Source organism: Halostagnicola bangensis, from assembly GCF_054653435.1.
The window spans coordinates 55,794-168,859 of sequence record NZ_BAAIGG010000001.1 but is presented as its reverse complement, the minus strand read 5'-3'; the positions used below and the strand labels follow the sequence as shown (position 1 = coordinate 168,859).

The following is a 113,066-nucleotide window of genomic DNA, read 5'->3' as shown; positions in this document are numbered from 1 at the left end:
TACTCCTCGGGAACGGTGAGCCCGGTGAGATCGAGTTCTGCGAGTCCATCCCAGACGGTTTCGGGAAACCGCTGGGTTTCGTCTGCCTCCGAAACGCCGTCGGTGACCTCCGATTCGACGAACTCCCGGACGGAATCCCGGATAAGTCGTTGTTCGTTCGTGAGATCCATACCCAATCAACGAGCGTGTAGATAGTAAAATGGCGGGTCGTGATCGGACGGTTCAACGCTGTCTTTCAGCCTCCCGCCACACGAAAAGCGACGCCGGAACCGAGCGAGTGCCAACAGATCGAGTTCGAACGGCCGGAGAACCCATTACGCACATATCGGTGTAATCAAGATGGTATCGATGACGTTCCGTGACTTGAAGAAATACCGGATTACATCATAAACTGGAACGGTTGATCGCTCATGGAGGTCGAAACGGTCCCGTTTCTCAACCGACTCGAGAGGGCGTGAATGTGAAGTTAGAATCGGGTAGTCCCGCTGAGGAAACAACCGGTATCCGGAACATTTGTATCACCGGAATGCTATGGTAGACGTATGACAGTTGAGTCGGACAGTCGTCGACGAACGAAAGTCGAACGGGTGATCGACACCTATGATCTCGATGAGTGGGGTGCCCGACTCGAAGCCGAATGGCTCGGTGAAGGTGGGAACCGGACGAGTCTCCGCGATCTCGCGACGGAGTTTAATATTGCCATCCTCCAGGAAGCCCTTCGTGAAGCCGGTGGAACACCAACCCGCCGCGACGTCGAAAACACGTACGAAATTTTGACCGACGACGACGCGACATCCTCAGAGCGGATCCGAAAGCGACGGTCGCTCGAACGAACCGGCGTAAATATCGACGACGTTCGCTCCGACTTCGTCACCCATCAGGCTATTCACACCTATTTGACGACGGTTCGGGAAGCGGAGCTCCCGAAGAACGACGACGACGAATCGCGGCGGGAACGGAAGAAAGAAACGATTCAGCGACTGGCAAGTCGCACGCAGGTCGTTACCGATTCGACGATAGAAGAGCTAGTCCGGGCTGAATTGCTCACCGAACAGAACTATGACGTGCTCGTTTCCGTAACAGTCGTCTGTGAAAACTGTGGAACGACCTACACCGTCGGCGAACTCATCGATTCAGGCGGCTGCGACTGTTCGTCCTAAATTGCGCTTCGAACCGTGACAACCCGCGCTGAAAGGGATCGCGAACGAACAAGATCCTCCGCTGGTGGTGGTTATTTATACAGGGAACACAAACCTCTCTGTAATGTCAACAGCGAAGTCACTCGAATCGACAATCGATCTTACTGCGGAAAATATCGGTGGGATCGACGAAACCTCAGTCACGCTCCACCCCGGTGTTAACGTTCTCACGGGGCGGAACGCGACAAACCGGACGTCCTTTCTCCAGGCGATTATGGCCGCACTGGGGAGCGAACAATCATCCCTGAAAGGAGATGCAAACGAAGGCGGCGTCGAGTTGACATTCGAGGATAGCGAATTCACTCGATCGCTCCATCGGCAGAACGGCAGTGTCTCCTTCGACGGAAACCCGTACCTCGAGGACTCTGAACTCGCAGATCTCTTTGCGTTCCTTCTGGAGTCCAACGAGGCCCGACGAGCCGTCGGTCGCGGGGATGATCTTCGTGAGATCATCATGCGACCGATCGATACCGACGAAATCGAAGCCGAGATTTCGTCTCTCGAGGACGAAAAGCGGGAGTTGGACGACCAGATCGCCGAACTCCAGCGACTCGAAGACGAGCTTCCCGAACTCGAATCCGAGCGAGTGTCGCTCGAAGAGGAAATCGAGCGAGTGAGTGCCCGAATCGACGAACTCGAGACGGAACTCGAAGAACACGAGATCAACGTCGACGAAAGCCGGACGAGAAAAGAGGAGTTAGAAGATGCCTTCGCCGAACTCAGAAGCGCACGCAAGGAGTTCGAATCGGTCGAATACGATCTCGAGACCGAGCGAGAAAGTCTCCAGGAACTCAAACGTGAACGAGACGAACTCGAGGAAGCCATCGAGGAACACACCGCCGAAAACACGGAGTCTCCCGACCGACTCGACGGGCGTATCTCTGAACTTCGAGAGCGAAAGCGATCGCTCGATTCGAAACTAACCGAGCTACAAAACGTCATCCAGTTCAACGAGAACCGGCTCTCGGGCGATGGGATCGATCTCGACGGGGAGTTATCCGACGACGATTCGGCGGAACTAACCGACCAGTTGGTCGAGGAGTCGGACGAAATCGTTTGCTGGACGTGCGGATCCACCGTCGAACGGGACCGGATCGAATCGACGCTCGAACGACTCCAGTCACTGCACCAGGACACACTTGCCGAGCGAAACGACGTGCAAGACCAGATTGACGAACTCTCGGAGCGAAAGTCCAAGATCAAAGAAAACGCTCAGCGACGAAGCCAACTCAAACGGAAACTCTCGTCGACCGAAGACGAGATCGAAATGCGCGAGGGCCAAATCGAGGATCTCGAAGCGCAACTGGGCGAATTAGACGAGCGCGTCGAGGACCTCGAGGCGGACGCGGAGTCGTTCGAAGACACCGACTACAGTGACGTTCTCGAGACTCACCGTGAACTCAACCGCGTCGAACTCGAACTCGAGGAGCTCGAATCGGATCGAAGCGGTGTCGCCGACCGGATCGAGGAACTCGAGGCGACGATCGACGACCGGGGCGAACTCGAAAAACGCCGTACAGAGATCGATGAGGAACTGACGGAGCTTCGAACGCGCGTCGACCGGATCGAGGAGGATGCGATCGATGCGTTCAACGATCACATGGAGTCAATCCTTTCGGTGCTCCAGTACGGAAACATCGATCGAATCTGGATCGAACGCCGAGAGACGAGCGTTCGGGACGGTCGCCGGACCGTTTCAAAAACCGCGTTCGACCTTCACGTCGTTCGGACGACCGACGAGGGAGCGACGTACGAAGACACGATTTCGCACCTCTCCGAAAGCGAGCGAGAGGTAACGGGGCTCGTCTTCGCACTCGCCGGTTACCTCGTTCACAACGTTTACGAGGAGGTCCCATTCATGTTGCTCGACTCGCTCGAAGCTATCGACTCCGATCGAATCGCGTCGGTCGTCGAGTACTTCGAAGAGTACGTCGATTGCCTCGTCGTCGCCTTACTCCCGGAGGACGCCCAGCCCCTCCCCGAATCGCATCACTACGTGACCGAAATCTAAGCCACCGTATCATTTTTGTTGACTTGAGCAACCCTCTCAGTGGCGACGGCCAAGACGATCTCGACGAAACGAGCGTTACACAGATATGTGTGTAACGCGTTCTACAAAAGTGCCAAATTCATCATATATAAATAGTGAGGGAGTGGATATGAAAAGAGGAATTGACAGGTGTTAGTACGGGCAGTGAAGAGAACCCCCATGGAGATTGTTTGAGAAGCCGACTTCAGTTATCAATTATTCGAATGCAGAAAATATCACTGGTTAGTCTACCAATTAGACACTTCGAAACTGCTCGGGGACGATCTTATAGATACACAAACCGGTTAGACAGAAAAGCAGAATATCGGGTGGTTGTCGATCGAATGGGAGTCATGGAAAGCGATGGTCACTGCGACCTACGACGCTTCACGAAGCCGGTCGAGGAGCGAATCGAGATCGATCGTCGTAACCGCCAGCGAAATGTTCTCTCCGCGAGCAAGTTCGGGTGCGAACTCCCACAGTTCGTCTTCGCTTACGCCGTGAAGGACGACGGCATTCGGCGTCGGGTTGATAACACGAAGGGCAATGAGAGCCCCCTTTCCCGACGTGTTGTTCGTAAACACCAGCGCACGGTTGGTACTTTGTCCGTAGAGGTTGTAGAATTCGCTGCTCGAGAGGTGTCGAATAGCTTCGACGCTGTCGACGACCGTGTGTCCCGCAACTGTATCGTGGCTTCCCGCTGCCAATTCCGTTGCCTCGATGGTTTCGTAACACTGCTGGAGCGAGACGTTTGCACGGTACTCGTGGAGATCCAGAATAATATCGCTATCCAGACCGGCTGATAACGCTCGAGCGTGTTGACGGATATGTTTCCCGCCTCGGTACTCGTCGATATCGAGCAACGCGTTGACTGTGCGTCGGATCGTTCCGCTTCCGGGATTTTCCCTGCGTCCAGTTTCGTAATCGGAAATCACCGAGACGGAGACGTCGAGTTCAGCAGCGAGGTCGTTTTGGGCGATTTCGAAGTCCGTTCGCCATTTCCGGAGCGTCGCACCGGGGTTCTCGCTTAACGCGATTTCTCCTGCGATTTTTTCGGCTAGCTTATCCCGCGCTTCGACCATCATATGTAAGTAATGTGCCAATCGGTACTTAACGATGCCGAAAGAGTGGTTTTGCTATCAACGAAGGAGTTCCACTCCGGAAAGCAGGGACGGATTCAATCCATCAACCTTGTGGTGCGAATTGTAGAACGGAACCGATGGTGTGGATACTCAGAGAAACAGAGTTGGCTACGGACTAATCAGTTATATATCATATTAGAAGGATTTATCTCCGGCCGAAGTAACTCGGTCGTTGCGAGGTTGCTCAGAATATTACTCTCCTATTTTATTGTTTATAAAACCGAAACTGCAGTCGAAGCGTCTCTTTCACCCAGTAAACAAATGAAGTCACGGACCCATGTCGTAATCGTAAAACAACGAATTTATGATTATTGGGTTGAGATACTTCAATGAATGTACGACCTCACTGGATTCCAACGCGACCTGCTGTTAGTAATCGAAGGACTGGACGAACCTCACGGGTTAGCGATCAAAGACGAACTCGAGGGGTACTACGAGAAGGAGATTCATCACGGACGATTGTATCCGAATCTGGACACGCTCGTCGAGAAGGGGTTAGTCGAAAAAGGAGAACTCGATCAGCGGACGAACTTCTACTCGACCACGCGGCGTGGTCGCCGAGAGATTGAAGCACGACGCGAGTGGGAAAACCAGTATATCGACGCGTGAAAATCGAACCGGTGAGCAATTCACCGCAGTTCTTTTCTGAGGCGCCCGCTGGCAGTCCGTAAGGTTCGATAGCGCTGTACCGTGCTTTTCTCGAGCGTCGATTTTGGGCACCACGTTTCCACGGTCGGGGGACAGGATCGGGGCGGTGAAATCTACTGCACTAAACTGTCCTTTAGTGTAGTGGTATGCAGAACGGCCGAATACGCAGAATATGGTCGAGAGAGGATATGTCGCGCCAAAATCTAAAATTGTATATTCTATAGCGCTATATGAAATTCAGCGGAGCCAGTAACAACGGATCAGCATAAAACGGTGGACCACAACGCCCCTTCGTGTACAGGATTCGAGCCGTCGAGTCGAGTCGAATCTCCGCAACTCCTCTTCCATCCCGCAATCACAGCACACTTACTCCAATAGTCCGTATCGAATCGATATGGACACAAAGGTCACGGAGAACGGTGGGAATCCGTGAGACGGGAGTATGGGAAACGACTCGGTCGTCAAGAGCGAATCGACCACCGAAAACGAGCGGAGCTCAAGAACGAGCAGAAAAATGATCGTTGATGCGCTTAAATACCCAACCAGAGGAACGCCGGCCCTCGGCGTCGCAGGAATCGTCGTCGCCATCGCGATCGGCTATCGGTACACCGTAGCGTTCGTCCCGTCGGTAGCCGCCCTCGTTCCCGGCACCGCGACGATGATTGCGTTCGCCGTACTGGTTGGATACCTGTCTCACGTCCTCGTCGACGACGACCGGGCACCACCGCCGCTCGAGGTGGGGGCGTCGCTGCGATCCGGTTTCAAATCGTTGGGTATCTCAGTCGTTTTTCTCGCAATACCTCTCGTGCTCATGTTCACGACGGTGTCCTCATTCGTCGAAGCGGGATCCGACGGGGGCGAGATACCGGCGGTGTTCATGGTGAGTTCGACAGCGATGTTGTTCCTCTTCCTTGCGAGTGTCTACGCGCTTCCGGCCGCGGTAGCAGCCGCGACGAAAGCCAGTACGATGCGCGCTGCGTTCGATCGCGAACGGGTGTTCCCGGCACTTAGAGAGCTACCGTACGTCACCGCATGGGTCACGGGCTTTACGCTGTTCGTCGTCGGACTCGTGCCCGTCTCGATTACGATTGGATCGGCCGATGTCGCCGGACTACTCTCCTCGCTGTTCGGCGCGTATCTCGTCCTCGCCGGCAGTCGTATCATCGCCACCGGATACAGGCGAGCGACGACGAACAGCTAACACGACGGATGTTGGTTTTTCGTTACGAAAAGTCACGGATAGCGAAACGATCGAAACGGCAGACGAATAGCGTCGGGTGTCTCCCTCAGAGCTGTGGCGCCTGGGACTCGGCCGTTTCGAGACGCCGGTTGTGCAACGCTTCACCGGTCTCCCCGTGGAAGAGGTGGATCGCATCTTCAGGAATGTGTGCGGTCACCGTCTGTCCGCTCTCGAACTGACGCATTCCGCCGATCGTCGCGATAATCGATTCCGCTTCCCTTGACGAGTCCTCGCTGTCGAACTGAAGGTAAACGATGTTCTCGTCACCCATCGGTTCGATGACGTCGATAGTCGCCGCAACATCGTGTTTATTCGATGGAGGGTCCTCGGAGATGCCGATATCCTCGGGACGAATCCCGAGCACCGGGTTCGACGAATCCGAAACCTTCGTTGCGATCTCACCGGAGATCGAATAGTCGAAGAGATCGGCTTGCAGGATCGTCTTGTCGGCTTCACTGTGAAGATCCGTATCGATGAAGTTCATCGATGGTTCTCCGACGAATCCGGCAACGAACAGGTTCGCTGGCCGGTGGTAGCAATCAAGTGGTGTCCCAACCTGCTGAAGCGTTCCGTCGTTGAGGATTGCAACGCGGTCACCCATAGTCATCGCCTCGGTCTGATCGTGGGTCACGTAAACCGTCGTAGTATCGAGTTCCTCCTGAAGGCGCTGGAGCTCCGTTCGCATTTCCGCTCGAAGTTTGGCATCCAGGTTAGAGAGCGGTTCGTCCATCAGGAAAACCGACGGGTCACGAACGATCGCTCGACCGAGTGCAACGCGCTGTTGTTGCCCACCCGAGAGTTCCCCGGGTTTTCGATCCAATAATTCCTCAATACCCATCATCTCGGCCGTCTCTTCGACGCGCTCGTCTATCTCGTCGTCGGGCATATCCGTCGATTCCTCGAGCCCGAACGACATATTCTCCCGAACGGTCATATGCGGGTAGAGAGCGTACGACTGGAACACCATCGCGATATCCCTGTTCTTGGCGGGGATATCGTTTATCACTCGGTCATCGAGACTGATTTCGCCCGAGCTAATCGACTCGAGCCCGGCGACCATCCGGAGCGTCGTCGACTTCCCGCAACCGGACGGGCCGACGAGAACGAGGAACTCGCCGTCGTCGATATCGATCGATACCTCGTCGACGGCAACGATTTCGTTCCCGTCGTCTTCCGTGAATACTTTCGTAACGTCGTTGAGTTTCGTTTGAGCCATTATTGGAACCTCCGTGCGGGCAGATCCATCTGTCTACCGATCATACGCGAACCCCCTCCGCGAACTTGTCTGCGAACAGGAGATAGACGATCAACGTCGGGATTGCCGTAATCAGCGCACCCGCCATTCGAAGCGGGTAGTCGACACCCTCGAGCGCCTCACCGAGCCCCGACAGGATCAGTGTCGCCGAGGCGGCGGAATTATTGACGCTCCCGATGATCGTCAGCGAGAACAGGAACTCGTTCCAGATCTGGGTGAACTGGAAGATGAACACCACTGCGAACATCGGTATCGAGAGCGGCAACACGATGCGTCTGTAGATTCTCCAGACCGACGCACCGTCGAGTCTCGCAGCCTCGATCATCTCCCAGGACATCGTTTTGTACTGGGATCGGAACAGCAACGTACAGATCGGTATCCCGTACGCGGTGTGGGTGATGATGAGCTCGAGAATCGTCGCGTGGTGTGAGGACAGAATCAGTCCGAGCCTGTGGTCAAGCATCGCGTACTGCGACCAGAACTGGGTGAGCGGAACGATAACCGCCTGATACGGGATGAAGATCCCCGCGATAAAGAGGACGAAAACCGCGACCTGCCCGCGCCAGTTAACGAGCGTTAGTCCGTACGCGGCCATACTTCCTAACACCGCACAGAGAACCGTCGCGGGAACGGTGAACAGGAGACTATTGACGAGTCCCTGTGAAAGGGCGTTAAACGCGAACTCCCAACTCTCGAGGGTTGCACCGTCGGGACCTGGCGGCGCGAACGGTTGCGTGTTGATCAACGCATCGGAGGTCTTGATCGACGTAACGAATCCGGATTGGACTGGGACCAGATAAAAGAGCACCAGTCCGACCAGTGACGTATACAGACCTGCCTGAGTGAGTGAGATTCGATCGAGTACACGCTCGTCATCGGTGCTTTGACCTGCCGAAAGTGTTTCTTCGCTCATAGGTTACCTCGCTTGTACTGGGTGTACAGGTACGGCGCGATCACGGCCAGTGAAAGGATGAACAGCGTCAGTCCGATCGCGGAACTGTAGGCCCACTCGGAGTTATTGAATCCCTCGCGCATCATCTTGGTCGCAAGGATATCCGCTCCCTGTCGAGGCCGATAGCCGTCGAAGACCGCGTACAGGAAGTCGAACGCCTTCAGTGCGAACAGCACCAACACGACCGTTGCACTGACTATCGCGGGACGCAACTGCGGAACAATTACGCGCCAATACATCCGGAACGTTCCCGCACCGTCGACTCTCGCGGCTTCGTACTGCTCGGTCGGAATCGACCGGAGCGCAGCAAGATAAATAACCATTGTATAGCCGCTGAACTGCCATACCAGTGCGAATATGACGGACCCAAGCACCAGTCGCGGGTCGCCAAGCCAGTTGTACGGTCCGAGACCGAACAATCCGATGAACTGGTTAACGATTCCGTCATTGACGTTGTACATCCACCGCCAGAACTGCGCCGTGACGATGAACGACAGTGCAAACGGAAGCAGGTATATCGTTCGGAACGCCCGACCGAAGCGAATCTCGCGGTCGAGCAAAATCGCCAGTACGAGTCCGAGAGCTAAACACGCGATCGTAAAGACGACGAGAAGGACGACCGTGTTCCAGGTCGCCTCCCAGATAGCCGGGTCCTGAACCATCCGCGAGTAGTTTTGGAGTCCAAGGTTGGTATAATCTGGACCGCCGAATCCGGAGTAATCCGTCAGCGAAAGAAGGAAGTTCCAGCCGATCGCCCCGTAGACGAACAGACCCATAAGGATGAGCGGGGGCCCCCAGAACGGCGCCGACTGAAGGAAATCACTATCGAGCCACCGCTTGACGGTCGAGCGTTCGTCTGTCGTACCACCATCCGTCCGGATGCGTCGCTTGTTCCGTATGGCACGTAAAAACGCTACAAGACGTTTCATGTGGTTTGTGAATTATACCGCGTTCATGAAGCCTTCGGTTGCATCGTCGACGTCGAATGGATCGGCGAAGTTATTGTTGAGAACTTCCTCGAGAGACGATTGCGTGCTCTGGTCGACGGCGAGTCCGTGGGCGAGCGTCGGCGGTTTTTCGGAGGCGGTCTCGAAGTCCTCGATTGTTTCCGTGAGGTATTCGTTGAACTCCTCCGTCGAGACACCTTCCCGAGTCGGGATTGAACCCTTGTACTGGTTAAACTCGACCTGTGCGGTTTCTCCACCGGCGAACCGGAGGAAAGTTGCCGTCTCCTCCGGAGTCGGGTTATCACCGGGGTAGATGAACGAATCGATGTGCAATCCGTACATGTCTTCAGTACCCGGGTATCGGATGGCGTCCCACTCCTCACCGTACTCGATGTCTTCGTTATTGATGTAGGCACCCGCAACCCAGTTACCTTCGTGAATAAACGCGGCATCGCCGCCCATGATGTCCTGGTTAACCTCGGTGAAGCCGACCGAGGCTGCGTCGTCGTTGATGTAGTTATCGAGGATTTCCTCGAGGGTTTCGAACGTCTCGCGGACTGCGTCTTCGTCTCCATCGCCCGCGATGAAGTCCATGTAGGCATCGTATCCCTGCGTACTGAGCATGACGACCGCCCAGGTTTGCAAGATCGCCCACGCCTCGAGCGACATTGCAAGCGGCGTCGCGTCCGTTTCGGAATCGACCGTATCGAGCGCGTCGATCAGCGCATCGATATCGTCGAGTGAGTCCGGATCGACACCGGCGTCCTCGAGAACTTCGACGTTGAAGAAGAGGTCGTTCATTCGGTGGGAGCCGATCGGAACGGCAGAATACCCGCCATCGAACTGGCAGGCCTCGACGGCTTCCTCGACGTGTGCGTCCGCAAGATCAGCTTCGTCCCACACCTCCGACTCGATGTCCCCGAGAACGCCGTCGTACTGTTCTAAGTTTGCACCTGGCCAGCCGGCAAACGAACCCGGCGGGTTGTCGCTGTTGAACCGCGTTGCAACCGTCTGATCGAGGTTTTCGTTTCCGCCACCACCGATCGCCTGGTCGTCGAGATCAATATCCGGATGTTCCTCTTCGAACGCGGCGAAAAGTGCTTCTTCGGCTTCTGCACCGTCTCCACCGGTCCAACCGTGGAGGACCTCCAACGTGTTTTCGTCGTCCTCGTCTCCCGTGAGACAGCCTGCAAGTGCCATCATCCCGGCAGCACCTGTTACCCCTGCACCCTTCAGCACCCGTCGTCGCGAATGCGTGTCATTATTGGACATAATACGCTCATCTATGCTGAGGGATCAATCTTACTTAACGTTTATGATGATATTCGTATTTATCACCTTTTATAAAACGAGACGAACGTGCGCTTGAGAGGACCGATCAGCGAACTATTCGCTCCTCACCACTCAGTAAACTATCCGCTCCTCACCACTCAGCGATGCTTCCGTCGTCGTGGCGCCAGATCGGATTGTGCCAATCGACGTCGTTTTCTGCCTGTTCGCGGATGTACTCCTCGTCCAGTTCAATACCGAGACCCGGTTTATCGGGAACGGTGACGTACCCCTGCTCGTAGTCGAACACGTCGCCGTCAGCCAGATAGTCGAGGACGTCGTTCGTTTCGTTGTAGTGGATATTCAGGCTCTGTTCTTGGATAAGCGCGTTCGGAGCACACATATCCACTTGCATACAGGAAGCGAGGGCGATGGGGCCGAGCGGACAGTGCGGGGCGAGTGCCACATCGTACGCTTCAGCCATCGACGCGATCTTGTTCACTTCCGTGATACCACCCGCGTGCGATAGATCAGGTTGGATAACGTCGACCGCACCGTCCTCGAACACCGACTTGAAATCCCACCTGGAGAACATTCGTTCACCGGTTGCGATCGGAATGGTCGTATGGGACGCAATTTCGGGCAACGCGTCGTTGTGTTCGGGAAGAACGGGCTCTTCGATGAACATCGGTTCGTGGGGTTCGAGCGCTTTGACGAGCCGTTTGGCCATCGGCTTCGAAACCCGACCGTGGAAGTCGACGCCGATATCGATTTCGGGGCCAACGCTTTCTCGAACTTCCCGAAGTCGGTCGACGGCAGACTGCACAGCCGCCGGATCGTCGAGGCGCTGAATCTCGGAGGTTGCGTTCATCTTCAGCGCGGTAAAGCCCTGTTCGACTTTTTCGGCCGCCGCCTCGCCGACATCTGATGGTCGATCGCCACCGATCCACTGGTAGACCCTGATTCGGTCTCGGGTCGCACCGCCCAGCAGTTCATACACCGGGGCATCGTAGTGTTTGCCCTTGATGTCCCACAGAGCCTGATCGATACCCGCGATCGCACTCATGAGAATCGGACCGCCGCGGTAAAAGCCACCGCGGTACATCGTTTGCCAGTGGTCTTCGATTTCAAAAGGGCTCTCGTTTAGAATATACGCGTCCATCAGTTCCTCTACTGCCGATCGAACGGTCTTGGCACGCCCCTCGATGACTGGCTCTCCCCACCCGACGAGACCATCGTCGGTCTCGACGCGCAAAAACAGCCATCGCGGCGGAACTTCGTACAGTTCGTAATCAACGATTTCGGTCATGGTAGTACGACTCGTTCTGAAGGTCAAAAGCGCATCACATGTACTTGTCGGTCGAATTCGCCAAACTGCGGCAGTTCACGATCAGTTCTACAACGAACGGAAAGACACGACGAGGAAAGGACTGCAGGACCGGCAAGATCGTTCTCGAGAGGAGAACAGATTTATCACGGTAGACACCTATCGATCCATACGGATGGGAGACGGGACGTACACTATCAACGCGACGCAGACGAGTTTTGAAATTCTGGAACTGATTCGAGACGAGGGAGGGCTGACAACGACGGAGATCGCAGACGAGGTCGACCTCGCAAAGAGCGCTGTACACAAGCACCTCCAGACGCTGACCGACCTCCAATATTTAACTCGAGCGGAGTACGAATACTCGCTCGGACTGAGATGTTACACGCTCGGGGTCGCTTCACGAGACGCCCACGTCCTATTCGAACCGGCAATCCCTGCGGTCGAAAATCTGGCGAGCGTAACCGGCGAACACGTGAGTATTGTCGTCGTTGAAAACGAGACAGCGTACTATCTCTACTCGTGTACGGGTCAGAATCAACAGAGTCAGACCGAGCGCGACGGTGAAATGGTGGATCCATACTGCTCGACAGCCGGCCACGCGATTGTCAAACGAAGTTCACAAACAGCGTACGCTCCCGAAAAGACACATCCCGACACGAGGATCTCTCACGAGCAGGGAATCACGTTCTCGATCCAGACGGGTGAATCGCCCCAAAACGCCATCGCAGTTCCCGTTACCGGGCCCGACGAGCAACCAATCGGTGCCCTCGAAGTGACTGGTCCAGCTCGGCGAGTCAGCGGGAAACGATTGAAAGAAGACTTTGCGGGACTCGTCATTAGTGCCGGAGCCGCTATCGAAAAGCGCGTTCGAAAGAATCGCTCCGAAACCAGTTCAAAATAGTAACTATTATAGTTGTTCTCGTTAGAATAACAAGTACGAGCGGCGACGTAGTAGACGAGTTAGTCCTTGTCGTTACACATATATGATTGTAATAGATTTGATTAGCCGATTTTTCAGCACGGAAACGAGAACGGTTGTTCTCGAGGCGAGAACACAATGGCTCCTCGAGTGAGAAACGACGTTCTCCTAACAGGTGTGCTCTGAATCACTACGAAAAACAGTACTATAAAATATAAATCGGATTAACTAGCAATTTAATTATATTTATAAAACACAGGTATGGGGAGCAAATTCCGAGCATAATAGAGCAAACAACGGTTTGGAGTTAGCTCCTTCAAATTATATATTTAATCCATACATATCATCTATAATAGTTTATTGGAAACTGTGATTACCCCATGTCTCATTGAGTACATGTCAATTGATCTGTAGAGAGGGGGCTCTCAGCGATTCAAAAGGGACGGAACACCGAAACACAAATTTATAGGATGGATCCACTAGGAAACGAACGAATGGCTTGGGATGGGTATTCAAGCAACGCTCTCCGTTTACAGTCAACAAAACGGTATCCAAAACGTCGCCCGCGAAGCCAGCGAGACGAACAAAGGTGGCGATAAATCCATGTCAAAAGTCAATATCTCGGACGCCGTGGATGCATACTTACAGCGCAAGTCGGTTGGTGATAGCGCTGAGTCTGGGTCCGGAGCCTACGCGTCGAACGCCGAATCGATCCTCCATCGGTGGGCAACGTGGCTCGAGACGGAACAAAACACGACAGCGTTGCTCGCGCTCGACCGGCGGAATCTCGAGGCGTACGCCCGAGAGCTGGCAGATCGAACGGAGCGGGGAAAGTACGCCCCATCCACCGCTCGAACGTATTACGCAGTTGTCCGCGCGTTTCTGTCGTGGTGTGTCCGGGGTGGGTTACTCGAGACGAATCCAGCATCCACCCGGAACGCGCAGGCGATCCTGCCGGTCGAAACCGACACGCAGACGGACGAGTTCTGGACGGACCGCCAACGGCAAACGCTCGAGGAGTACGTTCGAGCGAGAGCGCTCGAGTCACTCCACGAAAATGAGGGGAATAGACGGAGTCGGCTTCGAGAGTACGCGGTCGTCGCGCTGTTAGCGCACACTGAAATTCGGGGCTCGGAGCTGTTCCGCGCACCGGATGACACTCGACGCACCGGTGCGACGTGGAACGAGGTGGACTTTTACACCGGAACGATACAGGTTCTCGGAAAATCACAGCGCTTCGAGGCCGTCCCCCTCCCAGCACGAGCCCGCACCCCCCTCCGTCGGTACCGAATAGCGCTCGACCCGCCGACGAACGAGTGGCCGTTATTCCCGACGCGACACGCGCCTTCGATCGCCAACCACGTTCGCGAGGCACTTGCCGAACGCGGATACGGCGAAGCTGAGATCGACTCCCTGTTCGAGGAGTCGACGGCAAAGTCACTCCTCCGGGAGCACGCTATCACGCCGCCGGCGATCACGACCGAAGGGGCTCGAACGATCCTCAAGCGCCTCTGCAAGGACGCCGGGATCGACGTCGACGGCGAATATCTCACCCCGAGCGGCGTCAGTCGCGATCTCGAGGCCTCTCGTCGCCGAGCCGCGACAGCTCCGACGAACTCGCTTCGCGTCTCCTTTCTCGAGCAATCGATCGCCCTCCGAGAGGATCACCATCGAGTGATCGACGTCGCTTCGTCGAACGAGTCACGGAACGATTGAACTCGAGACAACTCGCTATGCAGTGAAATTCTCCGTACTAGTGGTAGCTATATCTCGCTTGGAGCGACAACGAAGGCGATAACGGACGAATCCTGTCGATCTAGACGAGAAGAAGGAGCATGATCGTCAGGATCACCGTTAGTATCAAGACGGTGAGCCCGATACTCGCCCGGAGGTGAATCGTCGACGGTCGGCCGCCATCTGCAGGCTGGCGTTCCTCGAGTTCGACCATCCAGTCCGGCATGCGGCGACCGAGCGCGTCGACGGCCAGCACGGGGTTGTTACCGATCCAGTAGACCTGGCGGACGAGGCCGACCGCGGCCGCGTCAACTGCGCGGTAGGTGTCCGTGACGGCGACCATCGATCCGCGACCGACGTAGTAGGTAGCCGGATTGGCAAACATCGCTGGATCACCGAGGTCGAGTTTCGAGAGCGGCTTGCGGATGATCTTGAAGCCGACGACCGAAACGGTTGCCAACACAACGAAGTCGAAGAGGTGACCGGGGCTGTACGGATGCAGTGTCGTTTCAAAGTCCGGGGTGACGACCGCTGACCCGTCGACCAGTGGCAAGAGGTCGGTAAAGACAGGCCACCCAATTATCGGTAGGCCGAGGACGAGACAGGCGCCACCAACGGAGAACATCGCTACAGTCTGGCCCGTTTCTGCGTCCTTGACCGTCCGATCGCTCGGCCCGTGAAGGAAGACGTAGAAGCCGAGTTTGATGAACGAGAGGAACGTTCCGATCGCACCGATAAAGAGCAACCAGTACAGCGCCTGATACTCCGGACCGCCGTAGTATCCCGGATCCGCGGCGTCGAGAACCATTCCTTTACTCACGAATCCGCTGAAGCCAGGAACGGCGGTAATCGAGAGCGCACCGACGAGGAACGCAATCGCAGTGAGCGGCATCTCCTTCCAGAGCCCACCCAGTTTGTACAGGTCGTTCTCCCCGGTTCGATAGATGACGACGCCGACAGCCATGAACAGCAGACTCTTGTAGAGAACGTTATTGAACAGGTGTCCCATCGCACCGGCGATACCGATGGCGGACCCAATTCCGATCCCTGCGACCATGTACCCGAGCTGGGCCTGAATGTGGTAGGAAAGCAGAGCCCGCATGTCGTGTTGAAGGAGAGCGAAGACGACGCCGTAAACGGCCATCAATCCGCCCATATACGCGAGGTACAGATGGCCATCGGGGAAAGCGCGATAGAGGATCAACGCGCTTGTCTTCGTCGTGAACGCCGCGAGGAACACCGATGTCGCAAAGTGGGGCTTTGGATACGTGTCCGGAAGCCAGGTGTGGAACCCGACGAATGCGACGTTAACACCAATTCCGAGGACGGCCAGCAGCGCGGGCACCGTGTGTGCGATTCCGACACCGTCAGCAACGCCAGCACCGTACGTAAACTCGCCGACCTGCGCGTAGTGAGCCGTAACGGCGAACAGCAGGAGGCTCCCGCCGATACCGTGGGCGATCGCGTATCGGTACCCCGAGCGGATGGCATCACCGCCGTAGTTCCAGATCAAGAGCGTGCTCGTTACAGCCATCAGCTCCCACATGAACACCAACACGAGCCAATCGCCAGCGAACGTCGCACCGATCGCCGAAGCAACGTAAGCGAGCGCAAAGGCTCCCTGCACTCGAGACGCCCCACTCGAATAGGCGTAGATTACGGCGAACGTGCCGAGAAAGCCGAGTCCGAGCCCGACCAGTCGGCTAAATTCGTCGACGAAGAACGGCTGAATGTCCGCGAATCCGAGGAACGTCGTCGTGAGGTACGCACCGTCTGGAATCAGGTACGCGATAACCGTCACCGCTGCGAGGCTCAACGCCCCGAGCGCGTAACCGAGCACCCTCGGTAGGACGAGCATGAGCAATGCGGCTGCGAAGACGATCAACGGTGGATACGCGTGCGTAAGGATATCGAGTTCTGTCATGGGAGCACCTCTCCGGTGACTTCTTCGACGACGAAGCTAACTAGCTCGAGGAAGATCGCGTGATCGGGAACGACTCCAAGTACGACCGCACCGGTCACGATCACGGAAATCGGCATCAGCATGAGCCACGTGCTCTCGCTGAACGGCGAGTGGCGTTTCCAGCCACCCGACGGTGCACCGCCATGGTGATGGCCGTGTTCGGCGTGATCGTCATCGGCGTGGTGATCGGTCTCGCTGTGAACGTCAGTGTCCTCAGTTCGGGCGTCGTCGCCATCACCGGCCGATGGACCGAACGGAACGTCCGCATCGCTTGGATTCATATCGACCGCGAATCCGCCGTCCTCGTCGGCCGCTTCGTCGCTTTCACCGTCTTCGTCCGCGTCGCGGTCACCACCGTCGGTCGCGACGTCTTGCTCACCGGGCATCACGCCGTAGGATTCACGCTTGCCACCCGGCGGGAACTCGAGCAACGGTTTCGCGTCGTGGCGATCCTCGCTCTCGAAGAACGCGGTGTAGACGACCGGCCACAGGTACGCGATGTTGAGGATTCCCGAAATGATCAGCGCGAGTGCGAAGGGCCAGTAGCCGACATCCATCGCGCCGATGAGCATGTAGAACTTGCTCACGAAGCCGGCGACGAGCGGGATACCGGCCATCCCTGCCGCGCCGATCGCGAACGCCGACATCGTAAGCGGCATGCGTTTGCCGATGCCAGCCATCTCACTGACGTAATCGGTGTGCGTCTCGACGTGGACCGCACCGGCACAGAAGAACAGGGTGAGCTTTCCGAACGCGTGGGCGGGGATATGGAACAGCGCTCCCAAAATCGCGATCGGTTCGAGCATCGAGAGCCCGAGGACGATGTAGGAAAGCTGCGCCGTCGTCGAGTACGCGAGGCGTCGCTTGAGGTGGTCCTTTCGGAGCGCGATGATACTCGCAGCGAGTAGTGTGAACGCCGCTAGGATCGCGACGGGCACGTTCAACCCGACTTCGCCGACCACCGGCACCGAGAGCGGGAGATCCTGAATCGTCTCGACGCCGTACACATCAAGGATCACACGCGCGACCCCGAACGCACCGGACTTGACGACCGCTACCGCGTGGAGCAGTCCGGAAACGGGCGTCGGCGCAACCATCGCGTCGGCGAGCCAGGAGTGAAGTGGCATTACCGCCGCCTTCACGCCGAATCCGGCGATCAGAAGGAAGAACGCGGCCTGCGCGTAGATCTGGTTGTCCTCCTCGCCGGCAGCTTCGGCAACCGCTTCCATGCCACCGGTCTGGAAGGCGACCGTGGGATCGCCGATGCCGGAGGTGAGCCAATAGATCATAACGGTGCCGGCCAAGAGGAAGACGCCGCCGCCGAAGAACGTGTACGTGAGGTACTTCCGGCCGGCGATCCGGGCCTCGTCGTCCTCGTTGTGAGCGACCAGCGGGTAGGTCACCAGCGAGAGGAGTTCATAGAAGACGAAGATCGTCACCAGATTCGCCGAGAACGCGATCCCGACCGCGGTCGACAAACTCGCCGCGAAGGCGGCGAAGAACCTCGTCTGGGCGTGTTCGTCGAGTCCGCGCATGTAACCGGCCGCGTAGAACGAGGTGAAGATCCAGAGGAAACTTGCAAGCAACGCAAACAGCATGCCAAGTCCATCGGCCTCGAGGGCGAAGTCGATCCCTGCGAGGAACTCAACACCAAGCGAGTCCGAAAGACTCCACCGGTAGGTGTCGCCGCCGAGCACGCCGGGAAGCATACTCACGACGATTCCAAATTTCGCGAGCGCGGCAAGCACGGACCAGCTTTCACGAACGTTCGGATAGCGATACGACGCGATAATCAATACCATCGCGATCGCCGAGACCAATACGGCCGCGAGCGGGCGGATGGACGTAATCGGATCAGTCATCAGTTAAACACCTCCTCGACGAACGGCTCGAGCAGTTCGAAGAACACGTCACCGGCGAATCCGAGGATGACTGCGATGATCGCAACGGAGACCACCAACGCGAGCATCCCGAGCGAAACTGCGTCCGGGGAGCCTCGAGTCTGCGAACTGGCACCACCGTCGGTGGCCACCGGAGATCCTGCGTCGGTCGAGCGATGCGAACCGGGATCGACGTTGCGGGCCGGTGTAAAGTACATCTTCTCGAGCAGGCGAGCGGCGTAGGCGAGCGTCAACATCGTACTAAGGAAGATGACTGCCGCGACCGACCAGGCCTGTGCCTCGACCGCGCCCACGGCGATGTACCACTTGCCGATGAAGCCGACTGACGGCGGGATGCCGATGAGCGCGATGAGCAAGACGGCCATTCCGGCGGCCGGGACCGGTCGGTGGTGTGCCAGCCCGGCGTATTCGTCGACGGTTCGTGCACCGTAGCCGATGGCGATGACGCCCACGGCGACGAACAGCCCGGCTTTCATCACGCCGTGGCCGATCAGGTGAATAATCGCTCCAGTCAGTGCGGTCTCGGTGACGACACCGTACGCGGCGACGACGAGACCGAACTGCGAGACCGACGAGTAGGCGAGCATCCGTTTGACGTCCTGCTGGATCACCGCGAGGGTGCTCCCCGCGATGACGCTGATCGATCCGACGGTGACGACAATTTCCCTGGCGTAGGGCGTCTGAATCAAGAACTCGGGTCCGAAAACGTCGAACATGATTCGTGCGAGCGCGTACGCCGAAACTGTCGACACGAGGGCGGCGATCAGCGGCGTCACGCCGTCCGGAGCGTGTTGATACGCGTCGGGTTGCCAGGTGTGAAGCGGCCACTGTGCGACCTTGATCGCGAAGCCGACGAACATAAAGGCGAAGGCGGCTCGGATGAGGTTCAGCTGTTGGTCATCGAGTCCGCCGTTCTGGATGACATCGGCCAGCTCCATCATGTTCAACGTCCCGGTTGCCATGAACAGGAAGCCGACGCCGATCAGGTAGATCGATGCGCCGACGGTACCGAGGATAAGGTACTTGAGAGCCGCGACAGCCGACTCGGGACCGTCGCCGCTCGAGATCAGGGCGTACGTTCCGAGCCCGACGATCTCGAGGAAGACGAACATGTTGAACACGTCGCCCGTGAGCGTGAGTCCGAGAAGACCGCCGACGAGCAACAGGTACCCGGTGTAAAACGTGTTCCCGCGCGGACCGGCGAGGCGGGTAAACGCGAGCAAGCCGGCCGCTGTCGCCGTGATGAGGACGACGATGAGCATCGAGAGCTGGTCAGCGACGAGGACGATCCCGAACTGCTCGTCCCAACCGCCGAGTCCGTAAATCTCGGCCGATTGGGTGCTATAGACCCGCTGGGCTAGGATCAGGCTGGCCGCGAAGAGGCCCGTCGTGGTAAGTGCAGTAACGGACCAACCGGTTCGCTCGAATCGAAGGCCGAGCACGATGGGGAGCGTGGCCAAGAGGATCGGAGCGACGACGAGCAACACCGGGATCAGTTCGACGTTACTCATCGGATCGCACCTCCCGAAGGGTGTCCTCGCGGAGCGTTCCATACTCCGAGTAGATTCGAACGATCAGCGCGAGCCCGACCGCGGTGAGTGCGATCCCGACGACAATCGCCGTGAGCACGATCACGTGGGGGAGCGGACTCGCGACGAGGAGTTCGCCCGGGTTTGAATCGGCGGGCACGACGGGCGAAGACCCGCCCTCGACGTAGGCCACCGAAACGAAGAACAGGAATATCGCCGTCTGGAACAGGTTGACCCCGATCAACTTCTTCACGAGGTTCTCGTTGGCGATCATCATGTAGAGTCCCACACCGAGCAGGACGAACATCAGGACGTACGCGTACCGTGTAGCGAGTAAGTCAATCATCGTCAGTCACCTCCGAAGGATCTCGAGTGCGGCGTTCGGGCGTAAAGCCCGCCGCCGTCGCGAAGAACAGCGTGACGACGACGCCGGCGACGATCAATGCGATCCCGCCGATCTCGATCGCTTCCATTCCCCAGACCGTTCCGTCGGGGATACCGAGTTCTGTCTCGAACAGTCTGTACTCGAGGAACGATCCGCCGAGGGCCATCGTCGCGAGGCCGACGCCGACGAAGATGGCAACACCGCCGGCGATGAGGCCGACGATCGCGGAATTTTTGAGCCACTTTCGAGTCGGCTCGATGCCGAAGGCGAACGCGAGCATGAGGACCGTAACCCCGATAATCGCACCGCCCTGGAAGCTCCCGCCAGGCGTGTCGGCCCCGTGGAGGGCCATGAACATGCCGTACGTGAGCGTAAACGGGGCGATGATCTTCACCGAGGTCAGGATAACCTGGCTCTCCGTGTAGGTGTCATCGTACTGGTCGGCCATCAGACGAACACCTCCCGTTTGAGGACCAGCAGAACGGCGATCCCTGCGGCGAAGACGACGACCGCCTCGCCGAAGGTGTCGAACCCACGGTAGGACGCGAGGACGGCGGTGACAGCGTTTTGCACGCCGGTGTCGTCGTACGCGTTCTGGATGTAATACTGAGTGACTTCCTCGTTCGCCCACGCTGGAGCGGTCTGAGAGCCAACCTCGTACATGTCGGGCAACACGGTCGCCAACATGACGAGAACGAAGCCGCTCACGACGACAACCGCTGGGACGTTGATCCGCTCGAAGAGTTGGTCAGTTGGTGGCCGAGAGGTTCGCGCAATCGTCAAGAGGAGGAGTATCGTCGTAACACCAGCGCCGATTGCCGCCTCGGTCATCGCGACGTCGGGTGCGAGCAGGTACGTATACAAGATCGCCATTCCGAGACTATAGGCTCCGAAGACGACGATCGCGGAGAGCACGTCGCGAAACAGCGCCGTCGCGATAGCCGTGAGCAGGATGAACACCGCGAGCGTGTACGCGACGACACTCATTGGTCATCACCCTCGGTATTGTCGTCGTCTTTTTCCCACGGCGTAACGCCCGACTCCGCCGCTGAACGGGCGATCGCGTGGGCCGCTGTTGGGTTCGTGATGAACACGAAAAACAGCAACAAGACGGTATAAGCCGTCGCGTTCTGCCAGCCAAGCGCCAGCGCGACGGCCGCGAGTGCCAGCCCCGCTCCCAGGGTGTCAGTCTGGGACGCGGTGTGTGCACGCGCGAAGATATCCGGTAACCGAAGGACACCGACCGTCGAGACGAGCGTGAAAAACAGTCCGAAGGCTAACAGGATGACGATAGCCATGAACTGCACATCCGTCAACAGGGTAACGATATCGGTCATAGGACCCCACCCCGTTCGACCGTGAACTTCGAGATGGCGATAGCCATCAGGAAGTTGAGCAACGCGTAGATGAGCGCCACGTCGAGGAACCACGGCTGATCGAGCCCGGCTGCGAGCAGGGCGAGGATCACGACCGTGTTCGTCCCGAGGACGTTCACGGCAAGCAGTCGATCCTGGGTCGTCGGCCCCGCGACGGCGCGGTAGAACATTGCGATTGCGAGAACGACGAACAGGGCTGCCGCCATGAGAAAGATATCATTAATGAGTTCAGTAGTCATAGGTCCTCACCCTCGATTATTTCGGTGTCTCCACGTTCTTTCGGCGTCGCGATAGACGCGGAGTCGCGACCGTGGAACACGAACCGGACCGCACGCTCGAGACTGCCGTCGAACAGGTCCTCACGTGCGCTCGGAATCAGCGTGTGCACGATCAACCGTTGATCGTTCGCTCGCACGGCGAGCGTTCCGGGTGTAAGCGTGATGCTGTTTGCGAGCGCGAGCAACGGAAGGCCACTGCGAACGCGGGCGTTTACCCTCGTTAGCGACGGGTCGATCGGCATCGACGGTCGCAGGATAACGACCGAGATCGCCAGATTGGCCTTAACGATTTCGAAGATCAAATACGGCACGTAGAGGCCAAATCGGAGGGTCCGAAGCGGAGACTTGATCCGATCGGGGGCGACAGTGAAGGTGATATTTGAGAGCGTAAGAGAGACGATACCCGCGACGGCCGCACCCGTTACGAGATCGAACCAGTACGTCGGATCGCCCAGAATAAGGTAGAATCCGTAAGAAATCCAGAAAAGTGCAAACATTCGGTCGAAACTCGCCTGTCCGACGAGTCGTTCGTGCTTGGCCGGTCGTTCGACCGGAGCTTCGTCGTACTCGAGCCCGACGTTCGACAGTTCACGCTCGAGCGGTTGGAGCATCGGTGCGGTCACGCCGGGTTGGTATTCAGGATCGAGGACGACGCAATCGATGCCATACTCGCCCGCATAGGTTGCAAACTCTTCGGCGTACTCTCGAGGACCAAATAGGTACTCTTTCGTCCCGAGAACGGCCGTGTGAACCGAAACGCTCACACTGCCGGCGTCCTCGTGGACCCAACTTGCCGCCCGTTCGAGGAGTTGTTCGGCTTCGTCAATAATCGATTCGCCTGCCGGGCCGTCACCGTCGTGTGGGATCGCAACCACGAGGTGACACTCGAGTTCGTCGGCGTCCTCGAGAGCGGACTGGACGGCGTACCCGACCGTCTGACGGACAGTAACCGTGTCCGACAGCGGAACGAGTATTTTGTTAGCCGCCACGGCACGTCCCTCCGGGAGACCGTCGTGTGTTTGTCATAGCTTTACTGCTGTTACTCGACCCAAGCGGTACCCGTAGGAAAACTATTTCGTTATGAACCGGAGACGCAGGCGGGTTTGCGGAAATATCTGCAGTGACCGCCGTGAGACGTGGTCGCGACGAAAGCCATTATTGACCGAATAGTGCGATTTTGATTAGATATCGAAACATTTAGTCACTTCGTACATATGTCAATTCATCTCATTTGGTGGAAGACACCCGGCGCGACGGTAGAGATAAAGTAGGCTTTTATTAAATATAGCATATTTGAGTACCATGGCAGTGAACCGAGGATTGCAATCGAACGGTGGCGACGAATGAAGCGACGTACGGACGAACAGCGTGAGCGACTCGGGCAGTTCGTCTTCGTCTGTACGAACGACCGAGATTCGGAGCATACCTGTTGTGGCGATGTCGGCGCGACCGAGACGCTCGAGGCCATCAAATCCTGGCTCCGAGAGCGAAACGCCTTCTGGTCCCCGATCGGCGTCACCACGACGGGTTGTCTCGGACTCTGTAGTGAAGGAGGGACGGCGATAACGATTCAGCCCCGAAACGAATGGTACTCGGATATCCAGCCTGAGGACGTTCCAGCGTTGCTCGAGGACGAGTTCGGTCCGGACGCAGAGCGGGTTGGCGAGTCGCCTGCGGATAAGAGTCGAAACGAATCTTGACTGTTCGATATTCGCATTGCTCGAGTCGCCGGAAAGAGATCCACGGGCCACAAAAATCCCGCTGACGACGAGAAACGTCGGCAGTGAAGCACAAGAACGCCGCCCGCATTCCTTGCTAACTCGTTTGGACTCCGAAGGCAGGACTGAGTCAGGAATTTCCCACCGAAATTGATGTTCGAAGAAGGACGCCGAAGCGGCTCTCGAACGGAGAGAAGACGTCCTTCGAGAGGTTTACTTAGCCGGCGTTCGCACCAGTGTTTATGAGCATCTACTCGAGAATTCGGCCGCTCGCGTTCAAACTGCCGGCCGAGACGGCCCACGAACTCGGGAAGGGGGCACTCCGGGTGGCACAATCGACGCGGCCGACAAGAGCCGGGCTGGCCGCCGCATACCGGTTCGAAGACCCCGCTCTCGAAATCGAACGGTTCGGAACCCAATTTTCGAACCCGGTCGGCGTCGCGGCCGGGTTCGACAAAAACGCGGAAGTGACTCACGCGCTGTCGGCGCTTGGGTTCGGGTTCGTCGAAATCGGAACCGTCACGCCCTATCCACAGGAGGGCAACCGGCGGCCACGACTGTTCCGTCTTCGGGAGGACAAGGCGATGGTCAATCGGATGGGGTTCAACGGTCACGGAATGGAACGCGTCAAGGAACGACTCCAGCGAGACGGGCTCCCGTCTATTCCCCTCGGCGTCAATATCGGCAAAATGAATACCTCGGGCGAGCGCGAGGCGATCGAAGACTATCGGCGCGTTTTCGACCGACTCTCTCCGTTCGCAGACTACGTCGTCATCAACGTTTCCTGTCCGAACACGCCCGAGGAGTTCGACGAGTCTTCCCCCGAACACCTTCGGGCAGTTTTCGAGACGATCGAAGCCGAAAACGACCGTGACGTTCCGATCCTCGTTAAAATCGGTCCCGATTCCCCCGAGGAATCGATACTCGACCTGGTCGACATCGTCGAAGAGTTCGAACTCGACGGGATCATCGCAACGAATACGACGACGAGCAGAGACGGGCTCGAGTCGCCGAACCAACAGGAGTGGGGCGGGCTAAGCGGCGCTCCGCTCGAGGATCGGTCGACCGAAATTATTCGAACGATCGCCGAGCACACCGACTTGCCGATCGTTGGCGTCGGCGGCGTCGATTCGGCCGAAAGCGCCTACGAGAAGATCAGAACCGGCGCTTCGCTGGTACAGTTATACACCGGTTTTGTGTACAACGGCCCCTCGACCGCGAAAGCTATCAACAAGGGGCTGGCCGGCTTGCTCGCACGCGATGGGTACCGATCCGTCGAAGAAGCGGTGGGTGCCGATATTTCGTAACGCTCACCCCGCGGCCCTCGAGTTCGACAATCACCGTTTCGAGGTGCCCAAATCGACACCTACAGTTTGTGACGAAACGCTCGTAACGCATTGTGGCCGGTGTCCGTCAGGGAGACCTGTTTGGATCGGCCGACGGATTCGACCTGGACGTATCCGTTATCGGCGAGCGGCGTGATCACCCGATTGTTTAACAGCGCAAATTTCGCTTTGTCGTTCGCAGGCTCGGATCTCGTGATGAAATTGAGTCCGGCTTTCTCCGCGAAGGTGATCAGATCGCTCTTTTTTGGCGTGTACGTCGAATCGTCTGTATCGTCGATGTAGTTCAGTATCTGTACCTGATCTTCCGTCGGCGTCTCGAGGGGGTACGACGGGAGTTGCTCGGCAACCCGCATCCCCTTCGTCCGCGGCGTCTCTTCGACGGGATGGGATCTGGACTCCGGGTGGACGTAATAGCCGCTCGCGTCGGTGGCCATACAGGCCAACGCGGCACCGATCGCGGCCAGTTTCGGGCCGCTCGAGACATTGATTCGAACGATGTCGTCGGCATAACTGTCAGCGATCGTCGTGATTTCGCCCAGAACATCGTACATGTCTCCGAGATCGATTTTGCGGAAATTGACGGAAACGCCGTGTTCGGTGAGTGTCGTTTCTAGCGCCGTGTGATAGTCGAGGCGTTCCTGCTGGGGGTCGCGGAGCAGATAGAGTATATCCGCGTTGTACTCCAGAACAGGCTCTTTGATTCGATCGAACTCGTATCCCAGCGGAGCAATATGGACCTCGACGATTGAACGGAGTTCCGTATCTCGTGTCATTATAGATAGTATAGATAGTACCTATACTATAGTAGTATCGTTTGTATTGATAGTATTGTGATAGAATTGAATATGTGTTGCGCTGTACGATCAGGTATGATTCAAACAACCGAAACACCCGAGACCGATATCGACATCGCCGACGTAATGTCCCTCCTTAGCGACGAATACGCGGCAGGAATCCTCGAGGCGCTCAAAGAGAGTCCGTCGACAGCGGCCGAACTGCGAGAGCGCTGTGAGGGTTCGAAGGTCACCATCTACCGACGATTGAACAGCCTTGAGGACGCGGGCCTCATCACGTCCGGTGTGAGCGTCCAGGCTGACGGCAATCACTGTAAGGTCTATTACCCGGTCGTCGACCGAGTCACGATCACGATTACTAACGAAGGGTTCGACACAAAAATCGATCGACGGTAGGCACTCGCTCCTGAAGAACGGATACCTGCCCCGGAAGATCTGCGTCCAACTGATACCTGGCTACTGAAAGTCCCACAGGAGCTCAGCCGCTTCTTTTCGTTCCCGATACTCCTTGCGAGCCCACGATACCGCGTTCGGGGTGTCGTTATAAATAATACCCTCGATGCCGGCAGAACCGTAAACGGTGATTCCAGCATACTCCTCGTCCGGAAGATCAAAAATCCAGACCGCGAACGAGTCGTCCAAATCTGTCAGAAACAGGGAGCCGTTATCGGCTTTGACGAGTTCGCGTAACATCTGAATGCGACTCGCGTCGAGGGAGTCGAACACCGCGTCATCTAATACGAGTTCACAGAACAGCCCCTGATTTTCCACGGATTGGGAAATGTCATCGAAGAATCTCGGAAAGACAGCGGGACCCGTTCCATACATCGCATTTGCGGCGTTGACAATCTCGTCGCTCCGGTCGAGCACCTTCCACGGGTGTCGCGGATCAGCGACGTTGATCGTTGCGCCACGGAGAAGATCGAGCGAGACCGAATCAAGGCCAGCAACGTCCAACAACGGCGTCGCATCCTGAATTTGGTCGATTATTGTTCTGAATTCGAGACGAGCCTCGAGTGCCAGTCGACCGGTTTCAGTCAATTGAAATCGAGAATCGACTTTCTCGACACAGTCTCGTTCCAGCAAATCAGCGATACCACGATCGACCGTCGATCGAGAAACTGCGATACGGTCGACGAGTTCGGGTTTCGTACCGGGGGCGTCCACCAGCGCCTCAAGTAATTCCTGTCGCCGAAGGAGTGCCCGTTCCATTGTATCTTCGACCACCAACGTTGGTCCTAGAATGGATAGGGGTTCGTATATATCCCGTGGCCGAGAGTCACTAATTACGGAAAAACACGGGCAAGAGAGAGAACTACGACGAATATTCTTTGAGAATACAATCGTTGGCTGTTGCGTACGTCCCAGCTTCGATACGCCTACGTCGCCGTCGTGACACTATCCTATGACGTGATAGTTTCCATCTCGCCTGGTTCGAGCCTAACGGCGTCGAAATCGACCGGTTCCCGCACAGGTGTTGGGACCGGTATCGACTTCGTGACAGACACCTGAACGACCGCGCTTTTCCGAAACGGGTTCCGGTGTTTTTGATATCGAGCGAGAAGCATCAGCAAGAAGGGGGCATTCGAGGGCAATCACGCGCCGTCGTCGAACAACCCCATATCGTCAGCGATCAGATCGGCCAGTGAATCGGCGACGTCGGGATCGACGACCGCCAGTTCCTCGCCATCGTGCAATCGCTCATTGTGTCCCGTGAGCGTCTCCGCCAACTCGGAAAGGGCTACTCGAGCCGTCGTCTCACACTGTTCGCAAACGATTGGGACGTGAGGCTGGTCCTCGGAGTCGTTCGGCATAGACACCGGATCGTTCGCTGGTATCCATGAAAACGTCCCCGGTTTCCGCGCTCCGTAGTGAGGACACTGGATTCTTTACCGAACGCGTTAGAGGTTCCCGTATGCACGTCGTCGTCAACGCTGCGATGAGCGCGGACGGAAAACTCTCCTCGAGGCGCCGCGAACAGGTTCGAATCAGCGGAGACGAAGACTTCGCCCGCGTCGACCGCCTTCGTGCCGACAGCGATGCAGTCGTCGTCGGCGTCGGAACGGTACTCGCGGACGACCCCCGGCTTACCGTCAAAGGGAGCGAGCACCGGGAGAGCCGCGTTGAGGCCGGAGAGTCAGCAAATCCTGTGCGCGTTGTCGTCGACTCGAACGCCAGAACGCCGCCGGACGCACACGTCGTCGACGACGAGGCTCGAACGTTTCTCTGCGTCGCCGAAAGCGCGCCGGTCGAACGGCGGATGGACCTCTCCGAACGGGCGACACTCATCACGGCCGGTGACGACCGCGTCGACCTCCTTCGCACCTTCGCGACGCTCCAGCAGGAAGGGCTCGAACAAATTATGGTCGAAGGCGGCGGTGAACTCATCTTTTCCTTACTCGACGATGGGTTGGTCGACGAGCTATCGGTCTTCGTCGGCCCGCAGATCATCGGTGGGCGCGATGCGCCCTCGCTCGCCGACGGGGACGGCTTCGTCGAAAACTATCCGGAGCTCTCGCTCGAGGAAATCGAGAAACTCGACGACGGCGTGCTTCTGAAATGGGACGTTCTGTACTGACGGCGATTCGATCCGGTGGGAATCGAATCAGCGGTCGATCGGAGCGGAGTTTCCCGTCACACCTTTCCTCGTCGACCACTGAGTAAGGGTATGGCGCAAGCGACATTCGGTGGCGGGTGTTTCTGGTGTGTCGAAGCGGCGTTCGAGCAACTCGACGGGATAGAGTCGGCGACGTCGGGCTACGCAGGCGGCGACACCGATACCCCGACCTATCGTGAGGTCTGTTCGGGAACGACTGGCCACGCCGAAGTCGTGCAACTGGAGTACGATCCGGAGACGGTCAGCTACGAAAAACTGCTCGAGGTGTTCTTTACGATTCACAACCCGACGACTCGCGACCGAGAGGGACCCGACGTCGGCTCACAGTATCGGTCGGCCATCTACGCTCACGATGACGAACAACTCGAGCTCGCGGAGTCGTTCGTCGAGGCACTCGAGGCCGAAGGCGGGTACGATGACCCGATCGTCACGGAAATCGAACCGCTCGAGACCTTCTACGAGGCAGAACAGAAACACCAGAATTACTTCGAGAAGAATCCGAACGACGCCTACTGTTCGATGCACGCGGCACCCAAAATGGAGAAGGTTCGCGAGCGATTCGCCAAACAGGACGCCTGAACGACTCCGCCCAAAACCCCTTGAAGATGGGGCTTAGGCTCTCTCTTTAGCTAACGACGACTCGATTCTGATGGGCAGTGGATTCTCTCCCATCTCCATGCGTGTGGTTCCCCATCCACTCGGTGTATCCTCACCCACTCGGTGTCTCACGTGACGAACGCCCGTATCCTTCAACGGACTGTTCAATATTAGTCGCTTTCCATATATATTAGAGATGCTATAAGGAGCTTGACTATACTGTGGCTAATCGATCTACGCTTCGTGCTCGAGATACTGGCGGCCCTCCTCGGTCTCCGCGAGGATGTCGTCGAAGATCGCCGCCTCAGTCTGGAACTTGTGGACGCTGTGAAGCATCGTGTTATGGAACTCGGAAATGAGGTCCCCGTGGGCTTTGAAGAACTCGTGTACCCAGCGTTCCATCTGATCGTTCGTTCTGAACTGGGTGATACAGTGCCAGTGATAGTTGCTGTCTGCGGTGAAAAACATCAAAATATGCGGATCGTTCATCAGATCTTCGTAGCACTCTCTCCAGTTCTCCTCGAAGTTCGGAAAGTTGAACGCGATCCGGAACTGATAGTGCCTGAAAATCTCTCGGTTCGGAAGGATTGTCTCTCGGAATATTTCTTCTTTGGACATCGTCCGAAGGATTTCGTTGATACGGTTATGTGAAAGGGTAATCCCGTACTCGGACTCGAGAACCTGGCTGAGTTTCCGTGTCGATGCCGTGGGATGGTCCACTCTCGCTTTGAGAATAACGATGTCGCGCGGCGAGACGTCAAACGAATCGTCTTCTACCATTGTAGTTCTAGGTGGTCCAGTCGTAATAAAAAGTTACCTACAATGAGAGCGCATCGCTCACTCGGTGAAACGCTCCCCCAGAGTTGTCAATTTTGAGTGTTAATATTTAATTTGTCAATTTTGGAGGAGGCCGTCATCGACTGACACATTTCGAGACGGTCGAAAACCGATGGGGCGGCGGAATCACACGACATTTATACGGGGCGAAACCACGTCTACAGTACGTTACCAATGAGTTTTACGCGCATCTGGACAGTACGGTTCTCGGATACGGATCCGTTCGGTATCGCTCACTACCCTCGCATGATCGACGCGGTTCACGAAACTTCGGATATGTGTATGGAAGCCATCGGCTGGCCGTTCTGGGAGCTGTCCCAAACCCACGAGTTCGGGTTGCCGCTCGTTTCGATGGACTTCGATTTCAACCGACAGATAGCGGCCGGTGATGACGTCGCGATCGAACTGCTGCCAACCGTCGGTGAAACGAGCGTGCAGTTCGAATACACGGCCACTCACGACGGCGATATCGTGTTCGAAGGAACCGAGCACCGGGTCTGCGTTCCCATCGGGGGCGATAGCGGAATCGAGATTCCCGACGATCTTCGGCGTTCGCTAGAAACCGTCGACATCCAACTCGAGGGAGACTAATACTGCCGGCAGTACGTCGTTCACGATTCTCGTCGCCCCGGGGGTGCGAGAATCTTCACAGAGTTACAGCCGGCAGTATATGGACGATTCGTCGATGAATAACTCCGGACACGCCCTCTTACGGTTGCGAATCACCCGCCGAAGGGGAACAAGGTCGTGTCACACATCTGGGGTGGCGAAAGCGATCAGCGACACTGGAAGGAGCCGTCTCCTTTATGCCGAGTTTTGTATTACATATAACGATAGAAATGCATATAACTCAGTAGTTGAAATACGTTAGTAGAATAGAACGTGTGGGAGAACGGACTTCGGTCGCGCAATCGACCCACCGGAGTGACGACAGGAAACGAGATCATCAACCTATGAAAACGATACTGTTGTGCATCGACACGAGCGTCGAACGAACAAAGACTCAAGTAGCGTCCATTACGAGACAGCCCTTCGAGGAAAGCCAAACGACGGTTCACATCTATCACGTCTTCCGTTCCGACGGCGAAGACGCGGACGTCGAGAGCCTGAGTTCCGTGAAGAAAGCCACCGAACTGCTCGAGGAAGAGGGATTCACGGTCGAGGTGTCCCAATCGGGTGGAGATCCAGCGCGAGATATCATCGAAAAGGCAGAGACTCTCGAGGCCGAGTCGATCAGCCTCGTCAGTCGAAAGCGAACGCCGACCGGGAAAGCGCTCTTCGGGAGCGTGACACAACAGGTGATCCTCGAATCGGACACGCCGGTGCTCGTCTGTACACCGAAGTAAGCTGTCACGACTTCCGTGATCCGGTGATACTCTAGCCGGAACGTTGCGACGTGTTTGCGTATTCGGAGCGTTATTGCTCACTCATGACGGCAACGACGGGAGAGGAAGCACCCAATAGTATCGACTGGGTTACGCTTCCGAAGAGCGCTTTGCCTACGGGCGAGCGTTTCCGTCCGCCCACGACGAGATATCTGGCGGGCAACCGCTCTGCGACCTCGAGAATTTCCTCGGCCGGATCACCGACTCGGCCACGAGCGACGACTCGGTCGGTGGATTCGAGAACGTCGCCAGCGGTTTCGCGAGCGGTCGTTTGTGCCTCTCGAGCAGCGTCGTCGACGTAGTATTCGGGTTGGTTCTTTGCTCGGGCCTCGAATCGGTCTTCGGTCATAACGGAAAGGACGACCAGTTCGTCGTCGAACGCTCGAGCGAGATCGTCGGCCGTTGTCAGGACCGCTTCGGTCGAGTGATCGTCGTCGATTGCACAGAGGATTGCCATACGGTAGCATTCGACTGGAGTCTACTAAACGTTTAGGCGAACGAACCGTTCACCGACGTGATAGTGCACGTATAGAAGTGGCTGTCGGTAGTCGCGACGGAGTACCGCGGGAGTCACCGCGGTTGTAAATCGGCTCGAATCTCGGCCACATTAAAATTTTCTAACACTAACTATAACTGCCAGGGGTGAGATTTTTCTGTCATGGGTACAGAGAACGCAGACCACGAGACGGATCCGCATATTCCAACGCTCGAGCAGGTACTCGAACTCGACATCGAAGTCGACGATCCCATCGAAATCGGCGACACGGGCGATGGTCGACGGCGCATCATTCCGATTAGCGGAGGAACCGTCTCCGGACGGTGTGAGGGGACGGTCCTGGCCGCGGGAGCCGACTACCAGCTGTACCGGACCGAACGCGCGACCGAACTCGTCGCCAAGTACGCGTTCGAAACGGACGACGGGTCCCGCGTTTACGTCGAAAACGAGGGGATTCGCTACGCTTCGCCGGAAACCAGCAAGCGACTTCGGGATGGAAAGCCCGTCGATCCCAACGAGGTCTACTTCCAGTCGGTTCCCTCCTTCGAAACCGCCGATTCGGATCTCGAGTGGTTGACACAGAGCGTGTTCGTGGCGTCCGGTACTCGACAACCGAACGGAGTGAAGTTATTCGTGTACCGGGTCGGCTAATTGCGAATCGGCTGTTCGATTACCGCGTTCGAACAAAGTGTACAACTGACAAGTATATTATTAACCGGGACGAGAACGTTTCGAATCGTGAGTTACCCGAGAGGGCGGTTGCGGTTCACTCACCTACCATCGTCGACGTACACGACACCGTCTTCGACGATCACGTCGTACGACGGGAGAACGATACCGTCATCTGCGACGTTTTCGCCCGTCTCGAGGTCGAACGACCAGCCATGCCACGGACAGGAGATGATCTTCTCGTCGCTGAACGAGCGCTCTACGCGTTCGCCGGGGCCGACGAACTCGCCGACGAGCTTCCGTGAGACAGGACCCGTACACACCGGCCCGCCGTCGTGCGGACAGGTGTTTCGAAACGCGTAGAACTCGTCTTCGTCCCGGACGACGCCGACCTCGACGCCGCGAACGTCGACCAGTTCGTGGTCGCCCTCCTCGAACGATTCGGCCGCCTTGACCTCGACGAGTCCCTCGTCGCTCATAGGTCGAACACCTCCACGGCGTTCCCCGCCAAGATAGCCTTCCGCTCTTCGTCGGAAATGAAGGGGAGATCCGTGATCGTCGACGGGCTATCGAAGTCCCAGTGCGGGTAGTCCGACGCGTACAGCAACCTATCGGTTCCCAGCATCTCGAAACACAACTCGAGGAGGTCGGGACTGGCCGAGACCTCGAGCGGTTGGGTGCCGAAGTAGTAGTCGGTAATGTACTCGCTCGGCCGCTTCTCGAGCAGCGGTGCCTCTTCGGGGCGTTTGAGGTACTCCTCCTCGAGGCGACTAATCAGGCCAGGAACGTACGTGACCCCGGATTCCATGAACACGATATCGAGATCCGGGAACTTTTCGGGGACGCCCTGACACGTCACGCTGACGAGTTGGGACATGTTCGACTCGAGAAAGCCGAGCGTGTGCGTCTCGAGCATCTCCTGATAGCCCGCTCGGACGTAGTCGTCCAGTCCCGATCCGCCTGTGTGAAAGACCACTGGGTAACCAATTTCCTCACACCGTTTGTACAGCGGGTCGTACTTCCGGTTGCCGAGGGGGGGATTCGCGCCGGCGGTGATGAAACACGCCCCCTTTATCGTCGGTTCGTTTTCGACTCGGTCGAGGATCTCGAGGGACGTTTCGATGTCGCTGTAGGGAAGCGGCGCGAGTCCGTACACGCCATCGTCCGGATCGAGAACCTCATCGATCATGTACTCGATGTGGGCTTTCGCGAACGCCTGCGTGCGTTCGTCGTCGGTTTGTACGCCGCCCATTGCGAGTGCGAGATGAGAGATTTGGATGCTCTGGTCGACATCTAGAAACTCCATTCCCTCCCGAACTCTGTCGGGCGTTTCGGCTTCATCCGGGTAGTTCGAGTGTTCGCGTTCGATCTTCCCGTAGGCCTGGCGGTCGCCGGTCGACGTGGGAAAAAACGAGCTCAGATTTTGTTTGACGCCCGCCGCGTCCCAGTTGCTCTTCTCGTATTTCGTCTTCCAGGGCTCCTCCATGTACTCGACAATATCCGTAAACGAGTCCTGATAGTGCCAGTCGCAGTCGACGACGCGGTGCTCCGCGGCATCAATCATCCTAGTTCACCCATGGCTGGTAGTACCACACATATAACGAGTCTCCATTTGACTATAAAGATTGTGCAGGTTCGATGCAACCAGTGCCGCTCCGGTATCCGCCGAATCCCATTTTCCGACGCAAACGACGGCTAAAGCTAGTTTTTGTTCCCGCCACGAGTTCATACTCTCGGTTGGAAGTCGTTCACAATTCTCGCCACTCTGGGGTGCGAGAATTCTCACATAGTTACAGCCGAGAGTGTCAGAATTCTCCTATATCCGCGCGAACCGACTCGAATGCGTCGGCGAGTTGGGCGTGTTCGGAGTCAGCGAGTTCCCACTCGTGGATCGCCGTGACGCCACCGGAGTCGAGGGTAACTGGAACGCTGAGACAGCCATCGTCGAAGCCGTATTCGCCCGCCAGCGGCGTGGAGAGACATCCCGGCGAGGTCGTTTCCCCGGATAGTATGGAACGCACCACTCTCGTCACACCGGCGCTCGTGACCCATCTCGACGTTTCAGACGCACCTCGGCGCGACGCGATTTCGAACGGCACCGATCGAACGTACTCGAGGATCTCGGACTGCTGTTCGTCGGTCAACGAAACCGGATCGTCGCCGATTCGGGCTCTCGAGAAGATGGGAACGATTCCTTCGCCGTGTTCGCCCATCACCGGACAGGAAACTCGGCTCGGGTGAACGTTTTTGCGATCCGCTATCGCGTACGCAACGCGGGCCGTCTCCGAAAGCGAGTAGCCGATGAACTTCTCGCGGGGCCAACCCGATTGCTTCCAGAGCCTGTAGGTGATCCGATCGATCGGATTCGTCAACACCACTACCGGAACCGGATCGACCGACTGGAGCTGTGAGGCGACATCGTCGGCGATCGAGCGGTTGGCCTCGAGTTCCGCCTCGCGGGCCCCGCGATCCGTAGCGTCGTCGGGTCGGGGTGCCGCGGCGGTCAGAACGACGACATCTGGATTGAGAGAACCCATTTCGTCGGTTCCGATACCCCGGACCGTTCCGTAGGACTCGGCTGTCGATTCATCGACCGGAGCGTTCGTGACGTGATACAGCGAGTGGGTGATATCCATCGCGTGGGCCCACGCCGGTTCCGGCGCTTTATCAACGAGTGATATATCTAGCGCCGGGTCCAGCGACGCCAGCGTGTACGCAACCGTCGAGCCTATCGTACTCGCGCCACCGATTATTGCAACGTGCATTGTTCTCAAATCTCATCCTGGAATGCGGGCCTGGGACACTTATAGCATTTCATACAACGAATCCGGACCACCACGAAAACCAAATTCGACCGATGATTCGTCGCGACTGGGTTATACTGCCGGCTGTAACTATGTGAAGGTCTCACACCCCCGGGGCAACGAGAATTGTGAACGACGTACAGCCGGCAGTATTAGTTCACGTCCACGAGAGGATTCGAAAGCGAATCAGTCGAAGCGCCCGGTCGAGGATGAATCCGAGGATCATGATCGCGATTAGCGTCGCGTACACCTGCACCGAATCGAACGATCGCACGCCCTGGATCTCGATGTGACCCAGCCCACCACCGCCTGCGACCATTTCGAAGACAAACGTGATGATGAGCGATATCGGTAACGCGATCTGAATGCCGGAGATGATACCGGGGGCTGACGCGGGCACAATCACTCTTCTGAGCAGTTGTCGATCCGACGTTCCCATCATCCGAGCCGACCAGATGAGGTTCTCGTCGACGTCTCGAGTCGCGTTACGAACGTTGATCGCGACGGGCCAGAAACAGCCGATAGCGACGAGGATGATCTTCGCGAGATCACCCGTCCCGAACCAGAACAGGAAGACGGGAACGAGTGCGATGACCGGAACCGGATAGCCGACCTCGATGATCGGATCCCAGAACCAGCTCGCGACGCGATTTCGTGCGCTCAACACACCGACGAGGATTCCAAACACGCAGGCGATGACGAGGCCGACGAGCGCGCGTCGAACCGTCAGGTAGCCGTGGTGGATGAGCGTCCCGTCCAGCGTCATCTCGTAGAACCGAACGATGATATCTGAGAGCGGCGGCAGGAAGTAATAGTGGACCATGCCGAGTTGGGTCACGATTTCCCAGAGGGCGAGCACGATAACGAGCGAGTAGATCGACTTTCCGACGTTTATCGCATCGCTGCGATCGACGGCGAGTTTGTTGCTTACGTCCATCGAACCACCTTCCGTTCTAACCATTCGTAGCCACGGACGGCGAAGAACGCGGCCGCCGAGATAATCACGAGGACGGCGAACATCTGCGTGTACGCGCCGACCTCGCTGTAGCGCAGAATTTCGAATCCGACGCCTTCGTTCGAAGCGATCAACTCCGCGCTCACGAGCGCGATGAACGCGATCGGGATCGCCTGCCGAATCCCCGTGAGAATACTCGGGATCGTCGCCGGAATAACGACCTTCAGTGGGATCTTCCACGAGGGCATTCCCATCATCTGGGCCGACCAGATGAGATTCTGGTCGACGTTCTGGGCCGCGTTGTAACTATTCAAGACGATCGGAAGCAAGCAGGCGAGGAAGACGATCAGGATCGCCGTCTCCGTTCCAACGCCCAGCCAGAGTATAGCAAGCGGGACGAGCGCCGCTTTCGGAATGGGGTAGATCAGCGCCAGGAAGACCTCGAAGAAGTCTTCGACCGGATCTGACCGTGCCATCCCGACGCCCAGTAACACGCCGATCGAAATGCTCAACGCGAGTCCAACGCCGACGCGGTACAGCGATATCTGTAAGTGGGAAATAACGTCACCAGCCGCGAGCAACTCCCAGGTGACGTACGCAACCTCCGACGGCGGCGGAAGGATCGCGCTGGGGACGAAGGTCCCGCTGGCGAACTCCCAGAACCCGGCCGCGATCAGCAACGGGATCCACTCGAAGACGAACCAGACGAACCGCTGGAACGGAGCGGGCAACGTTTCCTCGAGGTCCGTCAATCGAAAGTCGGCGTAAGACATGGGTTTAGAGTTGTGCCTCCGGTTGTGTCTCTTCCCGTAGCGACTGCCAGACCTGATTTTTGGTTTCGGTGTACGCATCCGACATAATGATGTCTTCTCTATCCTGCGTTCGATCGACGTCGATCTCGATAGTCGTCTTTTTGGTCCCGGGATGGCGCGTCATGATCATCACGCGTTCGGAGAGGTACACCGCCTCCTCGACGTCGTGAGTGATGAACATCACCGTCTTCTCGACGTCGCGCCAGATCTCGAGGAGGTGGTCCTGAAGCAGTTCACGGAGCGGCTGATCCAGCGCGCCGAATGGCTCGTCCATCAGGAGTATCTTCGGATCGTACGCGAGGGTTCGCGCGAGTGCGACCCGCTGTTTCATCCCGCCCGACAGCTCCTTCGGGTACTTATCCTCGAACCCGTCGAGATCCATCATATCGATGAACTCCTGTGCCGTCGCCCGCCGCTGTTCTTTCGGGACGCCGTCCTGTTCGAGCCCGTACGTGACGTTTCCCATCACTGTTCGCCACGGAAACAGCGCGTAATCTTGAAAGACGACCCCTCGGTCGGTTCCGGGGCCCTCGATCGGTTGTTCGTCGACGGCGATAGTCCCCGTCGACTCCTCGAGAAATCCGGCGACCAGATAGAGAAGGGTGCTTTTTCCGCACCCGCTCGGTCCGACGACGCTGAGAAACTCGCCACTGGGCACTTCCAGTGAGAGGTCGTCGATCGCCTTCGTTCGTTCGTCCCCCGACTCGTACACTTTTTCCAGATTCGATATCGTTACGTGTCCTTCGACCATTTTGAGTGGTAGTAGTATAACATCCTATTTGAATATTGTGCGACTCGGTAACAGAGACCTATCATCCTACGTGATATACTCGTTGGTGTAGTGATCCCCTACGTCGAAGTGGTCAGCGAGGATCTCGAGATCCGCCAGCTCGTCCATGATCCCCTGTAGTTCTTCGTCCTGAATTTCGATCTGGTCCCTGTAGTAATCGTTCTCGGTCATGAAGAACTCATCTAGCTGTCCCTCGTCGATTTCGAAGTGATCCGACGCGAGCGAAATTACTTCGTCTCGATTCTCTTCGATGTAGTCGACGATATCAAGGTAATCGTCCCCCCACGCCTGAATCTGGTCTTCCTTTTCCTCGAGCGCGTCGCCGGTCGCGACCGTGTAGGCGAACGGGTAGCCGTCCTCGAAGTCGTCGCCGAAGGCGTCCTGACTGTCGAACACGAGGTTGAAATCTTCGTTTCGCGGCGCGACCGCGTACAACCCCGGAAAGATTGCGGCGTCGAAGATGCCGTCTTCCAACCCTTCGACGAACGTCGCGAATCCCTGCTCGTTATACTCGACGTCTTGGTCCGAATCCAGCCCGAGGTTATCAAGCTGTTTTTCGAACACCGCGTGGATTCCTGTCCCGGTCGCGTTCACGCCGAGGGTCGCCCCCTCGAGATCCTCCGGTTCCGTCACGTCCGAGTCGGGCAACGAGTAGATCTCGAAGCCGAAATAATCAGGGTGAGCGTCCCAAAAGTCGGTCGCGATCGCGGTCAGGCCGCTCGGAACGGCGTCCCCGATGATTGCACTCCCGAAGCTTTCGGTCGTCACCAGGGACATGTCCGCTTCGCCCGCCGCCAGCGAGTTGATCGAGTCCGGCGTGCTCGAGTCCTGCGAAACTTCGAGCTCGTACTCCTCGCCGAGTCCGTCGAGTTCGTCCTGGATTTCCGGAATATCGAGTAACGATCCCAGGTTCTCGACCGGCACGACGAAGTTAAACCGGAGCGTATCCTCGTCGTCTCCCCCGAGACAACCCGCTAATCCCGCCAACCCAACGGTTGTGGCTGCTGCACCAGTCTTGAGGATAGTCCTCCTGCTATGTGGTGGCATATCGAGGATATTACCCCCAGTCCGATAAAAGGTTTGTGGTGAATTACCATGTCAGATGATAGTGTACACCATGCTCCTGTCACGTTGGTTTGCTACGGAGTTGATCGAAAACCGATGAGACCCCCTCGAGTCGTTAAAACCCGTATCCTCGCGATTGAAGCACATTCGAAGTGTTCGTCCCGAAGCTTTGCCGTCACCGTCGCCCGAATAAATCGGAAAGAAATGCCACTATAGACAGATACATTAAACTGATTAGGCCAAGTTCAGGCATACCATGGACGACAGTCCGCGATCAGTTCCACCTGTGTCCGAAGACGTCGGTGTCGATCCACTTTCCCAGGGGGACCTCGAGATCGAGACGTATCAGGTGATACGTCCGGACGGGTCCTTCGATTCCGACCGAGTACCGGACCTAGACGACGAGGCGCTTCGAGATCTGTACCGCTGGATGCTCCTTCAGCGCGTGTACGACAATCGAGCGACGAAACTCCAACGCCGGGGGAAACTCGGAACGGTCGCTTCGGGACGGGGCCAGGAAGCCGCGATCATCGGCAGCGGCTTTGCGCTCTCCGATGACGACTGGATCTTCCCGTACGGGCGCGAAGCCGGGGCGATGTTGATGCACGGGCTCTCGATGCGGGACCTGCTCCTGTACTGGCGCGGCATCGAAGACGCCTCGAAGATGGAAGGAGCGAACGTGTTCGGCCTGGCGATCTCGATCGGATCGCACATCCCGGTGGCGACTGGCAAAGCCTGGGGAATGCAACTCGGCGACGAAGACGCCGTCTCGTTCGCAAACCTCGGAGACGGCGCGACCTCGACCGGCGCGTTCCACGAAGGGATGAACTTCGCCGGCGTGCTCGGGGTGCCGGCCGTGTTCTTCTGTCAGAACAACCAGTACGCGATCTCGCTCCCGTTCGACGGGCAGACGAACTCGAATACGATCGCCCAGAAGGCCCTGGCCTATGGAATGGACGGGATTCGAGTCGACGGCAACGACGTGCTCGCCGTCTACAACGCGGTTTCGACCGCTCGAGAATGGGCGCTCGAGGGGAACCCGGTGTTAGTCGAAGCGGTCACCTACCGTCGCGGTGCCCACACGACGAGCGACGATCCGACCCGGTACCGAAGCGACGACGAGGTAGAAGAATGGAAAGACCGCGATCCGCTCGAGCGCTATCGGTCGTTCCTCGAGGAAACCGGTCGCTGGGACGCGATCGACGAGGATGCGATCGAGCAGGAAGTCGAAGCCGAGTTCGACGAGGCAGTGCAAGCGGCGGACGCCTTCGAAGAGCGCGGCATCGAGGAAATCTTCGCGTATCTGTACGAAGAGACACCCCCGGAACTCGAGCGCCAACTCGAGGAGTTCCGGGAGCTCCTCGAGGAACGACCGGATATGTACGAGTACATCGAACAGCGGCCAAAGGGGTGATTCAACTGTGAACGCGACAATTATCGAAGCCGTCAACGACGCATTGCACGAGGAGATGACCAGCGACGACAAGACGGTCGTCTTTGGACAGGACGTCGCCGAATCTGGCGGCGTCTTTCGAGCCACCGAGGGCCTCCTCGAGGAGTTCGGAGAAGAGCGCGTCCTCGACACTCCGCTCTCGGAGATCGCCATCGCCGGGGCCGCCGTCGGACTCGCAACACACGGCTACAAACCGATTGCAGAGATCCAGTTCTCGGGCTTCCTCCCGCCGGCGTTCGATCAGCTCGTCACCAACGCCAGCCGCATTCGCTGGCGGACGCGAGGCGAACTCACCGCACCGATGGTCGTCCGAACCCCCTACGGTGCCGGCGTCCGGGCGTTAGAACACCATGGAGAGAGTCTCGAGGGAGCCTACGGGCACATACCCGGCCTGAAGCTGGCGATTCCGTCGACACCCCACGACGCGAAGGGGATGCTCATCAGCGCCATCCGCGATCCCGATCCGGTGCTGTTCATGGAACCCAAACACGTCTACCGCTCGATCCGCGACGAGGTTCCAGAGGGCTCTTACACCGAACCGCTCGGAAAGGCGGCCGTCCGCGAAGAAGGCGAGGACGTTACCGTCATTTCCTGGGGCGCGATGATGCACAACACGATGGAGGCCGTCGACAACCTCGAGGGGGTCGACGCCGAAGTGATCGACCTGCGAACGATCTCCCCCTTCGACAAGGAGACCGTCGTCGAATCGGTCGAGAAGACGGGCCGGTGTGTCGTTGTCCACGAGGCGGCCAAAACCGGCGGCTTCGGCGGCGAAGTCGTCGCCACCATCAACGACGAGGCGCTCATGTACCTCGAGAAGCCGGTCAACCGGGTCACCGGCTTCGACGTTCCCGTTCCGCTCCTCTCGATGGAAGACTACTACATTCCGCATCCGCCGAAAATCGAAGAGGCGATCAAAGAGACCGTCGATCGCTGAGTCGTTCCTCGAGTTCGAAACGATCTGTTGAACGGCTCGACACCGAATTTTCCTACCGATTCAGCGTGTGAATCGCTTTTCCCTGCGCGTTTTCGGCCGCCTCCATCACCGCCTCCGAGAGCGTCGGGTGCGTGTGAACCGTGCCGGCGATATCCTCGAGTTTCGCGCCCATTTCGATCGCGAGGCCGAGTTCGGCGACGAGTTCGGAGGCTTCGGGCGCGACGACCTGTGCGCCGAGCACGAACCCAGTATCTTCGTCGGCGACGATCCGGACGAAGCCGTCCGACTCGTCCATCGAGAGCGCTCGGCCGCTGGCCCGCATCGGCATTGTTCCGACAACGGGCTCGAACCCGGCCTCTTCGGCTTCGGCTTCGGTCATCCCGACCGTCCCGATTTCGGGGTCCGTAAAGACCGCCGCCGGAATCGCCTGCTGGTCGAGCGCCGCCGGTTCGCCCGCCGCGACCCCGGCCGCCACCAACCCTTCGGCGCTGGCCTTGTGCGCCAGCATCGGCTCGCCGGCGACGTCTCCGACTGCCAAGACGTGCTCGAGGTCCGTTCGTGTATACTCGTCAGTCTCGAGGAAGCCGCGCTCGTCGGTCTCGAGACCGATTTCGTCCACCTCGAGTTCGTCGGTGACGGGTTCGCGACCGACTGCGACGAGCACGCGGTCGGCCTCAAACACCGACTGCTCGCCGTCTTCGTCCTCGGCGACGACTTCGATTCCCTCGTCGGTCTCGCGCCACTCGCTCGCGCCCAGACCGAACTCGAAGTCGATGCCGAGGGCTTCAGCTCGCTCCCTGACGACGCGTGCGATGTCGTCCTCGTAGGTTGGCAGGGCATCCTCGAGCATTTCCACGACAGTCACGTCCGCACCGGCTTTCGCAAAGACCGTCGAGAGCTCCATCCCGATGTAGCCAGCGCCGACCACCACGAGTTCGTCCGGGACCTCATCAGCCTCGAGCGCTTCGCGCGAGGACCAGACAGGGTCGTCGGCAAAGTCGAAGCCGGGAATCGACATCGCGCGGCTTCCGGTGGCGACGATGGCGTGTTCGAACTCGATCGACTCGCTCCCCTGGCCTTCGCCGCCGTGGGCGACCCGAACGGCGTCCTCGTCGATGAACGTCGCGGTGCCCTCGATCAGCGAGACGCCGTTTGCCTTACAGAGTTTTTCGACGCCGCCGGTGAGTTGGTCGACCACGCCGTCCTTCCACTCGACGAGCGCTCGCATATCGATCGACGGGTCGGCGTGGATGCCCATCTCTTCGGCGTTCGCCGCGTCGTGTGCGACGTCCGTCGCAGTGATCATCGCTTTCGAGGGGATACAGCCGTAATTTAGGCAGGTCCCGCCGTAGGCGTCCTTTTCGACCAGCGTCGCGTCGAGCCCGTGTTGGGCGGCCCGAATCGCCGCCACGTAGCCGCCGGGTCCGCCGCCGATTACCAGTACATCCGTCGCCGTCCGCACATCTCCCATCACCATTAGTCTAGTAGTAGCAGTTCAGGATTGTTCAGGTATCGCTTGACCTCGTTCGTAAACTGTGCCGCCTCCGCACCGTCGACGATCCGGTGATCGACCGACATCGAAATCGGCATCGTCTCGCGAACCACCAGCTCGCCGTCCTCGGCCCATGGCCGCTCTTTCATCGCCCCCAACGCGAGAATGCCCGCCTCGGGGTAGTTGATGATCGGCGAGGCGTATTCGCCGCCGATCGCACCCACGTTCGTGATCGTGAACGTTCCGCCCTGCATCTCCTCGAGTCCGATCGACCGATCTCGAGCCCGTTCGGCCTTGTCGTTGATCTCTCGAGCTAACTCGAGCAGGCTTTTCTGATCCGCATCGTCGATGACCGGCACCATGAGCCCGGCATCGCTGGCCACCGCGATCCCGATGTTGTACTCGTCGTGGAGGAGGATCTCTTCGGTCTCCTCGTCGAGTTCGGCGTTGATCGCCGGCACCTCCTTCAGCGCCGCAACGACTGCTTTGACCGCGAACGGCATGTACGTGAGTTTCGTCTCGCGCGCTTTGGCCTCCGATTTGAGGCGGCTTCGGGCCGCGACAAGTTCCGAGACATCGACTTCGTCGTGGTGGCTCACGTGGGGTGCAGTATACTTCGAGGTCGCCATCTGCTCGCCGATGGTTTTTCTTACCCCGCTGTAGGGAATCCGATCGCCGGGGCGCTCGTCGTCGGTGCCCGCCCGAGAAGGCGTCTCGGGAGCGGACGACGGCGTCGCGGCTGGCCCGTCACCGCGCGAAAACGCTCGAACGTCCTCGGGCGTGACGAACGGTTCGCCGTCCCGGCGTTCGCTCGCCGGAACGTCGTCGAGAGAAACGCCCTCCTCGAGGGCGAGTTGACGGGTCGCCGGCATCGCCAGCGTTCGATCTCGACCGGCGGCCTCGACTCGCTCGGTTGGAACCGAAGCGGACTCACCGGTTACGCGGACGGGGGTAGACGAGTCCGATTCCTGCTCGGCTGGGTCAGTCCCCGTTGGATCCGTCCCAGATTGAGGAATCGTCTCTTCCGTCTCCGCGTGTCCATCCGCGACGGCGTACACGTCAGATTCGGCGAGACGTCTGTCCGTTGCACCCGTCTGTCGCTGCACCGCGGACAGTTCGACCCCTAGTTCTCGAGCGAGGGCCCGGACGCTCGGCGGAGCGAACACGCGTCCGTCGGGAACCGACGAATCGGAATTGCTACCAGCACCGGCGTCGGTGACCGCGGCCGCTTCGGTTTCATCGGCCCGTTCGGCCGACCGATCGCTTCCCGCGGCCGAGGCCGCCTCCGCCGACCCTTCTGTGTCGTCGGCAGAACCGCCGCTCGAGGACGAGTCGTCGGCGAGGGACGAATCATCGACATCGAACACGACGAACACTTCGTCGACCTCGATTATCTCGCCTTCCTCCGCCCGTTGTTCCGCAATGACACCGTCGTACGAGGAGGGGATTTCTACCAGCGCCTTGTCCGTCTCCACTTCGGCGATGGGTTGGTCCTCTTGGACCTGATCGCCGGGTTCAACGAGCCACGTCACGAGTTCACCCTCGGCGACACCTTCGCCGACGTCAGGGAGTTCAAACTCCTTTCTAACCATGCGTGATATCATCTCTCGTGTAGAGGACTATACGCTCTTCGGTGAATCACACGCGCTTCGGTTACTGGACCGTTCCCCGACCGATCGAGATGGGAACGGGCCGGTGAACCGGGTCAGCGGTGGATCGATACCGGTGTGTTCGACAGAGGAAGACAGCGTATCGATAATAGAACACAAAAGAAGAGAGGGAGAGACTACTAAATTAGCGACAGAACGGGGACGAGACTGAACGACTCGGTTGAAAGAAGGGGTTCAGGCCCGTGTTAGCCATTACAGTTGTAGCGTTGTGAGTCCAGGGGAATTCGATCGTCGTCGACGAGTCGACACCGCCGACCACGTGAGAGCGAGACTGTCCGATAGTATGACCAAAGTGTTCGGCTCTGGGAAACGGGACATAGGGCCGATGCTCGAGTTCCTTACGAAAAGACGAACTGAAGTTCGATAACGTTCGCAACTTCTTCGACCGCTTCGCACAACTCCCCCTTCCGAGGATCGGTCGCAAATCGGCTAACGGGACCAGAAACGCTAATCGATCCGATCGCGTGCTCGTCGACGACGATCGGAGCTGAAATACAAAAGAGTCCGTTGATCGTCTCCTGGCGGTCGAAAGAGAGGCCGCGGTCGCGAATATCCTCGAGTTCCGAAAAGAGCTCCTCGCGCGACGTTATCGTCTGTTCGGTCAGCTTTGGGAGTCCGTGACGATCGATGATCGTTTCGACTTCCGATTTCGGTCTATGGGCGAGGATTGCCTTGCCAGTCGCGGTTGCGTGGATATAGTTTTTCTCACCGGCGGACATGTAAACATCGGGCGAATCCTTGGGGTTCGTCGCGTACAGACACGTTCCCATACCGTCCTCCTCGATAACGAGGTTCGACGACTCTCCCGTTTCGTGGGCGAGTTCGTCGACGTGCTGTTTGGCCATGCGGTAGAGTCTGAATCGTTCCTGAATGGACGAACCGATGCTCAAAAACTTACAACTCAACCGATACTCGTCTCCGTCGCGAATGAGATAGCCCTCCTCGGCGAGCGTCACCAGATGCGTATGTACCGTGCTCTTCGAAACCGAGACGTTACGGGCGATTTCCGACACACCGGCCGGCTCGAGATCGCTAATCGTCTCGATGATCTCGAGCGTTCGCTGAACTGCGTGTATTTTCTTCGTGTCGTTAGCCATTATCAGACAAACGTTCTCCGCTGTATAACATCTTTCCCTCTGATTCGGCCAAACGGCGTTCCGGCGGGATCGATCGAAGCGTCGAAACCGAAAAAAGAGGGTGAGGACGAATCGCTCCTCAGAGCATTCCGAGTGCGGCCGCGCCGTGAGTCAGGGCGGCGGCGACGGGAATGAGGACGATCGTTCGCTGGACGAACAGGACGAACAGATCGCGGAACCGGATCGGAATGTCGTCGAACATATCGACCATCATCGGCGCCGACGCGGCGAAGAAGATCGCCTGCGAGCTGACGACGATCACGATGAACACCTGCGTGATTGTTTCGGCACCGACGACGAGCGTCGCCGCGATGAACATCTCCGCGCCGCCGATAATGATCGCCGAAGCGGCCAGTTGCGGGTCAGGAATACCAAACGCGGTCATCACCGGGATTAGCGGGATCGCGATGAGTTCGAAGAAAGCCGTGTACTCGTTGAGTAGAACGACACCCATCCCGATGGAGAGAATCGTTCCGAGCATCATCGCGGTGAGTTTCATTCCGTCGATGAGCCCGACGACAGCGGCCCGCGTGATCGATGAACCTTGTTCAGCCGTTTTGACCGCTTCGTTGAACGCGAAGCGGAAGTAATCCGGGACGCTACCCGTGAACACCGGTTCCGGATCCGGTTCGGCGATGAACTCGTTCGGAATCGTCGATAGCGGCGGAACGCGCACGAGAATTGCGGCGGTGATCAGCACGCTGAGCAAGTAAAGCGCAACGACGACGGGGAACACGTGGAGAATCCCCAACACGGCGGCGATGGCACCGACGGTACCGAGGTTTGCTGTCGCAAAGCAACTACAGATGACGAACACTTCTCGCTTGTTGTATCCCCCACGGTCGAAGACGTTTCGCGTCAAGTAGTACCCGATACTGAACGAACCCAGCCAGGATGCCGAGCCGTCTAGGGCCGCTCGCCCAGGGAGGTTAAACGCCGGTTTCATGATCGGCTGTGCGAGCGTGCCGACGAACTGAAGACCGCCGAGTTCGGCGAGCAGGTTGACGAAAATTGCACCGATCGGAATAACGAGAGCGATCGTCAGCAACAATGCCCCCCAGACGACACCCGAGGTAGCATCGCTGAGAAGCCACTCCGGACCGAATCGGAAGAGAATCGGAATCGCAACGACGATACCGAATACTCGGAGCGCCCAGAAGAGGTTAGAGGTCTTCCAGTAGTCCAACTCGAGACGATCGACGGTCGCCTGGTCCAGGGAGATAATCCCCTGATAGTGAGCCATCGAAATGGTTGTAAAGAGGCCACCAGCCGCGATCAACAGGAAGGTAAACACCTCGACGGGGTAGAGGGCCGCGTCCTGAATAATGGTGACGACCACATCGAGTGGGATCGTCGTTTGACCGTCCCATTCCATCGGAAAGAGGAAAAAGAACACCCCGATCGTAAACGCGGCGATGAACTTTGCCGTCGGTCGAAACCGTTTTTTGATAAGATCTATATCTTCGATCGTCTTGCTCTCAGGATTGACAGATTCCTCAGAGATGTGATCGTCATCTTCCCAAGCATTACTACCGAACATAGAACGAGAATATCACACACACATAATAAAATTATCGATTATAGACGATGATGGTCGATATCGGTATCGAAAACGGATAGCCGAGATAGCCCGCATCTGCATACGAACGCTGGACCAGCAGGGCCAAAAGCGTCTCCAGGGATGTCACCGATAGATAGTGTTCGAAGGTACCATTCTCCATGTGAAGAATAGCATGACAGTAGACCACATTTAAATACTAAATTATTACATAGAACGATATTCGGGGCCAAATAAATTAGTTCGGCCTCTTTAGTCCGAATCATCGATAGATATGGACCCACCACATCGATATTGATATGATCTCCCAATATAACCCTCATTCCATTACATATGGTCGAATTGCACGGTTATTCATTTAGGAGCGTGAAATGTGCCAATTGAATCCAACGTTTCGTTCGATGGCCATTGCCGTTACATCGATATGGTTGTAATTTCGAGAGGGACTGGTGGGGATACCGAATCCGTCCGACCACGAGCGTTCGTTCAGTTAGTCGGATCGGATGCAAACTGTCCGCCGACTTCGATTGCATTTACAATTGCACACGCAGTTGACCGTAAAATTCGGCGAGTTCCCACTCGGTCTCGAGGCGGTGTTCGGAGCTGGTGATCAGAAAACGTATCTCTTCAACAGAGAAGACAATCATAGTCGCTATACTCTCATGTATCGAAGAACAAAGGGTCTAAAGCAACGCGCTTGGGTTTTACGCCATCTAGTATTGCCCCATATTACCTAACCAGTGGTCAATTTGGATAAGATATAGATTTACAATGGATGAGGACAATACGAGCACATGGAGTACCACGACTCCGATAAGGCGAAAGCGGTCGCGGGCCGAGTAGAGTCGTTCATGGAGGAGGTTGTCCTTCCGGGTGAACGAGAAGCGCTCGCGACCGGTGAGACGATTACGACGGACGAACTCGAGGAGCTCTGGGAGCAAGCGAAGGACCGAGACCTGTTCGCGCCGCAGGTTCCCGAAGAGTACGGCGGCCAGGGCCTGGACTTTCAGGATATGCTTCCGTCGTTCGAACAGGTCGGGCGCTCGCTCATCGGCGCACACGCGATCAGGGCGAACGCGCCCCAGGAGGGGAACATGCACACGCTCGAGATGGTCGGTACGGAAGAGCAAAAAGAGGAGTGGCTCCGACCGCTCGTACAGGGAGACATTTCCTCGGCGTTCTCGATGACCGAGCCGATGCAAGGTGGCGGATCGGATCCGAAGATGCTTCAGACGACCGCGATCCGTGACGGAGACGAGTGGGTCGTCAACGGGCACAAGTGGTGGACCTCCGACGGCCTCGAGGCCGACTTTTTCCTGGTGATGGCACGAACCGATCTGGACGCCCATCCCTACGAAGGAACGTCCATCATCCTCGTTCCCGCGGACGCGGACGGCGTCAACATCGTCCGTAACGTGCCCCACCTCGGGGGCCACGGCATCACCGAACGGGAGGGCGGCCACGCCGAGATCAAATACGAAAACGTCCGAGTCCCCGTCGAGAATACGATCGGGAAGGAGAACAACGGGTTCCAGATCGCACAGATGCGACTGGGCGGGGGACGGCTCACCCACTGCATGCGCTACTCCGGAATGGCACAACGATCCCTCGAGATCGCGAAAGCCTACCTCAGCGAGCGCGAAGCGTTCGGAACAGCTCTCGAGGACAAACAGGCGCTTCGGCATCGGATCGCCGACGCGGAAACGCGACTGCACGCGGCCCGAACGATGGTCCGACACGCCGCGCGGGAGCTCGACCGGAGCGACGCGCGCATCGAGGTTTCGATGGCCAAGATGTTCACGGCGAACGTAACGAACGACAGTATCGACCTCGCGCTCCAATGTTGTGGCGGAAACGGTATCGGCAAGGATCTGCCGCTGGCGTACTTCTACGAACACGTTCGCTCGTTCCGGATCGTCGACGGTGCCGACGAGGTCCACCGCCGATCGATCGCCCGTCACGCGTTCGAGGACATCGACGAGAACGAACTCGAGAACGTCCTGCGTTTCGACGAAGACCGTCGTATCGACGCGCTTGAGGACTGAATTCAAGAAACAGGAGAAGCCGTTTTTCGTCTCCGCGGTAGATCGTCGGTGATCGTCGCCGAGTTACACCCGCTCGATGATCGTTGCGACGCCCTGTCCGAATCCGATACACATCGTCGACAGCGCGGTGTCTTTCCCCGTGCGCTCGAGTTCGTGGACCAGTTTGGTCAGCAACATCGCACCCGTCGCACCGAGCGGATGTCCGTGGGCGATCGCACCGCCGTTGACGTTGACGTCCTCCCAGGAAACGCCGGTCTCCTCGAGCCAGGCGGCGACGACGGATGCGAACGCCTCGTTGACCTCGAACAGGTCGATATCAGCGAGATCCATGTCGGCGCTCTCGAGGACTTCCTCGGTCGCGGGAATTGGACCCGTGAGCATCGTCACCGGATCGACGCCGACGACTTCGGTCTGGACGATTCGAGCCATCGGCTCCCAGCCGTGTGCCGCCGCGGCCTCCTCGCTCGCGATCAGCAACGCCGAGGAGCCGTCGACGATCCCGGAGGAGTTTCCGGGATGGTGGACGCCGTTTCCGTCCTCGCGGAAGGAAAGCGGAAGGGTCGAGAGGGTCTCGAGGTCGGTGTCCGGACGCGGGTGTTCGTCCCGCTCGACGACGGCAGTCTTGGGAGTCGTCTCGTCGCTCCGACGGGCGTCCGAGCCGCTTACCTCGCCCTCGAGTTCGACTTCGACGGGAACGATCTGGTCGTCGTAGTAACCGTTCTCCCAGGCGCTTGCCCATCGCCGTTGGGAGTCGACCGCGAGTTCGTCGACCTCGCGCCGTGTCAGGTCGTACTCCTCGGCGATCCGTTCGGCGCCTTCGCCCTGGGTCGTCAGTTCGTCGAAGTACTCGAAGTAGGTTTCTGAGACACCGCTCCCGTCCGATCCCATCGGCACGCGAGTCATGTGTTCGACGCCGCCGGCGACGAGCACGTCGTGTTGGCCGGCCATGACGTTCGCCGCGGCGAAGTTGACCGCCTGCTGACCGGAGCCACACATCCGATTGAGCTGGACGCCGGGGACGATATCGCCCCAGCCGGCGACCATCGGCGCGATCCGACCGATATTGAGTCCCTGCTCGTCGATAGGCGTGACACAACCGTAGATGACGTCCTCGACGGTTTCCGGCGAAAAATCGTTGCGTTCCTCGAGCGCCTCAAGCGGTTTCGCTGCCAAATCCTGCGGATGCATCTCACTGAATGAGCCGTCCCGTTTCCCGAAGGGGGTTCGAACGGCGTCGACGATAACTGCAGATTTCATGGGTTCACAGGACACTACTATGGGGAGCGTGATAGTAGTTGTGTATCAATCTATTTCTGGAAACCAGGGAGAAAAATGCGTAAACTCCGCAGTGGGGCTCGAGCCAGGAGTATATCGGAGCAGATCGATAGTAGAGGACCGAGTCGATATTAGCACACGTAGTATTATCTGTCTCGTCGCGAAACAGTGGTAGAAATGAAGGGATCACGACCGGCCGACGAACCGGGTTCGACGACGACGGGAGACGGGCGGACATCACAAGCGACAGAGTTCGGGTGTACACATGCCAACTAAAGCGCTTTCGGAACTCGAGGAGTTGGTCGGTGACTCGCGGGTCACCGTCGAAGGGTTTCAGATAGAAGCCGGCAAAGTCGCGGAGTTCGCTCGAGCGGTCACGGATCCGAACCCCGTCTTCCGGTCGACGAAAGCCGCAACACAGAACGGACACGAGCGGATTCCCGCGCCGCCGACGTACACTCGAGTCGGGAACTTCCCGCGGTACGCGCCCGATGGCGTCGAGGGTCACGGATTTGACCTCGGATTTCGTCCCGAATACATTCTTCACGGCGAACACGCCTACGAGTACGAACGGCCTGCTTTCGTCGGCGACATCCTCACGGGAACGACGACGCTGACGAATCTCTACGAGCGGGACGGTGACCGGGCAGGAACGATGACCTTCGCAATTCTCGAAACGGCGTATCGGGATCAGCACGGCGAGCTCGTGCTCACCGAACGAGCGACGGTTATCGAATCCGACGGTGCAGTGGATACGGAGACCGATAGGACAGCAGAGACGAGCGCGGAAACCGACGACTCGTCCGACTCGTCAAACGAGTATCCTCGCGGCGAGACCCTCGCAACCTCCAACAATAGTGGTGAACGCGTGCGGACGCGCGAGGGAGACAACACAGCAACGAGACCGGAAGTCGAATCGGTAGCAGAACTCGAGGTGGGTGAGGACGCCCCGACGGTCGCCGTCGAGGACATCGAACGGCAGGATTTCGTCCGCTACGCCGGTGCCAGCGGGGATTTCAATCCGATCCACTACGACGAACCGTACGCTCGAGCGGCCGGGAACGAGACGGTCTTCGGACAGGGAATGTTCGCGGCCGGAATCACCTCGCGAGTCGTCACCGACTGGTTCGGGATCAGTGCGCTCGAGTCGTTCGGCGTCCGGTTCCAGTCGCAGTTGTTCCCGGGTGAAACCGTCACTGCAGGCGGAACGGTCTCCGAAATCGATCGAAACGAGGACGTGGTCGAGACGGTACTCGAGGCCACCACCGAAACCGGCAAAACGTTGCTCACCGGGACGGCAACCGCGACGCTTTCGGGTGACGACTGATACGGTCTGCTGTAACGATTTACCGGAGCAACCGTAGGACAGCTCGCGGTTGCTCCGGAAATGACTTACAACATCCGTATGAAACGAGTCAGAATATCTCGTAGTACACAATTATTATAAGAGATGCGGTGATACGCGAAGACGAACGATGACAGAACCAGACACCGAAGACATCCGAGAGCAGTTGGTCGACGCGTTCGAAGATGCCAACTATCCCGTCTCGAACCCGATGGAACTCTTACCTGCGCTACCGAACGGACCCGCAACGACGTTCGAATCCGGCGATTTCTCGATGTCGGTGATGGACCTTCGAAACGCCGCCCAGGGCACCGACGACACGGAGGATCGATTCCCGTACGAAACGCCCGAATCGCTCGCAGACGATATCGTGGAAGGGCTGCAAGATGCAGATAAACTTCCGAAATAATCGGCGATCGTAGCTGTCCCGTCAGTTCGTTCGAAGCCGGATCGTCGACGAGCTCGAGGGCGACACGGGTGAAATCGATGTCCTCGTCAATGACGTTGGGCTAGTCGACGCCCGTATCATAGAATATGATGCATTTAACCCAATACATATTATTTCCCATATATCCATGAGGGACGAAGAGGGGGAGTTATGAGGAATCAATAACATCAAATAGAATCTTTGTATACCCTTTATATTGTATAATATGAGCAATATTATATGAGTGGCTCCGCTAACTCGATCGGCTGATTCAAAGCGTGATCTGTCGTTTAGCTATATTACCCCACCAGCTATGGGAACACAATATTTCGAACATCTACTCTAGAGAGCACAATTAAACATACCCGAGGGTATAAACCACAACTTGTGAAGATATTAGCAAATATAGACAGAGAAGTTCAATTATATAGTCGAGTTGTAAGTACTCCAGTAATCCGTAGTAGGTGACTGAACTGATGGGTAGCAATATTGTGATGATAGTATAGAACCGATACTCAGCTATCGAGACTAACCAACCGACAAACAAGAACTCGTGAGTTATTCAGAAGAGTTTTTCTCAAATTGATATTTATACCATAATAAATATATTAGAGTGGACTTATATCATATCACTAGATGATTGGTACTACGGTGTGCTAGCTATTTTACGTCTGTCAATTGACGCTATCTCCCATCGACTCTAACAATAAACAAAGCCGGTAGCTACCGGCTCTCCTTCCTAAAATCAGGGGACATTTCGGACCAGATTTCCGTGTGTCGCGAGTCCGATCGTTCGATCGAAAGGTGGAGATCCTGTTCGTCGTCGAGACCGATCGCGATTTCGCTGAAATCGGCGATATATCTGGATTTTCGATGTCGGCCCTGGTGAATACCAACCGTTTCGCGAACGAGTGACGCTTCCGCCAGTCTGTCCAGTTTCTTGTACGTCGTCGAGAGCGGTAACTCCGTTTTCGTTGCGATTTCGCTGGCCGTCATCGGTTCGTCGAGCGTCGAGATTATCTTCCGGCAGGCGGCATCGTCCAGAACGGTGACGACACGCTCGAGATCGGCGTCGTCCTCGACCGGCGGAAACTCGACTGGCATTACCCTCCGTTTGGAGCGGAGCCTAATGACGTATTTGGTAGCCGGACCGAGATTCGTATACCGTCTTACTCGAGCGAAACAGCGTTCAATACGGACATACTGAACGCGATCGGTCACGAAGCGATAGTATAACTACGTTCAGTTACAAACTCGGCCGAACGATGACCACGGATCGAACCCCCGAGGAGACGCTCGAGAACACGCCCGGTAAGGGGCTTTCCCCCGAAGCCGACGTAATCGAACCAGCCGCACCGGACGAGTTCGGGCTCGTGCAGGTCTGGTGGGGTGACGGCAAAGGCAAGACAACGGCAACGCTCGGCATGGGAATGCGTGCGGCAGGACACGGGTACCGCGTCCACGTGCTTCAGTTTATGAAAGGTGGTGCCTCGAGCGTCGATGCCGTACGGGGCGAGTACAACGCCATCGCGGCCCTACCGGGTATTTCCTACGAAAATCTCGGCCACTACGGCTGGCACGGGATGGAAGACGGGAGTGACGAAACGGACCACAAAGCAGAGGCACAGGCAGGGCTCGAACGAACCAAGGAGCTCCTCGAGGCGGCCCAGACGGCCGATCTCTCGACGCCGTTCTCGCTATCAGGAAAACCCAGCGATGGCGTTCACATGCTTATTCTCGACGAGATCCTTTACGCCGCAGATCGCGAATTGATCGAGAAAGAAGACGTTCGCGACCTGATCGACGCCAAGCCCGAAGATCTCGAATTAGTCCTTTCGGGAAGTCACACACACCCCGAGTATTTGGTCGACGAGGCCGACCTCATCACGAACGTTCGAAAGGAGAAACACCCGATCGACGAAAACCAGCGTGCCAGACGCGGAACCGAGTTTTGATCGTTTTGCGAGAACGAGACGGATAGTGCTTGTATTTGCAGGCATATATCAGAATAAGTTATAGTTCCAATAATCTGGTATGCGGGTTATCTACAAACCGGGAAATACGTACGAAGAAATCAACTGTTATGACTTTCGGGAGTACGAACGGGGGATCGTACTGCACAACGAAGAAGGGTACAACATCGGATATATTCCACACGAGATGCTCAGCCACATCGAGCCACACCCCGGCGAGCGTGTCGCCTTCGACGACGATGAAGGAGACGGTGACGATGACGTGACAGAATCAAAATAGCGTCTACCTGAGTAGCGGTTTTCGATCGGGAAGTTCGAGCGAGCGGATTGGAAGGTGCTGGCAATAGGTCACGAGATGTTACCGAATCGATCCCAGAGACCGCTGACGAATCGGCCTTAGAGAACACTGACGAATTGGCTCAGAGACCGCTGACAAACAGGCCCGGTCACCGTCGATCGGGCTCGAGAAACCGATAGGACGATACCGCCACAGTACGGAGTCGGCGTACGCGGATGACACGAACGATTCTCGTCGCCGGGACCGCTAGCCACGTCGGGAAATCGACCGTGGCAGCGGGATTGTGTCGCAATCTCGCAAATCGCGGCGTATCTGTCGCGCCGTTCAAAGGCCAAAACATGAGTAACAACGCTCGTGTCGTTGTTCGGCCGTCGGGTTCCGACGGTTCGTATTCGGACGGGCAAACAGCCACCGAACCGACTCGAGAGAGTGATTCGACCCACTGGGGAGAAATCGGCGTCTCCCAGTACGTCCAGGCACAAGCCGCTGAGAGGACGCCGACGACCGATATGAATCCGGTACTGTTGAAACCGCGCGGGAACGGCGAAAGTCAACTCGTGGTTCACGGGGACGCACTCACACACCTCTCTGCAGGCGATTACTACGAGAACCACTGGGAGTTCGCACGAGAGGCGTCGGAAGAATCCTACCGCCGACTCGCGGCCGAATACGACATAATTATCGCCGAGGGTGCGGGGAGCATCGCAGAAATCAATTTGCACGATCGTGATCTTGCTAACGTCGAAACCGCACGCTTTACCGATGCGGACATTCTACTGCTCGTCGATATCGAGCGCGGCGGCGCGTTCGCTAGTCTCTACGGAACGCTCGAGTTACTGCCCGAATCGCTTCGCGAACGGGTCGTCGGTGCGATCATCACCAAATTCCGCGGCGATCGCTCGCTTCTCGAGCCGGGAATCAGGGAAATCGAAGATCGGACGGACGTTCCGATACTCGGCGTAATTCCGTACGACGATCCGGGGCTTCCGGAAGAAGACAGCGTGGCACTACCGGCAACGGACGAACGAGAAACCATCGGTGTCGCCGACGATCACTCGTCCGAACAATACCTGACGATCGCCGTTCCCCGCCTACCACACATTTCGAATGCAACGGATCTGGAGGCGCTCGCCGCCCATTCCGGCGTAGCGGTCGAATACGTCCCAGTCGAACGGGAAGCGTCAATCCCCGAATATACAGACGCTCTCGTCGTGCCCGGGACCAAGAACACTGTCGATGATCTCCTCACGCTTCGTCGAGCCAACTTTCACGAGAAGATTGCCGCGTTTTCCGGTCCGATAGTCGGCATCTGTGGAGGGTATCAACTACTCGGCGAGCGGATTACGAACGCTTCACTCGAAGGAACCGGAGAAGCGGATTTCGTCGAGGGAATCGGATTGCTCCCGGTCGAGACGTCCTTCGAGGGCGAAAAGGTGCTCGAGCAGACCAGCGTTTCGGTCCGTGGGAGCGAATCGCTGCTACTCGCCGGGGTTACCGGTACTGCATCGGGTTACGAGATCCACGTCGGTAAAACGACGATGCTCAAGCCCGTCGGACATCCGTTGGGCGACTCGAGTGCTGCCCGCGAAAACGTTCTCGGAACGTATCTCCACGGTCTCTTCGACAACACGAACGTTCGAGCGGGCTTTCTCGAATCTGTCGCAGCCCAAGCGGATTGTTCGGAGTTCGAGAACGCCATTCAGGCGTCCCAGAATGCAGCCGACCAACGATCGACGCCCGAAACGCCGTACGACCGGGCCGCAACGCTCGTCGAAGACAACGTCGATCTGTCGGTTCTTGGACCGCCGTTCAATGAATAGCTGCGGTTCACTGAATGGCGCGCTATTCGAGGAACGACTTCCTGTCTGCGCCCGTCTCGATACCCGTAGAATCTTCGATTAGCTCGAGTCCGACCGCTGTCGGTAGGTACCTAACAGTTCCTCGAGAATAATGCATTCTTGATCAGTTTGGTCGTAGTGGGTATCGATAAATTGCTCCGCTGCCTCGAAATTACCCCTGAGACCCTGTTTTCGAACCGTGATCACCGACTCGAGAAAGAACGTTCCGCCGTCCGGATTCGCAATAGCGGTGTGACCGGTGTCCGATATCTCCAGTTCGGATTTGATTTCGTCGAAGTTGAAGGTTTCAACCTCGTGGTCAGGGTCGATGAGCGTCAGCACATACTCCGCAGAGAACCGATAGAATTCGGATTTGCTCTCGAACATACCGTCTGCGACGAGTGCATCTATCTCGTCGACGACGTCGTCCGGATATCTGACGGTATCTTTCGCCATGACCAACACGTTGTAGTGAGAGGCCATTATAGTTTTGGGGGCTACTGACCGCAGGACGAGACCCGTGAGAGACTGCAGTTGACAAGCAATGGATATCTCTCGTATGAGGAGGGTATTATCTGACACCGGTTGGAATGAAAACAGGTGGACCTCACGGAAGCCCTATTATTGTCTATACATCTATAATATGCATAAACAGGTTTATTATTTATCAAACGTAACTAGCGACTGCAATGGCAGATGAAGCTGAACTCCGAGACCAGATGACCGAGGCGTTCGAAGGCGCAGATTACCCGATTTCGAGTCCAATGGACCTCGTCCCAGCACTTCCAAACGGCCCTGGAACGAAATTTGAGTCGGGCGACTTCTCGATGACCGCAATGGAACTGAACACGAAACTTTCCGGCGGAGACTTTCCCTATGAGACCGTTGACGCGTTCGTCGACGACGTCATCGAGGATTTGAAGGATCAAGGAGAGATTTAGACACGCCGTGACGTCTCAGTTGGGGATCGGGGTGCCCCAACGATATCATATTTTCCGAGTCAATCGAAGTCACGCCCCCGGAACCCGAATCGCAGTCGACTCTGTGAGATACACGCGTATTCACTCGTCCATCGATAGTATGCTCGTCAAGAGCACGTAATTGTGACTACCGCCCGCGACAGATGTGAAAATTATATCACTACCTTTTTGTTTTATAAATACAATTGATTGATAGAATGGCTGGTCAGACAGTACTCTTCACTCATCTCCTCTCGAAGAACACCACATTTCCATGAGTGACAATACCCCCAACAACGATGTCATCCTGATTTCCGCATCGGAACGCCATCGCCTGCAAACAGCCCTTCACGAAGACGACCGCGTGAATTTGCGGCAAGTTATCGCCCCAGAGGATACCCTACCAACGCTCGAGAGCAACGGTGTAACTGGAATCGTTCTCGGACTCGAGGACCCAATGACCGTTGAATCCGTCCTCGATCAGATCCGGACGTTCAGTACGTCATCGAAGGTACTCGTCGCCCCAGAAAACGGAAGCGAACGCCTCGCAACTGTATCCTTTCGGTCGGGAGCATCCGATTATCTCTCCAGTGAATCCACATCGGGCGTCGTCGATCGGGTCGTCACTGAGCTCGAGCAAACCGTCGACTCGGCTTCTCAATCTGAAGCCTCTCCGGATCACTCTCAATCTGAAGCCTCTTCGAATCACTCTCAGTCTAAAGTCTCTCTGGATCAAACAGACGAAAGCTACAAGGAATTGTTCGGGCGTGCGTTACCGGAGGAGGCCTTCGTTATCGGCGAAAACGGGACGTATCTCGATGCACAGATCAGCGTCAACTCATCGAAATTATACGACTTCCCTGCGGAGGATCTACTCGGACTCAAGCTTGATGATGTCTTTTCTGCACCGGTAGCGACCAGCCTGCAGGATTGTATTACTCGAACTATTGAAAGCGGATCCGTCCAATCGATCGAATACCAGACCCAGACGGCGAAGGGGGTTCGAACGTTCGAAGCCCGCGTTATTCTCTTAGACGAACAGATCCGTGGAAAACGCGCTGTCGTTTGGCTTGCCAGGGATATTACGGACTGGAGGGAGAAAGAACAGCGGCTCCGATCTCGACACAAACGACTCGAACGTACCAACGAGATCAATGCGGTCGTCAAAGAAGTAATCAAAACGGTCGTCGAATCCCCCACCCGTCCGGCGATTGAGGAAAACGTGTGTGATCGACTCGTCGAATCGGAACTCTACAGTTGTGCACTCGTGGGAGAAGTTGGCGGAGACTCCAACGTGTTCTATCGAGTCGGGAGTGGTGGCCCCGATGCAGAGTTGACGAAGGTAATTGAGCAGGATCTGAGATACCAGCAAGCGATCGAAACGGGAGAGATCCAATCGTTCAGCGACGATGATCGCGTCGACCAGCCACCCGTTCCACTCGAGGGGGTGAAGATTGACTCGAATATCAATTCCGCGATGGTTGTTCCAATCGCCCACGATGACCTCGTCTATGGTGTTCTCACCGTCTTTGCGACCCGGTCAACTGCATTTGGGTCGAGGGAGCGCGATAGCTTTCGGTTACTTGGCGAATCGATCGGATTTTCAATTAATGCGGTGAAAAACCGTCGCCTGCTCTTTTCCGACGCCGTCGTCGAACTCGAGATTCGAATCGACGGCGGAGACTCCATCTCGTTTCATCTTTCGGAAAAATACGACTGTACGTGTTCGCTGAAGTGGGCAGGAACAACTGCGAGGGGTAACACGTATCAGTACGTGCTTATCGACGGCATCGGCGGTGATACCGTTCGGAAAGAAGCTGAACAGCACAACTCTGTTCAGGAATATCGCATCGTTCACGACGGCGACGAACACTGCATCGCCGAACTCCGACTCGTTAAATCGGGCGTCAGAGCCCTTTCAAACCTCGGTGTAACTATCCGGAATATTTCGGTCGAAGATAGCGTTACAACGTGTCTCCTCGATGTCCCTCGAGACGCAGATGTAAGAGAGATTTTGAATAACCTCGGACAGATATACCAGAATACCGAACTCGTCGCGAGGCGAGAAGTAGACCGATCCGTCCGGACTGTCTCGGAGCAGAGAGACCGAATACTCGACCAACTGACCGAAAAGCAACTGACTACGCTCCGGTTGGCGTACTACGGCGGCTATTTCGACTGGCCGCGGGGAAGTACGGGTGAAGAAATAGCGGAAGCGATGGATGTCGCACCACCAACGATGCATCAGCATCTCCGAAAGGCGTTACAGGAACTGCTTTGTGAGTTCTTAGAAGAGGGAACACGAACAGTCTTCGACGGAGACCAAACGTGATACCCGTCGTGTAAAGTACCCTGCATACGGTGGACGGGGAACTCGCGCTGGATTCCGTTCAGGCAGTACTATCGCAACTGAACTCACTAGTAGTGGACAAGCAGTGAACCCTTATTCGTCGTCGGCGTCTTCTTCGCCACGAGCGAAACTGGCTGTCGAGTCTCCCGCCGAATCTGCAGTACCTGCAGACGGTCCTTCGATGAGTTCCTCGAAATCGTCTACTTCATCGTACTGGTCCTGGTAGACGAGTGCCGCCTTTCCGAGCGACGTGATTTCGTAGAGTCCCGAGCGTTTGGCAGGCCCGATCTTTTCCACGAGGCCATAATCTTCTAGAACTGGCAATCGTGTGTTGATGTTCTTTCGGCTTTTGTCCGTGTGTGCTGAAAGGTTCGTTGCGACGTTACGTCCTTTGTCCTCGAGCGCCTCGAGAATCAGGAAGTCGGTAGGTTGTCTGAGTTTCATCTCTGATTGCTCTTGTACTCTACTCTATTTCCAGTGGTAACTAATACTTTCGGCTTCGATCCAACTATTTGTAATGGAAATTAGTTCCGGGGAGAGAATAACAATTATCCTTCTATAGAGTTTGTAAGTCATCTTATCAATTATATTTCGGGAGGTAGTAAACAATTGCTAGTGTGTCGAACGACTCCGCGCCTATGTGTACTTATTTCGATATTGGTCTATCCGTGATGCATCCACCGAAAGGCTATGCAAAACTCCCCACTGAGTGGGCTACAGGCCGTTCTCGCTCCTGATCGGAGGTCGACAACCTTGTCGTTCCGATCCAGTGTAAGAAGGAGGCGACCTCATCAGGGGATCGAACTCGACACGAGGCCCAGGACTCGGTTTCATCGCCGACGCGAATACCGATGCCATTCGGTTCAACCGTTTCGAAGGCCGATTCATCTGTCGTGTCATCACCGATATAGAGAACGAGCGGGGACGTCGGCAGTGACGAGCGAAGCAGCTCTACAGCATTTCCTTTCCCCCACGGAATCTGGGGCGAGATTTCTATCACTCGCTTTCCGTTCGAACGCTCCAGTATGCCGTTTCCCAGCCGATCCGTTACTGACTCCACTATGGTATCCACCGTATCGAAGTAGCGTTCGGGAACCGATCGCAGATGAACCGTCCCTGTTAATCGTTTGTTTTCGACCCAGCAATGAGGTATCGGATCGAGCTTTGACTCGAGCCTCGAACAAACGTCTTCGACGGGCGCCGCTCGTTTCTTGGCGATCGGGTGCACCGAAACAGTCCCGCTGCGTTGAATTTCGAGCCCGTGATTACCAGCGAAGAAGGTTGGCCCATCGATGCGAGTACGAACGTCAGCAAGGCTTCGACCGCTGATTACCGCCGTCGTGATTGTAGGGTTGGACGTAATTCGATCAAGCGCATCCACGGCAGACTCCTTCGGTGATGCCGCTGCTGGATCATCTACGATCGGGGCGAGTGTGCCGTCGAAATCGAGACACAGCAACACGGAATCTGCGACACCCAATGCTGTTCGGATTTGTGGCAACCGCTCGTGGACTGGGGTCGGAGTATCGACCGACATGATCTATGATACCGGTGACTGCTGTTCGTTCGGACGCTCGTCCATCGAATCAGTACTCGAATGGATCCGTTGGATTTCGACGAACTGGTCCCGCATCCACGATTCGAGATTCGCCTCGAAGACGCGGTCTCGGAGGACCGACATTCGGCGCTGTTTTTCGCCGGGAGCCGTCGTTAATGCGCGCTCGATCGTATTCGCGAAGTGATTCGGTTGGTCCGGTGCGATCGTATACGTGTGGGAGCCGAGCGTTTCGTGAGCCCCGGCTCGATTGCTCAACAACAATGCTCCCTCCTCTTCGACGCTCGAGGCAAGATATTCCTGCGCAACGAGATTCATCCCGTCGTTGACTGGGCTGACAACCATTACATCGGCTCGACGGTACAACGCACACAGTTCGTCCTGTGGAAGGATATCTTCTGTGTAGACGATCGGCCGCCAATCAGCAGCGCCGAACCGTGCGTTGATCCGATCGACCTGCTGTCGGACTGCCTCGCCGAGTTGTTCGTACGCCGGGATATCCGTGCGTGATGGAGTCGCCTTCTGAACGAACGTGAACTGACCTCGCCATTCCGGGTTCCGATCGAAGAAGGTCTCGATTGCCGTAAGTCGTTGTGGGATCCCCTTCGTGTAATCGAGTCGATCGACACCGAGTCCGATCGCGTTCGTCCGCGGAATGTCGTATCTCGAGCAAATCGACTTCCAGTGACTCTCGTCGGTGGCTTCGGATTCCTCGGCGTAGGACGATGCATCGATTCCCATCGGTGTTGCAACGACACGAGTCGTGTTCCCGTCGTAGCTAACCGTTCGAGTGCTTCGATGGACCGTTGCGTTTTCGACGAACCTATCGACGCACTCGAGAAAGAGATCCGCATATCGATCGACGTGAAACCCAAGCAGGTCGTTGCCCAGCAATCCTTCTAATAGCTCCTGTCCTTCCGGACAATTGACGAACGTCTCCGGAGACGGCCACGGGATATGCCAGAAGTGAGCGATCGTCACGGAGTCAGAAACCCGTTCTCGAATCAGTTTCGGTGCGAAGCCGAGGTGATAGTCCTGTAACCAGACCACAGTATTCTCCGAGACGTGTTCGGAGACGGCGCTCGCAAACCGATGGTTGATGGTTCGATACCACTCGAGGTCACCGGGGCGGTCGTCGATCAGATGGGAAAAGCCGTGACAGAGCGGCCAGAGGACACGGTTACTCCAGCCATAATAGTAGGAGTTTACCGCCTCATCAGAGAGCCAGAGACGACGAAGTGTGTACGATTCCTCATCAGGGGGAACGCGTACACAATCGTTCTGATCGGTTACCTGTTCGTCTGCATCCCCGTCACCCCACGCGATCCAGGTACCGTTGGACCGACAGAGAACGGGATCAAGACCCGCAGTAAGCCCGCCAGTTGGTTCGTCAACTGTGATCGATCCCTCCTCCGACTCGTCGTATTCGTGACGATACGGCTGGCGATTCGAAACGACGATCAGCGATTCGGGGCAAACGTCCGATACATCGGGTGGTTTGGTACTGCTGTTGGTGTCGGGGTTACTGCTTTTGGTGTCGGAGTTACTGCCGTTGGTATTGGAGTTGCTGCCATTGGGAGTGGTAGAATCACCGGTGGTAGTGGTGCCGGAGTTAGTTTCTTTCGGAGACTGAGATGTGGTGTCTGTACGGTTGGTAGTAGAGACGTCTCGTCGATCAATCGGCGGCCCTCGATCCTCGAAATTTCGCATTCGGTGGTGAGAGACAGTTTCCCTACGGGTCGGGTCGTCGCCTGCAACTTCATGGTAGTCTAATACAGCCCGATAGTAGTCATCACAGAAGACTGGTCAACTTATAGGTAGAGTCTCGGTTTGCGAGAGGGTTCTCGAACACACGATGAACGCGTGAGCATCGGTGAGTTAGTCGTGTCCGATCACCGGTGAGTTAAAAGTGGAAACTGAAATAGTATTCAGTCGGACACCGGGTTTCCGGTGAAGAGTTCCGTTTCAGCGGTCGTTATCGAGAAAACCGAACGGTCGAATACAGGATAAATGGAGACAGGAAAGACGATCCATCCGCTGGGCCGCCACTACGAAGACTGGGCCATCACTACGCAGACTGGGCCATCACTACGCAGACTGGGCCGTCACTACTCAGACTGGGCCGTCACTACTCAGACTCGACCGTCTCGACGAGGACTTTTTGCACCACATCCGGATCTTCGAGGAGTTGGTGTTCGGTATAACTCCCTTCAGCGCTCCCGCCACTCTGTCGCGACTGTTCGATGATGTCGAGGAACGCGTGTTCTTTCAGGAGATCTCGAACGCGTCGAAGTGAAAGGGTGTCCGATCCCTCCTGGCGACAGATTTCTTCGTAGACATCGAAAATTCTCGTCGTTCGAAAGCCATCTTCGTCGGATTCGTTGAGCGAGAGAACGGCGAGCGCTTGAAGCACATATCGTGAGTGTGGCGTCGAACCGCGAATCAGTTCGCGGAATCGATCAGTTTCGGCCCGTTCACGCGCCTGTACGACGAACTCCTCTCGAACAGTTTCACTCGAGTTCGATTGTGCGATTTCGCCGGCGTACCGAAGAATGTCGATCGCCTTTCGCGCGTCCCCGTGTTCCCGCGCAGCGAGGGCCGCCGCGCGAGGAATCACGGACGGCTCGAGCACACCGTCTTTGAAGGCATCACTCCGCGCTTGCATGATATCACGGAGTTGATTGGCGTCGTACGGTGGGAAGACGAACTCCCGTTCACACAGTGAGGACTTGACTCGCTCGTCCATCCGGTCTTTATACTTGATCTTGTTACTGATACCGATGACGCCAATTTTGCAATCGGTGAGTTTCCCGGCCTCGCCCGCGCGAGAAAGTTGCATAAGAATATCGTCGTCGTCGAGTTTATCTACCTCGTCGAGGATAATGAGGACGACTCCGTACTGCTTGTCGAGAACCTGCCAGAGGCGTTTGTAGTAGGTCGACGTGCTGAGACCCTTATCAGGAATTTTGATGTCGGTAGCCTCCGAATTGTTCATCGAATGAGCGATCGTCTGGACGGCCTGGGTTTCCGTGTTATCCTGTGCGCAATCGACGTACGCGAACTCAGCGGTGACACCCTCTTCTTTCGCGACCCGGACGAGTCGTTCCGAGATGTGCTTTGCACAGAGTGATTTCCCCGTTCCCGTCTTTCCGTATATGAGGAGGTTACTGGGGCTCTGGCCGAAAATTGCGGGGTTCACTGCGTTTGCGAGATCCGCAATCTCGTCGTCACGGCCAACAATTCGACCCTCCTCTGGTAAGTGATTGATCTCGAGGAGCTCTTTGTTCTCGAATATGTGATCGTCTCGAGTGAAGAGATCGTCACCGGAACTCGACATAGGTTATTGACACCACGTTTCCGGTGAATTATCTTTACTGTTTGGATCGGTACTGGTCAAAACAGCGGCGGATAATAGTCAGGATAGTCGTGAGGTTCGGGGCAGTCGCGGGTTCGGGCAGTTGGGGGTTCGAGGCAGTCGCGAGGTTTGGGGCAGTGGGGGCCGGAACAATTGTGGGAGTGAGCGAGCGCGCGCACACCACGTTTCCGGTGAATTGGTACAAATGGTACGTCAGTAGGGTGTGGTTGTTGAGAAGACAGGCACACCGGGTTTCCGGTGAAACGTCAAAACGAGTCGTTCCAATTTCAATTTTGGTAACCTGGGAACGACTGGATATTGAGAACGTCTGTGTTTCGTACCCGACCGGCGGCACGACGCTCTTGAGTCGAGTATAGTATGAGCTCAGAGTCTATGAAGGGAGTTCGAGGTGTGACGATACTTCGTATTTCACTTATTCAGGTTGGAGAGAGATTGGTATAGAGAGAAGAGAGATTTGATAAATGGGCGTTATAGGGTTAACTTAGAGCTCTTTTTTCCTCCACTAGTAAACTGCAACGTTGGATTAGAGTAGATGGAAGGTTATTAATAGGAGGGAAGTGAAAAGTCCATTAACTGAATCGGTTTAGTCAGAAGACAGATGTCGGTTTAGTGCGATTTCACCGGAAACCGCTCGAGAGCAGATTTTCGAGAATGATGGTATGGGTATCATCCGTGTTTTCCTCTGAGTGAGTCCTTCAGTAGAATCAATCCTTCTTGATGATTGTATTTTAATACCTGGTTATATTGGATCCTATGCAATAATACGGCAAATAATACGAAAACACTTCTACTTCTCTCGCCTTCTCGTTAAATACCGTTGTCTGTCCATCCCCTTCCACACACCATCTTTCCGGTGAAATCACACCACCTGCAACTGACCCCCACCCCTTCACACCCCGTTTCACCGGAAACGTGGTGTGTGCGCGCTCGAAAAAATTCTATTAATATCCTATCCCGAACTCGCTTTCTTCAAGCGCTCTCAACTCTCGTAGCGCCTGATTATCCCCTTCTGTTTCACTGGAAACACGGTGTCCCTGTTCACTCAATCCGGCTCCTTTTCAATATTCACCGGAAATCAGGTGTGTTCTTTCGTTCCCCGTCGTGATTCTCCGGCACAATGTGTTGACTTTCTCAACGTGTTGACCTTCCCAGTGTGTTGATTCCGAATCATCGTCTCCTCTTTTGCACTCTTCACCGGAAACCCGGTGTGTCTATCCCCGATTCGAACTGTTCACAATTCGCGTCGGTAGCGATGGATCCGTCTAATAAAAGTAGAACTCGAGTTCGTGACCGCAGTTACTGCAATCGGTTTCCGTCCCACGGAGATAATTTTTGCCGCCGGATTCGGCGGGTTGAATACCCGTTCCTGGTGGGATATTTGCGTTGACCGTCGTTTGACATTCCGGACAGCCAATCTGCATATTCGTCTGATTCGAACTCGACATGCCCCTCCGTAAATCACACTCGAGGTTAGTTATCCCAACCGTAATCCAACCCCTCAGTTGTATTTGACAACGTGACCGTTTCTCGCTCACTGTTTCCTCGAGTTTCTGGACTCGAGACGTTCGTCGAGATTACCCTGTTCGTCGTTCGTAGCGGACGGTACGATAGTCGAGAGCAGTTTGCCACGTATCGATCTTCGAATTCGGACCTTTCTCGGGAATCCTGGGGAGGTATCTCGACGACTTGCCGATTGTCGTATCCATTCTCGACCTGACACACCGTCTCGTTCCCAGTTTTCAGTAACGAACCAACGAGCATTTCATAGTGCACTCCTACAGTCTACGTATGGACAGACGTTCGTATCTGGGCTCGCTGGCGGGAGTTGGATCTGTCGGTCTCGCTGGTTGTCTCGATAGCGTCAATTTTTTTGACGATAGCGAAACGGCTCTGAGTCCTCCCGACCGAGAGCAGGATTTATCGGATGCGGTCCATCCTATACACGGCGACGAGTTTCCGTCGTTTTCTATTCCAGATCCGATTGCGGACGAAGCGGTTTCGCGGGACGATTTCGTTGGGGATCGAGCATTTCTGATGACTTTTATCTTTACTTCGTGTACTAATGAGTGTGGCACGCTCGTGAACCTTCTTCGACTCGTTCAGGAGGATGCTTTCGAGGAAGGATACGAAGATGACGTCGCATTTCTTTCGATGACGTTCGATCCCGAAACCGATGACGTCGACGCGCTTCGCGAGTACGGGCAACGATACGATGCCGATATCGAGGCAGAGAATTGGCGTTTCCTTCGACCCGAGACGCAAGATGAGGCTCTCGAGTTGGTAAACGACACGTTCGGAGCACCGGTCGAGGTTCAGCCGCCAGAAGAGGGCGAACACAATCACGGCGACGGCGATGAGGGCGACGATGGTAACGAGAGCACCGGCGACGCCGAAACAGATTCGACCGGCGAGCACGATGAATCTGATCAAAGTGAGGACGCACACGACGATAGTCATGGTGACGACCACGAACACGACGATGACGACGAGGAAACCTCCACGCACTATTATATGATCTTTCTCGTCAATCAGGACGGTATCGTCGAACGGTCGTATCCGTATGCTCATCTGGAAACGCCCACAGAGCTCATCGACGATGTCAGAGCGGTGGTCGAGTAACGATGCGTCGACGGGATCTCCTCGCAGGACTGGGAAGTGTGGGGGTACTCGCCAGCGCTGGCGCTGCGGCAATGTACGGCGTCCCGTCTGTCTCGGAACTACTCGAGGACGATGAGGGCGAGGTGCGTCACGACCCGGTGTCGATACAGACCATCGAGGCGACCGGGAGTGAAGCCGGCGAGATCACCGTTCCGGACGAGAATCAGGTCATCTTCGTCGACCTGTTTGCGACGGACTGTAGCCCCTGTCAGGCTCAGATGCCTGACCTCCGCGAGGCGCACGACCGGCTCGGCGATCGAGTCCAGTTCATCTCGGTCACCAATCAGAGCGAAGAGGTTGTCGATGACGACGATATCGCCGAGTGGTGGGACGAGTACGACGCAAATTGGACCGTTGGACGAGATAGTACGTCCGATTTGATCGTTCACTACGGTGCAGGGACGCCTATCGGCCTCGCGTTCGATTCCGCTGGATACCTCCGGTGGGAAGAGTCAGGCCAGAAGACGACGGACCAGGTTGTCACCGAACTCGAGGCGATCCTCGAGGACGACGAATAATCACGTATGACTGCTACTCGCGTTCAATGGATAGCCAATCACCACTCGCGTTCAATGGATAGCCAATCACCACTCGCGTTCAATGGATAGCCAATCACCACTCACGTTCAATGGATAGTCACATTCGATGATCGACCCTACCCTCGCGTCCGCAATCGGGTTTGCGTTTACAGCGGGTATCGCAACGTTCTTTTCACCGTGTGCGTATCCGCTTCTCCCGGGATACGTCGGATTTTACGTGAGCCAATCGGATGGCAACCGCTCGTCGCTGAGCGGCTCGGTTCTTCGGGGGATCGTCGCTGGGACCGGCGTTTTGGCAACGTTTGCGGCCCTCTTTGGTGGGGCATACTGGGTTGGGCAAAACATTCTTAGCAGTATGACGGTGCTCGAGCCTCTGGTCGGTGGGGTTCTCGTCGTCTTTGGATTCCTCGTTTTATTGGATCTCGCACCGTCGGTATCCCTAGCGCTCCCCAAGCGTCCCTCCGGACTCACTGGATTCGGGATCTTTGGCGCTGGCTATGCGCTGGCAGCGGCTGGCTGTGTTGCACCGGTATTTCTCGGCGTCGTTACTCAGGCGATGTCCATGGATCTGGTCCCGGCGGCGCTCGTTGTCGGTTCCTATGTCGGAATCGTCGTCGTGTTGATGATCGCGTTGACCGTCGCGACCGGCGTCGGACTCGTCGCGAATGCTGGGTGGATTGTGAGGCACACAAAGACGATAGAACGCCTCGCCGGTGCCGTCATGATAATCGCGGGACTCGGGCAGGTATATCTGGCATTTTTCGTCAATACATACTGAACTCCGCTATACTGGCCCCGACGCGTATACTGACCCTGACGCGTCTAGTGGACTCGACTCGCACACCGGCAGACGCGGATTTCACTCGAACCGATCACGGTATTTCTCACCTATCGACTCGCCCCGCTCGGAACACACCTCGGTTCCGGTGAATAATCGCTGTTTAGCGGATGTGACTGGCTTACACGGCAGTAGCTATTTCACTGTCGGGGAGGTCAGATATCGCCATGCGGTAATCGCTTCCTACCTTCGATTACGGTGTTGATAATTAATCTCTCAGCGGGGAAATAGGGGAGACGTGCCCGTTGGGTGTGACGAGAGAGTTCGGCGATTAGCTTTCAAAATCGGAGGTGTCGGACGGTGACTAGCGGTCAGAGGTTGCCGACAGCAGGTAGTACGATCGTACTAATCGGCGACCTGTCATCAACCGTCGACATCGAGGATGGTTTGCACACGTGTCCCGATATCGGCTCGGTTATCAGTGTCGAATCAGTCGATACCGCACTCGATATCCTCGAGAGCGTCTCGGTACAGTGTCTGGTGTCCGGCCTCACTCGAACCGGACAGGGTTCAGAACGAGTAGAGAACTCCGCCGAACACGACGACACGAACCAAAGCGGGAGTGACGCTGGATCACGCTCGAGAACCGGTGCTCCCGGTCGGCCGGGAGAAGAGTCAGAATCTCCAGAGCGCGACGGCCTCGGACCGTCGACCGGGTCTATCGAGAGGCTCGTCGCCGCCGCTGGTGATCGACCGGTAATCGCGGTTACGGAGGCAAACGCCGAACAGGTTCTCGAGGCCGGCGCTCACGATGTTATCGGTCCGCATACGCCGCTCGAGGCGGCTGTCGCTCGGATTCTAAACGCGGCCGAACGATATCGACTCGAGTCGATTACGGTCGCTGGGCCGACTCCGCCATCCGAATCGCTTACGACTCTCGGGTCGATCCCATCGGATCCTCAATTTTGGCCATCTTTCGAGAGCGTCATTCGTGAGGCGTCGCTCGCTCACGACGACCTTCGGACGGAGCGTGATCGCCTCGAATCCCTGTTGCATTGTCTGTACGCCGCGTGGTGGCGCTTGGGGCGTGCAGAATCGAGATCTCAGGTCGAGAGACGTCTCTGTGAGGCGCTCTCATCCATAGAAAACGCCGATCTGGTGTGGGTCGGTCGTCTCACTCCCGAAGTGTTGGAGGTCACTCCGGAAACCTGGGTTGGCGGACGCGACGAATATCTCAAAGAACAGTCGTATTCTCTCGAGGGGACGGACCTGTCTCCAGCGGCGGCGACAACTGCGTCCGGGTCTCGGACGCTGATCGAGGAAACGACGACGCAACCGTCTGAGTCGCGATGGGCTCGGACGGCACTCGAACACGGAATCCGCTCTATTTGTAGCGTCCCGATCGATTTTCAGGGCATCACCTACGGCTGTTTGACGGTCTGTTCGACCGAACCGGCGGCGTTCGACCAGTGGACGGTCGATAGCGTCTCTGCGCTCGCCGAGGTGGGTGGCGTTCTGATCAATCGTCTCGAGTTGCGGTCGGCGGTCTACGCTGATCAGATGGTCGAACTGGAGGTCCTCGTCGAGACCGGCGACGATCCGTTGACGGTTCTCGCCGAGTATCTCGATCAGCGCGTCGATATCGAGACTGTCGTGGCGCGGTCGACCTTCGGATCCGTGGGAACGATATCGGTTTCATCGATATCGGAGGAGAATGAGACGGCCCTGTCTTCCGCAATCGAGGGCGTTCGGTCGGTACAGACGATGACTGGGGATCCCGATTCTACGAGGATGCAAGTTCAGTTCGCCGAACGAACGATCGCTGATTCGCTCGCTGATCACGGTGCAGTAGTCCGATCGCTGGAACCTGTTGGCAACCGTGTCAGAATCACGGTCGAGCTCCCTGCGGACCGATCGGTGCGGCGAGTGGTACAATTCCTCGAGGACGAGGTATCGAACACGGAACTGATTACCCGTCGATCCGAACGTTCACCTCGAGATCAGTCTGGACGGTTCGAGGACAGACTGGAGAAGGGTCTTACAGAACGCCAGCGCCAGACGTTGGAGACTGCCTATTATAATGGGTATTTCGATTGGCCCCGAGAGCGAACCGGCGAGGAAATCGCCGACGCGTTAGGCGTTTCTCAACCGACGTTTACGCGCCATTTCAGAACAGCTCAGCGAAAATTGTTCGAATTGTTATTCGATCAGTAGTGAGGATTGATCGTATCAGTATTCCATTCTTACTCTGTCCCGAGCGCTCACCCAGTGAGTACAACTCGCGTAATAGCGTGTTTCCTTCGGGGTGAAATATACACGAAATAGCGAGCATGAATAGGTATAGCGTATAGATAATGCTATATTTCGCTGTATAGCAGTCGGATCTTTTTCCGAGGACTCGAATCGTTCGGTAGATGAGTACACGCTCAGTAACCAATTCTTACAGCGACATATTGCCGTTTTCTGTCCCGAAGCTGACTCGAACGAGGGTGATCCGATGAACACTCACGTCGCAGAGACCGAACGAACAGCAGTTATCCCTCGAGCGGAAGGGGGTATCACCGCGGAAATTCATCTCACACACCGGAAGTTACTGTGCGTTCCGACGATTAAGCGCGTTCCGACGCTTTCGATCGAACCGGACTACACGACGGACTCTCCGACCGGTCGAACGAGCACGTATCTCACCGTGTTCAGTGACAATTTCGACGCGTTTGAATCGGCCCTCGAGATCGATGACACGGTGAACAACCCCGTCCTCTACGAGCGCTGTTCCGATCACCGGGTCTACCGAGTAACACTCGCGGAATCGGTTATCCGGTTTACCCCGACCGCAGCGGCCGTCGAAGGTCGCGTTCTCGATGTCCGGAGTTCGCGGGATGGGTGGACCGCTACCGTCCGATTCCCGTCTCGAGATGCGCTTATCGGGTTTAACCAGCGGTGTCGCGAGCAGGACATTCAGGTGTCAGTCAACAACATTCGGGGTTCGGATGGCAACGATAGGTGTTTACTTCCGTTAACACGGAAACAAGCGGATTTGCTCGTGGTGGCGTACGAAGAGGGATATTTTGACGTTCCCAGAGCTATTTCACAGGAGGAGTTGGCGGCGAAAATCGGTGTTTCGAAATCTGCAGTATCGCAACGTCTTCGTCGGGGTCTGGCTGAACTCTGCCGATCGTCGATACCGACTGTGGAGTGAACCCTATTCGTCGTCTTTCATCTCGCCGAGCTGTGAGATGAGTTCGTCGGTGGATGCGCTGGATTCGACGGTCATCTTTCCGTCGTGGTCGTGTTCGTGGACGGTGACCGCTTCACCATCGTCTTCCTCTGCTGACTCTTGCTGTTGCTCGGATTCGTCGTAGCTTCCAAAACCCATGTATTTGACTTTCACCGGCCCTAAAAAGGTGTGCCGATTTGCACCCGTCGTGAGACGCCCTCACGTCACACGATAAATCGCGTTTAGTTCCGAGACACGATAGATCGCGTTTGATTCCGAATAAAGTCGCTTCTCGAGGGGGGACGATGTCGAACTGTCCAGGGAAAGTTTGATTTCGTCTCAGGGGTTCAACGTCGTCCCGGGAAGGTCGATTTCGTCACGTCGAGTTCGACCTGATACGGCGGTGTTCTCTTTCGAACTATCTTGAACCTCGAATAAAATCCTCGTAACACGACTGTCTCGGTAGATTCGGCAACCCCCTCATTCGAGCCGGATTTCACCGGAACTCCGGTGTGGTACTCTCTGCACTTACTCGATTCGGAGATACCGACGATCGTATTCGGGTTCTCCCTGTCGCGGATGGATGATGATGAACGATTCCGGCGGGAGGTTTGCCAGTCGCGCAGGCAGGTCCTCGAGTTCCGATTGCCAGCCGACGTCGCCGCGTCGCGGGGAAATACCGATGATGAGGTCGTTTTCGTCCGTTTCTTCCTCGAGTGTCGGCAGGAGGTCTCCCCACTCGTCGACGGACTCGAACTCCGTCGTGGCTTCGACCTCGACGAGATCGAACAGCCGCTCGAACTGGTATGATCTCCCTTCGACGACGAGGACCGTTATCTGGACGCCGAGACTTGCGGCGAGGCGTTTGGTCATGTGGACGGCCTCGTTGAAGCCCTCGTGATGATCCGCTCCCATTGGGACCACGACGAAGATTTGATTCGTCGTGTTGATCGGGTGACCGAGCCGCGAGATGAGGACGGGAAGCGGCGTCCGCTCGAGCACCTGATCGATAATGCTGCCGAATATCCGGTGGCTGAACGTCTCGTTGGCGTCCCATCCCATGATGATTTGATTCGCCTGCACCTCGATCGCTCCCTGGACGATGCCCGATGCGACGTTGTGGTTGACTCGAGCTTCCGTCTGGACGGGAACCTCCGCGCCCCCGCCGAAGTCCGCGACTTCGTCGAGTTCGGCCTGGACCGAGGCGACCTGTTCTTCGGTCGGTCGTTCGGTGTCCGGCTGGATCACGGTCATGACGTGTATCGGTTCAGTTCCGCGCTCTCCTTTGATTACGAAGGCGAGTTCCATCAACCGCCGTTGTAATTCGGCGTTGTGTGAAAGCGGGAGCAAGATGTTGGGGTCCTTGGGGCTGTCGTCGCCCGCCCCGACGTCACGCTCGAGTGCGAGTTGGGTCGCAGCCCGTTCGGTGAGCCACGGACTGACCAATGCGGTCACCACGAGCATCAGGACGACTGCGTTGAGGACTTCGTCGCCGAACAGTCCGGCGTCGACGCCGATGAGCGTAATCGCGAGTGCGGCCGCGGCCTGTCCGATCGAAAGGCCGAAGATGACGTTCCGTTCGTTGTTCGTGTACCCCTGAACGGTCGAAACGAGCCAGGCTGCAGCCCCCTTACAGGCGACCATCACGACGATGATGACCGCTGCGATCTCCAGTGTTTGGAAGCCGTCGAAGATAATCCCGACGTCAACTTGCATGCCGACGTGAAGGAGGAAAAACGGGATGAAAAAGGCGTTTCCGACGAACTCGATCCGGTTCATGAGTGTCCCACCCTGTGGGATCTGCCGGTTGAGTGCGAGTCCGGCGACGAACGCCCCCAGAATTCCGGAGATATCGAGTACTTCCGCGAGACTTGCGGACGCAAAAATTGCGACCATCACGAACAGGAACTCGAAGTAACTCTCTTGACTGAAGTTCTGGAAGAACCGTCTGGAAATCGGCGGGACGATGAACCAGACGGCACCGAAGAGAATTGCGAGCGAGACGAAAATCGTGGCGAACAACCACACTGAGAGTCCGTCCGCGATAGCACCGGTCACGACGGCGAGTACGATCAGTGCGAGCGTGTCCGTAAAGAGAATTCCGCCGAAGACCGCGGTTACGGCTCGGTTTTTCGTCACGTTGAGCCGGTTGGCGACGGGATAGGCGAGCAACGTGTGCGAAGCGAAGACCGACGAAAGCAAGAGCGCGGCCAGCGGGTCGAAGTCAAGGATCGTCGTGAGTGTAATCGTCCCCACTACGAACGGGAGGAAGAAACTCGTGAGACCGAAAAGCGCCGCGTTTTCAGGCGCCTCTTTAAACCCCTGCAAGTCGAGTTCGAGTCCGACGGTAAAAAGGAGGTAGATGAGACCGACCTCACCGAGGAGAATAATTGCGTCGGAGTGTTCGACGATATCGAAGACGCCCGGCCCGATGAGCGCCCCGAAAACGACGATGCCGACGATTCCGGGCTGTCCGAGGCGCTTGATGAGCAGCGGCCCAACCAGGAAGACGGCCATCGCGATAGTAAAGACAAGGACCGGATCCTCGAGTGAGAGCGCGGCGTCGGTCAGAACGAGCGGTGAAAGAGACATTCGTTAGATCACTTTTGTGGGAAAGCGGTAGTCGGCCATCGAAGGGGACTGTCGATTGCCTCTGGGATCGATAGCGCCAACTCGATCGGTATCTCTCTTGATGGCGAAGGGTGTGTACATCTGTTTCGGCATTTACCGGCAATTTTCAGCGGTTTACGCACTTCTCGCTTCGATCGACCCAATCATTGGAGAAAATGAACGGGTGGGTAATAAGTCGTAGGATTTCTGTGAGAGATTTCCTATGACTGGCAACTTTTCGGGGGAACTTTTCGACGAGAAGTTGACGATCGAGCACTCTCGTGACGAGAATTCCTATAATCGTGTTATCGACCCCATTAATTCGAGTCAGATGATTCTTCGTGTTACTATCGACTGCGTACCCTTTCTACGCTCGAGGACCTCTCATCGCGTGCGTTCTTCGTGCAGGTCGGTGAGGCGAGTAAAATTGCGTGCGCCGAAATCACTCCCAACAGGAGAGTAGGCCGGCCAAACTCCACATCTATTCGTTCACCATCGTGTTTTGTCACGACATACTCGGATTTCGTACGGAGTGTAAATTTCTCCTACTGAGCCCCGAGTCAGCCGCTAAGGCGAAGTGGACAACCGTTTCCCTATCGGTCAAACAGGTCGAGTTCCGACTGGGAGATACCGCGTTCCGTTGATGTGTCGAGAGTGATGGAAACGATTCCGTTCGAATTGAACGATCGATAGGCGCGCGTTACAGGTGTGCTACGCTCGGAGTTAGAGGATCTATAGTAATGGGCTGGGCTGGACTGTGCTATAGTCATGTCCGCGTCACGCGTCCCATCCCGAATAGTTGCCGCGGACAGCTATCCGATTATGAAACGAACGACCGTTGCTGGCGATCGAGTACAACCGCTCGATCCCGGAAAGACCCTCGCAAACTGGTGTCCGTCTTCGCGACTGTATTTCCCTCCCGAGTTTGATCGACAGGCCGTCTCCGAGGTGAGCGACTAATGTGCGGAATAATCGCCCGCGTGGGCGATGGAAGTGCGATAGATCCGTTGCTTACGGGTCTCGAGAACCTCGAGTATCGCGGCTACGATTCGGCGGGAGTTGCAGTCCAGAACGGCAGTGGTATCGACGTCCAGAAACGATCCGGAAAGGTTGCGGATCTCAAACGATCGATCGACGATGTCCCGCTCGAAGGAGCTGTCGGAATCGGCCACACCCGCTGGAGTACGCACGGTCCGCCAACCGACGAAAACGCCCATCCTCACACCGACCACGTCGGCGATATCGCCGTCGTTCATAACGGTATCATCGAAAACCACGCGACGCTCAAAGCCGAACTCGCCGAGACGGGTCACGAATTCACGAGCGAGACCGATACCGAGGTTATTCCCCACCTCATCCAGTCGTACATCGATGATGGCATGGACACTGAACCCGCATTCAGACGCGCGATAGATGAACTCGAGGGAAGTTACGCGGTGGCGGCGATGCGGTCGGGCGAGCACGTTCTCTACGCCGCCCGCCAGGGATCGCCGCTGGTCGTGGGTATCGAGGACGACGGCTTCTTCCTCGCGAGCGACGTGCCCGCATTTCTCGAGTACACGGACACCGTCGTCTATCTCGAAGACGGAGACGTCGTCATCGTCGACGGTAACGGCATCGAGTACACGGATCTGGCAGGCAACCAAATCGACCGCGAGCGTGAAACTGTCGAATGGGACCCCGAACAGGCCGGAAAAGGCGAGTACGAGCACTTCATGCTCAAAGAAATCCACGAACAGCCGACGTCGATCGCTCAGGCGATCGAAGGGCGGATCGATCCCGGCCGGGGGTCGATCGACCTCGAGGGGTTCGAGCCCGGGACCTTCGAGAACGTCGATGCCGTTCAGTTCGTCGCCTGCGGGACTTCGTATCATGCGGCGCTGTACGGATCGACGGCGCTCAACCAGGCGGGGATATCCTCAACGGCGTTACTCGCTAACGAATACTCGGTTTCTGCACCGCCGATCGACGACAACACGCTGGTGGTAGCGGTTACACAGAGCGGTGAGACTGCAGACACGTTAAACGCACTTCGTAGTGCGGATGCCGCTGGAGCCAAGACGCTGACCGTCACCAACGTAATCGGCTCGACGGCCTCTCGCGTCGCCGACGAGACGCTTCTCATCAGGGCCGGTCCGGAAATCGGTGTGGCAGCCACGAAGACGTTCTCTTCCCAGGCCGTGATGCTCGTGTTGTTGGCCCAACGAATCACAGCGGATATTACGGGTGAGCCCCGGACGGATCTTCGATCGCTCCTCGAGGCGCTGAATTCGATGCCGGCGCGGATCGAAACGATCCTCGAGCGATCTCAGGCCGAGTCGGTCGCCCGGCGGTACGGTAACTCCCAATCGTACTTTTTCATCGGAAGAGGGCTCGGATACTCCGTCGCACTCGAGGGTGCCCTGAAGTTCAAAGAGATCACGTACGAGCACGCCGAGGGATTTGCCTCCGGTGAACTGAAACACGGCCCGCTCGCGCTTGTCACACCGGATACGCCATTGTTTGCCGTCTTCACGGGAACTGAGGACGAGAAAACGATGAAAAATGCAGCGGAAGCCCAGACCCGCGGCTCGCCGGTGATCGCGCTCTGTCCGCCAGATCACGAAGCGACCGAAATGGCCGACGAACATCTGGAAATTCCCGAAACGGATCCTGCACTGGCCGGGCTTCTCGCGAACGTCCAACTCCAACTCGTCTCTTACTATGCGGCAGATCAGTTGGGTCGCCCGATCGACAAACCCCGAAATCTCGCCAAGAGCGTCACCGTCGAGTAAACCGGGAGAACTCGTATTACACTCCGTGATTTGGGGTACAATTCTTCATTCCGCATAGAAGCTTCTTTTCTAACGCATAAACTATCATGGCCATCGCTTACCAGGGTTGAGTTGCGTTTCTCTTCGTCGTCTTTTCATCCCGGAGAGCATGGTTCCCGTTGGGTCGAATCGAGGACGCTGGTGACCATAGCACGACTCGAGACTACCCCCATAGTCCCGTTCCGTACTGTGGTGTGTGTGCGGGGTTCGCGTCCTCGGTCGACGTCGGAATCGGTACCGGAGGGATTTCCCGTTGATAGGCTTGGGACTGCCCTCCATATCTAGAAGGCAACCAGTACGGTATAAACTCAACACCTGATAAACACGACCGTTGTCGCAAACGAGCGCATCGGCGTTTCCACGGAAGCGGACGGAAGTGGCGGCGACCCGTTTGGCTCCCAGACTTGACTGTACCGGTTCGAACGGAGACGGAATTGATCACATCGAATCGGTCGGAACTGTTGGCTCAAAACGGGGTGAAATAACGGATTACGGTTCGGAAATATTGAATTTCTGCAGATAGGGACGGTAACGACCTAGAATTCCGAACACTGTTTTGGTGTTATTAACGAGGACAGAAATAAAATCTCTCGAAAGCAGTCTCCGTTATGCAGCCTATAGTAAATAGTATCCTGTAGAAATGGAGGGATGATGTCGACGGAATCAACCGAAACCAAGTGGACGCCGATGACCGCCGGCCAACAGACGACAGCACCGCGTTGTGTCACCTGTGGTAACCAGGTTACACGTCAGTTCGCCCGTGTGTTCGGGGACAACCGAGATGTCGTCCACGCCTGCCCCGACTGCTCTACGTATCGAGAGATGAAGACGTCTGATTACATTCCAGAAGAAGTTCGATAGCGAGCCGTTCGCACTCGGTAGTCCGTACGAGGTTGTAACTCCTGTCGAATCAACAACTCGGTGAGCCAACACTGCGATACGAATCTCGTGCAAGGGGTGGCGCTGTATTGTGTCGTTACGCCGTTTGAACCAGTTCGGTTGCCTCGTCGAATAGTTCCGCGGCCCGCTCGAATCTGCGGGCCTGTGCCGTAACTCGAACGATGGGTTGTGTTCCACTCGCACGAAGCAGAAACCACCCGTTCGGGGTTTCCACACGGACGCCATCGCGGGTATCGACGTCGTTGTAGTCGTCGATAACACGTCTTTCGACACGCTTCATGAGGGATGCTTTTTCGTCGGATTCGATGGTACCGCGTCGAATCGGATACGTGTCTATCTCGGCCTCGAGTTCCGAAAGCGAGCCTCGGGCCGCGACCAGCTCGACGAGTTTGCACGCGGCCAGTGGTCCGTCCGGACAGAGCGTCTCCTCGGGCCAGATCCACGCCCCGCTCGGTTCTCCTCCGAAAACGACGTCATCGTCGGTTGCCCGTTGGGCGACGAACACGTCTCCAACCTTCGTTCGAACCAGAGAGGCACCCCGATCGGCGAGTGCATCCTCTACAGCCAGGCTCGTGTCAACGGGTGCCGCGACGCGGTCGCCATCGCTCGCTTCCTCTCGAGCGAACAGCGCGAGCAATGAATCCTTCGGGACGAACGTTCCGGTCTCGTCGACGGCCATCATCCGATCGGCATCTCCGTCGTGGGCGACCCCGAGATCCGCGTCGCTTTTTCCGACCAACGTCTCGAGCGCCCCGAGCGTCTCGGCCGTCGGCTCGCTTGGCCGTCCGGGGAACGCGCCGTCAGGTTGGGCGTTTAGCGTCTGGACTGAGCACCCGAGATCGTCAAGCACGCCGGCCGTGATTTGTCCCGCTCCGTTTCCGACATCGACGACGACGGAGACGGGTTCCGACACGTCGACGCTCGAGCGGACCGCCGACGCGTGTGATTCGATCGCTCCCGAAAGCGTCGTTCGACTCCCCGTCTCGTCCCACGCAGCAAACTCGTACGCTTCCGATTCGATCCGTTCGACGATAGTCGCCCGACGGTCAGGGCCGAACGCCTTCCCCGACGGCGTCCAGAGTTTGATTCCGTTGTCCTCCGGCGGATTGTGAGACGCTGTGACGACGACTCCGGCGTCGGCACCGGCCCAGCCGACTGCTCGAGCGACCGTCGGCGTGGCTGCGATCTCTCCCTCAATCTCGAGGACGTCCGAACCGCACTCACAGATCCCGGCGGCGAGCGCGTCGAGCAACATCGTGCCGCTCGCTCTGCTGTCCCGACCGACGACGATTCGATCGTATCCACTCGAGCCGAGCGCGCGGCCGATTTCGAGGGCAAGTCCTGCTGTCACGTCGTCGCCGACGCGACCGCGAATGCCACTGGTTCCGAACATACACTAAACTGTGTTCGTACAGCCGTTACTATGTTCTGACTACTCGGCGGTCGCGTGTCTCTTCGTTTTCACGTTCGGCTCGTCGCTGGTCGACAGACGGCGCTAACCGATAGGGTGAACGGCGGCTGTTGGTCAGTTTCGTCTCACGTATTCGTTTACGGTCTGGTTTCGGCCGATCGACTCGATATCTCGTCGTCCGCGAGGTTCGGTGCCCTGAAGTTCAAAGAAACCTCGACGTGTGTACGCCTTGAGAGCGACCGAGTGCGTGTTCCGAACTGGCCTCGAATTCCGACTTGTGCACGCTCCAAATTTGTAGTTGCCACCTACGGATTGGAACGACCAAAGCGGTATTATTCTCTCGCGTTGGTGTTTCTCTCGAGCGGACGGGATCGGTCGAGAACGCTCTCGGTAGCAGCTAGCTCGCCCGTCGATCAACACCACAATGACCTCATCCAACACCACGGACGTTCGAGAGGGAGTATCCAGCGTCGACACTCCGAGCGGCGAATCGGCCCTCACGGCGCTTTCACCGAGTGCGAAATTGGTTTATAAGGTACTCGAGTATGAGGGCCCGATGACCCAAGAGGAGATCGTCGCCGAGTCGCGTCTCTGTTCGCGGACGGTCCGATACGGGTTACGAAAGCTCGAGAACGAGGCGATCGTCGATAGCCGAGTCAGCCTCGACGACGCACGACAGTCGGTGTACCAAATCGGCGAGTGCTAACCGTCTGTCCGAGTACGGGATTGCTCGAGTTGTCCTGAATGTCGCCAGAGAAGAGGCTCGAGAAACTGCGAGATCGAACCCTATCGGAATTTTCGATACTGATCGATCAGGATGTCCATCCCGTAGGAGCCGTCCGTAATGGTATACTGGGACTGGAGTTCGGGGTTGAATTTCGCTTTGTACCGGTTGATACTCGGCACGCCCGCACCGACGAGGTCGTACGCTTCGAGGCCGTCCTCCGCGCCGTCTCGAATCACGTGCCAATCGAGGACGTCGTTGATCGAGACGTCCACGTCCATATCCGGTTTCACACCGCCTTGCCATCTGTACCGCGTCGTCTGGGACTCGACGACGAGAATGCCCCCGACGAACTCTCCCTCGACGCGGCAGACGTAGGGCCGTATCGCCCCGTCCGGAAGCAGTTCGTATAACGCACGTGCGAAGTCGTTGTTCATCTGGTAGGATCGTCCCTGACTCTCGTAGCGCGACCGGACCTGATCGACGATGCGGTCGATATCGTCGATCGTCCCCTCTTCGACGACGTACTGGTCCTCCGGGGCGTTTCGGATGTTGGACCGCGCGTCGCTGCTGAACTGATCCAACAGGTCGTCAGTCGACCGCTCGAGATCGAGGACGTACGTGTAGCCGGGTGCGACATCGTACTCATTCCAGGTGAACGGGCGAACGTCGGGAAATTCGGCGGCGACGAATTTGCTGTAGACGGGCGATAGTTCGGTTTCGATCCACTCGAGACAGCCGTCGAGAAATCGTTTCGTTCGTCGGTCAGCTTTGCGCTGTTTGAGTTTGTCGACGTTCAACAGTGCGGGGCCGAGATAACACGACCAGGAAAACGGGGCCGGCGAGAACACCCCCGTGATCGGCCCCTTGTTGTACTCGAATATCGGGAAGAGCCCGACTGCTTCCTGTCCTTTGAATCCGGCCAAGAGGTGTGGCTTCGTCCCCGAATCCGCCGCCTGCAACTCAAGGGCCTCGGCTCGAAAGAACGGGTTTGTTCCAGGGGACCGCTCGACGTAACGGTTCCACTCGGACGCGTCTGCCTCCGGGTCGAGGACGCTGATTTCGATGCTCATCTTAGAGATATCCGAGATCGGAGAGTCGATCTTCGACAGCTCCGTCTTCGGTCGCCGTGATCGGTTCCGGTTCGTACGCCGGATACTCCGTCTCATCACCCGGGTCGACGATGGGGAGAACCTCGCCGTCCATCGCCGTGTCGATGGAGACATCGAACAACGTACATATCGTCGGGGCGATGTCGAAAATCGTCGCATCCTCGAGCGTGATGCCCTCGTCGAACGCCGAACCCGCAGCGGCGACGATACCTGTCCGCTTGTGGTTCCAGGGCTCCATCGGCTCGCCGAACTCCGTTTTCTCGAGGTCGGCGACGATGGCGTTGTCGAAACCGGCCGGAACGGTCAGGATGTCTGGCGCGTTCTCGAGTTCCGGGCCGTGGAAGTACGTCTCCCGCGGTTCTACCGCCTCGAACATCGGTTCACCGTCGGGCGTTCGCAGGGCTCGCAATTCGTCGATCAGCTCGGACCGGAACGACTCGTACTCCTCGGACGGCACCTGCCCGTTCGGTTCGCGTCCCTCGAGGTTGATCCTGAGACCGAGCTCGCTTTTCGAGCGGACGTAGACGGTCGAATTCGGGAAGTCCACCTGCTCGCTGGCCGCACGAATCATATCGTTCGGAACTCGCTTCCCGATCGGTTCTTTCAACCCGACCATCTCGAGGGTGTTCGCGGCCCGCTGCGTGGTAATTCCGAACTTGGCGGCGAGATTCATCGAGCGTTCGATCGCACCCGGCTTGTGATCGCCGGGCTCATCTCCGTCCAGGAGGTCGTTTCGCCATGCCTGTGACCAGTCCGGCATTCCTTCGCCGCCGCTTTGACCAACTACGTCTCCGCGGTTTCGAAGGTACTCGTTGACGCGGAATTCGTGGCCCTCGACCGTTCCCATTCCGTGGTCACTGACGAGCAATACGTTCTCGGGGTCGACCGCCTCCAGCGTCTTTTCGATCTCTCGATCGACGGCACCGTACACTGCCTCGATCGCCTCCGCATCGCCGGGGCGTTCGTGGAAGACGGAGTCGGTTTGCTGGAATTGGACGAACCCGAACCCGGGTTCGAAGCGTCGACAGAGGTATCGAAACGCCTCGCCGCGCCGTTCGATCGTTTCCTCGTAGCCGGCGATTTCTCCGTCGGAATAGTTCCCGCCCTGTGGATACACCTGGTAGCCACCACATTCTTCTTTGATGTCCTCGAGGATTCCGTTCGGGTGACAGTCCGGATCTTCCGGAGCCGTCATTCCCGGAACGAGTGCGCCGTCGAATTCTCGCGGCGGATGCGTAACGGGGACGTTCACGACCACACTCGAGATGCCGCTTTCACTGAGGAGTTCCCACACCGCTCGCTCTCGAACGTGTGAGGAATTGACGACGTCCCAATCGTAGCCGTCGAACGATAGAAAATCGAAGACGCCGTGTTTTCCCGGGTTCTTTCCGGTGTAGATCGACGGCCACGCGCTGGCCGTCCAGGGCGGAATCTGCGACTCGAGGGGACCGCTCGATCCCCCTTCGACGAGTCGTTGTAACGTCGGTGCAGTTCCAGAATCGAATAACGGCTGCAATACCGGGAGACAGCCGGCGTCAATGCCGATGACGAGGAGTTCACAATCGTCGTCCGTACCTTCCATACCCTCGCAGTTAACCGTTTTCGGCTTTGTTATGCGATGGCTGGGAAGGCGTAGGGACACGCTTCTCACCAGCTTTGCTTCACTCCCGAGTTGGGGTATACGACAGTAGGGAGTGCCTGTGTCCGCTGAGAAATTGGTACCCACACAATCACTAAGACGGTGACCGTTCAGTACTCCGTACGTGGTGGGACCTCGTATGATCGTCGACATGGTGCTCGATCTATGATCAGTGCAACACCGTCGCTCTCCGTTTGGTCGCTATCGAGCCATCATCCTGCGGATTTTGAGTCACTTATCGAACAGTTCGCTACGGAGTATGCCTTTTACGGTGCAGGAAAGGTTGCGCTTCGTGACGGCCTCGAGACGATCTCGGTGGCCAGTCAAAACGTCCTTATTCCCGCGTACCTCCCCGATGCAGTCGCAGAACCGATCGTCGAAATCGGACTTGAGCCACGATTCTACGCCGTTACGGAGTCCCTCCATCCGAACGTCTCCGATATACGCAACCGGATCGACTCGGATACTGCCGCGATCGTCTCGGTTAACTATTTCGGCTTTCCACAACCCGGTCTCGAGACGATCGCAGAGCTCACTGACGAGTACGATTGTTATCACGTCGACGATAACGCTCACTCACCGCTGAGTATGCACGATGGGACATTGCTCGGAACCGACGGTGATATCGGGATAACGAGTCTCTGGAAGCAGTTCCCGGTTCCGAACGGTGCCGTACTGTATCTCAACGATACTGCTATCGTCGATGACTACGCTCCATCAGCGTACGAAGGCGTTCGGGAACATCTCGACGTCAGCGACTGTCAGTTTCTGCTTAAATCGATCGCATTCGAACTGTTCGATCGAAACACTCGCGTTCGTGAATCGATAGACACACTCATCTCCGGAAGCGGGTTGGGACGAGTGACGGCATCCCCTCGAAACCGATACGAGAACGAGAAATCGCAGATGTCCAAACTGACTCATCGGGTATTTGCGGACGCAGACCCCGAATCGATCCGATCCAACCGACGCGAGAATTTTCGCACGTGGAACGAGGTTCTCGATTCCCGATCCGACGTCGTCCCGATTTTCGATTCGATGCCGGAGGGCGTTTGCCCGCAGGTCTTTCCCGTCCGCACAGCAGACTCATCCGAGTTCATCCGGCAACTAGAGCAACTGGGTGTTGACGGGGCCAACACGTGGCCGCGCCTGTCGGAATCCGTTCGGGACAATCCGGCGTACGAAACCTCGAACCTGCTCTCGCGGTCGACGGTCGTCCTTCCGGTCCACCAACACATCGAGTCGTCCGCTATCGAGGCCGTTGGTGACGCCCTTCGTTGATACCCACTCTGTTATCGATCCTTTCCTAAAAAAAGCACGTATTCCAGGCCCCGCCCGGTAGTTCTTATTCCTCTTCTGTCGTCGCCGTCAGCGCAGCGAGGATTTCATCCTCCAGTTGATACGCTCGTTCGGACGGCCGAGCGAGCACCCCCTGAGTTCTGAGCTCAGAGAGCAGACTCTGTACTGCGACGGGCGACCGATCCACGCGGTTTCCCACTTCGATAGTCGTTAGCGGGCCGGATTCGGCCAACGCCTTGATCACCATGCGACTCGTCTCGAGTGAACACCGAGACTGATCGCAAGCGACGGTGAGGCGGTCATCGATAGCCGTCGTCTCGAGCAGTTCGTCGACGTCCTGCTTTTCGTTTGCGACGATAATCTGTGAGTCTGCGACCGTCAACCCGTCTTCGACGTCCGCGTAGCCGAATTCGAAGTCGTCCGCATCGGCCTGAACGATCGATTCCTCCCGTGGGCTCCCATCGAACTCCTCCTCGAGTTCGCCGATTCGATCTTTTAGTGCGCTATTTCGCTTGGCGAGGTTTTCCGTTCGACCGCGTTGGGCCTGAAGCTTATCCTCGAGGATATCGATAACGTGATTTTTCTCCTGAATCTGGTCCTCGAGTTCCTCGTGTTTCGTTTCGAGTTCGACCAGTTCGTCGTGCAATCGGCGAATTTCGTCGTTCGACTGGGGGAGTTCCGTCTGGACGGTGTCCGGATTTTGCAAGGCCTCGGCCATCTGTTGGGCGACGCTCGAGATGTCACGTGCGTTCGCGAGTTCCTCCTCGAGTTCCTCGATTCGGTCGTCGCGCTTGTCGAGTTTTCGCTCGAGTTCCTCGATGCGGCTTTCCTCTCGTTGCTTGCGCTCGGAGATTTCCTGAAGGTCGCCGACGAGGGCGTCGGAAACTGATTTGAGTTCCGGTCGTTCGAAATCGTCGAGGCCGGGTGTCGCGCCGGCGTCGAACGTGCGCTTGCGTCGAAACTGGATCTTCCGAACGTCGACATCGTTCCAATCGGTCTGGACGTACGCCTGGCCGTCACCCAGTTCCGAGACGAGTTCGGAGTACTCGCTGTCGATAATTCGACCGACGACTTTGGTGTCGTTCTCCCAGGTTAGCCGGTGCCAGACGAGCCAGTTCGCCTGCGTGATGAAGTCTTTCTTGACGTCGGCGGGCCGCTGGCTGATCCCCAGGATTCCCAGCCCGTGTTTTCGCCCGCGCTTACCGATCTTGATCAGGAGTTTTCCAGTTTCTCCCATTCCACCCCCCTCGGGGATGTACTCGTGGACTTCCTCGACGACGAGCAAGAACGGTTTCTTCAGTTTCTTTTCCTTGACGAACAACTGGCGAGCCGTCTCCCGGAGCAGTTCGCTCGCGACGTCTTCGTCGAGGTAGCCGGAGACGTCCAGAATAACGGGGACGTTCTCCTCGAGTGCGAGCGACGCCATTTGCTCTGCGTGTTCCGGGCCGATCTGGATGTCACACTCTTCGTCCGCACCGGCGTGGAGCATTTCATACTCCTCTTTGAGACCGTAGTACTCCCCGTCCGTGTCGACGATCAACAACGGATACCCGGCCTCGAGCAGTTCCTCGGCGATCACCGAGGCGGTGTTCGATTTCCCGCTCCCGGACTTTCCGGTCACGAACCCTCGCCCGGTCAGCAGTTCGACGACGGGAATCGTGACGTCCGTTCCGTCCGACGCCTCGCCGACGACGACCTCTCGAGTCGTTTGTTCACTCACTGTAGCACACCCCCATTCGCGCGCGCCTCGTTCATTATGTGAATACTTCTGTCACGGAACCTTGAATATTCGCCTCGAGCCCCAATCGTTTTGGTTTACTAAGGTGTTCGACCGGTAATGGCGCTCGTTCATGAGATTTGATAGGAAATGGACATTCCGTGTACACGGTATGCGAAGTGTAGAATGTCTATTATGTGTGGGATGTCTATTGTGTATAGAATTTGTGTTATGTGTGAAATGTTTGCACTGTGTAAAATTTTAGGACCGTGTACAATGTGTGGTGCTTGAAGGTTGCCCGTTCTGTGTAATTGGTTACAATGTGTAGAATGTCTAGACGGTGAATACAGTGCAACGTTATGGCCTACGATAGCATTATCCGATCATGGATCGGGTTGATGGGAAAACTCGAGAGTGAATACGTCGCTGACATCACCGTAATTCAGCGGTGAGCGTCGCTCTGCAAAGGTTCATTTCACCCGTCACGTTTGATGGAGATCTCGTTGGACTGTCGTTGTTGAAATGTTTACACAGTGTGAACCGTGTGAACGTTCAGGAGAATACACTGCTGAGCTCGGACAGTAATTATCGGTCCTCACGAGGATATCCGCTCCGAATTGCTGAGATTCGCCGAATCACTTCTAAGACTTCTCAGACGGTGTAGGACGTGTACACAATCTTCACTGTGTGTACCGTCTTCACTGTGTGTACTGCCTACACTCTGTACATCGCTTACACTGTGTGTGTGTCACCTACACGTTGTGTGCCGTCTACATTGCATGCGACATCCAAACTGCATGGGATGACTACGATGTATGCGAAGTCTACAACTTCTGAACGTTCTCTGATGTCCCTGTTACCGTCTATTCTGTTGGTAGCTCATCGGCTGTGGTGGGATTTGCGAGTTTGAACCGCGGACGCTGTGTGGAACGCATAGACGGTATACTTTGTTTGCACATTGTAGACTGTTCACACTGTTTAGAATGTCTTCGATGCTCGGAACGGTTTTGCGTTTCGAACAGAGTTAGCGTTCGTCGACCTCGATTTCTCCTGTTCGTTCCGTTGTGCTCGGATTGTGGCTCGTGTCTCTCCGATTAGGCGAATGGACACTGTTTGAACAGTGTAGAATGTGTAAACATCTAAAACACTGCATACTGTTTAGACTGTTTCCGATAGTGTTAAGTCATCTCACTGTGACGATTTCGCTGTCATTCGACGTCTCCACCGGATTCGTTCGCGCTGACGTTCGAGAAACGTTCCACAATGTTCACACTGTGTAAACATCGCCGACGGTCGAAGGCACGTACGCCCGCCGCTCAGGCTATTCTCTGGGTTGTGCTCGCGTTCAGTTTCTCGTCTCGAATAAATGGACTGTCTACAATGTCCACACGGTGTATGCGCTTTGAACTGTTCGAATCGCTCGAGCGGTGCATACTGCCGTCGACTACAGCCGGGGACAGACGATTCGTGCGCCGTCGGAATCCCTCGAGTAGCCTCGGAGTTTTTCGCGATTCGAGAACGGATCACTTCTTTCCCCTTCTAAACTGCCCTCACATTCTACACAGTGTGAACATTGCAGACTTCTCGAGATGTGTGCGCGATTTAAATTGTCCACACAGTGCGAGCTGTTCGAACGGTTCCGACGGTGGAGACGGCGAACGAGGTGTTCAACGACATGAGTAATTCACGTGCCGTAAGCGTCGCGCTTCAGAAAGGCGGCGTCGGCAAGACGACGGTCGCGATTAATCTCGCGGAACGACTCGCTAACCGATCGAACGATGTCCTATTGGTCGACCTCGATCAGCAAGGGAACGCGACGGAAGGCGTCGGACTCGCCGATGCCTATCAAAACGATGTCCACATCGGACACGTGCTTGAGGATAGCTCCGACACGACGCTCGGGGACGTCATTCGGGAGGCGAATTCGTTTGACGTACTTCCCGCAAACGAGGACTTAGATAGCGTCGAAAACAGCATTCGAAGCGCCACGTTCGGGGAACTTTGGATCAGAAACGAGATCATCGATCCGGTCCTCGAGGACACGTACGATTACGTCGTCGTCGACTCGCCGCCGAATCTCGGTCCCCTCGCAGATGCGTCGCTCATTTCCACGCAGAACGTCATCGTTCCGCTTCGGATGAGCGAACCCAGCGTCAGCGGGTTCGAGCGGATGTACACCCAACAGATCACCCCAATCAGAAAGGAGATCGATCTCGATATCATGGCGATCGTTCCGAACGCGCTCTCGGGAGACAACGAAGAAAAGCGTATCATCGGCAACTTGGAGGAGTCCGAATTCGGCGAGTACCTGCCGGAATTCGCCCGAACCGATCACTTCGACGATCCGGATTCACCGGGGCCCGGCCTTCGCGAACGAATCGCGTTCCGTCGCGCGTGGCGTGAGGGTGAGCCACTCGCGGAGTACGACCCGGAGAGTGACATGCTCGAGCGATTGGATGCGCTCGCCGGCGTCGTCGAACGGGGAGGTGTTGTCGATGCCTGAGGATAATCGCTTCGCCGGATTGGGCGACGCTGTCGAGGATGAAACGCCGGAGACCGAATCGGCGGGCGACCGGGAGTCGACCGATTCGGGTGCCGACGACGGTGGGGTCGAACTCGAGCACGAGGAAGACGAAATGGACGAGGAACCGGAACCGGAACCGGATCCGACCGCGTTTCCGTTCGACGATACGACGAAGAAGACCGTCTACGTCAGACCGGAGACGGTAGACGACCTCGAGGACGCACAAGCGCTGGTCGACGCACAGTTGCGAACCGAACACGACGTGCGTAACTTGACGGGTCGAGAGTTCTACGACGCGGCGTTCCGACTCGCGGCCGCCGATACGGACGGGCTCATCGACGAAATCCTCTCGGAGCGCGAACGAGACGAGAACTGATTATTCGGCCATACCCGTTGTGAGCTTCCTGTCTGGCTCCTCTATTTTGCGCCCGCTCTGTCTATAAATAGTATCTCGCTATAGGTTCTCGGTTAGTTCCGACTTCGAATCGGAAACGACGCGTTCCACGATGGGTGCTCTACACTCGCTACAGACGGCCGTCACGACGGTTGTAGGCCGTTGGCAACAGTGCTCGTCGCGCTCGACGGTTCGCTCGACGGCTCCGCCACACGTCGGACAGCGCTCGAGGAGCAGCCGAACGCGTTCGAGCAGGTCACGCCGGTCCCCGGCCTCGAGCGTCTTCCAGTCGGTTACCAGTTCGCTAATACAGTCGGCAGCGGCGACGTCAGCCGCGAGTGCAGGCACGGAGGGCCACCGGAGGCGGCGTGAGCCGTCGACCGTGACGGCGAGGTCGTCCAGTCTTCGAACGTCTCCGTCGACCATCGCGGCGATTTCCCCGTCGGACGGCGGCGAGCGCCGGTAGCGTCTGGCCTCCAAATACAGCTGTTCCCGGACGTCGGCACGGAGGCGAAGACCTTCCGCGCCTTGATTTTCAAGGAGCCCGGCGGCAGCCAGCGTGTCCCAGTCGATTTCAGCAGTCCCGATAGATCGATCGGTTGAACGCTTCCCGAACAAGGAGAGAACTGGGGCTGGAAGGTATTCCCTGGTGAGCGTCGGCGTTCCGGGGACGAGATAGCCGCGGAGCACGATTACGGTAACGAACGCCGTGAACGCGACGACACCGGCCGCTATCGTGGCAATTGATCCGATCGCGGTTGCGAGGAGGGCCGCGATCAGGAGGTTTACGACCGTACACGGGAGACATCGATTCTCGCCCGTGTGTCGGGGGTTTCGAACGCTCGAGATCGCCTCGAGAGGGAGACGCATACGTGACCGATGTTCTCTAGCACGGTATGGAGTATAAACCCGAAACCCGCTGGTTCCGGCCGGCCGGTTTCGGTGATGATTCCCGATGGGATCGTAACCGTCGGGCGGTACGCGACCAGCGGCGTTCGACGGGAGTAAGAAAGCGGTTCACGAGTCGGTAGAGGATCACGCCGAACGGGCCCCGTAGCGGGCTCGAGGGGCCGTATCCAGGTTCGGTCACCGCCGAGGTGTACATCGCGTCCCTCGCGGCCTGTCGGCGGGTAGCCGCCCGGCACGAGGTCGATTTGGGACGATCTACCGGGTGTTGTGGCGGCTCTCGTCGGATCGACTATAGGACGATCGCCACTTGCCGTGGCCGTTCGAAGGGACCCGAGTTGATTGTGCACTCTCTCAGTATCGTCCTCGAGACGACTCTCCTATCGTCTGTAATAATTACTGGTTGATTTTTCATAACTGCCACACCTGTAATCACAACAATGTTTACAAACACGAGGGTGGTCAGTTCCTTGAGGCTTGATACCAAATGTCAATGAACGCTGTCGTCTATCAGGAACCGCACGAGGTCGCCGTCGAAGAAGTCGACGAGCCCGAAATCGAACACGGAAACGATGTCATCGTCGACATCACGACGACGTGTATCTGCGGGTCGGACCTCCACATGTACGAGGGTCGAACCGGTGCCGAACCGGGGATCGTCTTCGGCCACGAGAACATGGGGCTCGTAACCGAAGTCGGCGACGCCGTCACGACTCTCGAGGTGGGCGATCGGGTCGTGATGCCGTTCAACGTCGCCTGCGGGTTCTGTCGGAACTGTGAGAACGGCTATACCGGCTTCTGTACGAACGTCAACCCCGGCTTCGCGGGGGGTGCGTACGGATACGTCGCGATGGGGCCGTACAAGGGCGGGCAAGCCGAAAAGCTTCGAGTACCGTTCGCCGACTTTAACGCGTTAAAATTATCGGAGGGCGACGAACACGAGGACGCGTTCGCGCTCCTCGCTGACATCTTCCCGACGGGGTGGCACGGTACCGAACTCGCGAACCTCCAGCCCGGCGAATCGATCGCCATCTTCGGGGCCGGCCCAGTGGGGCTGATGGCCGCCTACAGTGCCAAGATCAAGGGCGCTGCCGAGATCTACGTCGTCGACCGCGTGGAGAGTCGCCTCGAGATGGCCGAAGACCACTGCGACGCTCAGGGGATCAACTTCGAGGAAGACGATCCCGTCGACCAGATCGTCGACGCACACGGCGACGAGGTCGACAAGGGTGTCGACGCAGTCGGCTACCAGGCGATCGATCCCGAGACGGATCCAGGCGACGACGCCTACGATCCGGCTCGAGAGAACCCCGCGATCGTGCTCAACCAGCTCATCCAGACCGTGCGCCCAACCGGCGAAATCGGCGTTCCCGGGCTGTACGTCCCGTCGGACCCCGGCGCACCCGACGAAATGGCTGCTCAGGGCCGACTCGGCATCGACTTCGGGAAGCTCTTCGAGAAGGGCCACAAGTTCGGTACCGGCCAGTGTAACGTCAAGGAGTACAACCGCCAGCTCCGGGACATGATCATCGAGGGTCGCGCCGATCCCAGCTGGGTCGTCTCCCACCGAGTCGACCTGGATCGCGCACCGGAGATGTACGAACGATTCGACGACCGAGAGGAAGGCGTCATCAAGGTTCTGCTCGAGCCGTAACCGGCTCGTTGACGGTCTCTAAACGTCGTTCCCGAACCAACCGGCTCGAGGCGAAACGCGGCTGACTAACGCCTCCATCCTTAGCTACGCATCCACACCATCGGATGGTTCTCACGAAGGTGGTTCTGGTACCGCTTGATCAGTGTCGGGTACGATTCCGCGACCGCGTCCCACTCACAGTGGTCGCACTCCCGTTCGACCGTGTCGTCTCCGCTGTGGACGTACCCGCCCGTTCGATCCATGCTCGTCGTCGAGCGCTCGTACGGCATGACTCTTTCGTCCATCCGACGACCTTTGTTCGGCCAACGATCACTGACGTTCGTTCCATCGTACCGTCTCCGTAGTGCTTGTGCCCTGTTCGACGGGCCGTCCACGCCGGCGGAGAAAACCGTATGTCGATGACAACCGTATCCGAACGTATGTGCAAGTACTGTAGCTACTCCTACCACGATGGCTGGACGCAGCTACTCGAGTACGACGACGTGTACCAAGACGGACGCTACGGTCAGGTCGAATCCGAGTCGACTCACGGCTTTCACGAATCTTGGGCGGAACTCAGCGAGGAACTCGAGTAGCTGTCCGAACACACTTTCTCACTCGAGCGGGAACGGATCAGGAACGATATCCGCGTTCGATTCCGCCGTGTCTGGCGCATCCGACTCCGCCCCGTCCGCCGCATCGAATTTCGCCGCGTCCTCGAGCAAGCAGTCCTCGAGTTCCTCGCGGATCCGTGCCTCGTTCATCTCCCGACCGATGAACACCAGTTGCGTTCGGCGTTCGTCGTCGGGTCGCCAGTTGCCGAGCGGACCCGCCTGGACGGACGGACCCGCCTGACTCACGCCGATGACCTCCTCGTACCCGGCGACGAAACAGACGCCCTTGGCGCGAACGATTGCGCCGTCCCATTCCTCGAGCCACGCTGCCAGCCGTTCCGGGTGAAACGGGCGATCGGATCGGAAGACGAACGTCGAGATCCCGTGTCTTTCGGCGGCGCTCGGGGTCACGTGGTCGTGTTGGTGGTCGTCGTCCTGCTGGTGTCCGTGCTCCTCATGGTCGTGGCTGTGTGAACGCTCGTGATCGGATTGGCTGTCGTGATCGGGGTCGCGGCCCGCTTTGCGAAGGTGGCGCTTCCACCCCTGCGATCGCTTTGCCTCCTCGAAGTCGAACCGATCAGTCTCGAGCACAAGCTCCGGGTCGATATCGCAGTAGGTCGTCCGCACCCGCTCGGCTCGCGGCTGTAGTTCCTCGACGACCGCCTCGAGTTCCTCGAGCGTGTCGTCGGGCAACATATCGGCCTTGTTGAGCAACAGGACGTCGCAGAACTCGATCCCCTCGACGAACACCTCACTCAGCGGGCGCTCTCGCGTCGACGCGGCTTCCTCCGAGAGCCGATCCTCGGCGTCGAACTCCTTCCAGAAGCCGTAGGTGTCGAGCACCGTCACCATCGTGTCGAGCTTGAACGGGTCGGGTTGAGCGCTCAAGTTGGACGGATCGCTCGAGTCGGTATTACCTCCCTCGGCGAACACTCGAGCGACCGGAATCGGCTCGCTGATCCCCGAGGACTCGATCACCAGGGCGTCGATCTCACGATTCTCGGCCAGGCGCGTCGCTTCGTCGCGGAGGTCGCCTTGCAACCGACAGCAGATACAGCCGTTCGTGAGTTCGATAATCCCGTCGTCCTCGTTAGCTCGAGCGATTAGCTCCGCGTCGACGTTCACCTCTCCGACATCGTTGACGATCACCGCAATTTGTCGTCCCCCCGGATTCGACAACATGCGATTGACCAGCGTCGTTTTTCCGGCACCGAGGTAGCCACTGACGACCGTTACGGGAATTGTCTCGGTACGGTTCATGTGGTACTTCATACCACGAGGCGTGCAGTACTAAATGACCGGCCGCCTTTCGTCGACAGTCTCGAACGGAGACAGGTTCCAACGCCGATTCTCGGTCGCCCCGTCGGTCCTGTCGTTAGTTATTCTGTCCTCAGCCGTTCCTGCCGTCAACTGTTCTTGCCGTCAGCAGTCCCTGTCGCCAACCGTTCTCGCTGCCGTCCGTTACGAGCTTTCGAGCAGTCACTCGACATCGTCGTGGGTCAGCAGGGCGCGCTCGCGCTCGCCGGCGGGCGGGTCGTACGTGATGATCTCGAGGAGATTGCCGTCCGGATCGAGGAAGTAGAACCCCTCGAAGTCGTCCCAGTCGTACGGTCCCTGGTTGGGAAACTGACCGTCGAGGACGTCGACGAGGTCGTCGTAGTCCGCCCGCGGGGTCTCGAACGCGAGGTGGGCCTTATCTAGCGGATGCTCGAGGTCCTTCGGCTCCCAGCCGTCGGCCCGTCCCGTCTCCACGAGTGTTACCACCGTCTCGCCCGCCTCGAACATCGCGTGCTCGCCCTGAAAATCGGATGGCGGGCGCTTTACCGCGAGTCCGAGTTCGTCGCGGTAGAAAGCATAACACGCCTCGAGGTCGTCGACGTCGACGTTGATGTGATCGACCGCGCGCACGATTAGGCGTCACCCGAGATTCGGTCGGCGTACTCGGTAAGCACCGTCGCGTCCGAGTCAAGGTACTCGTTCGTCCACGCGTCGTCCGGCTCCACCGGCCCCTCGAGCAGGTCGGTCTCCGCCAGGGCGGCTTCGAGTCGATGCCATCGCTCGGGATCGTGGGTTCCCCAGCCGGTCGTTCGAAGCTGATCGGTCAACTGGAGCGATCGCGACGCGGTTTCAAACTTCTCGCGTTCGATCTCCCGACGCCGCTCGAGGGTGGCGTTTCGCGACACTAGCGCGTCGATCGCCGCCGCCGGATCGGTCGTCGCCGCGGCCCATCCGCGTGCAGTAGCGCGCAGGAACGCGCGTATCGTTTCGGGCTCGTCCGCCGCGAACGGCGGACTCGTGACGAGCGTCATGCCGTAGACCGGTAGCCAGTCTCCGATGAGGAGTTCGTCGGCGGTGCGGTCGTGCTCGCGCTCGAGTTCGAGCCCGTTGGTGACGACGCCGACGGCGGCATCTATCTCCCCCTTGAGCAGCCGGTGTTCCACGCGGTGGTGGGTCCGCGGATCGACGTCGGGGAGATCGACCTCGTCGCGGATCCCCGCGTCCTCGAGCAGTTGGGCCGCGAGGATGCGCGTCTTCGTCGCCGACGGCGCGACGGTGCGTCCGGCGAGTTGCTCGGGGCGCTCGAGGGGTTCGCCGAAAACGTCCCGAAGGGTGTAAACCGCCGCCGGGGTCTTTCCCGTGACCGCCGCGACGGCCAGCGGCTCGAACCCCTGGCTCCGCACCGAGAGCACGGCGCTGGCCCCGGCGAGTCCGACAGTGGTCTCGTTGCGGGCGGCCTGCTCGGCCGCGTAGGGGGAGCCGTGGCCCTCGACGAACGCCACCTCGAGCCCTTCGGCCTCGTAGAACCCTCGCTCGCGCGCGAGGAAGTACGGAGCCTGAAATCCGTTGGGTTCCCAGTTGAGTTGGAACGTGATCGACGTCATATGAGATCCTCCTGAAGATCTACCTGAAACGTCCCCTCGGGGATGTGATCGACGCCGAGTGCGTCCGCCCCCGCAACCTCGAGGAGGTGGCCGAACAGCCGTTCCATTCCGTCGACCGTCTCCTCGTTCCAGTCGGCGACGACCATGTCCCGCCAGCCGTCGCGAATCGCGCGTCCGACGGCGGGATCGTCCTCGTACATCAGCCGTTCGCGGATCTCGACCCAGAGGTCGTCGTCGGTTTGCAACCGCTCGACGGCCTCACGATAGGCACCCGTAAACGCGCGAATCGCCTCCCTCTCCTCCGAGAAGAACTCCTCGCTCGTCAGGAACGTCGATATCGGGAGTTTGTTTTCCGTCCCCGACAGCTTCTGGACGAGCCGCGACATCGGGAGGACCTCGCGGTAGTCCTCGCTCCGGGTGATCTCGGGGACGATCTGCCAGAACTGGCAGATCGCGTCGACCTCGCCGTCGGCGAGCATCCGAGTGAGTTCGACCTTCGAGCCCGACTCCACGGGTGTCGCCTCCTCGTCGGGATCGAAGTCGTGGTACTCCCGGCACGCGGCGCGGACGAGGATCCAGTTTTTGTCGAGTCGACGCACCACGCCGATTCGTCGATCTCGGATGTCCTCGAGCCCCTTGATCGACGAATCCGTCGGCGCGACGAGCCCGCCGACAGTCCGGCCGTAAGGATGGAAGGCGACGATGGACGCGCCCTCGGCGCGCTCGCGGGCGGTCGAAATGTAATCGATGTCGATGAGGTCCGCCTCACCCTCCTGTAGTTTCGCCTCGACGGTTTCGACGCCGCCCTCGAGTTCGTCGGAGACGAGCCTGACGTCGAGGTGGAACCCGTGATCGTGATCGAGCTCGAGGCGTTTGATCGCGTAGAGCAGGTACCGAGGGCTCCCGTTGTGTTCGAATCGTGCTCGCAGGATCGGTCGATCGCCCGGGTCGTCATGGTGGGCGTCGAACTCGGCCTGTTGGCCCTCGACATCTATCGTTCCGTCAGGCATCGGTTTCCCCCACTGGGCCGACAATGGCGTCGATCTCCGCCGCCTCGTCGATTAGGTCTCGGTCTTTCATCCACTCGAGGTGGGCCGTGAGTTCGTCGCGATCGGCGAGCTCCGGCGGGTCGTATCGAGGGACCGACACGCTTCGCTCGAGTTCTTTCACGTCGATGTCCTCGAACAGGTCGGGCGCGACGCGGCGGTCCTTCTCGAGCATCTCGAGGTACTCCTCGCGGAAGGCCTCTGGTTCGGCGTTGATCGCCCGCGCGGCGCGGCCGTAGGCGACGACGAAGGATTCGAGCGTCTCGCGGCCGACGGCGTCGGAAGCGACGATTCCCACGTGGTTCTCGAACTCGAGGAGTCGCTCGAAACCGAGGTGAGTGGCGAGGGTACTCTGGGGTTCGATGAGCGTCACGGCGTCGACGTCTCCCTCGCGCAATGCGCGGAGTCGATCGGTGGGCATTCCGCGGTGGACGAGCGTAATTTCGTCGGGATCGACGTGCTCCTCGAGCGCCCTCATCGCAGTGTACTCCTGGCCGGTCCGGCGGTTGACGGCCACCTCGGCGTTCGCGAGATCCGCGGGCGACTCGATTCCCGCGTCCGGTCGCACGAACACCGTGTACGGCTGGTCGGCGAACGTCCCCTTCGCAACGACGCGGCCGTCGTCCATGCGCCACGTCCGTCGGAGGCTCTCCCACTTGCACACCGGGTAGATGTCGACATCGTGGTCGCCGGTCAGCGTTTCGTCCGCGGGGATGTACTTGACGTCGACGGTGCGCCGATCGCGTTCGACTAGCTCGACTGTCAGCCCTTCCGCTTCGTAGTACCCCCGCTCGCTCGCCACCTTCTGTGGCAACGCGAACGAGAACGGGAGGTGGAACAGTCGTAGTGTGTCACCACGAGCCATGGGAACTGCCTTCCACGAAGCATGGTATAAACGTATCACCGGAATGTTTATGCGTGGCTTCGTGGGCAGTGTATCGCGAGTGACCATGGAGAATGTCAACAGTGCGCAGGTCGAGTTCGAGGAGCATGCCGACGGAGTCTACCTCGCCGACCTCGCCACCGGCAAACGGGCGTGCATGAAATACTGGCGGATCGAACCCGGGGCGACGCTGCCGGTCCACCGTCACGACAACGAACAGATTGGGTACGTCCTCAGCGGCTCGCTGATCGCTCTGATCGACGGGGAGGAGGTTCCGCTCTCGACAGGTGATTGTTATCGATTCCAAAGCGGGGAACCCCACGGTACCGAGAACAGGGAGGAGGAGCCAGCCGTCGGTATCGGCGTTCTCGCCCCGCCTCGAGAGCGTCCTGATTGGGGGCATTGATGCGGACGAACGACAACTCCTTGTGCCGTAACGTTCGACTGCAACTAATCGCTTAATTTACTCTTTCGTTTGCAATCGGGCGACGATGCCTATACGGTGGATAGTTAAAGAGATGAACGGATCCCTGTTACTGTCCAACCACTCCGGTTTGCACGAACCAAACGGTTATGTGAAACCACTACGTCAGTAGGAATATGAGTCAAGGACGTGACGACGCGGGCCGATTTGAGGAATCCGTTTCCGAGCAGGACATCCTCAAAGTGTTCGACTACGAGGATGACCCGGTTCTCACAGCGCCGGAAGTCGCTGACGGTCTCCGGCGGTTTGGAAAGCAAATCACTCCCGAGGGAGTCCGAAATCGGCTGGGGGAAATGGATGAGAACGGACTCGTGAGCCGAAAAAAACTCGGTGCGAGAGCTGTAGGATGGTGGGCAGAGGTCGCCCCTGAACTGGATTCATCCACTTCCGAAACTGTTGACTCGAGAAAGGACTCTGACAACTGGGAGGAATTGTAGCGATATATGCCGACGGTGTTGTTGCACCCTGATGTGCACAAGGAGTTGCAATCTCTTCCAAACGACATCGAAGATCGAATACGATCAAAGTTGACTGAGGCGGGAGAGAATCCCGACCGCCATCTCAAGCCCCTCAAAGGATGTGATGAGTATTCACTCCGTATCGGGAAACGACGGGCAATTATCGACTGGGTCCAAGGCCAGAACGAGCTTCGGGTACTGGAGATTGACACTCGAGATACAGTGTATCAGTAGCTCCTCGCTGATCACGTATAACGATTCGACAAAATCAGAGATGTCTTCGGGCGATAACTCGGTACCGATGGCTATTTGGCGAATGGTGAGTTCACAGAACCGTCGCAATTGAAAGTAAGCTGGCGAAATTCTCGAGGACAACAAGCAAATCGAGAGGCGTTTCGAGTGCCGACGATCCGCGAATACAAACAGAACGGATCACACCACTGGAGAGTGAAACCCGGCCGAATGGCATTCAGAACTCGATTCCCGACGTCCAACGGCCATCTCGGCACTCTAACGACTTCGGCACCTCAATGGTCGACTCTCGCGAAAGCGGAGCAATTGCACACGCTACGATGGGATCAGGACGCGTCGACGAGTCGTCGACTACTCGACGACGACGTCGCCGACCGCGTCGTGTTGTGACTGGTCGAGGTAGACCTCCATCTCCTCTTCGGCGACGAACTCGACGGTCTGATTTTCTCCCGCTTCGTCGATAAACTCCGAGCGAACGTAGGTGTTCCACTCGTTCGTGTCTCCGCCGGAGGCGACGACGAAGTTGTGGCCGGGAAGGGGTTCTCCCCACTCTTCGTCCTCGAGCCGACCGATTCCGTTCTCCCATTCGACGGCGTACGTTTCGCCCGCCTCGAACTCGAGCGTGGGATTAGTTTCGTCTGCGATCTCGTCGGGTGCCTCGCCGACCCATTCGCCTTCCTGAAGCGTGAGCGAGTAGGTTTCGACCGGATCGCCGGTCTCGATCGCGGGCAATTCGATCGAAACGTCCTCGTCACCGCCGTCGATCGTCACCTCCTCTGTGACCCGTTCGTGACCGTACGTCCACACCTCGAGTTCGTAGTCGCCGTCCTCGAGCATGTCGAAACGGGCTCTGGCCGGCTCGAAGTCCGCGTCCGGATCCGGCCGCGCCGCGATGTCGGAGAACGAGTGCATGTCCTCGAGGAAGACCTCGGCCTCGAGCGGGTCGCCGTCACTGTCTTCGACGTGGACGTGCAGTTCGTGGACCTCGTCGGGATCGACCACTTCGATCGGGCCGCGCATCTGGACGGGATGTGGTTCGCAGTAGTATTCCGCCATCTCCGATTCTGCGGTGAACGTAAGTTCCTCGAATTCGCCCTGTTCATCGAGCATTGACGTCGCTTCCAGCGCGTCGCCCTCGTCGTCGGCGAGGACGAAGTTGTGGTGGGAGCCGTCGCCGTTTACCCAGATGACTTCGTGTTCTTCGCCCTCCAGTAACCGGAGCGTCGGGCCCGACTGGCCGTCGATCTCCGCGGGAGCGACGCCGATCCAGCCGCTGACGATTCCGAGTAACGTGAACGTTCTCCCGTCGACATCGTTTTGTACGGCCGGGAGTGGCTCGTTTAGATGCTCTCGATATGCCCCGGCGGTTCCCGTGATCGCCGCCGTTCCTGCGGCCGCTGCCGTTCCTTTCAGTACTCCTCGCCGCGTCAGTTGGTCGTGTGAGTTATCGTTCGTCATTGGTTGTGTAATTTCTCGTCAATTCGGTTGTTCTCACTCATCCATCGAGAACACGGCGAGCGTATCGCCGCGTTCTCCCTGACGGAGCCAGCCGCTACCCCCGACCTGAACGGCGACGTACTGTGCCCCCTCGTCGGGATCGTACCAGCTCATCGGCGAGGCGCTGATCGGAACGTCGAACTCGTACTCCCAGAGCCGGTCGCCGGACTCGCCGTCGTAGGCGACGAACGTTCCGTTCTGGGTGCCGTTGAAGACGAGTCCGGTCGATGTCGCCATCGAACCGCCCCACATGTACTGTTCGCTCTCGATCCAATCGCGCCAGACGACTTCTCCAGTCGTCGGGTCGACCGCGACGAAGGCGGTGATGGACTCGTTCCACTCGTCGGGGTTCTCATCGGCCGGATCGTCGAGACCGCCGCCCCAGTAGGGGTCGCCCTCCGTATACTCCTCGAACCGCCAGTACAGATCCTGCGGGAAGTTCTGGTGGACGAAGTACGCGAGTTCGGTCTCCGGGCTGTAGGACGGCGGCTGCCAGTCGTTCCCGCCGGGTGCCCCCGGAACGAACGGAACCCGCTCGTCTTCGCTGATGTGCGGAATCATCTCCCACATATTGATGTGCTGGCTACATTCCTCGCTGCGTTCGTAGAGGTGCCCGTCGTCGGCGTCCAAGATGTAGACCCAGCCGGTCTTCCCGGAGCCGAGGACGACGTCGGTTTCCTCTCCGTCTACCTCAAGGTCGTTTACCAGCACGCGGGGGGCCGCCGAGTCGTAGTCCCAGACGTCGTGTGGACTCTCCTGGTATCCCCACTCGATCTCGCCGGACTCGAGATCCATCGATAGCGTTCCGCAGGTGGGAAAGTTCGGGCCCGGTCGAACCGTCCCGTCGAAGTCGGGCCCGGGATTACCGATCGGTGAGTACAGTACCCCTCGTTCCTCGTCGATCGTCGGCGTCATCCAGCTCGTTCCACAGCCGTGTTCTCGACTGGCTCCGATCCACTCGTCGTCGGGGAGCGTGTCCGACTGCCAGACGGACTCTCCGCTCTCGGTGTCCAGTGCGGCAAGGAATCCGAGAACGCCGTATTCGCCGCCGGCGCTGCCGGTGTAGACCGTCTCGTCGTATACGACCGGTGCCCACGTTGCGGAGTAGCCGACTTCGTGATCGGCCGTCTGGGTGTACCACTCCTCCTCGCCGGTGTACCGGTCCAGCGCGACGACGCCCGAGTCGAGCGTCGTCATGTACACCTTGTCGCCGTAAACCGCGGCTCCTCGATTGTTGTCGTCACAACACAGCAGGACGTCGATCGGCGGCGCATAGGTGTAACTCCAGAGGACCTCGCCCTCCCTGGCGTCGATTGCCTTGATGTGGTTCGGCCCGTTCGTCTGGTACATCACCGGCGGATCGCCGGGAATCACGATCGGCGTTCCCTCCATGCTCGAGCCCGTTCCGACCTGCATCTCGTACTCGAGCTCGAGGTCGTCGACGTTGTCCGGCGTGATGACGTCGGCGGTCGTGTTTCGCTGTTGTTTGTACCCGCCGCCGTACATCAACCACGCTTCAGGGTTCTCAGCGGACTCGCTGAGCATCTCCTGGGTTATGTCCTCCTCGGGGATGCGGTCGGCGTCGTGGTCCTCGGTGACCGATTCGTCCGGTCCGCCGACCAGTGTATACCCGTCGTCGATCTCTTTCAATTCGATATCTTGTGCGGCCTGAACGGCCCTGTCGTTGCGTAGTGCCATTGGTATCACCGAAGTTTGCTTGCGGCGCGGACGTCGTCCGTGATGTAGAAGACGTCTCTCATCAGCTCTTCCTGGCTGACGATCTGGATCGCGGCTCCCGCAGTGAGTGCCGCGGGTAACTGTCCGTCGGAAAGTTCCCTCTCGTCGTCGGGCGCGGCGATGTCACACGCGGCGGTCGCCGTGACGTACAGTCCGCCGAGCATCGCAGCAGTATGCCAGTTTGCGTCGTCGAGGATGCTGTCGGTGACTATCACCCTGTTCTGCCACAGGTGACGATCCAATCCGCGGATCCACAGGAGCGCTCCGCCCGAAGTGCGTTGGTGCAACGGCGGGACGTTCTCCGTGTCGAACTCGACGTCCTTCGGGATTTGATTCGACGGTACCCATCGAGCGAGTCGCTCGTTGGTGTTGACGATCGAAGCAAGGAGAACGGTTTTCTCCTCCTCGTCGAACCCGAGTTCGTCGAGCCCCGTCGAAAGCGACGTCGAGAGGAGTAACTCTCGAGCCGTATACTCCACGTGCTCGGGCGTGAACTTCGGCAGGAATTTTTCGATGCCCTCGAAAAATCCGGTTTCGACGAGGTGATCGTAGAGTCGCCACCCGGGTTGTGCGACCGCCTCGTACAGGCCCTCGGGTTCGTCCGGAACGCCCGCCGCACGCACTTCGGGGAGGCGAGCGATTTCGTCCTCGAGAGCGTTTCGCTCCCGCTGGAGCAACTCGCCGTCGAGGCTGTCCGAAAACGCGTCTCTGATTTCCCGACCTCTCGAGACGAACTCCGGATCGGTCTTTGTGTTGAGTGTCGTCGCGAGACCGTCCCACGTCACCGGCGTCTCGGCCGTCTCTTCGACGCCGAGGTTGCGCGCCAGATCACGTCGGTCCGCTGTCGACATTTCCGGTCTCATGCTTGTCTGTGACATGTTATCACTCCAAGGCCAACCTTCCAGCAATCAGCTGATAAACATTTTCGAAGTATTCGTGTACTACAGGACAGGCTAGGTGTTCGATACCTGCCATCACTGTCGAGGTCTTGCCGGCCTGTCGACCGATCGGTCCCACGCCGTTCGTCGTTCGACGCCGGAACTCGTTACTGATGCTCGAGAATTGATTTTAGCCGAGATCCCGATGCTGGGGGGATAGAACTGCTCGTCCGTTGCGCGTACGGTCGAAAACGGCAACATAACCCGGTCTCCGCTTCGCACGGTTCGCTCGAGGCGATGCCTACTATCTGTAACACGACCATTCGTATGATATGTCTGACAGATATTCACTTCTCTGTTGACACTCGGTCGTGTCCGAGCGATTCCGGTCGTCTCGAGGGTCGGTTGGTCTCGAGGCCGGTCAAGTTAGCCTGGCGATACTATCTGTGACGACTACCACGGGGCTGTTTTATGGTCCTCTACGGTGTGGGGAGAATTCGCATGGTGGACACAATTAGTCTCGAGACGGCGAAGGAAGTCATCGACGCGGCCGAACAGCGCGCAGAAGAGATCGACAACCCGATGGTGATAACCGTCGCGAACTCTGAAGGAAACCTCATCGCTCAGCACCGGATGGACGATGCGTGGCTCGCTTCGGTCGACATCTCGCGAAACAAGGCCTTCACCGCGGCGTCGCTGGATATGCCCACACACGAGTTAGCCGAACCGTCCGAGCCGGGTGAATCGCTGTACGGCCTTCAGAACACTAACCAGGGCCGGATCGTCATCTTCGGTGGCGGCTACCCGCTGATGCGAGACGGCGAAATCGTCGGCACGATCGGCGTCAGCGGCGGTGCCGTCGAACAGGACATGGACGTCGCGGAGGTCGGCGTCAACAAGTTCGACGAACTCTCCTCCTAACGACCGAGCGCAGACTACGGCCGACCCCTGCAGACCCGTGCCGAGCAGACCCGTGCCGACTACCGCAGACCACCCCACCGCTTGGATGGGATCGGCACGGAGGGCCATCGTAGTCGAACGTAGTGCACTCGTACGATTCGATACGGAAGTTCCCACACAGCCACAGTTCTATTACTACCTGTGACTGTCGCGCTAGCTTGGTCGGATTTCCGTGTTCGAATTAAGTACGTCGTCGTCCTCGAGTCTACCGTGAGTTCGAACACGCTCGACTCGTTCGGCCGGGCCATCCTCGAGACGCTCGAGGACGAACAATTGACCGCTGACACGCTCGAGGCCGCGTTCGAGACCTCTCGAGAGACGCTTGAGGAGCGCTTATCGCAACTGGTCGACAACGCGCTGGTTCGACAGGGAGACGGCGGTCGATACGAGTTGACCGATAATGGCCGCCGCGTCCTTCGCGCGACGTCCGTGGGAAAGCGCGACGACCGTATCGATATCCCTGCGGCGGTAGAGGCGTCACTTGAGGGCTTTTCGCTCCCTCCGGACAGGGAGGACGCCGTCCGAAAGGCGTTTTCGTTCCTTCAGTACTGGGGTGACGCGACGACGGTCGAACTTATCGACGGTTGTTACAGCGAGTCGCCCGCCGGTTACGACACGGCCAAGCGGTGGTGGGGAGACTGCGTCGAAAAACGACTCCGCGGGCTCTCGCTCGTCGAACCCCCGCGATCCGAATCGATCGATTCGCCAGATCTGGACGAGATGCTGTGGCGATACGAGAATGTACCCGTCGTCGAAACTCCCGATGACGTAGACGGACGCGACGTTCCCGACCCCCAGCCGGGGCCCATGTCGTTCGGAAGCGTTCGACACGGGATCGAGAAAATCGAGATGAGCGACGTCGAACGAACGGCGGCTCGAGTCGCGTTCGCGGTTCTGTTCGATCGGGAGACGGTAACCGCGGCCGAGCTGGTCGAACGAGTGTACGGCGACTATCCAGCGGGGTACGACTCGAGCGACGATTGGACAGTCTTTCTCTCGGACGTGTTCGATGCTCTCCCCGGTATCGAGCGGGATTCGGAGACGATGGACGAAGTCGTCTGGAGTTATTGGCCGTCTCATGGTCTGGAAACGGATCGGGATTGACCGCTGACGGTACCTGTGCCCCGGATGGCCACAAATTCACGCCGTACGATCAACACCCGCAGTAGTAGGATTGCTCGAATATCAGATATCGACTGTCCGCGGTACGAGGTCGCCGTGGTCGGCGGCGGGCCCGCCGGACTCACCACAGGCTGTATACCACGCGTCTGGGCCATCGAACCGCCGTCTTCGAAGGGGAAGGGGACCGACACGTGGCGGTCGGCCACGTTCACAACGTGCTGGGGATTTCGGAGGACGTCTCCGGCCGGGAACTCGTGCTGGGGATTTCGGAGGACGTCTCCGGCCGGGAACTGGCAGATCACGCCCTCGAGAAGGTCGAAACCTACGGCAGGGACATCTACTTCGACGTCGTCGAACACATCGATAAGGGGGACGGTGAGAACGAGTACCCGTTCCGTCTCGAGGCCGCTCACGCGACGATCGAATCGAAACGCGTCGTTCTCGCGACCGGATTTCGGGACCACAGCCCGGACGCGCCGGAGCTCCGGTAGTTCACACTGCTAAAAAACGTGGCACAGTCCACACTGTGTACAATGTTTGCACAGTATAGAATTTGCAAAACTCTCAGAACGTGTGAAATGTGTAGGACGCATAGAGCTTGTACAACGTGAGGGGTGTTCGAGCTGTGGGTCGACCGAAACTCCAAACTGTGGAGCAACTCTGCCGGTTCACGCTCTCACCTGCAAGCTTGTTGCTTATCCAACGGACTGGTCTCGACCAACACAGAGGACCAATGAGTGTTGATTCAACGAAAGACCTGTTCCTGAGCGGACTGAAACACGCCTACTACACCGAACAGCGCCTCGTCGACGCGCTCGAGGAACTGGAGAGCACCTCGACGCGGGAGGAACTGAAGTCGGGATTTGCCGAGCACCAATCCGAGACGGAAAATCACATCGACCGGCTCGAGCAAGTGTTCGATCAGGCGGGAGAATCGCCCGAGGGAGCGGAAGACCCCGTCGTCGAAGGAATGATCGAAGCCCACGAGGAGTTCCTCGAGAAGGATCCGAGCGATGACGCGCTGGATCGGTTCAACATCGCCGCCGGCCAGAAATCCGAACACTACGAGATAGCCGTCTACGGGAACCTCATCCCGATGGCTGACCAGGTCGGTCTCGACGAAGCCGCGGATCTACTCGAGGAGAACCTCCGGGAAGAACAGGACGAACTCGACACCCTCTCGGAGCTCGGCGAGGAGTTCGACTACGGCGAACTCACGCAGTCGGCGTAATCGACCGAAGCCGGTCATTTTCGGTGTGCCACGCGGCGTTTTCGTCTCCGATCTGTTCTGACAGCACGCGAAAACTGCCCAGCGTCGATAGAGACTCGAGCTATTCGTCTGCTCCCCGGAGTTGGAACCCGACGAACTAAACCGCCTTGAGCGGCGGATCGGTTGCAATCTCGCGTAGATCTCCGTTGCTGGTAGGGATCTCACCGAACACCGCGTCAAGGCCGCAACCGAACACGACGGCAGTTGGGTTTCGTGTGACCCCATCGAATCGGACCTGGGTACTGCGTATCTGGTTGCCCACGCCAGTTCAGAACGCTTGCCGGATCGTCCGGTTCGATCCTAAGTATAATCATATGCCCGAGAGTTCGTCTAGACGGTATGCTCAAAGAGTCAGTTGAAGACGCGCTGAACGAACAGATCAACGCCGAACTCTACTCGTCGTACGTCTACCTCTCCATGGCGGCCTACTACGAGGGCGAAGGCCTCCCCGGCTTCGCGTCGTGGATGCGTTCTCAGTCCGACGAGGAACACGAACACGCGATGCGTCTTTATGAATTCGTCCACGATCGCGACGGGCGGGTTGCGCTTTCTGGAATCGATAGTCCACCGACGGAGTGGTCCAGCCCGGCCGACGCCTTCGAGACGGCCTACGAACACGAGGTCGAAATCACCGAAATGATCGACGACCTCGTCGCTCTCGCTCGAGAAGCAAACGACAACGCGACGGAAAACATGCTCCAGTGGTTCGTCGCAGAGCAAGTCGAGGAGGAGGCGACCGCACAGGCCATTCTCGACAAACTGAAACACGTCGGGGATGACGGCCCCGGCCTCCTGATGATCGATCAGGAACTCGGCCAGCGCGGCAGTGATGGTGCGGAGGATGAAGCCGAGGTCGGCGAGTTGGGAGAGTAGGTAGCGTTCTCGAGAGAGGTCGGATCTATGTCTCGAGGGAGGCCGGATGCGGTTCAGCCGGTATTCCGTGGAACCTCGGCGTTCTTCTTGTCCTTCAGATCGGACTCGAGTCCTCTTCGGAAAGTGTGCGACGGTTGGCTTGGTGAAAGAGATGCGGTTTAGTAAGCGGTTCGAAGCCGGTGAACTCGTCTCCTCGATGCCGTCAGGGTCGCTCGCGTTTGTCCGCGATGTCGGCCATCCCGGGTCATCTGAAAGCGCTCGAGAAAATCATCCACTTGCTGAAGTATCTCGATTCGTCCGTCCCAACTGCCGAATTTACACTTCGCTTCCTGACAGAGCCTTTCGAAGAAGTGCCGTATACGCACGAATGAGTGCGCGAAACTACTGCCGTATCCTTGTGGATAAGTTGGACTCGGGGTTTGTTCGGATACTCGGTGGAACTCGAACGGAGAAGAACGTGGGGCTTTGTTATTTTAGTAGTTGTATGAATCGTGGTACCTCGACCCTCGGAAGGGTTATCCCTCATCCAACCCTCTGTTTGTTTGTAATGGCAAACGGTAAGGTTGATTTCTTCAACGACACTGGCGGCTACGGTTTCATTTCGACTGACGACGGCGACCTCGACGACGACGAAGACGTGTTCTTCCATATGGAGGATGTCGGCGGCGAAGACCTCACGGAAGGTACTGAGGTCGAGTTCGACATCGAGTCCTCTCCCAAGGGGCCTCGCGCAGCGAACGTCGTCCGACAGTAATACTGAGACACAACTGTCGTTCACAGCGACAGACAACAATCTCGATTTTTCAGCAGGTTACACGTCCGAGCTGACGCTATTTGTCCACTCTGTATCGACCGATCCAACCTGGTTGAATTTGCAGGTGGTTCCATGTGAGAGATGCCCCCTCTATTCATCAGCGGCTGCAAGAGTAGTGAGGTGTCTGTTAGTTATCGATGATGCGCTTGCCGGAGTGCATCTTCGGTCGCTGTTCCAGCAATCCGGATGTATTTCTGGGCGGTGGCGAGATCGCTCCACCCCATCAGCAGTGCTGAATACAGAGGATGAGTTTCGCACGGAAAGCGATTTGATCCGGATCGATTTGACTGAAACCGGCGTTCTGTGACCGCGGGAATGTTTATCTTGCTAAACTGCATCTAGATGAGTTAGTATGAGCGTGTCCGGCCAACTAACGACCCAGCGGGTCTCTGAACTCGTGATGGCAAATCGAGCAATCAGAGCACCCTACTACAGTAAAGACCACGACGAGGGGGTTCGTTTCACGGAGCTGGAAAAGGGACTCCAATGGGGTGCCGATGTCATTCCTGCCCTGACAGGTCTGTTCCAGGTCGAGCAAGACCCCCGAGACAACCATCCCGACGGCTGGATAGGCTTTGCTCGCCACTGGCGAGGAGATACGTTACGGCTGGACTTCGACCTGTTTTCTGAACCCGAAGAACCAGACTCGTTTTTAGTCGTTACTGCGATAGCAGGCCGAGGGGGAGAGAAAACCCTGGTAGACGAAGATTTTGGGGAAATAGAGCTGTCGGACCAGCTTCCGACGCAGGAGGAGTGGGAGGAACGGAGTAAACGATACCAGGCTGCGCGGAGGAAGGATGACACCGATGGATCGGCAGCGGTGAAGGCGTACATTGCGGCGCTACCGGGTTGGAAGCGGGAGGTTGCGACACAATTCGACGATATCATCCAACGCGAAGTGCCCCACGTTCGCCGCGCCGTGAAGTATCACCAGCCGTTCTATGGCGTCGAGGACCAGGGCTGGTTCGCGTCTTTCAGTGCGTTCTCGAAACATGTGAAACTGTCTTTCGTGTGTGAATCGTACCTCGAGCCGAAGCCGCCCAGCGGGACAGGCCCGGGTAGACAGGCCTTAGACCTGAAGGTAACAGATGCGGTGGACGAGGAGCAGGTCGCTTCCTGGGTGCGGCAGGCTGCCGCCAATCCGGGGATGGTGAGAAAGCCCACGCCTGTGCGATGGCCGTCAGACAGTTACGAATCTTATTCGCGAACGCGCGTGATTTTCTGCTGTATAGATTGAATCCAAGGGCGACTTTCTCGGGTGCGTCCCTGCGAGTTGCGCCTTCTATCTTGCACGACGCTGCGGACATCATCTGAAACTGGTAGAAATCCCGCAGTCAGTTCGCATCTGTACTGAGCGGTGCTTTCACCAATGAACGTGTATTACGTAGAGGGTTCAACAGGGCTCCAATGTTCCTAAACTCGTCAGGAAAACGTCACTCGTTGAACTCGAGTTCGTCTGCGTCGAGATCACCGGAGAGATACTGCTTTCCCAGGTCAGTAATTTTGTAGTACCCTTCGTCGACCTTGTTGACAAGGTTACACTCTACGAGAACAGACAGTCGCCTGCTTACACCTGTTCTATCGCGGTCAATATTTCTCCCGATGGTCGTCGGATTCATGTCAAAATGCGGTCCGGTGTTGCTACACCGGGTCCGCGCGGCTCGCGTATTCAAGGTATGCAAGCCATGTCCGATGATGATACGCGGGGTATTGAATGCCCCGAACGACCAGTAGACTCGAGTCCGACTACCCACCGCCTCCTCGCCGACGGCGGCCCCAGTTGCGACACTTCTGCAAGTACAGACTCCAAAGACGGCGAAACCAGCACTAGGTCCTCAAAATACGTCGTCCCCATAGGGCTCGGCTACCTCGCGCGGTACACTATCGACGACGCGGAAAAGGTCACCATTTCCACGGCCGCGCTGGGCGACCTCGAGTGGCCCACAGGAACTCGAGTCGCCGCCGGCCACGACGTCGTTTCCGAACTCGAGATCGAGCCCGGCGACAACATCCGAATCTACGGTCTCGAGGCGGTCGACGGCCGCGAGGGCCTGCTGACCGTCGACGCTGAGGACGATCCTGTCGATGGCCTAATCCGCATCTCCGTCGGAGCGTCCGCCCCTCGAGACTGAAGCCGAACCACTCGAGACCGAAGCAGAACTGCCCGAAATCAAAGCTCGGGTCACGCTTCGACCGAATCGCAACGCCGCCGCGGGTACTGTCTGCCCGCCGGCTACTCGTGAGTCCGTCGCTCGATTGGTCGTCGTCGGTCCAGGACCGAAGACTGCTCGAGCATGTTTACCGAGGACAACAGCTGTCACCGGAGGTCCGTCCGACGGAGCGGGTACGCCGGAATCGAACAGTGTACAATGTGTACACTGTGTAGACCGTGTAAACTAGCAAAACATCCTGAACGTTGGGAAGACGCTTTACGCCCGTTCGGAATCCCACAGACTGTACGCCACCTATCGAAGACGCCGTAACTACCGGTCCAACGCGCAACTATTATGGGCTCTTGTGGTAATAACCAATTATATTTTTCAGTAAACATATATGTAATATTCAGATATGTTCATACACTCTTGAATAATCGTATACCGATGCGGCATAAATAGAATACATGACCGAAGAAAAATCGAAACCGATGACGAGGCGAACGGTATTGCGGAGTACCGCGGCTGCTGGCGTTGCGGGTGCGATAGGGACCAGCGCCATCGGGAGCGTGGCCGGTGAAGAAGTAGAAGACGAAACCGAGGTCAGAGAAGCGATCGAAGCGCACGCCGGCGATTTGCTCGAGCAACTGGCCGAAAGCGGCGTGTTGTCCTCGGCATCCGTCGAGGAACTGCCCACTGACGAAGCCACTACTGCATTCGATGATGAAGGCGTTGAACGAGTGACCGACGGCGGCGACGACGCGTATATCGTTCGCAAAGAAATCGACGATGGGCTGCTGGCCCTCTTCGTAGACACTGACGGGACCGGATCCATCGCGGCGGTGAGAGAAGACACCGAATCGGACGTCTCTCCGGATGGAGGTCACATCGAGACCTTCAGCGACGGCGACAGTCGGGATGTCGAGCCCCAGAGCTGTGAACAAACTGACGCCTGCCCCGGACAACCAGGTGTCCCCGGGTACGGGTTCTATGTCAGCGGATACATGCTCTTCTGTTGCTAAACGGGACTGGCAGTCGATTCCCGACGTGTGACTGAAGTTGGCTGTGTGAGATTCACAGTTGGCGACCACCGTTTTCTCGACACCTGTCGATAGCTGGGTTTTCAACACCTGTCGACCGCTGGTTTCACGATCCGCTCGTTGGTTTCTCGATCCGCTTATTGTGTTCGCCGGCCGCCGAGCGAACGGACGATCCGAACCCACGCTGACGGGTTGGCGTTTTCCGATTATCTCCGCTCGTGTGGACCGTCCGTATCCGTATTTCATTCCTGCACGTCCGGGAGATTCGGCAGGTGAGAGAGCGCCAGCAGGAACGCGACCGCCGAAACGAGCAGCAGTGCCAACCCGATAACCGACGAGACGGTGATCGGGATTCGGGTTGCGACGATCACCGTCCCGATTCCGACGGCTCCGACGAGCCCGCTCGTTCCCGCCCCGACCAGTTCGACCGACGCCGTATCGGCAGCGGTTCCGACTTCGGTACCGAGTCCGATCGCTCGTTCGGAGATGTCCCACGCCAGTACCGTCAGCGTCACCGCGGTCGCCGACCGCCAGATCGTCGGTTCGACGATGACGGCGTTCGCGAGCACGCCGGCGAGTACCAGGGTCAACCCGACGAGGACGACCGTCCGCGCCGCCGTCCCGGACAGGAAGTAGACGCCGATTGCTACCGCAACGAGTCCGACGCCGCACGACAGGAACGCGATCAGTAGCGCGGTCGGCAACCCGAACGCCAGCGCGGCGACGAACGTCGACATCGCAACGGCGAGCCCCGCAACCGCTAAGCTCCGACCGGCCAACTGGCGACCTCGTCGACTGATCACGACGCCGACCGAAAGAATGACGAGGCCGACCGTCTCGAGGGCCAATGGCGCGCTCTGTAGCGGTCCCACGGATCCGACGAAACACGCTCCGATTCCCGCGCCGAGCGCGAGAACGCCGCTGAGCGTCGGCGGCCGTTGATTCGTCGGGTTACCCGGTAGGCCGGTTCCGTTCATTTTCGCATCCCCCGTTGTATCGCGGCCTCGAGGGGCGTTTCGGGGTCCCAGTCGACGACAGTCACGTCCGATCGGCGGAGGGCGTCGATTCGATTCTCGCGCTCGAGTCGGGCCATCGATCGGCCAAACGACCCCGTTGCGGTTACGTCCGGTGACAGAACGGTGACCTGATGGCCCGAACCTCGCATCGTTCGTGCGGTTTCGATCGACTCCCGGTCGAGCAGGGGGGAAACGTAAACGACATCTGCGCCGCGCTCGAGCCGGGATCGGAGGACCGAGGCGTGCTCGTTTCCGTCCCCGCTCTCGCCACGTACCCCCTCGGGTGGCGTGAGCGGGAGCGCATCGGGATCGGCGAGCGTTCGGCGGAGGGTCTCCGCGTGGTGGCCCCCGTTCCGTGGGGGGAGCCACGTTACGTCGGGTCCGAGGATTCCGAGACCGATCCGTCCGTTCGTCTCCGAGACGGCCTCGAGCAGTTCGCGGGCCGCGGTGCGTTCGTAAAACACGGCGTGGGGCTCGTCTGGACCGGCGGACCGGTAGCAACACGCTCGCGCGTCGAGACAGAGGACGACCGTTCGGAGCCGATCCTCGTGGAAGGTTACGGTCGTCAGTTCTCGGTCTCGAGCGTAGCGGTTCCAATCGATACGCCCTGGCGGATCGCCGGGACGATACGTGCGGACTTGCGAGAATTCGATCCCGCTTTCGCCGGGGCTCGTGTCCGTGCCACCCGTGCGTCGCGGCGACCGGGGAAACGGAAGGGTGCGAACTGGAGTGTGACAAGCGAGTTCCGTTTTCGCCCGAGCGGTGGTTTCGACGGCGGTACTGGCGCTTGGGTCCCTGCAGACCACCGACGCGGGCTCGAAGCGGTGGACGCCGCGCGTGACGACAACTGTGTAGGAGAAGGACGTCTCTCGGCGTGGGCCAAGCGTCGCCGCGTGTCGAGCCGATCCCTTCAGGACCGGGAGCATCGGTGCGACGCCGTCGACGATTCTGACGTCGAAGAGCGCTCGCTCGCTCGCGTTTCGAACCGTGACCGTGACGTCGACTTCCTGTCCGTGATCGGGAGCGGTTTCGCTCAGCGAGCGCTCGAGTTCGATTTCGGGGTCGGGCGTCGCCGTCGCGCGGGAGTATCCCGCGAGGACGAGGGGCGGAATCGAACTCAGTAGTAAAACCGGCTCTTCGAACAGGACGCCCGTCGCGCTCGCGAGCATCGCTGTAGCGAGCGCGACGTTCCACCGCGTTGCGGATCGAGTTCTCACCATCGATCCGTTCTCCCCTCGCGTCTCGCGAGTATCTCCCTCGCCGTCCGACGTGCGTCGTGATGAAAGCGAAGCCGGACGCGTACTCGGGAGGAAAGCGACGGCTCAGCGTTGGGGCAGAGGAACGCCGAAGCTACCGGATCGTCGGTCCACGTTCCCTGATCGATCCGCTCTTGAGCGCTCTCTGCTGAGCAGCCGTCAGTCCGGACGATCGTTCTGATCGCCGTCCGTTGGAACTCCTCTCGGAGACGCTGACGGTGAGCCGCTGGGGGCGATAGCGCCCACCAGCGACGATCGAGAACTCGCTCGAGGTCGTAGCCTGGCGCAG

At 57.7% G+C, this 113,066-nt stretch carries 109 protein-coding genes (2 of these 109 cut by a window edge); 49 read left to right on the top strand and 60 right to left on the bottom strand.

Features of this window, described 5'->3' with window-relative positions; genetic code table 11:
• A protein-coding gene (locus ACYQ14_RS00835; protein ID WP_459883851.1) for an acyl-CoA dehydrogenase family protein crosses the window boundary here: on the bottom strand, positions 1–170 show its beginning. It extends 976 nt beyond the left edge of the window; only the first 170 of its 1,146 coding nucleotides appear in the window; it begins with the start codon at positions 168–170; its stop codon lies beyond the left edge, outside the window.
• A 372-nt stretch (positions 171–542) separates the two neighbouring features.
• Here ACYQ14_RS00835 and rdfA point away from each other — a divergent pair, with 372 nt between their 5' ends.
• Positions 543–1,160, top strand: coding sequence for a rod-determining factor RdfA (gene rdfA, locus ACYQ14_RS00830; protein ID WP_283838204.1), 618 nt, complete (start codon positions 543–545; stop codon positions 1,158–1,160).
• A gap of 103 nt (positions 1,161–1,263) precedes the next feature.
• Positions 1,264–3,210, top strand: a complete 1,947-nt coding sequence (locus ACYQ14_RS00825) for an archaea-specific SMC-related protein (RefSeq protein WP_459883848.1) — start codon at positions 1,264–1,266, stop codon at positions 3,208–3,210.
• Between the two features lie 395 nt (positions 3,211–3,605).
• Here ACYQ14_RS00825 and ACYQ14_RS00820 read toward each other — a convergent pair whose 3' ends face one another.
• On the bottom strand, positions 3,606–4,310 hold the full coding sequence (locus tag ACYQ14_RS00820; RefSeq protein ID WP_459884176.1) for a helix-turn-helix domain-containing protein: 705 nt from the start codon (positions 4,308–4,310) through the stop codon (positions 3,606–3,608).
• A 393-nt stretch (positions 4,311–4,703) separates the two neighbouring features.
• Between ACYQ14_RS00820 and ACYQ14_RS00815 the strand changes: the two genes are divergently transcribed.
• Together ACYQ14_RS00815 and ACYQ14_RS00810 are read left to right on the top strand one after the other, a co-directional pair.
• On the top strand, positions 4,704–4,979 hold the full coding sequence (locus ACYQ14_RS00815; protein WP_283838200.1) for a PadR family transcriptional regulator: 276 nt from the start codon (positions 4,704–4,706) through the stop codon (positions 4,977–4,979).
• 481 nt (positions 4,980–5,460) lie between these two features.
• Entirely contained in the window at positions 5,461–6,219 is a 759-nt protein-coding gene (locus tag ACYQ14_RS00810) for a DUF4013 domain-containing protein (RefSeq protein ID WP_459883845.1), read from the top strand.
• 85 nt (positions 6,220–6,304) lie between these two features.
• Here ACYQ14_RS00810 and ACYQ14_RS00805 read toward each other — a convergent pair whose 3' ends face one another.
• The 5 genes from ACYQ14_RS00805 to dgoD all read right to left on the bottom strand — a co-directional run bounded on the left by ACYQ14_RS00805 (position 6,305) and on the right by dgoD (position 11,990).
• Positions 6,305–7,474 carry an ABC transporter ATP-binding protein gene (locus tag ACYQ14_RS00805; RefSeq protein WP_459883843.1) on the bottom strand — a complete coding sequence of 390 codons (1,170 nt, stop codon included), beginning with the start codon at positions 7,472–7,474 and terminating at the stop codon, positions 6,305–6,307.
• Positions 7,475–7,514: 40 nt separating this feature from the next.
• Positions 7,515–8,426 carry a carbohydrate ABC transporter permease gene (locus tag ACYQ14_RS00800; RefSeq protein WP_459883840.1) on the bottom strand — a complete coding sequence of 304 codons (912 nt, stop codon included), beginning with the start codon at positions 8,424–8,426 and terminating at the stop codon, positions 7,515–7,517.
• Positions 8,423–9,394, bottom strand: a complete 972-nt coding sequence (locus ACYQ14_RS00795) for a carbohydrate ABC transporter permease (RefSeq protein WP_459883838.1) — start codon at positions 9,392–9,394, stop codon at positions 8,423–8,425. The genes ACYQ14_RS00800 and ACYQ14_RS00795 overlap by 4 nt, the downstream gene beginning before the upstream one ends.
• 12 nt (positions 9,395–9,406) lie before the next feature.
• Positions 9,407–10,684: an ABC transporter substrate-binding protein gene (locus ACYQ14_RS00790; protein ID WP_459883835.1), complete on the bottom strand. Its 1,278-nt coding sequence runs from the start codon at positions 10,682–10,684 to the stop codon at positions 9,407–9,409.
• Between the two features lie 151 nt (positions 10,685–10,835).
• Positions 10,836–11,990 carry a galactonate dehydratase gene (gene dgoD / locus ACYQ14_RS00785; RefSeq protein ID WP_283838192.1) on the bottom strand — a complete coding sequence of 385 codons (1,155 nt, stop codon included), beginning with the start codon at positions 11,988–11,990 and terminating at the stop codon, positions 10,836–10,838.
• A 193-nt stretch (positions 11,991–12,183) separates the two neighbouring features.
• Here dgoD and ACYQ14_RS00780 point away from each other — a divergent pair, with 193 nt between their 5' ends.
• Positions 12,184–12,912, top strand: coding sequence for an IclR family transcriptional regulator (locus ACYQ14_RS00780; protein WP_459883833.1), 729 nt, complete (start codon positions 12,184–12,186; stop codon positions 12,910–12,912).
• A gap of 621 nt (positions 12,913–13,533) precedes the next feature.
• The gene (locus ACYQ14_RS00775) at positions 13,534–14,646 is read left to right on the top strand and encodes a tyrosine-type recombinase/integrase (protein ID WP_459883831.1); all 1,113 of its coding nucleotides are present in this window, start codon (positions 13,534–13,536) and stop codon (positions 14,644–14,646) included.
• Positions 14,647–14,746: 100 nt separating this feature from the next.
• Here ACYQ14_RS00775 and ACYQ14_RS00770 read toward each other — a convergent pair whose 3' ends face one another.
• From ACYQ14_RS00770 to ACYQ14_RS00730, 9 genes are read right to left on the bottom strand one after another with little or no spacing between them, the layout of a single operon-like run.
• Positions 14,747–16,588, bottom strand: a complete 1,842-nt coding sequence (locus ACYQ14_RS00770) for a Na(+)/H(+) antiporter subunit D (protein WP_459883828.1) — start codon at positions 16,586–16,588, stop codon at positions 14,747–14,749.
• Positions 16,585–18,489 carry a proton-conducting transporter transmembrane domain-containing protein gene (locus ACYQ14_RS00765; RefSeq protein WP_459883825.1) on the bottom strand — a complete coding sequence of 635 codons (1,905 nt, stop codon included), beginning with the start codon at positions 18,487–18,489 and terminating at the stop codon, positions 16,585–16,587. Before ACYQ14_RS00765 ends, ACYQ14_RS00770 begins: the two co-directional genes overlap by 4 nt.
• Positions 18,489–20,039 (bottom strand): proton-conducting transporter transmembrane domain-containing protein, encoded by a 1,551-nt coding sequence (locus tag ACYQ14_RS00760; RefSeq protein WP_459883823.1) that lies wholly within the window; start codon positions 20,037–20,039, stop codon positions 18,489–18,491. The genes ACYQ14_RS00765 and ACYQ14_RS00760 overlap by 1 nt, the downstream gene beginning before the upstream one ends.
• Entirely contained in the window at positions 20,032–20,403 is a 372-nt protein-coding gene (locus ACYQ14_RS00755) for a cation:proton antiporter subunit C (protein ID WP_283838183.1), read from the bottom strand. The genes ACYQ14_RS00760 and ACYQ14_RS00755 overlap by 8 nt, the downstream gene beginning before the upstream one ends.
• The gene (locus tag ACYQ14_RS00750) at positions 20,396–20,890 is read right to left on the bottom strand and encodes an MnhB domain-containing protein (protein ID WP_459883821.1); all 495 of its coding nucleotides are present in this window, start codon (positions 20,888–20,890) and stop codon (positions 20,396–20,398) included. The genes ACYQ14_RS00755 and ACYQ14_RS00750 overlap by 8 nt, the downstream gene beginning before the upstream one ends.
• A complete protein-coding gene (locus ACYQ14_RS00745; protein WP_459883819.1) occupies positions 20,890–21,429 on the bottom strand; it encodes a DUF4040 domain-containing protein in 540 nt (179 codons plus the stop codon). Before ACYQ14_RS00745 ends, ACYQ14_RS00750 begins: the two co-directional genes overlap by 1 nt.
• A complete protein-coding gene (gene mnhG / locus ACYQ14_RS00740) occupies positions 21,426–21,779 on the bottom strand; it encodes a monovalent cation/H(+) antiporter subunit G (RefSeq protein WP_459883817.1) in 354 nt (117 codons plus the stop codon). The genes ACYQ14_RS00745 and mnhG overlap by 4 nt, the downstream gene beginning before the upstream one ends.
• Positions 21,776–22,057: a cation:proton antiporter gene (locus tag ACYQ14_RS00735; protein ID WP_459883815.1), complete on the bottom strand. Its 282-nt coding sequence runs from the start codon at positions 22,055–22,057 to the stop codon at positions 21,776–21,778. Before ACYQ14_RS00735 ends, mnhG begins: the two co-directional genes overlap by 4 nt.
• Positions 22,054–23,085, bottom strand: coding sequence for a monovalent cation/H+ antiporter subunit E (locus ACYQ14_RS00730; RefSeq protein WP_459883812.1), 1,032 nt, complete (start codon positions 23,083–23,085; stop codon positions 22,054–22,056). Before ACYQ14_RS00730 ends, ACYQ14_RS00735 begins: the two co-directional genes overlap by 4 nt.
• A 354-nt stretch (positions 23,086–23,439) precedes the next feature.
• On the opposite strand from ACYQ14_RS00730, the gene ACYQ14_RS00725 reads away from it, so the two are divergent.
• Together ACYQ14_RS00725 and ACYQ14_RS00720 are read left to right on the top strand one after the other, a co-directional pair.
• Positions 23,440–23,796 (top strand): (2Fe-2S) ferredoxin domain-containing protein, encoded by a 357-nt coding sequence (locus ACYQ14_RS00725; RefSeq protein ID WP_459883809.1) that lies wholly within the window; start codon positions 23,440–23,442, stop codon positions 23,794–23,796.
• 260 nt (positions 23,797–24,056) lie between these two features.
• Positions 24,057–25,121 carry a quinone-dependent dihydroorotate dehydrogenase gene (locus ACYQ14_RS00720; protein ID WP_459883806.1) on the top strand — a complete coding sequence of 355 codons (1,065 nt, stop codon included), beginning with the start codon at positions 24,057–24,059 and terminating at the stop codon, positions 25,119–25,121.
• Between the two features lie 59 nt (positions 25,122–25,180).
• Here ACYQ14_RS00720 and ACYQ14_RS00715 read toward each other — a convergent pair whose 3' ends face one another.
• Complete coding sequence (locus ACYQ14_RS00715; RefSeq protein WP_459883803.1) at positions 25,181–25,933, bottom strand: HFX_2341 family transcriptional regulator domain-containing protein; 753 nt, start codon at positions 25,931–25,933, stop codon at positions 25,181–25,183.
• Positions 25,934–26,029: 96 nt separating this feature from the next.
• Between ACYQ14_RS00715 and ACYQ14_RS00710 the strand changes: the two genes are divergently transcribed.
• Positions 26,030–26,350, top strand: a complete 321-nt coding sequence (locus ACYQ14_RS00710) for an ArsR/SmtB family transcription factor (RefSeq protein ID WP_459883800.1) — start codon at positions 26,030–26,032, stop codon at positions 26,348–26,350.
• A gap of 60 nt (positions 26,351–26,410) precedes the next feature.
• Here the strand turns inward: ACYQ14_RS00710 and ACYQ14_RS00705 are convergent, their stop codons facing one another.
• Both ACYQ14_RS00705 and ACYQ14_RS00700 read right to left on the bottom strand, forming a co-directional pair.
• Positions 26,411–27,181 (bottom strand): helix-turn-helix transcriptional regulator, encoded by a 771-nt coding sequence (locus tag ACYQ14_RS00705; RefSeq protein WP_459883797.1) that lies wholly within the window; start codon positions 27,179–27,181, stop codon positions 26,411–26,413.
• Positions 27,182–27,549: 368 nt separating this feature from the next.
• On the bottom strand, positions 27,550–27,768 hold the full coding sequence (locus ACYQ14_RS00700; RefSeq protein WP_283838171.1) for a DUF8149 family protein: 219 nt from the start codon (positions 27,766–27,768) through the stop codon (positions 27,550–27,552).
• 101 nt (positions 27,769–27,869) lie between these two features.
• Between ACYQ14_RS00700 and ACYQ14_RS00695 the strand changes: the two genes are divergently transcribed.
• A complete protein-coding gene (locus ACYQ14_RS00695) occupies positions 27,870–28,532 on the top strand; it encodes a 2,5-diamino-6-(ribosylamino)-4(3H)-pyrimidinone 5'-phosphate reductase (protein WP_459883794.1) in 663 nt (220 codons plus the stop codon).
• 90 nt (positions 28,533–28,622) lie between these two features.
• Positions 28,623–29,150 (top strand): peptide-methionine (S)-S-oxide reductase MsrA, encoded by a 528-nt coding sequence (gene msrA / locus ACYQ14_RS00690; protein WP_459883792.1) that lies wholly within the window; start codon positions 28,623–28,625, stop codon positions 29,148–29,150.
• A 252-nt stretch (positions 29,151–29,402) separates the two neighbouring features.
• Here msrA and ACYQ14_RS00685 read toward each other — a convergent pair whose 3' ends face one another.
• Positions 29,403–29,948, bottom strand: coding sequence for a helix-turn-helix domain-containing protein (locus ACYQ14_RS00685; protein ID WP_459883790.1), 546 nt, complete (start codon positions 29,946–29,948; stop codon positions 29,403–29,405).
• A 231-nt stretch (positions 29,949–30,179) separates the two neighbouring features.
• On the opposite strand from ACYQ14_RS00685, the gene ACYQ14_RS00680 reads away from it, so the two are divergent.
• Together ACYQ14_RS00680 and ACYQ14_RS00675 are read left to right on the top strand one after the other, a co-directional pair.
• Positions 30,180–30,596, top strand: coding sequence for an acyl-CoA thioesterase (locus ACYQ14_RS00680; RefSeq protein WP_283838166.1), 417 nt, complete (start codon positions 30,180–30,182; stop codon positions 30,594–30,596).
• 362 nt (positions 30,597–30,958) lie between these two features.
• A complete protein-coding gene (locus ACYQ14_RS00675; protein WP_459883788.1) occupies positions 30,959–31,351 on the top strand; it encodes a universal stress protein in 393 nt (130 codons plus the stop codon).
• A 70-nt stretch (positions 31,352–31,421) separates the two neighbouring features.
• Here the strand turns inward: ACYQ14_RS00675 and ACYQ14_RS00670 are convergent, their stop codons facing one another.
• Positions 31,422–31,847 (bottom strand): universal stress protein, encoded by a 426-nt coding sequence (locus ACYQ14_RS00670; RefSeq protein ID WP_283838162.1) that lies wholly within the window; start codon positions 31,845–31,847, stop codon positions 31,422–31,424.
• A gap of 201 nt (positions 31,848–32,048) precedes the next feature.
• Between ACYQ14_RS00670 and ACYQ14_RS00665 the strand changes: the two genes are divergently transcribed.
• Positions 32,049–32,537, top strand: a complete 489-nt coding sequence (locus tag ACYQ14_RS00665; RefSeq protein ID WP_459883785.1) for a DUF3237 domain-containing protein — start codon at positions 32,049–32,051, stop codon at positions 32,535–32,537.
• A gap of 119 nt (positions 32,538–32,656) precedes the next feature.
• Here the strand turns inward: ACYQ14_RS00665 and ACYQ14_RS00660 are convergent, their stop codons facing one another.
• The 7 genes from ACYQ14_RS00660 to ACYQ14_RS00630 all read right to left on the bottom strand — a co-directional run bounded on the left by ACYQ14_RS00660 (position 32,657) and on the right by ACYQ14_RS00630 (position 38,963).
• On the bottom strand, positions 32,657–33,034 hold the full coding sequence (locus ACYQ14_RS00660) for a Rieske (2Fe-2S) protein (RefSeq protein WP_283838159.1): 378 nt from the start codon (positions 33,032–33,034) through the stop codon (positions 32,657–32,659).
• Complete coding sequence (locus tag ACYQ14_RS00655; RefSeq protein WP_459883782.1) at positions 33,031–34,119, bottom strand: amidohydrolase family protein; 1,089 nt, start codon at positions 34,117–34,119, stop codon at positions 33,031–33,033. Before ACYQ14_RS00655 ends, ACYQ14_RS00660 begins: the two co-directional genes overlap by 4 nt.
• A gap of 241 nt (positions 34,120–34,360) precedes the next feature.
• Positions 34,361–35,320, bottom strand: coding sequence for a malate dehydrogenase (locus ACYQ14_RS00650; protein ID WP_459883779.1), 960 nt, complete (start codon positions 35,318–35,320; stop codon positions 34,361–34,363).
• A 196-nt stretch (positions 35,321–35,516) separates the two neighbouring features.
• Positions 35,517–36,296 carry an ABC transporter permease gene (locus ACYQ14_RS00645; protein WP_459883776.1) on the bottom strand — a complete coding sequence of 260 codons (780 nt, stop codon included), beginning with the start codon at positions 36,294–36,296 and terminating at the stop codon, positions 35,517–35,519.
• On the bottom strand, positions 36,287–37,087 hold the full coding sequence (locus ACYQ14_RS00640) for an ABC transporter permease (RefSeq protein ID WP_459883774.1): 801 nt from the start codon (positions 37,085–37,087) through the stop codon (positions 36,287–36,289). The genes ACYQ14_RS00645 and ACYQ14_RS00640 overlap by 10 nt, the downstream gene beginning before the upstream one ends.
• A 4-nt stretch (positions 37,088–37,091) precedes the next feature.
• Positions 37,092–37,877 carry an ABC transporter ATP-binding protein gene (locus tag ACYQ14_RS00635; protein ID WP_283838154.1) on the bottom strand — a complete coding sequence of 262 codons (786 nt, stop codon included), beginning with the start codon at positions 37,875–37,877 and terminating at the stop codon, positions 37,092–37,094.
• Between the two features lie 66 nt (positions 37,878–37,943).
• Complete coding sequence (locus ACYQ14_RS00630) at positions 37,944–38,963, bottom strand: ABC transporter substrate-binding protein (protein WP_459883771.1); 1,020 nt, start codon at positions 38,961–38,963, stop codon at positions 37,944–37,946.
• Positions 38,964–39,237: 274 nt separating this feature from the next.
• Between ACYQ14_RS00630 and pdhA the strand changes: the two genes are divergently transcribed.
• Both pdhA and ACYQ14_RS00620 read left to right on the top strand, forming a co-directional pair.
• The gene (gene pdhA, locus ACYQ14_RS00625; RefSeq protein ID WP_459883769.1) at positions 39,238–40,395 is read left to right on the top strand and encodes a pyruvate dehydrogenase (acetyl-transferring) E1 component subunit alpha; all 1,158 of its coding nucleotides are present in this window, start codon (positions 39,238–39,240) and stop codon (positions 40,393–40,395) included.
• 7 nt (positions 40,396–40,402) lie between these two features.
• Positions 40,403–41,371 (top strand): alpha-ketoacid dehydrogenase subunit beta, encoded by a 969-nt coding sequence (locus ACYQ14_RS00620; RefSeq protein WP_459883767.1) that lies wholly within the window; start codon positions 40,403–40,405, stop codon positions 41,369–41,371.
• A 52-nt stretch (positions 41,372–41,423) separates the two neighbouring features.
• Here the strand turns inward: ACYQ14_RS00620 and lpdA are convergent, their stop codons facing one another.
• From lpdA to ACYQ14_RS00595, 5 genes are all read right to left on the bottom strand, one after another.
• Entirely contained in the window at positions 41,424–42,848 is a 1,425-nt protein-coding gene (gene lpdA, locus ACYQ14_RS00615; RefSeq protein WP_459883764.1) for a dihydrolipoyl dehydrogenase, read from the bottom strand.
• A complete protein-coding gene (locus ACYQ14_RS00610) occupies positions 42,848–44,455 on the bottom strand; it encodes a dihydrolipoamide acetyltransferase family protein (protein WP_459883762.1) in 1,608 nt (535 codons plus the stop codon). Before ACYQ14_RS00610 ends, lpdA begins: the two co-directional genes overlap by 1 nt.
• Positions 44,456–44,871: 416 nt before the next feature.
• The gene (locus ACYQ14_RS00605; protein ID WP_283838286.1) at positions 44,872–45,630 is read right to left on the bottom strand and encodes an IclR family transcriptional regulator; all 759 of its coding nucleotides are present in this window, start codon (positions 45,628–45,630) and stop codon (positions 44,872–44,874) included.
• A 118-nt stretch (positions 45,631–45,748) separates the two neighbouring features.
• A complete protein-coding gene (locus ACYQ14_RS00600; RefSeq protein WP_459883760.1) occupies positions 45,749–47,209 on the bottom strand; it encodes a YjiH family protein in 1,461 nt (486 codons plus the stop codon).
• Positions 47,210–47,240: 31 nt separating this feature from the next.
• Complete coding sequence (locus ACYQ14_RS00595; protein WP_459883758.1) at positions 47,241–47,390, bottom strand: hypothetical protein; 150 nt, start codon at positions 47,388–47,390, stop codon at positions 47,241–47,243.
• 631 nt (positions 47,391–48,021) lie between these two features.
• Here ACYQ14_RS00595 and ACYQ14_RS00590 point away from each other — a divergent pair.
• Positions 48,022–49,272 (top strand): acyl-CoA dehydrogenase family protein, encoded by a 1,251-nt coding sequence (locus tag ACYQ14_RS00590; RefSeq protein WP_459883756.1) that lies wholly within the window; start codon positions 48,022–48,024, stop codon positions 49,270–49,272.
• Positions 49,273–49,335: 63 nt separating this feature from the next.
• Here ACYQ14_RS00590 and ACYQ14_RS00585 read toward each other — a convergent pair whose 3' ends face one another.
• Complete coding sequence (locus tag ACYQ14_RS00585; RefSeq protein ID WP_459883754.1) at positions 49,336–50,529, bottom strand: thiolase family protein; 1,194 nt, start codon at positions 50,527–50,529, stop codon at positions 49,336–49,338.
• A 283-nt stretch (positions 50,530–50,812) separates the two neighbouring features.
• Here ACYQ14_RS00585 and ACYQ14_RS00580 point away from each other — a divergent pair, with 283 nt between their 5' ends.
• Both ACYQ14_RS00580 and ACYQ14_RS00575 read left to right on the top strand, forming a co-directional pair.
• Positions 50,813–51,874 carry an FAS1-like dehydratase domain-containing protein gene (locus tag ACYQ14_RS00580; protein ID WP_459883752.1) on the top strand — a complete coding sequence of 354 codons (1,062 nt, stop codon included), beginning with the start codon at positions 50,813–50,815 and terminating at the stop codon, positions 51,872–51,874.
• Between the two features lie 148 nt (positions 51,875–52,022).
• Positions 52,023–52,301, top strand: coding sequence for an MTH865 family protein (locus ACYQ14_RS00575; protein ID WP_459883750.1), 279 nt, complete (start codon positions 52,023–52,025; stop codon positions 52,299–52,301).
• Positions 52,302–53,042: 741 nt separating this feature from the next.
• Here the strand turns inward: ACYQ14_RS00575 and ACYQ14_RS00570 are convergent.
• The gene (locus ACYQ14_RS00570; protein ID WP_459883748.1) at positions 53,043–53,423 is read right to left on the bottom strand and encodes a helix-turn-helix domain-containing protein; all 381 of its coding nucleotides are present in this window, start codon (positions 53,421–53,423) and stop codon (positions 53,043–53,045) included.
• 161 nt (positions 53,424–53,584) lie between these two features.
• Between ACYQ14_RS00570 and ACYQ14_RS00565 the strand changes: the two genes are divergently transcribed.
• The 3 genes from ACYQ14_RS00565 to ACYQ14_RS00555 all read left to right on the top strand — a co-directional run bounded on the left by ACYQ14_RS00565 (position 53,585) and on the right by ACYQ14_RS00555 (position 56,410).
• Positions 53,585–54,274: a cob(I)yrinic acid a,c-diamide adenosyltransferase gene (locus tag ACYQ14_RS00565; protein ID WP_459883746.1), complete on the top strand. Its 690-nt coding sequence runs from the start codon at positions 53,585–53,587 to the stop codon at positions 54,272–54,274.
• A gap of 79 nt (positions 54,275–54,353) precedes the next feature.
• A complete protein-coding gene (locus ACYQ14_RS00560) occupies positions 54,354–54,572 on the top strand; it encodes a hypothetical protein (protein ID WP_459883744.1) in 219 nt (72 codons plus the stop codon).
• A 233-nt stretch (positions 54,573–54,805) separates the two neighbouring features.
• The gene (locus tag ACYQ14_RS00555) at positions 54,806–56,410 is read left to right on the top strand and encodes a cobyric acid synthase (RefSeq protein ID WP_459883742.1); all 1,605 of its coding nucleotides are present in this window, start codon (positions 54,806–54,808) and stop codon (positions 56,408–56,410) included.
• Between the two features lie 78 nt (positions 56,411–56,488).
• Here ACYQ14_RS00555 and ACYQ14_RS00550 read toward each other — a convergent pair whose 3' ends face one another.
• Complete coding sequence (locus ACYQ14_RS00550; RefSeq protein ID WP_459883740.1) at positions 56,489–56,884, bottom strand: ribbon-helix-helix domain-containing protein; 396 nt, start codon at positions 56,882–56,884, stop codon at positions 56,489–56,491.
• A gap of 233 nt (positions 56,885–57,117) precedes the next feature.
• Between ACYQ14_RS00550 and ACYQ14_RS00545 the strand changes: the two genes are divergently transcribed.
• Positions 57,118–57,369 (top strand): MTH865 family protein, encoded by a 252-nt coding sequence (locus ACYQ14_RS00545; protein WP_283838300.1) that lies wholly within the window; start codon positions 57,118–57,120, stop codon positions 57,367–57,369.
• Between the two features lie 292 nt (positions 57,370–57,661).
• The gene (locus tag ACYQ14_RS00540; protein ID WP_459883738.1) at positions 57,662–59,719 is read left to right on the top strand and encodes a bacterio-opsin activator domain-containing protein; all 2,058 of its coding nucleotides are present in this window, start codon (positions 57,662–57,664) and stop codon (positions 59,717–59,719) included.
• Between the two features lie 111 nt (positions 59,720–59,830).
• On the opposite strand, the gene ACYQ14_RS00535 is transcribed toward ACYQ14_RS00540, so the two are convergent.
• The 4 genes from ACYQ14_RS00535 to ACYQ14_RS00520 all read right to left on the bottom strand — a co-directional run bounded on the left by ACYQ14_RS00535 (position 59,831) and on the right by ACYQ14_RS00520 (position 64,629).
• Positions 59,831–60,181: a winged helix-turn-helix domain-containing protein gene (locus ACYQ14_RS00535; protein ID WP_283838302.1), complete on the bottom strand. Its 351-nt coding sequence runs from the start codon at positions 60,179–60,181 to the stop codon at positions 59,831–59,833.
• Between the two features lie 244 nt (positions 60,182–60,425).
• A complete protein-coding gene (gene otsB / locus ACYQ14_RS00530; protein WP_459883736.1) occupies positions 60,426–61,274 on the bottom strand; it encodes a trehalose-phosphatase in 849 nt (282 codons plus the stop codon).
• A gap of 3 nt (positions 61,275–61,277) precedes the next feature.
• Positions 61,278–63,002 carry an alpha,alpha-trehalose-phosphate synthase (UDP-forming) gene (locus ACYQ14_RS00525; protein ID WP_459883734.1) on the bottom strand — a complete coding sequence of 575 codons (1,725 nt, stop codon included), beginning with the start codon at positions 63,000–63,002 and terminating at the stop codon, positions 61,278–61,280.
• Positions 63,003–63,420: 418 nt separating this feature from the next.
• On the bottom strand, positions 63,421–64,629 hold the full coding sequence (locus ACYQ14_RS00520) for a Cdc6/Cdc18 family protein (RefSeq protein WP_283838305.1): 1,209 nt from the start codon (positions 64,627–64,629) through the stop codon (positions 63,421–63,423).
• A 1,827-nt stretch (positions 64,630–66,456) separates the two neighbouring features.
• Between ACYQ14_RS00520 and ACYQ14_RS00515 the strand changes: the two genes are divergently transcribed.
• The 5 genes from ACYQ14_RS00515 (at position 66,457) to ACYQ14_RS00495 (ending at position 71,842) form a co-directional block, all read left to right on the top strand.
• On the top strand, positions 66,457–67,287 hold the full coding sequence (locus tag ACYQ14_RS00515) for an SCO family protein (protein ID WP_459883731.1): 831 nt from the start codon (positions 66,457–66,459) through the stop codon (positions 67,285–67,287).
• A 2-nt stretch (positions 67,288–67,289) separates the two neighbouring features.
• A complete protein-coding gene (locus ACYQ14_RS00510; RefSeq protein WP_459883728.1) occupies positions 67,290–67,844 on the top strand; it encodes a TlpA family protein disulfide reductase in 555 nt (184 codons plus the stop codon).
• A gap of 127 nt (positions 67,845–67,971) precedes the next feature.
• A complete protein-coding gene (locus ACYQ14_RS00505) occupies positions 67,972–68,643 on the top strand; it encodes a cytochrome c biogenesis CcdA family protein (RefSeq protein ID WP_459883725.1) in 672 nt (223 codons plus the stop codon).
• Between the two features lie 360 nt (positions 68,644–69,003).
• Positions 69,004–70,857: a bacterio-opsin activator domain-containing protein gene (locus ACYQ14_RS00500; protein ID WP_459883723.1), complete on the top strand. Its 1,854-nt coding sequence runs from the start codon at positions 69,004–69,006 to the stop codon at positions 70,855–70,857.
• Positions 70,858–71,140: 283 nt separating this feature from the next.
• Positions 71,141–71,842 carry a helix-turn-helix domain-containing protein gene (locus tag ACYQ14_RS00495; protein WP_459883720.1) on the top strand — a complete coding sequence of 234 codons (702 nt, stop codon included), beginning with the start codon at positions 71,141–71,143 and terminating at the stop codon, positions 71,840–71,842.
• 3 nt (positions 71,843–71,845) lie between these two features.
• On the opposite strand, the gene ACYQ14_RS00490 is transcribed toward ACYQ14_RS00495, so the two are convergent.
• Positions 71,846–72,019, bottom strand: a complete 174-nt coding sequence (locus ACYQ14_RS00490; RefSeq protein WP_283838313.1) for a DUF5786 family protein — start codon at positions 72,017–72,019, stop codon at positions 71,846–71,848.
• 369 nt (positions 72,020–72,388) lie between these two features.
• A complete protein-coding gene (locus ACYQ14_RS00485) occupies positions 72,389–74,452 on the bottom strand; it encodes a cation:proton antiporter domain-containing protein (protein WP_459883717.1) in 2,064 nt (687 codons plus the stop codon).
• A gap of 840 nt (positions 74,453–75,292) precedes the next feature.
• Between ACYQ14_RS00485 and ACYQ14_RS00480 the strand changes: the two genes are divergently transcribed.
• The 3 genes from ACYQ14_RS00480 (at position 75,293) to ACYQ14_RS00470 (ending at position 78,144) form a co-directional block, all read left to right on the top strand.
• Positions 75,293–75,430, top strand: a complete 138-nt coding sequence (locus ACYQ14_RS00480; protein WP_459883715.1) for a hypothetical protein — start codon at positions 75,293–75,295, stop codon at positions 75,428–75,430.
• The gene (glmS, locus tag ACYQ14_RS00475; RefSeq protein ID WP_459883712.1) at positions 75,430–77,244 is read left to right on the top strand and encodes a glutamine--fructose-6-phosphate transaminase (isomerizing); all 1,815 of its coding nucleotides are present in this window, start codon (positions 75,430–75,432) and stop codon (positions 77,242–77,244) included. The genes ACYQ14_RS00480 and glmS overlap by 1 nt, the downstream gene beginning before the upstream one ends.
• Positions 77,245–77,934: 690 nt before the next feature.
• Positions 77,935–78,144 carry a DUF7563 family protein gene (locus tag ACYQ14_RS00470; RefSeq protein WP_283838317.1) on the top strand — a complete coding sequence of 70 codons (210 nt, stop codon included), beginning with the start codon at positions 77,935–77,937 and terminating at the stop codon, positions 78,142–78,144.
• 115 nt (positions 78,145–78,259) lie between these two features.
• Here the strand turns inward: ACYQ14_RS00470 and glmM are convergent, their stop codons facing one another.
• Positions 78,260–79,576 (bottom strand): phosphoglucosamine mutase, encoded by a 1,317-nt coding sequence (gene glmM / locus ACYQ14_RS00465; protein WP_459883709.1) that lies wholly within the window; start codon positions 79,574–79,576, stop codon positions 78,260–78,262.
• A 442-nt stretch (positions 79,577–80,018) separates the two neighbouring features.
• Here glmM and ACYQ14_RS00460 point away from each other — a divergent pair, with 442 nt between their 5' ends.
• Positions 80,019–80,300 (top strand): MarR family transcriptional regulator, encoded by a 282-nt coding sequence (locus ACYQ14_RS00460; RefSeq protein WP_459883707.1) that lies wholly within the window; start codon positions 80,019–80,021, stop codon positions 80,298–80,300.
• A gap of 80 nt (positions 80,301–80,380) precedes the next feature.
• Here the strand turns inward: ACYQ14_RS00460 and ACYQ14_RS00455 are convergent, their stop codons facing one another.
• Together ACYQ14_RS00455 and ACYQ14_RS00450 are read right to left on the bottom strand one after the other, a co-directional pair.
• Entirely contained in the window at positions 80,381–81,391 is a 1,011-nt protein-coding gene (locus ACYQ14_RS00455; protein WP_459883704.1) for a lipid II:glycine glycyltransferase FemX, read from the bottom strand.
• Position 81,392: 1 nt separating this feature from the next.
• Positions 81,393–83,012 carry an alkaline phosphatase family protein gene (locus ACYQ14_RS00450; RefSeq protein ID WP_459883702.1) on the bottom strand — a complete coding sequence of 540 codons (1,620 nt, stop codon included), beginning with the start codon at positions 83,010–83,012 and terminating at the stop codon, positions 81,393–81,395.
• A gap of 222 nt (positions 83,013–83,234) precedes the next feature.
• Between ACYQ14_RS00450 and ACYQ14_RS00445 the strand changes: the two genes are divergently transcribed.
• On the top strand, positions 83,235–84,350 hold the full coding sequence (locus tag ACYQ14_RS00445; RefSeq protein ID WP_459883699.1) for a DegT/DnrJ/EryC1/StrS family aminotransferase: 1,116 nt from the start codon (positions 83,235–83,237) through the stop codon (positions 84,348–84,350).
• A gap of 64 nt (positions 84,351–84,414) precedes the next feature.
• Here ACYQ14_RS00445 and ACYQ14_RS00440 read toward each other — a convergent pair whose 3' ends face one another.
• Entirely contained in the window at positions 84,415–86,088 is a 1,674-nt protein-coding gene (locus tag ACYQ14_RS00440; RefSeq protein ID WP_459883696.1) for an ATP-binding protein, read from the bottom strand.
• A 1,672-nt stretch (positions 86,089–87,760) separates the two neighbouring features.
• Here ACYQ14_RS00440 and ACYQ14_RS00435 point away from each other — a divergent pair.
• Together ACYQ14_RS00435 and ACYQ14_RS00430 are read left to right on the top strand one after the other, a co-directional pair.
• Positions 87,761–88,588 (top strand): ParA family protein, encoded by an 828-nt coding sequence (locus tag ACYQ14_RS00435; RefSeq protein WP_459883693.1) that lies wholly within the window; start codon positions 87,761–87,763, stop codon positions 88,586–88,588.
• Entirely contained in the window at positions 88,581–88,985 is a 405-nt protein-coding gene (locus ACYQ14_RS00430) for a DUF7970 domain-containing protein (RefSeq protein ID WP_459883690.1), read from the top strand. The genes ACYQ14_RS00435 and ACYQ14_RS00430 overlap by 8 nt, the downstream gene beginning before the upstream one ends.
• A gap of 78 nt (positions 88,986–89,063) precedes the next feature.
• On the opposite strand, the gene ACYQ14_RS00425 is transcribed toward ACYQ14_RS00430, so the two are convergent.
• Positions 89,064–89,873: a DUF8054 domain-containing protein gene (locus tag ACYQ14_RS00425; protein WP_459883687.1), complete on the bottom strand. Its 810-nt coding sequence runs from the start codon at positions 89,871–89,873 to the stop codon at positions 89,064–89,066.
• A 529-nt stretch (positions 89,874–90,402) separates the two neighbouring features.
• Here ACYQ14_RS00425 and ACYQ14_RS00420 point away from each other — a divergent pair.
• Complete coding sequence (locus ACYQ14_RS00420; RefSeq protein WP_459884174.1) at positions 90,403–91,563, top strand: glutathione-independent formaldehyde dehydrogenase; 1,161 nt, start codon at positions 90,403–90,405, stop codon at positions 91,561–91,563.
• A gap of 80 nt (positions 91,564–91,643) precedes the next feature.
• On the opposite strand, the gene ACYQ14_RS00415 is transcribed toward ACYQ14_RS00420, so the two are convergent.
• Entirely contained in the window at positions 91,644–91,847 is a 204-nt protein-coding gene (locus tag ACYQ14_RS00415; protein WP_283838408.1) for a hypothetical protein, read from the bottom strand.
• Positions 91,848–91,982: 135 nt separating this feature from the next.
• On the opposite strand from ACYQ14_RS00415, the gene ACYQ14_RS00410 reads away from it, so the two are divergent.
• On the top strand, positions 91,983–92,138 hold the full coding sequence (locus ACYQ14_RS00410; protein WP_459883685.1) for a hypothetical protein: 156 nt from the start codon (positions 91,983–91,985) through the stop codon (positions 92,136–92,138).
• 18 nt (positions 92,139–92,156) lie between these two features.
• On the opposite strand, the gene ACYQ14_RS00405 is transcribed toward ACYQ14_RS00410, so the two are convergent.
• The 5 genes from ACYQ14_RS00405 to ACYQ14_RS00385 all read right to left on the bottom strand — a co-directional run bounded on the left by ACYQ14_RS00405 (position 92,157) and on the right by ACYQ14_RS00385 (position 96,949).
• Entirely contained in the window at positions 92,157–93,416 is a 1,260-nt protein-coding gene (locus ACYQ14_RS00405) for a CobW family GTP-binding protein (RefSeq protein ID WP_459883683.1), read from the bottom strand.
• Positions 93,417–93,635: 219 nt separating this feature from the next.
• On the bottom strand, positions 93,636–94,064 hold the full coding sequence (locus ACYQ14_RS00400; RefSeq protein ID WP_459883680.1) for a VOC family protein: 429 nt from the start codon (positions 94,062–94,064) through the stop codon (positions 93,636–93,638).
• Between the two features lie 2 nt (positions 94,065–94,066).
• Positions 94,067–95,038, bottom strand: coding sequence for an ABC transporter substrate-binding protein (locus ACYQ14_RS00395; protein WP_459883678.1), 972 nt, complete (start codon positions 95,036–95,038; stop codon positions 94,067–94,069).
• Positions 95,035–96,048, bottom strand: coding sequence for an ABC transporter substrate-binding protein (locus ACYQ14_RS00390; RefSeq protein WP_459883675.1), 1,014 nt, complete (start codon positions 96,046–96,048; stop codon positions 95,035–95,037). Before ACYQ14_RS00390 ends, ACYQ14_RS00395 begins: the two co-directional genes overlap by 4 nt.
• On the bottom strand, positions 96,041–96,949 hold the full coding sequence (locus tag ACYQ14_RS00385; protein WP_459883673.1) for an ABC transporter substrate-binding protein: 909 nt from the start codon (positions 96,947–96,949) through the stop codon (positions 96,041–96,043). The genes ACYQ14_RS00390 and ACYQ14_RS00385 overlap by 8 nt, the downstream gene beginning before the upstream one ends.
• An 85-nt stretch (positions 96,950–97,034) precedes the next feature.
• Between ACYQ14_RS00385 and ACYQ14_RS00380 the strand changes: the two genes are divergently transcribed.
• Positions 97,035–97,373, top strand: coding sequence for a cupin domain-containing protein (locus ACYQ14_RS00380; RefSeq protein ID WP_459884172.1), 339 nt, complete (start codon positions 97,035–97,037; stop codon positions 97,371–97,373).
• 194 nt (positions 97,374–97,567) lie between these two features.
• Entirely contained in the window at positions 97,568–97,888 is a 321-nt protein-coding gene (locus ACYQ14_RS00375; RefSeq protein ID WP_459883670.1) for a winged-helix domain-containing protein, read from the top strand.
• Between the two features lie 624 nt (positions 97,889–98,512).
• Here the strand turns inward: ACYQ14_RS00375 and ACYQ14_RS00370 are convergent.
• The 3 genes from ACYQ14_RS00370 to ACYQ14_RS00360 are packed head-to-tail and all read right to left on the bottom strand — an operon-like array spanning position 98,513 to position 102,273.
• Positions 98,513–99,619 carry a cupredoxin domain-containing protein gene (locus ACYQ14_RS00370; RefSeq protein WP_459883668.1) on the bottom strand — a complete coding sequence of 369 codons (1,107 nt, stop codon included), beginning with the start codon at positions 99,617–99,619 and terminating at the stop codon, positions 98,513–98,515.
• A 33-nt stretch (positions 99,620–99,652) separates the two neighbouring features.
• Positions 99,653–101,356 carry a pyrroloquinoline quinone-dependent dehydrogenase gene (locus tag ACYQ14_RS00365; protein WP_459883666.1) on the bottom strand — a complete coding sequence of 568 codons (1,704 nt, stop codon included), beginning with the start codon at positions 101,354–101,356 and terminating at the stop codon, positions 99,653–99,655.
• A gap of 5 nt (positions 101,357–101,361) precedes the next feature.
• Positions 101,362–102,273: a hypothetical protein gene (locus ACYQ14_RS00360; protein WP_459883664.1), complete on the bottom strand. Its 912-nt coding sequence runs from the start codon at positions 102,271–102,273 to the stop codon at positions 101,362–101,364.
• Positions 102,274–102,774: 501 nt separating this feature from the next.
• Here ACYQ14_RS00360 and ACYQ14_RS00355 point away from each other — a divergent pair.
• The 7 genes from ACYQ14_RS00355 (at position 102,775) to ACYQ14_RS00325 (ending at position 108,549) form a co-directional block, all read left to right on the top strand.
• Positions 102,775–103,194 carry a GlcG/HbpS family heme-binding protein gene (locus ACYQ14_RS00355; protein ID WP_459883661.1) on the top strand — a complete coding sequence of 140 codons (420 nt, stop codon included), beginning with the start codon at positions 102,775–102,777 and terminating at the stop codon, positions 103,192–103,194.
• A 249-nt stretch (positions 103,195–103,443) separates the two neighbouring features.
• Positions 103,444–104,337, top strand: a complete 894-nt coding sequence (locus ACYQ14_RS00350; RefSeq protein WP_459883659.1) for a hypothetical protein — start codon at positions 103,444–103,446, stop codon at positions 104,335–104,337.
• 209 nt (positions 104,338–104,546) lie between these two features.
• A complete protein-coding gene (locus tag ACYQ14_RS00345; protein WP_459883657.1) occupies positions 104,547–104,846 on the top strand; it encodes an NAD(P)/FAD-dependent oxidoreductase in 300 nt (99 codons plus the stop codon).
• 242 nt (positions 104,847–105,088) lie between these two features.
• Complete coding sequence (locus ACYQ14_RS00340) at positions 105,089–105,586, top strand: YciE/YciF ferroxidase family protein (protein WP_459883655.1); 498 nt, start codon at positions 105,089–105,091, stop codon at positions 105,584–105,586.
• A gap of 378 nt (positions 105,587–105,964) precedes the next feature.
• Positions 105,965–106,498, top strand: coding sequence for a ferritin (locus ACYQ14_RS00335; protein ID WP_459883653.1), 534 nt, complete (start codon positions 105,965–105,967; stop codon positions 106,496–106,498).
• A 547-nt stretch (positions 106,499–107,045) separates the two neighbouring features.
• On the top strand, positions 107,046–107,252 hold the full coding sequence (locus tag ACYQ14_RS00330) for a cold-shock protein (protein WP_008418277.1): 207 nt from the start codon (positions 107,046–107,048) through the stop codon (positions 107,250–107,252).
• A gap of 412 nt (positions 107,253–107,664) precedes the next feature.
• Positions 107,665–108,549: a DUF1801 domain-containing protein gene (locus ACYQ14_RS00325; protein WP_459883649.1), complete on the top strand. Its 885-nt coding sequence runs from the start codon at positions 107,665–107,667 to the stop codon at positions 108,547–108,549.
• A gap of 196 nt (positions 108,550–108,745) precedes the next feature.
• Here ACYQ14_RS00325 and ACYQ14_RS00320 read toward each other — a convergent pair whose 3' ends face one another.
• Complete coding sequence (locus ACYQ14_RS00320; RefSeq protein WP_459883646.1) at positions 108,746–108,931, bottom strand: transcriptional regulator; 186 nt, start codon at positions 108,929–108,931, stop codon at positions 108,746–108,748.
• 66 nt (positions 108,932–108,997) lie between these two features.
• Between ACYQ14_RS00320 and ACYQ14_RS00315 the strand changes: the two genes are divergently transcribed.
• Together ACYQ14_RS00315 and ACYQ14_RS00310 are read left to right on the top strand one after the other, a co-directional pair.
• Positions 108,998–109,444 (top strand): hypothetical protein, encoded by a 447-nt coding sequence (locus ACYQ14_RS00315; protein WP_459883643.1) that lies wholly within the window; start codon positions 108,998–109,000, stop codon positions 109,442–109,444.
• A 488-nt stretch (positions 109,445–109,932) separates the two neighbouring features.
• Positions 109,933–110,487 (top strand): hypothetical protein, encoded by a 555-nt coding sequence (locus tag ACYQ14_RS00310; protein WP_459883640.1) that lies wholly within the window; start codon positions 109,933–109,935, stop codon positions 110,485–110,487.
• Between the two features lie 260 nt (positions 110,488–110,747).
• On the opposite strand, the gene ACYQ14_RS00305 is transcribed toward ACYQ14_RS00310, so the two are convergent.
• The 3 genes in view from ACYQ14_RS00305 to ACYQ14_RS00295 are tightly spaced (each overlapping or abutting the next) and all read right to left on the bottom strand, a layout consistent with a single transcriptional unit that may run on beyond the window.
• Positions 110,748–111,482: a DUF7519 family protein gene (locus ACYQ14_RS00305; RefSeq protein WP_459883637.1), complete on the bottom strand. Its 735-nt coding sequence runs from the start codon at positions 111,480–111,482 to the stop codon at positions 110,748–110,750.
• Positions 111,479–112,741 (bottom strand): DUF58 domain-containing protein, encoded by a 1,263-nt coding sequence (locus ACYQ14_RS00300; RefSeq protein WP_459883634.1) that lies wholly within the window; start codon positions 112,739–112,741, stop codon positions 111,479–111,481. Before ACYQ14_RS00300 ends, ACYQ14_RS00305 begins: the two co-directional genes overlap by 4 nt.
• Positions 112,735–113,066: the 3' portion of a DUF7269 family protein gene (locus tag ACYQ14_RS00295; protein WP_459883632.1), read on the bottom strand. It continues 253 nt past the right edge of the window; 332 of the gene's 585 nt are visible here — the last part of the coding sequence; its start codon lies off the right edge, out of view — the gene reads right to left on this strand; its stop codon occupies positions 112,735–112,737. Before ACYQ14_RS00295 ends, ACYQ14_RS00300 begins: the two co-directional genes overlap by 7 nt.

Excerpts from the sequence above, each read along its gene's own strand:
- msrA (WP_459883792.1), top strand. The coding sequence starts at position 28,623 with ATGGCGCAAGCGACATTCGGTGGCGGGTGTTTCTGGTGTGTCGAAGCG.
- ACYQ14_RS00710 (WP_459883800.1), top strand. The coding sequence starts at position 26,030 with ATGATTCAAACAACCGAAACACCCGAGACCGATATCGACATCGCCGAC.
- ACYQ14_RS00450 (WP_459883702.1), bottom strand. The coding sequence starts at position 83,012 with ATGGAAGGTACGGACGACGATTGTGAACTCCTCGTCATCGGCATTGAC.
- ACYQ14_RS00470 (WP_283838317.1), top strand. The coding sequence starts at position 77,935 with ATGTCGACGGAATCAACCGAAACCAAGTGGACGCCGATGACCGCCGGC.
- ACYQ14_RS00735 (WP_459883815.1), bottom strand. The coding sequence starts at position 22,057 with ATGACTACTGAACTCATTAATGATATCTTTCTCATGGCGGCAGCCCTG.
- ACYQ14_RS00310 (WP_459883640.1), top strand. The coding sequence starts at position 109,933 with ATGACCGAAGAAAAATCGAAACCGATGACGAGGCGAACGGTATTGCGG.
- ACYQ14_RS00355 (WP_459883661.1), top strand. The coding sequence starts at position 102,775 with ATGGTGGACACAATTAGTCTCGAGACGGCGAAGGAAGTCATCGACGCG.
- dgoD (WP_283838192.1), bottom strand. The coding sequence starts at position 11,990 with ATGACCGAAATCGTTGATTACGAACTGTACGAAGTTCCGCCGCGATGG.
- ACYQ14_RS00510 (WP_459883728.1), top strand. The coding sequence starts at position 67,290 with ATGCGTCGACGGGATCTCCTCGCAGGACTGGGAAGTGTGGGGGTACTC.
- ACYQ14_RS00745 (WP_459883819.1), bottom strand. The coding sequence starts at position 21,429 with ATGAGTGTCGTCGCGTACACGCTCGCGGTGTTCATCCTGCTCACGGCT.
- ACYQ14_RS00665 (WP_459883785.1), top strand. The coding sequence starts at position 32,049 with ATGGGTACAGAGAACGCAGACCACGAGACGGATCCGCATATTCCAACG.
- pdhA (WP_459883769.1), top strand. The coding sequence starts at position 39,238 with ATGGACGACAGTCCGCGATCAGTTCCACCTGTGTCCGAAGACGTCGGT.
- ACYQ14_RS00575 (WP_459883750.1), top strand. The coding sequence starts at position 52,023 with ATGACAGAACCAGACACCGAAGACATCCGAGAGCAGTTGGTCGACGCG.
- ACYQ14_RS00480 (WP_459883715.1), top strand. The coding sequence starts at position 75,293 with ATGAAACGAACGACCGTTGCTGGCGATCGAGTACAACCGCTCGATCCC.
- ACYQ14_RS00495 (WP_459883720.1), top strand. The coding sequence starts at position 71,141 with ATGAACACTCACGTCGCAGAGACCGAACGAACAGCAGTTATCCCTCGA.
- ACYQ14_RS00825 (WP_459883848.1), top strand. The coding sequence starts at position 1,264 with ATGTCAACAGCGAAGTCACTCGAATCGACAATCGATCTTACTGCGGAA.
- ACYQ14_RS00580 (WP_459883752.1), top strand. The coding sequence starts at position 50,813 with ATGCCAACTAAAGCGCTTTCGGAACTCGAGGAGTTGGTCGGTGACTCG.
- ACYQ14_RS00550 (WP_459883740.1), bottom strand. The coding sequence starts at position 56,884 with ATGGCGAAAGATACCGTCAGATATCCGGACGACGTCGTCGACGAGATA.
- ACYQ14_RS00585 (WP_459883754.1), bottom strand. The coding sequence starts at position 50,529 with ATGAAATCTGCAGTTATCGTCGACGCCGTTCGAACCCCCTTCGGGAAA.
- ACYQ14_RS00600 (WP_459883760.1), bottom strand. The coding sequence starts at position 47,209 with ATGTTCGGTAGTAATGCTTGGGAAGATGACGATCACATCTCTGAGGAA.
- ACYQ14_RS00570 (WP_459883748.1), bottom strand. The coding sequence starts at position 53,423 with ATGCCAGTCGAGTTTCCGCCGGTCGAGGACGACGCCGATCTCGAGCGT.
- ACYQ14_RS00765 (WP_459883825.1), bottom strand. The coding sequence starts at position 18,489 with ATGACTGATCCGATTACGTCCATCCGCCCGCTCGCGGCCGTATTGGTC.
- ACYQ14_RS00435 (WP_459883693.1), top strand. The coding sequence starts at position 87,761 with ATGAGTAATTCACGTGCCGTAAGCGTCGCGCTTCAGAAAGGCGGCGTC.
- ACYQ14_RS00390 (WP_459883675.1), bottom strand. The coding sequence starts at position 96,048 with ATGCCTGACGGAACGATAGATGTCGAGGGCCAACAGGCCGAGTTCGAC.
- ACYQ14_RS00720 (WP_459883806.1), top strand. The coding sequence starts at position 24,057 with ATGAGCATCTACTCGAGAATTCGGCCGCTCGCGTTCAAACTGCCGGCC.
- ACYQ14_RS00515 (WP_459883731.1), top strand. The coding sequence starts at position 66,457 with ATGGACAGACGTTCGTATCTGGGCTCGCTGGCGGGAGTTGGATCTGTC.
- glmM (WP_459883709.1), bottom strand. The coding sequence starts at position 79,576 with ATGTTCGGAACCAGTGGCATTCGCGGTCGCGTCGGCGACGACGTGACA.
- glmS (WP_459883712.1), top strand. The coding sequence starts at position 75,430 with ATGTGCGGAATAATCGCCCGCGTGGGCGATGGAAGTGCGATAGATCCG.
- ACYQ14_RS00315 (WP_459883643.1), top strand. The coding sequence starts at position 108,998 with ATGTCCGATGATGATACGCGGGGTATTGAATGCCCCGAACGACCAGTA.
- rdfA (WP_283838204.1), top strand. The coding sequence starts at position 543 with ATGACAGTTGAGTCGGACAGTCGTCGACGAACGAAAGTCGAACGGGTG.
- ACYQ14_RS00385 (WP_459883673.1), bottom strand. The coding sequence starts at position 96,949 with ATGGCTCGTGGTGACACACTACGACTGTTCCACCTCCCGTTCTCGTTC.
- ACYQ14_RS00445 (WP_459883699.1), top strand. The coding sequence starts at position 83,235 with ATGATCAGTGCAACACCGTCGCTCTCCGTTTGGTCGCTATCGAGCCAT.
- ACYQ14_RS00750 (WP_459883821.1), bottom strand. The coding sequence starts at position 20,890 with ATGGCCGACCAGTACGATGACACCTACACGGAGAGCCAGGTTATCCTG.
- ACYQ14_RS00685 (WP_459883790.1), bottom strand. The coding sequence starts at position 29,948 with ATGGTAGAAGACGATTCGTTTGACGTCTCGCCGCGCGACATCGTTATT.
- otsB (WP_459883736.1), bottom strand. The coding sequence starts at position 61,274 with ATGTCGGTCGATACTCCGACCCCAGTCCACGAGCGGTTGCCACAAATC.
- ACYQ14_RS00560 (WP_459883744.1), top strand. The coding sequence starts at position 54,354 with ATGCGGGTTATCTACAAACCGGGAAATACGTACGAAGAAATCAACTGT.
- ACYQ14_RS00645 (WP_459883776.1), bottom strand. The coding sequence starts at position 36,296 with ATGGACGTAAGCAACAAACTCGCCGTCGATCGCAGCGATGCGATAAAC.
- ACYQ14_RS00535 (WP_283838302.1), bottom strand. The coding sequence starts at position 60,181 with ATGAAACTCAGACAACCTACCGACTTCCTGATTCTCGAGGCGCTCGAG.
- ACYQ14_RS00630 (WP_459883771.1), bottom strand. The coding sequence starts at position 38,963 with ATGCCACCACATAGCAGGAGGACTATCCTCAAGACTGGTGCAGCAGCC.
- ACYQ14_RS00380 (WP_459884172.1), top strand. The coding sequence starts at position 97,035 with ATGGAGAATGTCAACAGTGCGCAGGTCGAGTTCGAGGAGCATGCCGAC.
- ACYQ14_RS00715 (WP_459883803.1), bottom strand. The coding sequence starts at position 25,933 with ATGACACGAGATACGGAACTCCGTTCAATCGTCGAGGTCCATATTGCT.
- ACYQ14_RS00540 (WP_459883738.1), top strand. The coding sequence starts at position 57,662 with ATGAGTGACAATACCCCCAACAACGATGTCATCCTGATTTCCGCATCG.
- ACYQ14_RS00805 (WP_459883843.1), bottom strand. The coding sequence starts at position 7,474 with ATGGCTCAAACGAAACTCAACGACGTTACGAAAGTATTCACGGAAGAC.
- ACYQ14_RS00790 (WP_459883835.1), bottom strand. The coding sequence starts at position 10,684 with ATGTCCAATAATGACACGCATTCGCGACGACGGGTGCTGAAGGGTGCA.
- ACYQ14_RS00605 (WP_283838286.1), bottom strand. The coding sequence starts at position 45,630 with ATGGCTAACGACACGAAGAAAATACACGCAGTTCAGCGAACGCTCGAG.
- ACYQ14_RS00780 (WP_459883833.1), top strand. The coding sequence starts at position 12,184 with ATGGGAGACGGGACGTACACTATCAACGCGACGCAGACGAGTTTTGAA.
- ACYQ14_RS00675 (WP_459883788.1), top strand. The coding sequence starts at position 30,959 with ATGAAAACGATACTGTTGTGCATCGACACGAGCGTCGAACGAACAAAG.
- ACYQ14_RS00405 (WP_459883683.1), bottom strand. The coding sequence starts at position 93,416 with ATGAACCGTACCGAGACAATTCCCGTAACGGTCGTCAGTGGCTACCTC.
- ACYQ14_RS00375 (WP_459883670.1), top strand. The coding sequence starts at position 97,568 with ATGAGTCAAGGACGTGACGACGCGGGCCGATTTGAGGAATCCGTTTCC.
- ACYQ14_RS00770 (WP_459883828.1), bottom strand. The coding sequence starts at position 16,588 with ATGACAGAACTCGATATCCTTACGCACGCGTATCCACCGTTGATCGTC.
- ACYQ14_RS00655 (WP_459883782.1), bottom strand. The coding sequence starts at position 34,119 with ATGATTGATGCCGCGGAGCACCGCGTCGTCGACTGCGACTGGCACTAT.
- ACYQ14_RS00610 (WP_459883762.1), bottom strand. The coding sequence starts at position 44,455 with ATGGTTAGAAAGGAGTTTGAACTCCCTGACGTCGGCGAAGGTGTCGCC.
- ACYQ14_RS00330 (WP_008418277.1), top strand. The coding sequence starts at position 107,046 with ATGGCAAACGGTAAGGTTGATTTCTTCAACGACACTGGCGGCTACGGT.
- ACYQ14_RS00775 (WP_459883831.1), top strand. The coding sequence starts at position 13,534 with ATGTCAAAAGTCAATATCTCGGACGCCGTGGATGCATACTTACAGCGC.
- ACYQ14_RS00410 (WP_459883685.1), top strand. The coding sequence starts at position 91,983 with ATGTGCAAGTACTGTAGCTACTCCTACCACGATGGCTGGACGCAGCTA.
- ACYQ14_RS00455 (WP_459883704.1), bottom strand. The coding sequence starts at position 81,391 with ATGAGCATCGAAATCAGCGTCCTCGACCCGGAGGCAGACGCGTCCGAG.
- ACYQ14_RS00795 (WP_459883838.1), bottom strand. The coding sequence starts at position 9,394 with ATGAAACGTCTTGTAGCGTTTTTACGTGCCATACGGAACAAGCGACGC.
- mnhG (WP_459883817.1), bottom strand. The coding sequence starts at position 21,779 with ATGACCGATATCGTTACCCTGTTGACGGATGTGCAGTTCATGGCTATC.
- ACYQ14_RS00370 (WP_459883668.1), bottom strand. The coding sequence starts at position 99,619 with ATGACGAACGATAACTCACACGACCAACTGACGCGGCGAGGAGTACTG.
- ACYQ14_RS00590 (WP_459883756.1), top strand. The coding sequence starts at position 48,022 with ATGGAGTACCACGACTCCGATAAGGCGAAAGCGGTCGCGGGCCGAGTA.
- ACYQ14_RS00305 (WP_459883637.1), bottom strand. The coding sequence starts at position 111,482 with ATGAACGGAACCGGCCTACCGGGTAACCCGACGAATCAACGGCCGCCG.
- ACYQ14_RS00300 (WP_459883634.1), bottom strand. The coding sequence starts at position 112,741 with ATGGTGAGAACTCGATCCGCAACGCGGTGGAACGTCGCGCTCGCTACA.
- ACYQ14_RS00700 (WP_283838171.1), bottom strand. The coding sequence starts at position 27,768 with ATGCCGAACGACTCCGAGGACCAGCCTCACGTCCCAATCGTTTGCGAA.
- ACYQ14_RS00810 (WP_459883845.1), top strand. The coding sequence starts at position 5,461 with ATGGGAAACGACTCGGTCGTCAAGAGCGAATCGACCACCGAAAACGAG.
- ACYQ14_RS00525 (WP_459883734.1), bottom strand. The coding sequence starts at position 63,002 with ATGCGAAATTTCGAGGATCGAGGGCCGCCGATTGATCGACGAGACGTC.
- ACYQ14_RS00395 (WP_459883678.1), bottom strand. The coding sequence starts at position 95,038 with ATGACGTCGATCACGTTCCAACTCAACTGGGAACCCAACGGATTTCAG.
- ACYQ14_RS00335 (WP_459883653.1), top strand. The coding sequence starts at position 105,965 with ATGCTCAAAGAGTCAGTTGAAGACGCGCTGAACGAACAGATCAACGCC.
- ACYQ14_RS00565 (WP_459883746.1), top strand. The coding sequence starts at position 53,585 with ATGACCACGGATCGAACCCCCGAGGAGACGCTCGAGAACACGCCCGGT.
- ACYQ14_RS00695 (WP_459883794.1), top strand. The coding sequence starts at position 27,870 with ATGCACGTCGTCGTCAACGCTGCGATGAGCGCGGACGGAAAACTCTCC.
- ACYQ14_RS00430 (WP_459883690.1), top strand. The coding sequence starts at position 88,581 with ATGCCTGAGGATAATCGCTTCGCCGGATTGGGCGACGCTGTCGAGGAT.
- lpdA (WP_459883764.1), bottom strand. The coding sequence starts at position 42,848 with ATGGTGATGGGAGATGTGCGGACGGCGACGGATGTACTGGTAATCGGC.
- ACYQ14_RS00485 (WP_459883717.1), bottom strand. The coding sequence starts at position 74,452 with ATGTCTCTTTCACCGCTCGTTCTGACCGACGCCGCGCTCTCACTCGAG.
- ACYQ14_RS00490 (WP_283838313.1), bottom strand. The coding sequence starts at position 72,019 with ATGGGTTTTGGAAGCTACGACGAATCCGAGCAACAGCAAGAGTCAGCA.
- ACYQ14_RS00660 (WP_283838159.1), bottom strand. The coding sequence starts at position 33,034 with ATGAGCGACGAGGGACTCGTCGAGGTCAAGGCGGCCGAATCGTTCGAG.
- ACYQ14_RS00815 (WP_283838200.1), top strand. The coding sequence starts at position 4,704 with ATGTACGACCTCACTGGATTCCAACGCGACCTGCTGTTAGTAATCGAA.
- ACYQ14_RS00545 (WP_283838300.1), top strand. The coding sequence starts at position 57,118 with ATGGCAGATGAAGCTGAACTCCGAGACCAGATGACCGAGGCGTTCGAA.
- ACYQ14_RS00680 (WP_283838166.1), top strand. The coding sequence starts at position 30,180 with ATGAGTTTTACGCGCATCTGGACAGTACGGTTCTCGGATACGGATCCG.
- ACYQ14_RS00595 (WP_459883758.1), bottom strand. The coding sequence starts at position 47,390 with ATGGAGAATGGTACCTTCGAACACTATCTATCGGTGACATCCCTGGAG.
- ACYQ14_RS00365 (WP_459883666.1), bottom strand. The coding sequence starts at position 101,356 with ATGGCACTACGCAACGACAGGGCCGTTCAGGCCGCACAAGATATCGAA.
- ACYQ14_RS00425 (WP_459883687.1), bottom strand. The coding sequence starts at position 89,873 with ATGCGTCTCCCTCTCGAGGCGATCTCGAGCGTTCGAAACCCCCGACAC.
- ACYQ14_RS00640 (WP_459883774.1), bottom strand. The coding sequence starts at position 37,087 with ATGTCTTACGCCGACTTTCGATTGACGGACCTCGAGGAAACGTTGCCC.
- ACYQ14_RS00650 (WP_459883779.1), bottom strand. The coding sequence starts at position 35,320 with ATGCACGTTGCAATAATCGGTGGCGCGAGTACGATAGGCTCGACGGTT.
- ACYQ14_RS00635 (WP_283838154.1), bottom strand. The coding sequence starts at position 37,877 with ATGGTCGAAGGACACGTAACGATATCGAATCTGGAAAAAGTGTACGAG.
- ACYQ14_RS00460 (WP_459883707.1), top strand. The coding sequence starts at position 80,019 with ATGACCTCATCCAACACCACGGACGTTCGAGAGGGAGTATCCAGCGTC.
- ACYQ14_RS00360 (WP_459883664.1), bottom strand. The coding sequence starts at position 102,273 with ATGTCACAGACAAGCATGAGACCGGAAATGTCGACAGCGGACCGACGT.
- ACYQ14_RS00415 (WP_283838408.1), bottom strand. The coding sequence starts at position 91,847 with ATGGACGAAAGAGTCATGCCGTACGAGCGCTCGACGACGAGCATGGAT.
- ACYQ14_RS00555 (WP_459883742.1), top strand. The coding sequence starts at position 54,806 with ATGACACGAACGATTCTCGTCGCCGGGACCGCTAGCCACGTCGGGAAA.
- ACYQ14_RS00325 (WP_459883649.1), top strand. The coding sequence starts at position 107,665 with ATGAGCGTGTCCGGCCAACTAACGACCCAGCGGGTCTCTGAACTCGTG.
- ACYQ14_RS00505 (WP_459883725.1), top strand. The coding sequence starts at position 67,972 with ATGATCGACCCTACCCTCGCGTCCGCAATCGGGTTTGCGTTTACAGCG.
- ACYQ14_RS00670 (WP_283838162.1), bottom strand. The coding sequence starts at position 31,847 with ATGGCAATCCTCTGTGCAATCGACGACGATCACTCGACCGAAGCGGTC.
- ACYQ14_RS00760 (WP_459883823.1), bottom strand. The coding sequence starts at position 20,039 with ATGAGTAACGTCGAACTGATCCCGGTGTTGCTCGTCGTCGCTCCGATC.
- ACYQ14_RS00320 (WP_459883646.1), bottom strand. The coding sequence starts at position 108,931 with ATGAATCCGACGACCATCGGGAGAAATATTGACCGCGATAGAACAGGT.
- ACYQ14_RS00820 (WP_459884176.1), bottom strand. The coding sequence starts at position 4,310 with ATGGTCGAAGCGCGGGATAAGCTAGCCGAAAAAATCGCAGGAGAAATC.
- ACYQ14_RS00340 (WP_459883655.1), top strand. The coding sequence starts at position 105,089 with ATGAGTGTTGATTCAACGAAAGACCTGTTCCTGAGCGGACTGAAACAC.
- ACYQ14_RS00420 (WP_459884174.1), top strand. The coding sequence starts at position 90,403 with ATGAACGCTGTCGTCTATCAGGAACCGCACGAGGTCGCCGTCGAAGAA.
- ACYQ14_RS00755 (WP_283838183.1), bottom strand. The coding sequence starts at position 20,403 with ATGATTGACTTACTCGCTACACGGTACGCGTACGTCCTGATGTTCGTC.
- ACYQ14_RS00520 (WP_283838305.1), bottom strand. The coding sequence starts at position 64,629 with ATGTCGAGTTCCGGTGACGATCTCTTCACTCGAGACGATCACATATTC.
- ACYQ14_RS00800 (WP_459883840.1), bottom strand. The coding sequence starts at position 8,426 with ATGAGCGAAGAAACACTTTCGGCAGGTCAAAGCACCGATGACGAGCGT.
- ACYQ14_RS00725 (WP_459883809.1), top strand. The coding sequence starts at position 23,440 with ATGAAGCGACGTACGGACGAACAGCGTGAGCGACTCGGGCAGTTCGTC.